Origin of the sequence: Rhodoblastus sphagnicola (assembly GCF_002937075.1) — a bacterium.
Taxonomy (GTDB): Bacteria; Pseudomonadota; Alphaproteobacteria; order Rhizobiales; family Beijerinckiaceae; genus Rhodoblastus; species Rhodoblastus sphagnicola.
On sequence record NZ_NHSJ01000073.1, the window covers coordinates 1 to 114,212 of the forward strand.

At 65.0% G+C, this 114,212-nt stretch carries 98 protein-coding genes (1 of these 98 running past the window's edge); 53 read left to right on the forward strand and 45 right to left on the reverse strand.

All coding sequences use genetic code 11. The features are described 5' to 3' along the window. Window positions 1-185 (forward strand): aminotransferase class V-fold PLP-dependent enzyme (locus tag CCR94_RS11400; protein ID WP_146089968.1); only part of this gene is annotated, 185 nt, incomplete at its 5' end. Window positions 186-203: 18 nt separating this feature from the next. Here CCR94_RS11400 and CCR94_RS11405 read toward each other — a convergent pair. Next, entirely contained in the window at window positions 204-734 is a 531-nt protein-coding gene (locus tag CCR94_RS11405) for an Lrp/AsnC family transcriptional regulator (protein WP_104507975.1), read from the reverse strand. A gap of 138 nt (window positions 735-872) precedes the next feature. Further along, the gene (locus CCR94_RS11410; RefSeq protein WP_104508068.1) at window positions 873-1,913 is read right to left on the reverse strand and encodes an AraC-like ligand-binding domain-containing protein; all 1,041 of its coding nucleotides are present in this window, start codon (window positions 1,911-1,913) and stop codon (window positions 873-875) included. Window positions 1,914-2,166: 253 nt separating this feature from the next. On the opposite strand from CCR94_RS11410, the gene CCR94_RS11415 reads away from it, so the two are divergent. Together CCR94_RS11415 and CCR94_RS11420 are read left to right on the forward strand one after the other, a co-directional pair. After that, window positions 2,167-5,589 (forward strand): autotransporter-associated beta strand repeat-containing protein, encoded by a 3,423-nt coding sequence (locus CCR94_RS11415; protein ID WP_104507976.1) that lies wholly within the window; start codon window positions 2,167-2,169, stop codon window positions 5,587-5,589. A gap of 31 nt (window positions 5,590-5,620) precedes the next feature. Then, window positions 5,621-6,349 carry a FecR family protein gene (locus CCR94_RS11420; RefSeq protein WP_158254722.1) on the forward strand — a complete coding sequence of 243 codons (729 nt, stop codon included), beginning with the start codon at window positions 5,621-5,623 and terminating at the stop codon, window positions 6,347-6,349. 7 nt (window positions 6,350-6,356) lie between these two features. On the opposite strand, the gene CCR94_RS11425 is transcribed toward CCR94_RS11420, so the two are convergent. After that, a complete protein-coding gene (locus CCR94_RS11425) occupies window positions 6,357-8,591 on the reverse strand; it encodes a CHASE2 domain-containing protein (protein ID WP_158254723.1) in 2,235 nt (744 codons plus the stop codon). A gap of 201 nt (window positions 8,592-8,792) precedes the next feature. Here CCR94_RS11425 and CCR94_RS11435 point away from each other — a divergent pair, with 201 nt between their 5' ends. Continuing rightward, window positions 8,793-9,149 (forward strand): DUF3307 domain-containing protein, encoded by a 357-nt coding sequence (locus CCR94_RS11435; RefSeq protein WP_244594035.1) that lies wholly within the window; start codon window positions 8,793-8,795, stop codon window positions 9,147-9,149. A 91-nt stretch (window positions 9,150-9,240) separates the two neighbouring features. Continuing rightward, window positions 9,241-9,921, forward strand: a complete 681-nt coding sequence (locus CCR94_RS11440; protein ID WP_104508069.1) for a cyclic nucleotide-binding domain-containing protein — start codon at window positions 9,241-9,243, stop codon at window positions 9,919-9,921. 58 nt (window positions 9,922-9,979) lie between these two features. Here the strand turns inward: CCR94_RS11440 and CCR94_RS11445 are convergent, their stop codons facing one another. The 4 genes from CCR94_RS11445 to CCR94_RS11460 form a co-directional block, all read right to left on the reverse strand. Further along, entirely contained in the window at window positions 9,980-10,837 is an 858-nt protein-coding gene (locus CCR94_RS11445; protein WP_158254724.1) for a glycosyltransferase family 2 protein, read from the reverse strand. Window positions 10,838-10,945: 108 nt separating this feature from the next. Then, a complete protein-coding gene (locus tag CCR94_RS11450) occupies window positions 10,946-11,293 on the reverse strand; it encodes a hypothetical protein (RefSeq protein ID WP_104507982.1) in 348 nt (115 codons plus the stop codon). A gap of 54 nt (window positions 11,294-11,347) precedes the next feature. Beyond that, window positions 11,348-11,674 (reverse strand): PilZ domain-containing protein, encoded by a 327-nt coding sequence (locus CCR94_RS11455; RefSeq protein WP_104507983.1) that lies wholly within the window; start codon window positions 11,672-11,674, stop codon window positions 11,348-11,350. Between the two features lie 170 nt (window positions 11,675-11,844). Next, a complete protein-coding gene (locus tag CCR94_RS11460) occupies window positions 11,845-12,384 on the reverse strand; it encodes an adenine phosphoribosyltransferase (protein WP_104508070.1) in 540 nt (179 codons plus the stop codon). Between the two features lie 68 nt (window positions 12,385-12,452). Here CCR94_RS11460 and CCR94_RS26655 point away from each other — a divergent pair, with 68 nt between their 5' ends. Both CCR94_RS26655 and CCR94_RS11470 read left to right on the forward strand, forming a co-directional pair. Beyond that, window positions 12,453-12,773, forward strand: a complete 321-nt coding sequence (locus CCR94_RS26655) for a type II toxin-antitoxin system VapC family toxin (RefSeq protein ID WP_425332327.1) — start codon at window positions 12,453-12,455, stop codon at window positions 12,771-12,773. Window positions 12,774-12,936: 163 nt separating this feature from the next. After that, window positions 12,937-14,880: a methyl-accepting chemotaxis protein gene (locus CCR94_RS11470; RefSeq protein ID WP_104507985.1), complete on the forward strand. Its 1,944-nt coding sequence runs from the start codon at window positions 12,937-12,939 to the stop codon at window positions 14,878-14,880. Window positions 14,881-14,989: 109 nt separating this feature from the next. Here the strand turns inward: CCR94_RS11470 and CCR94_RS11475 are convergent, their stop codons facing one another. Further along, window positions 14,990-15,922 (reverse strand): ribose-phosphate pyrophosphokinase, encoded by a 933-nt coding sequence (locus CCR94_RS11475; protein ID WP_104508071.1) that lies wholly within the window; start codon window positions 15,920-15,922, stop codon window positions 14,990-14,992. A gap of 141 nt (window positions 15,923-16,063) precedes the next feature. Continuing rightward, complete coding sequence (locus CCR94_RS11480) at window positions 16,064-16,642, reverse strand: hypothetical protein (protein WP_104507986.1); 579 nt, start codon at window positions 16,640-16,642, stop codon at window positions 16,064-16,066. A gap of 144 nt (window positions 16,643-16,786) precedes the next feature. Between CCR94_RS11480 and uvrC the strand changes: the two genes are divergently transcribed. The 5 genes from uvrC (at window position 16,787) to CCR94_RS11505 (ending at window position 20,406) form a co-directional block, all read left to right on the forward strand. Next, window positions 16,787-18,769: an excinuclease ABC subunit UvrC gene (gene uvrC / locus CCR94_RS11485; RefSeq protein WP_104507987.1), complete on the forward strand. Its 1,983-nt coding sequence runs from the start codon at window positions 16,787-16,789 to the stop codon at window positions 18,767-18,769. A gap of 75 nt (window positions 18,770-18,844) precedes the next feature. Further along, window positions 18,845-19,438 (forward strand): CDP-diacylglycerol--glycerol-3-phosphate 3-phosphatidyltransferase, encoded by a 594-nt coding sequence (gene pgsA, locus CCR94_RS11490; RefSeq protein WP_104508072.1) that lies wholly within the window; start codon window positions 18,845-18,847, stop codon window positions 19,436-19,438. Next, window positions 19,435-19,683, forward strand: coding sequence for a molybdopterin converting factor subunit 1 (moaD, locus tag CCR94_RS11495; RefSeq protein WP_104507988.1), 249 nt, complete (start codon window positions 19,435-19,437; stop codon window positions 19,681-19,683). The genes pgsA and moaD overlap by 4 nt, the downstream gene beginning before the upstream one ends. Before the next feature lie 58 nt (window positions 19,684-19,741). After that, window positions 19,742-19,987 carry a type II toxin-antitoxin system VapB family antitoxin gene (gene vapB, locus CCR94_RS11500; protein WP_104507989.1) on the forward strand — a complete coding sequence of 82 codons (246 nt, stop codon included), beginning with the start codon at window positions 19,742-19,744 and terminating at the stop codon, window positions 19,985-19,987. Continuing rightward, on the forward strand, window positions 19,984-20,406 hold the full coding sequence (locus CCR94_RS11505; RefSeq protein ID WP_104507990.1) for a type II toxin-antitoxin system VapC family toxin: 423 nt from the start codon (window positions 19,984-19,986) through the stop codon (window positions 20,404-20,406). Before vapB ends, CCR94_RS11505 begins: the two co-directional genes overlap by 4 nt. Before the next feature lies 1 nt (window position 20,407). Here CCR94_RS11505 and CCR94_RS11510 read toward each other — a convergent pair whose 3' ends face one another. Continuing rightward, a complete protein-coding gene (locus tag CCR94_RS11510) occupies window positions 20,408-23,713 on the reverse strand; it encodes a transglutaminase family protein (RefSeq protein WP_104507991.1) in 3,306 nt (1,101 codons plus the stop codon). 288 nt (window positions 23,714-24,001) lie between these two features. Here CCR94_RS11510 and CCR94_RS11515 point away from each other — a divergent pair, with 288 nt between their 5' ends. The 3 genes from CCR94_RS11515 to CCR94_RS11525 all read left to right on the forward strand — a co-directional run bounded on the left by CCR94_RS11515 (window position 24,002) and on the right by CCR94_RS11525 (window position 32,546). Continuing rightward, window positions 24,002-29,035, forward strand: coding sequence for a CheR family methyltransferase (locus CCR94_RS11515; protein ID WP_158254725.1), 5,034 nt, complete (start codon window positions 24,002-24,004; stop codon window positions 29,033-29,035). Window positions 29,036-29,729: 694 nt separating this feature from the next. Further along, the gene (locus tag CCR94_RS11520) at window positions 29,730-30,191 is read left to right on the forward strand and encodes a response regulator (RefSeq protein ID WP_158254726.1); all 462 of its coding nucleotides are present in this window, start codon (window positions 29,730-29,732) and stop codon (window positions 30,189-30,191) included. A gap of 159 nt (window positions 30,192-30,350) precedes the next feature. Beyond that, window positions 30,351-32,546 carry a methyl-accepting chemotaxis protein gene (locus CCR94_RS11525; protein WP_104508073.1) on the forward strand — a complete coding sequence of 732 codons (2,196 nt, stop codon included), beginning with the start codon at window positions 30,351-30,353 and terminating at the stop codon, window positions 32,544-32,546. 3 nt (window positions 32,547-32,549) lie between these two features. Here the strand turns inward: CCR94_RS11525 and CCR94_RS11530 are convergent, their stop codons facing one another. Continuing rightward, window positions 32,550-33,161, reverse strand: a complete 612-nt coding sequence (locus CCR94_RS11530; protein ID WP_244594036.1) for a TetR/AcrR family transcriptional regulator — start codon at window positions 33,159-33,161, stop codon at window positions 32,550-32,552. A 122-nt stretch (window positions 33,162-33,283) separates the two neighbouring features. Between CCR94_RS11530 and CCR94_RS11535 the strand changes: the two genes are divergently transcribed. From CCR94_RS11535 to CCR94_RS11545, 3 genes are read left to right on the forward strand one after another with little or no spacing between them, the layout of a single operon-like run. After that, a complete protein-coding gene (locus CCR94_RS11535) occupies window positions 33,284-34,324 on the forward strand; it encodes an HlyD family secretion protein (protein ID WP_104508075.1) in 1,041 nt (346 codons plus the stop codon). Beyond that, window positions 34,321-37,029, forward strand: a complete 2,709-nt coding sequence (rbbA, locus tag CCR94_RS11540; protein ID WP_104507994.1) for a ribosome-associated ATPase/putative transporter RbbA — start codon at window positions 34,321-34,323, stop codon at window positions 37,027-37,029. Before CCR94_RS11535 ends, rbbA begins: the two co-directional genes overlap by 4 nt. Next, on the forward strand, window positions 37,030-38,157 hold the full coding sequence (locus CCR94_RS11545; protein WP_104507995.1) for an ABC transporter permease: 1,128 nt from the start codon (window positions 37,030-37,032) through the stop codon (window positions 38,155-38,157). 62 nt (window positions 38,158-38,219) lie between these two features. Here CCR94_RS11545 and CCR94_RS11550 read toward each other — a convergent pair whose 3' ends face one another. Both CCR94_RS11550 and CCR94_RS11555 read right to left on the reverse strand, forming a co-directional pair. Then, window positions 38,220-38,525, reverse strand: a complete 306-nt coding sequence (locus CCR94_RS11550) for a hypothetical protein (RefSeq protein ID WP_104507996.1) — start codon at window positions 38,523-38,525, stop codon at window positions 38,220-38,222. Between the two features lie 15 nt (window positions 38,526-38,540). Then, on the reverse strand, window positions 38,541-38,894 hold the full coding sequence (locus CCR94_RS11555; RefSeq protein ID WP_146089969.1) for a DNA-binding transcriptional response regulator: 354 nt from the start codon (window positions 38,892-38,894) through the stop codon (window positions 38,541-38,543). Window positions 38,895-39,123: 229 nt separating this feature from the next. Between CCR94_RS11555 and malQ the strand changes: the two genes are divergently transcribed. Further along, a complete protein-coding gene (malQ, locus tag CCR94_RS11560; protein WP_158254727.1) occupies window positions 39,124-41,154 on the forward strand; it encodes a 4-alpha-glucanotransferase in 2,031 nt (676 codons plus the stop codon). Between the two features lie 212 nt (window positions 41,155-41,366). Next, complete coding sequence (locus CCR94_RS11565; RefSeq protein ID WP_158254728.1) at window positions 41,367-42,317, forward strand: TorF family putative porin; 951 nt, start codon at window positions 41,367-41,369, stop codon at window positions 42,315-42,317. Window positions 42,318-42,426: 109 nt separating this feature from the next. On the opposite strand, the gene CCR94_RS11570 is transcribed toward CCR94_RS11565, so the two are convergent. The 9 genes from CCR94_RS11570 to argH all read right to left on the reverse strand — a co-directional run bounded on the left by CCR94_RS11570 (window position 42,427) and on the right by argH (window position 52,351). Continuing rightward, window positions 42,427-42,993, reverse strand: coding sequence for an HNH endonuclease (locus tag CCR94_RS11570; RefSeq protein ID WP_104508076.1), 567 nt, complete (start codon window positions 42,991-42,993; stop codon window positions 42,427-42,429). Between the two features lie 397 nt (window positions 42,994-43,390). Then, complete coding sequence (locus CCR94_RS11575; protein WP_104508000.1) at window positions 43,391-44,272, reverse strand: 3-hydroxybutyryl-CoA dehydrogenase; 882 nt, start codon at window positions 44,270-44,272, stop codon at window positions 43,391-43,393. A gap of 124 nt (window positions 44,273-44,396) precedes the next feature. Then, a complete protein-coding gene (locus tag CCR94_RS11580) occupies window positions 44,397-45,338 on the reverse strand; it encodes an electron transfer flavoprotein subunit alpha/FixB family protein (RefSeq protein WP_104508001.1) in 942 nt (313 codons plus the stop codon). Continuing rightward, entirely contained in the window at window positions 45,338-46,087 is a 750-nt protein-coding gene (locus tag CCR94_RS11585; protein ID WP_104508002.1) for an electron transfer flavoprotein subunit beta/FixA family protein, read from the reverse strand. The genes CCR94_RS11580 and CCR94_RS11585 overlap by 1 nt, the downstream gene beginning before the upstream one ends. A gap of 121 nt (window positions 46,088-46,208) precedes the next feature. Next, window positions 46,209-46,784, reverse strand: a complete 576-nt coding sequence (locus tag CCR94_RS11590; RefSeq protein ID WP_104508003.1) for a cob(I)yrinic acid a,c-diamide adenosyltransferase — start codon at window positions 46,782-46,784, stop codon at window positions 46,209-46,211. Between the two features lie 64 nt (window positions 46,785-46,848). Beyond that, window positions 46,849-49,275: a TIGR02302 family protein gene (locus CCR94_RS11595; protein WP_104508004.1), complete on the reverse strand. Its 2,427-nt coding sequence runs from the start codon at window positions 49,273-49,275 to the stop codon at window positions 46,849-46,851. A 137-nt stretch (window positions 49,276-49,412) separates the two neighbouring features. Beyond that, entirely contained in the window at window positions 49,413-50,684 is a 1,272-nt protein-coding gene (gene lysA, locus CCR94_RS11600) for a diaminopimelate decarboxylase (protein WP_104508005.1), read from the reverse strand. A 3-nt stretch (window positions 50,685-50,687) separates the two neighbouring features. Further along, window positions 50,688-50,906, reverse strand: coding sequence for a hypothetical protein (locus tag CCR94_RS11605; protein ID WP_104508006.1), 219 nt, complete (start codon window positions 50,904-50,906; stop codon window positions 50,688-50,690). 59 nt (window positions 50,907-50,965) lie between these two features. Beyond that, a complete protein-coding gene (gene argH / locus CCR94_RS11610; protein WP_104508007.1) occupies window positions 50,966-52,351 on the reverse strand; it encodes an argininosuccinate lyase in 1,386 nt (461 codons plus the stop codon). Window positions 52,352-52,389: 38 nt separating this feature from the next. On the opposite strand from argH, the gene CCR94_RS11615 reads away from it, so the two are divergent. Next, window positions 52,390-53,070 carry a TlpA family protein disulfide reductase gene (locus CCR94_RS11615; RefSeq protein WP_104508008.1) on the forward strand — a complete coding sequence of 227 codons (681 nt, stop codon included), beginning with the start codon at window positions 52,390-52,392 and terminating at the stop codon, window positions 53,068-53,070. Between the two features lie 188 nt (window positions 53,071-53,258). On the opposite strand, the gene grxD is transcribed toward CCR94_RS11615, so the two are convergent. The 3 genes from grxD to purL form a co-directional block, all read right to left on the reverse strand. Further along, window positions 53,259-53,612 (reverse strand): Grx4 family monothiol glutaredoxin, encoded by a 354-nt coding sequence (gene grxD / locus CCR94_RS11620; RefSeq protein WP_104508009.1) that lies wholly within the window; start codon window positions 53,610-53,612, stop codon window positions 53,259-53,261. A gap of 66 nt (window positions 53,613-53,678) precedes the next feature. Next, window positions 53,679-53,918 (reverse strand): BolA family protein, encoded by a 240-nt coding sequence (locus tag CCR94_RS11625; protein ID WP_104508010.1) that lies wholly within the window; start codon window positions 53,916-53,918, stop codon window positions 53,679-53,681. Between the two features lie 10 nt (window positions 53,919-53,928). Next, a complete protein-coding gene (purL, locus tag CCR94_RS11630) occupies window positions 53,929-56,148 on the reverse strand; it encodes a phosphoribosylformylglycinamidine synthase subunit PurL (RefSeq protein ID WP_104508011.1) in 2,220 nt (739 codons plus the stop codon). A gap of 288 nt (window positions 56,149-56,436) precedes the next feature. Here purL and CCR94_RS11635 point away from each other — a divergent pair, with 288 nt between their 5' ends. The 5 genes from CCR94_RS11635 to CCR94_RS11655 all read left to right on the forward strand — a co-directional run bounded on the left by CCR94_RS11635 (window position 56,437) and on the right by CCR94_RS11655 (window position 60,400). Beyond that, window positions 56,437-57,135, forward strand: coding sequence for an OmpW/AlkL family protein (locus tag CCR94_RS11635; protein WP_104508012.1), 699 nt, complete (start codon window positions 56,437-56,439; stop codon window positions 57,133-57,135). 157 nt (window positions 57,136-57,292) lie between these two features. Continuing rightward, on the forward strand, window positions 57,293-57,556 hold the full coding sequence (locus CCR94_RS11640) for a hypothetical protein (RefSeq protein WP_104508013.1): 264 nt from the start codon (window positions 57,293-57,295) through the stop codon (window positions 57,554-57,556). Between the two features lie 77 nt (window positions 57,557-57,633). After that, complete coding sequence (locus CCR94_RS11645; protein ID WP_104508014.1) at window positions 57,634-58,209, forward strand: sigma-70 family RNA polymerase sigma factor; 576 nt, start codon at window positions 57,634-57,636, stop codon at window positions 58,207-58,209. Beyond that, window positions 58,206-58,853 (forward strand): hypothetical protein, encoded by a 648-nt coding sequence (locus CCR94_RS11650; RefSeq protein ID WP_104508015.1) that lies wholly within the window; start codon window positions 58,206-58,208, stop codon window positions 58,851-58,853. Before CCR94_RS11645 ends, CCR94_RS11650 begins: the two co-directional genes overlap by 4 nt. Beyond that, complete coding sequence (locus tag CCR94_RS11655; protein ID WP_104508016.1) at window positions 58,850-60,400, forward strand: S8 family peptidase; 1,551 nt, start codon at window positions 58,850-58,852, stop codon at window positions 60,398-60,400. The genes CCR94_RS11650 and CCR94_RS11655 overlap by 4 nt, the downstream gene beginning before the upstream one ends. A gap of 26 nt (window positions 60,401-60,426) precedes the next feature. On the opposite strand, the gene purU is transcribed toward CCR94_RS11655, so the two are convergent. From purU to CCR94_RS11675, 4 genes are all read right to left on the reverse strand, one after another. Continuing rightward, on the reverse strand, window positions 60,427-61,332 hold the full coding sequence (gene purU, locus CCR94_RS11660; RefSeq protein ID WP_104508017.1) for a formyltetrahydrofolate deformylase: 906 nt from the start codon (window positions 61,330-61,332) through the stop codon (window positions 60,427-60,429). 76 nt (window positions 61,333-61,408) lie between these two features. Then, the gene (locus CCR94_RS11665; protein WP_146089970.1) at window positions 61,409-61,735 is read right to left on the reverse strand and encodes a hypothetical protein; all 327 of its coding nucleotides are present in this window, start codon (window positions 61,733-61,735) and stop codon (window positions 61,409-61,411) included. Between the two features lie 28 nt (window positions 61,736-61,763). Then, the gene (locus tag CCR94_RS11670) at window positions 61,764-65,255 is read right to left on the reverse strand and encodes an ATP-binding protein (protein ID WP_104508019.1); all 3,492 of its coding nucleotides are present in this window, start codon (window positions 65,253-65,255) and stop codon (window positions 61,764-61,766) included. Beyond that, window positions 65,252-66,475 carry a metallophosphoesterase family protein gene (locus CCR94_RS11675; RefSeq protein WP_104508020.1) on the reverse strand — a complete coding sequence of 408 codons (1,224 nt, stop codon included), beginning with the start codon at window positions 66,473-66,475 and terminating at the stop codon, window positions 65,252-65,254. The genes CCR94_RS11670 and CCR94_RS11675 overlap by 4 nt, the downstream gene beginning before the upstream one ends. Window positions 66,476-66,618: 143 nt before the next feature. On the opposite strand from CCR94_RS11675, the gene CCR94_RS11680 reads away from it, so the two are divergent. From CCR94_RS11680 to CCR94_RS11715, 8 genes are all read left to right on the forward strand, one after another. Next, complete coding sequence (locus CCR94_RS11680) at window positions 66,619-67,440, forward strand: carbon-nitrogen hydrolase family protein (protein ID WP_104508021.1); 822 nt, start codon at window positions 66,619-66,621, stop codon at window positions 67,438-67,440. After that, the gene (gene modB / locus CCR94_RS11685; protein ID WP_244594037.1) at window positions 67,437-68,150 is read left to right on the forward strand and encodes a molybdate ABC transporter permease subunit; all 714 of its coding nucleotides are present in this window, start codon (window positions 67,437-67,439) and stop codon (window positions 68,148-68,150) included. The genes CCR94_RS11680 and modB overlap by 4 nt, the downstream gene beginning before the upstream one ends. Further along, window positions 68,147-69,235 carry a molybdenum ABC transporter ATP-binding protein gene (gene modC, locus CCR94_RS11690; protein ID WP_104508022.1) on the forward strand — a complete coding sequence of 363 codons (1,089 nt, stop codon included), beginning with the start codon at window positions 68,147-68,149 and terminating at the stop codon, window positions 69,233-69,235. Before modB ends, modC begins: the two co-directional genes overlap by 4 nt. Window positions 69,236-69,265: 30 nt before the next feature. After that, on the forward strand, window positions 69,266-70,072 hold the full coding sequence (gene folP / locus CCR94_RS11695) for a dihydropteroate synthase (RefSeq protein WP_206605823.1): 807 nt from the start codon (window positions 69,266-69,268) through the stop codon (window positions 70,070-70,072). Then, window positions 70,065-70,553 (forward strand): 2-amino-4-hydroxy-6-hydroxymethyldihydropteridine diphosphokinase, encoded by a 489-nt coding sequence (gene folK / locus CCR94_RS11700; protein WP_244594038.1) that lies wholly within the window; start codon window positions 70,065-70,067, stop codon window positions 70,551-70,553. The genes folP and folK overlap by 8 nt, the downstream gene beginning before the upstream one ends. Window positions 70,554-70,692: 139 nt before the next feature. Next, window positions 70,693-71,973 carry a response regulator gene (locus tag CCR94_RS11705; protein WP_104508024.1) on the forward strand — a complete coding sequence of 427 codons (1,281 nt, stop codon included), beginning with the start codon at window positions 70,693-70,695 and terminating at the stop codon, window positions 71,971-71,973. Window positions 71,974-71,975: 2 nt separating this feature from the next. Next, window positions 71,976-74,210, forward strand: a complete 2,235-nt coding sequence (locus tag CCR94_RS11710) for an ATP-binding protein (protein ID WP_104508025.1) — start codon at window positions 71,976-71,978, stop codon at window positions 74,208-74,210. A gap of 78 nt (window positions 74,211-74,288) precedes the next feature. After that, window positions 74,289-74,939, forward strand: coding sequence for an SOUL family heme-binding protein (locus CCR94_RS11715; RefSeq protein WP_104508026.1), 651 nt, complete (start codon window positions 74,289-74,291; stop codon window positions 74,937-74,939). Between the two features lie 11 nt (window positions 74,940-74,950). Here the strand turns inward: CCR94_RS11715 and CCR94_RS11720 are convergent, their stop codons facing one another. The 3 genes from CCR94_RS11720 to CCR94_RS11730 form a co-directional block, all read right to left on the reverse strand. After that, window positions 74,951-75,397 carry a DUF2383 domain-containing protein gene (locus CCR94_RS11720; RefSeq protein WP_104508079.1) on the reverse strand — a complete coding sequence of 149 codons (447 nt, stop codon included), beginning with the start codon at window positions 75,395-75,397 and terminating at the stop codon, window positions 74,951-74,953. 74 nt (window positions 75,398-75,471) lie between these two features. Beyond that, on the reverse strand, window positions 75,472-76,317 hold the full coding sequence (locus CCR94_RS11725; RefSeq protein WP_104508027.1) for a pirin family protein: 846 nt from the start codon (window positions 76,315-76,317) through the stop codon (window positions 75,472-75,474). Between the two features lie 79 nt (window positions 76,318-76,396). Then, the gene (locus tag CCR94_RS11730; RefSeq protein WP_104508028.1) at window positions 76,397-76,735 is read right to left on the reverse strand and encodes an ArsR/SmtB family transcription factor; all 339 of its coding nucleotides are present in this window, start codon (window positions 76,733-76,735) and stop codon (window positions 76,397-76,399) included. 157 nt (window positions 76,736-76,892) lie between these two features. Between CCR94_RS11730 and CCR94_RS11735 the strand changes: the two genes are divergently transcribed. The 9 genes from CCR94_RS11735 to CCR94_RS11775 all read left to right on the forward strand — a co-directional run bounded on the left by CCR94_RS11735 (window position 76,893) and on the right by CCR94_RS11775 (window position 86,802). Beyond that, window positions 76,893-79,238 carry a Tex family protein gene (locus CCR94_RS11735; RefSeq protein ID WP_104508029.1) on the forward strand — a complete coding sequence of 782 codons (2,346 nt, stop codon included), beginning with the start codon at window positions 76,893-76,895 and terminating at the stop codon, window positions 79,236-79,238. 235 nt (window positions 79,239-79,473) lie between these two features. After that, window positions 79,474-80,481: a lysylphosphatidylglycerol synthase domain-containing protein gene (locus CCR94_RS11740; RefSeq protein WP_104508030.1), complete on the forward strand. Its 1,008-nt coding sequence runs from the start codon at window positions 79,474-79,476 to the stop codon at window positions 80,479-80,481. Next, on the forward strand, window positions 80,474-81,055 hold the full coding sequence (locus CCR94_RS11745) for an ABC transporter substrate-binding protein (protein WP_104508031.1): 582 nt from the start codon (window positions 80,474-80,476) through the stop codon (window positions 81,053-81,055). The genes CCR94_RS11740 and CCR94_RS11745 overlap by 8 nt, the downstream gene beginning before the upstream one ends. Before the next feature lie 11 nt (window positions 81,056-81,066). Then, window positions 81,067-82,290, forward strand: a complete 1,224-nt coding sequence (gene hpnI / locus CCR94_RS11750) for a bacteriohopanetetrol glucosamine biosynthesis glycosyltransferase HpnI (protein ID WP_158254729.1) — start codon at window positions 81,067-81,069, stop codon at window positions 82,288-82,290. A gap of 58 nt (window positions 82,291-82,348) precedes the next feature. After that, on the forward strand, window positions 82,349-82,756 hold the full coding sequence (msrB, locus tag CCR94_RS11755) for a peptide-methionine (R)-S-oxide reductase MsrB (protein WP_104508033.1): 408 nt from the start codon (window positions 82,349-82,351) through the stop codon (window positions 82,754-82,756). A 113-nt stretch (window positions 82,757-82,869) separates the two neighbouring features. After that, window positions 82,870-83,319 carry an aspartate 1-decarboxylase gene (panD, locus tag CCR94_RS11760; RefSeq protein WP_104508034.1) on the forward strand — a complete coding sequence of 150 codons (450 nt, stop codon included), beginning with the start codon at window positions 82,870-82,872 and terminating at the stop codon, window positions 83,317-83,319. A 106-nt stretch (window positions 83,320-83,425) separates the two neighbouring features. Beyond that, the gene (gene serA / locus CCR94_RS11765) at window positions 83,426-84,670 is read left to right on the forward strand and encodes a phosphoglycerate dehydrogenase (RefSeq protein WP_104508080.1); all 1,245 of its coding nucleotides are present in this window, start codon (window positions 83,426-83,428) and stop codon (window positions 84,668-84,670) included. Window positions 84,671-85,090: 420 nt separating this feature from the next. Next, window positions 85,091-86,326: a radical SAM protein gene (locus tag CCR94_RS11770; protein ID WP_104508035.1), complete on the forward strand. Its 1,236-nt coding sequence runs from the start codon at window positions 85,091-85,093 to the stop codon at window positions 86,324-86,326. 8 nt (window positions 86,327-86,334) lie between these two features. After that, window positions 86,335-86,802: a pyridoxamine 5'-phosphate oxidase family protein gene (locus tag CCR94_RS11775; RefSeq protein WP_104508036.1), complete on the forward strand. Its 468-nt coding sequence runs from the start codon at window positions 86,335-86,337 to the stop codon at window positions 86,800-86,802. 142 nt (window positions 86,803-86,944) lie between these two features. Here CCR94_RS11775 and CCR94_RS11780 read toward each other — a convergent pair whose 3' ends face one another. After that, entirely contained in the window at window positions 86,945-87,694 is a 750-nt protein-coding gene (locus CCR94_RS11780; RefSeq protein WP_206605824.1) for a TetR/AcrR family transcriptional regulator, read from the reverse strand. Window positions 87,695-87,711: 17 nt separating this feature from the next. Between CCR94_RS11780 and CCR94_RS11785 the strand changes: the two genes are divergently transcribed. After that, a complete protein-coding gene (locus CCR94_RS11785) occupies window positions 87,712-89,238 on the forward strand; it encodes a phytoene desaturase (RefSeq protein WP_104508038.1) in 1,527 nt (508 codons plus the stop codon). A gap of 130 nt (window positions 89,239-89,368) precedes the next feature. Here CCR94_RS11785 and CCR94_RS11790 read toward each other — a convergent pair whose 3' ends face one another. Together CCR94_RS11790 and CCR94_RS11795 are read right to left on the reverse strand one after the other, a co-directional pair. Then, on the reverse strand, window positions 89,369-90,685 hold the full coding sequence (locus CCR94_RS11790) for an MFS transporter (protein ID WP_158254730.1): 1,317 nt from the start codon (window positions 90,683-90,685) through the stop codon (window positions 89,369-89,371). Continuing rightward, complete coding sequence (locus tag CCR94_RS11795) at window positions 90,682-93,126, reverse strand: TonB-dependent receptor (RefSeq protein ID WP_206605825.1); 2,445 nt, start codon at window positions 93,124-93,126, stop codon at window positions 90,682-90,684. Before CCR94_RS11795 ends, CCR94_RS11790 begins: the two co-directional genes overlap by 4 nt. Before the next feature lie 504 nt (window positions 93,127-93,630). Between CCR94_RS11795 and CCR94_RS11800 the strand changes: the two genes are divergently transcribed. Further along, complete coding sequence (locus tag CCR94_RS11800; RefSeq protein WP_104508040.1) at window positions 93,631-94,554, forward strand: LysR substrate-binding domain-containing protein; 924 nt, start codon at window positions 93,631-93,633, stop codon at window positions 94,552-94,554. Window positions 94,555-94,680: 126 nt separating this feature from the next. Here CCR94_RS11800 and CCR94_RS11805 read toward each other — a convergent pair whose 3' ends face one another. Genes CCR94_RS11805 through CCR94_RS11820 form a run of 4 tightly spaced genes read right to left on the reverse strand, consistent with a single transcriptional unit; the run spans window position 94,681 to window position 99,400 of the window. Further along, the gene (locus CCR94_RS11805) at window positions 94,681-95,964 is read right to left on the reverse strand and encodes an O-acetylhomoserine aminocarboxypropyltransferase/cysteine synthase family protein (protein ID WP_104508041.1); all 1,284 of its coding nucleotides are present in this window, start codon (window positions 95,962-95,964) and stop codon (window positions 94,681-94,683) included. An 18-nt stretch (window positions 95,965-95,982) separates the two neighbouring features. After that, window positions 95,983-96,525 (reverse strand): carboxymuconolactone decarboxylase family protein, encoded by a 543-nt coding sequence (locus CCR94_RS11810; RefSeq protein ID WP_104508042.1) that lies wholly within the window; start codon window positions 96,523-96,525, stop codon window positions 95,983-95,985. Window positions 96,526-96,539: 14 nt separating this feature from the next. Beyond that, window positions 96,540-97,964: an aminotransferase family protein gene (locus CCR94_RS11815; protein ID WP_104508043.1), complete on the reverse strand. Its 1,425-nt coding sequence runs from the start codon at window positions 97,962-97,964 to the stop codon at window positions 96,540-96,542. Then, window positions 97,961-99,400, reverse strand: coding sequence for an APC family permease (locus CCR94_RS11820; protein ID WP_104508044.1), 1,440 nt, complete (start codon window positions 99,398-99,400; stop codon window positions 97,961-97,963). The genes CCR94_RS11815 and CCR94_RS11820 overlap by 4 nt, the downstream gene beginning before the upstream one ends. Window positions 99,401-100,258: 858 nt before the next feature. Between CCR94_RS11820 and rsfS the strand changes: the two genes are divergently transcribed. From rsfS to CCR94_RS11835, 3 genes are all read left to right on the forward strand, one after another. After that, complete coding sequence (rsfS, locus tag CCR94_RS11825; protein WP_425332328.1) at window positions 100,259-100,603, forward strand: ribosome silencing factor; 345 nt, start codon at window positions 100,259-100,261, stop codon at window positions 100,601-100,603. Between the two features lie 15 nt (window positions 100,604-100,618). Next, window positions 100,619-101,101: a 23S rRNA (pseudouridine(1915)-N(3))-methyltransferase RlmH gene (gene rlmH / locus CCR94_RS11830; protein ID WP_104508046.1), complete on the forward strand. Its 483-nt coding sequence runs from the start codon at window positions 100,619-100,621 to the stop codon at window positions 101,099-101,101. Window positions 101,102-101,262: 161 nt separating this feature from the next. Continuing rightward, complete coding sequence (locus CCR94_RS11835) at window positions 101,263-102,690, forward strand: sensor histidine kinase (RefSeq protein ID WP_206605826.1); 1,428 nt, start codon at window positions 101,263-101,265, stop codon at window positions 102,688-102,690. Between the two features lie 18 nt (window positions 102,691-102,708). Here the strand turns inward: CCR94_RS11835 and CCR94_RS25080 are convergent, their stop codons facing one another. Further along, window positions 102,709-102,861, reverse strand: coding sequence for a hypothetical protein (locus tag CCR94_RS25080; RefSeq protein ID WP_158254731.1), 153 nt, complete (start codon window positions 102,859-102,861; stop codon window positions 102,709-102,711). A gap of 152 nt (window positions 102,862-103,013) precedes the next feature. Between CCR94_RS25080 and CCR94_RS11840 the strand changes: the two genes are divergently transcribed. From CCR94_RS11840 to CCR94_RS11855, 4 genes are read left to right on the forward strand one after another with little or no spacing between them, the layout of a single operon-like run. Then, window positions 103,014-104,420 (forward strand): murein hydrolase activator EnvC family protein, encoded by a 1,407-nt coding sequence (locus tag CCR94_RS11840; RefSeq protein ID WP_104508082.1) that lies wholly within the window; start codon window positions 103,014-103,016, stop codon window positions 104,418-104,420. Further along, complete coding sequence (locus CCR94_RS11845) at window positions 104,420-105,925, forward strand: S41 family peptidase (RefSeq protein WP_170068945.1); 1,506 nt, start codon at window positions 104,420-104,422, stop codon at window positions 105,923-105,925. The genes CCR94_RS11840 and CCR94_RS11845 overlap by 1 nt, the downstream gene beginning before the upstream one ends. Before the next feature lie 53 nt (window positions 105,926-105,978). Then, entirely contained in the window at window positions 105,979-107,148 is a 1,170-nt protein-coding gene (locus CCR94_RS11850) for a divergent polysaccharide deacetylase family protein (RefSeq protein WP_104508048.1), read from the forward strand. Window positions 107,149-107,150: 2 nt separating this feature from the next. Further along, the gene (locus CCR94_RS11855; protein ID WP_104508049.1) at window positions 107,151-107,654 is read left to right on the forward strand and encodes an RNA pyrophosphohydrolase; all 504 of its coding nucleotides are present in this window, start codon (window positions 107,151-107,153) and stop codon (window positions 107,652-107,654) included. 56 nt (window positions 107,655-107,710) lie between these two features. Here the strand turns inward: CCR94_RS11855 and CCR94_RS11860 are convergent, their stop codons facing one another. The 5 genes from CCR94_RS11860 to CCR94_RS11880 all read right to left on the reverse strand — a co-directional run bounded on the left by CCR94_RS11860 (window position 107,711) and on the right by CCR94_RS11880 (window position 113,110). Beyond that, window positions 107,711-108,874: a hypothetical protein gene (locus CCR94_RS11860; RefSeq protein ID WP_146089973.1), complete on the reverse strand. Its 1,164-nt coding sequence runs from the start codon at window positions 108,872-108,874 to the stop codon at window positions 107,711-107,713. Window positions 108,875-108,964: 90 nt separating this feature from the next. Further along, the gene (gene gcvPB / locus CCR94_RS11865) at window positions 108,965-110,515 is read right to left on the reverse strand and encodes an aminomethyl-transferring glycine dehydrogenase subunit GcvPB (RefSeq protein WP_104508051.1); all 1,551 of its coding nucleotides are present in this window, start codon (window positions 110,513-110,515) and stop codon (window positions 108,965-108,967) included. Beyond that, complete coding sequence (gene gcvPA / locus CCR94_RS11870) at window positions 110,512-111,855, reverse strand: aminomethyl-transferring glycine dehydrogenase subunit GcvPA (protein WP_104508052.1); 1,344 nt, start codon at window positions 111,853-111,855, stop codon at window positions 110,512-110,514. Before gcvPA ends, gcvPB begins: the two co-directional genes overlap by 4 nt. 8 nt (window positions 111,856-111,863) lie before the next feature. Beyond that, window positions 111,864-112,532, reverse strand: coding sequence for a DsbA family protein (locus CCR94_RS11875; protein WP_104508053.1), 669 nt, complete (start codon window positions 112,530-112,532; stop codon window positions 111,864-111,866). Window positions 112,533-112,600: 68 nt separating this feature from the next. Next, on the reverse strand, window positions 112,601-113,110 hold the full coding sequence (locus CCR94_RS11880) for a DUF721 domain-containing protein (protein ID WP_244594039.1): 510 nt from the start codon (window positions 113,108-113,110) through the stop codon (window positions 112,601-112,603). A gap of 17 nt (window positions 113,111-113,127) precedes the next feature. Here CCR94_RS11880 and mutY point away from each other — a divergent pair, with 17 nt between their 5' ends. Continuing rightward, a protein-coding gene (gene mutY, locus CCR94_RS11885) for an A/G-specific adenine glycosylase (protein WP_104508055.1) crosses the window boundary here: on the forward strand, window positions 113,128-114,212 show its 5' portion. It continues 28 nt past the right edge of the window; 1,085 of the gene's 1,113 nt are visible here — the first part of the coding sequence; the start codon lies at window positions 113,128-113,130; the stop codon falls past the right edge of the window.

The window sequence follows — 114,212 nt, forward strand, 5'->3', positions numbered from 1 at the left end:
CGGTGGAAGTCGGCAAGGCGCTCGACGCCGAGGGGATCGCGGTGCGCTCGGGCCACCATTGCGCCCAGCCCATCCTGCGCCGCTTCGGCCTGGAGGCCACAGTGCGGCCCTCGCTCGCCTTCTACAATACCTGCGAGGATGTCGATCTGTTGGTCGATGTGCTGCACGGGTTGCGGCGGAAATGACGCCGCGCCGCGCTGGTCTCACATGGTGCGAAGCGCGACGACGCGCTGTTGGGACACCAGCGCGGCGGCTTCGTGCGCGGGCTCGCCCGGATCGATCAGTTCGAGCGGCAGGGCGGTGGTGGATTTGATCGACTGCAATTCGAAATGCGAGGAGACATTGCGCAGCGGCATCAGCGCGGTCAGCCTCTTGTAAAAAGCGTCATAGGCGGAAATGTCGGTCGTCACCACCTTCAGGACGTAATCGACCTCGCCGGCGAGCCGGCAGAATTCCACGACCTCCGGCATGAGCGAGACCGCGCGGACGAAATTTTCGAGGCGCTCGGCCCCGTGATCGCCGGTCTGGATCGAAATGTGGACGGTCAGGCCGAGGCCGACCTTGCCGCCGCTGACCAGCCCGACCCGCTTGCGCAACACGCCGGAGGCCTCCAGCTTCTGGATGCGTTTCCAGCACGGGGTGGCCGACAGGGCCACCTTTTCCGCAATCTCGGCCACGGTGACCGTGGCGTCGTTTTGGAGAATTTTGAGTATTTTGAGATCAATCCGGTCCATGATCGGCACGCCAATTTCGTCAATGTGGAAAGATAATTTAGTCTATCAAAATAGTATTCTATGTCAATGCGGCGTTTGTGCCGTCGCGCTGATTGGCCAAAACGGGCGAAAACCGGACCTTCGCGGGCGCCGCGCGCCTCAGGTTCCGACCCGAGGCGCGATGTCGCGCATCCAGCGCGTCACGGGCGAGGCGCCCGTCGCCGGTTCGCTGAGCAAGGCCGCCGCCCGCGCCGCCTTGGGACTGACGCCATAGGCCGCCTTGAACGCGCGGCTGAAATTGGCCTCGCTGCCGAGATGCCAGCGCCGCGCCACCTCGCTGACGCGCGGCCCCTTGGACGTCGCCGCCGCCAGATCGAAGAAGGCCCGGTGCAGGCGGCGGCCGCGAATATATTCGGCCACCCCGCCGAGCGGCGAAAACATGCGGTAAAGCGTGGCGCGCGACAGGCCGAAATGCGCGGCCAGGGATTCGGCGGAGAGATCGCCGGCGCCCAGCCGCGCCTCGACATGCTGGCGCAGGCGAATCAGCGACAGATTGCCGGCGTCGCCAGCGGCGGCGTCGCGCCGCTCCAACTCGCCGCTGAGACAGGCGACAATCAGCGCGATCGTGCCTTCGACCACCGCCTGGCATTCATCGAAGGTCATGCGCGGCGCGCAATCGAACAGCGCGGCGAAATGGCGCGCCAGCAGCCGCGTCAGCACGCCGTCGGCGGGCAGGACCAGGCCATGCAGCGCATCGGGCTGCGGCAGGCGGCGGTCGATCATCGGCCGGGGAATCACAAGGTTGAAATTTTCGAAGGCGGTGGCGCGGGTCTCCAGCGTCTGCGCGAGGTCGAGCACGCAGATATCGCCGGGCCGGACGCGAATCGGCAGCGCGCCGGCGACGCCCTCATAGCCGCCCTTGAGATAGAGCTGGATGAAGATGTGATCGACGCCGCTGCGCGCCACGGTTTCCGCCGTGCGCCGGAAACACTGGCCGCTGGCGCGCGACAGGCCGAACAGGACCGGGCCCATGACGTAGGATTGCAGATCGGCGCGGAACGGACCGGGTTCGCCCGCCGCCAGTTCATCAACCTCGAACATGGTCGCCACCGCCTCGCGCCAGGCGGCGATATTGGCGTCGGGGTCCATCGTTTCACTGAGGAAACCGAAACTCGGCACCAAGGACGAGACGTTTTGCATGTTTTGTTCTGCTTTATCCAAGTCCACTCCTTCTTTCCCGATGGCGCTGCGATAAATCACGGCATTGCTTTTCATGGCGTTCTGGAGTTTGAACTATGATTTATTGCGAGGCAACTCGACACGTCTTATTTTTGGCAAAACGTCTCATTCACTTGTTGCGCTGTCTTATCCGCCTCATGCAATCTTGACACCATGCCGCAAGGGAGGGCTTATCTGCTGTCAAGGTTAGGGCGACCTTCACTAGGGCGGATTCATGACAAAATGCAGTATCGCGGCGCATCGGCGCCGAACGATCTCGCGCGCGCTTCTGCTGGCCGGGACGGCCCTGGCCGTCGCGCCTTGCGTCGTGCAAGCGGAGACTCTGGATCTGGCTGGCGGCAATACGACAAAGACCAGCCTCGGCGCCTATCCGGCAGGGGTGACCAACACTTCCAGCACCGCCGCCGTGCTGACAATCGATAATTCGGCCGACGAGACCTATTCCGGAACGATCGCCAACGGCGTCGGACGGGTCGCCTTGATCAAAACCGGCGCGGGGGCGCTGACGCTGACAGGCGTCAACACGCAAACGGGCGACGCCGGCTACGCCTATGGCAACGGAACGTCGCTGGGCGCCAGCCTGGCTGTGACCGACGGGAAGCTGATCATCGGCAGGGGCGACGCTCTTGGCGGCGGGATCGTCGCCATCGGCAACGCCACGCTCGCTTCGCAGGGCGGCGGTCCGGTCACGATCACCAACACCATTCTGGTCGGCGTGAACGCGGCGGAAGCGGCGACGTTCGACACATCGGGCGGCGACATCATCGTCAACCACTTCATGGAGGGCTACCAGATCCCCGGGAACGACGCGGCCTCCGACGCCGGCGTGATCAAAACGGGAAGCGGAACGCTCTATCTGTCGGAGGACAATTATTTCAACGGCGGCGTCCAGATCGAACAGGGAACGGTCGCCATCAATTCCGCCAATGGCCTGGGTACGCCGCGTCGCCAAACCAATGGCTCGCTCAGCGGTCTCCCCGTGGTGACGATCTCGGCAGGCGCCACATTGGAGACGATGGCGGATTACACCCCGGACAGCGTCCATTGGGGCAATGGGTGGCGCGCCCCCGTCCAGCTCGGGAGCGACCCGACCTGCACGCACGATTGCGGTTTCGCCAATATCGCGCCCGACTCCGGCACGACCGTCGAGATCAACAGCGACGTCACCGGCGCCGCTGGCCTGAACATGGGCGGGGTGGGAACGCTCTATCTTGCGGGCGCGAAGAGCTATACCGGGGGAACGCGGATTTCGTCGGGAACGCTGGAGATCAACGACGCGACGGCGACCAACGCCAGCACTTTGGCGATCGCGAATGGCGGACGCCTGACACTGATGATGGATGGGCTTTCGCTTTCGCCCACCGCCTTCACGCTGAGCGGCCAGGGAATCGTCGATACCAACGGTTTTGGCGCCGTCATCGCGACCGCGATCAGGGATGGCGCAAGTCAGGGCTCGTTCGTCAAGGCGGGCGCCGGAGTCCTGACCCTCGCCGCGGCGGCGACCTATACCGGTTCGACGGAAGTGGCGGGGGGAACCTTGTCGCTCGGCCTCGATGGCGCGCTGTCGACACAGACGCGGGTGACAGTCGATGCAGGCGCCACGCTGGATCTCGGCGGGCATAGCTTGGTCATCGCTGGCGTCAGCGGTTCGGGAACGATTTCCGGCAGCGCCTCCAGCGGCAATGGCGCGCTGACGGTGGGAGGGGATGGCTCCTCCTCAACCTTTGCCGGCCTGCTCACCGACGGTTTGGGGCGGTTGGCCCTGACCAAGGCCGGCGCGGGAACGCTGACGCTCACCGGCGACAACCTCTATGCCGGGACCACCACGATCAGCGCCGGCGTATTGCGGATCGGCGCCGGCGGCGCGAGCGGAACGCTTGGCTCCGGCGCCGTGGTCGATAACGCCAGCCTGGTGTTCGACCGCTCCGACGCCATAACGGTCGCGCAGGCCATAAGCGGAACCGGCTCCCTCACCCAGGCCGGCGCGGGAAAGCTGACGCTCACGGGCGCCAACGCCTATTCGGGCGGAACCTTTGTCGATGCCGGCGCGCTGGCGATTTCCAGCGCGCAATCGCTCGGTTCGGGTTCGCTTCACCTCGCCGACGCCACGACGCTCAATCTGCTCTCGTCCATGGTCGTGTCGAACAAAATCGTGTTCTCCGGCGCGGGCGATCCCACCATCGACACCGGCGCTTCCACCGTCACCCTGAGCGGGGTCATTTCCGGCTCGGGCGCGCTGACAAAGCTGGGAACGGGAGCCCTCGTCCTCACGGGCGCCGACACCTACACCGGCGCGACCACGGTTGCGCAGGGCATGCTGGAGGTGGATGGCTCGATTGTTTCTTCAACGACCGTCCAGAATGGCGCGACGCTGCGCGGCGTCGGCGCGGTCGGCGCCATCGCGGTGTCCTCCGGCGGCGCGCTTGCGCCGGGCAATGCGGCGCAGCCTTATGGAACGCTGCATTCCACCGGCAATGTCACCTTCGCCTCCGGCTCGACCTATGCCGTCTCGGTCGGGCCGAGCGGTTCGAGCCTTCTGACCACCACGGGTTCGGCGAGTCTTGCCGGCAAGGTCGCGGCGACCTGGGCGGGCGCGGCGACGACCGCCGGATCGCGCTACACCATCCTGACCGCCAGCGGCGGCGTTTCCGGGGTTTTCAGCAGCCTGACCGTGACCGGCCTCACCACCAGCCTGCCGGTGCTGGCCTATGATTCCAAGGACGTTTATCTCGTCTTCAACGGCCTCACCAGCGGGGCGGTGACGTCGTCGTTCAACAAGCTGGCCGGCGACCGCATCGGCGCGCTCATCACCAACGGGGTGCTCGCCAGCGTGCTCGGCGGCATCAACGAACAGATCAATTGCGACAATTGCGTCAGCACGTTCGGGTCGGTGGGATCGCTCAGCGCGGGCATGCATGGCCGTCTGACGCTCAGCGACAATTTCGCTCTCCTTGGCGGCGCGGCCTACAGCCAGTACCACAGCGGCGGCGTCGAGGTGACGGGCGCACCGATCTTCCTTGGCGCGCTGCGCTACGACAAGACGGAATGGGGCGCCTCGCGGCCCTTCGGCGAAATCGGCGCTTCCGCCTCGCCGTGGCAGCGCGCCCGCTTCAACCGCGCCTATGATGACGCGGGCGTGGCGCGCGGCGGCTCCGGAATCGCCGATGTCGCGACCTATTCCGCCTTCGCTAAGCTCGGATGGATTTATCGCTGGTCGCCCATCGACGAGGCGGCGGCCTGGGCGGGCCTCTCCCGCAGTTGGCAAATCGTCGGCGGCTATGTCGAGAGCGTCGCGGGCAATCCCTCGCCCGCGACGGTCGCCGGGGGAACGGACAGGTTGAATGTCGTCCGGGTCGGCGCGCAATGGACCCATCTGTTCGGCGGCGCGCTCGAAACCCAGATCTCGCTCGCCGCCGCGCAATCCTTTGACGCGCAAAGCGGCCTGAGCGGCGACGTGCTCGGGCTGTCCGGCATCCATTCCACCCTCGGCGATTATCATTGGGCCGAATATGGCCTGCGCGTCGGCTACCGCTTCGCCGACAATGCGGTGGTGGACGTTTTTGCCGATGGAACGCTTGGCGCCCGCCCGGTTGGCGACACCATCCATGGCGGCGCGGGTCTGCGTTGGGCCTTCTGAGCGGCGTTTGACATTGAAGGGCGAGACCGGCATGCGATTTTTGAAAACCCTCCCCGCCGTGGCCATGGCCGGCGCCCTGTTGGCGCCCGCGTGCTCGGCCGAAGACAGGATCGGCGCCGCGACCGTCGCCAATAACGAGGTCGTCAGGGTCGAGGGCGGTGGGGGCGCGGCCATTCACCGCGACGACGACGTGTTTCGCGACGAATCCGTGCGGACGGGGCCGGACAGTTCAGCCAAATTCGTTTTCCGCGACGCCACCAATCTCGCGCTGGGGCCGGTCTCCACGGTGAAGCTCGACCGTTTCGTCTATAGCGACGACGCCACCTATGCCCATGCGGCGGTCAATTTGGCCAAAGGCGTCTTCCGCTTCAGTTCGGGCGGTTCGCCCAAGGAAGCCTATGAGATCAAGACCGGCAACGCCACCATCGGCGTGCGCGGCACCATCCTCGATATCAGCTCCGAACCCGGTCGCACCGTCGTCACGCTGGTCGAGGGCCAGGCGGTGGTCTGCCCGCGTTCGCGCTACGATGGCGATCCGCGCAAGCTCGACGCCCGCGCCCTTGAAAAATATCATTGCGGCGAGTTGCTCCATCCCGGCGACGCCATCGTGGTCAGTTCGGGCGCGGCCAAAAGTGGCGCGCGGCCGTTCTCGTTCGCCGACGCCGCCTGCGGGTCCGATCCGGCTTTGTGTTCGCGCGAGGGTTACGCGAGCCTGAGAGGCTCAGATGTCGCGCCGGACGGCAAGCTCTGCGGCCGCTGAACCTTGCCTATTTGCTGTCGAGCGTCAGCAGGACCGCCGGCTGCTGCGACGGAGCCGCCGCCGTGAATTGCGCGTGCAAGAAGTCGTAAAGCGCGCGCCACGGCGCCGGGACTTGTTGCGCCAGCGCGCGCGCCTGCGCCGCCGCCTGTTCGCAATCGCCGGCGCGATAGCTGGCGAGCATTGCGTCATGCGCGGCGCGCCAGTTTGCAAATTCGGACGTTGCCGCGAATTCGGCTCCGCCCGCGGCCGTGAAGATGCGCACCGGCGCGTTGCGTCCCTTGACCTTGACGACATCGAGATCGAGCCAGGCCGCTTCGGGCGCCGCGACCGCGACCGCCTCGCTCGCGATGAGATCGACGCCATAATGCTTGCTGGCGCCTTCGAGACGCGAGGCCAGATTGACGGTGTCGCCGAGCACGGAATAATCGAAACGCCGCAACGAGCCCATGTTGCCGACGCTGCAAGGTCCGAAATTCAGCCCGATTCCCATGCGCAGGGGGTTATGGGCTCGCCCGTCCGCGCGCGCTTGCGCCTCAAGCGACGTGTTGAGCCGTTCAAGCTCTGCGCGCATCAGCATCGCCGCCTCCACGGCGCGGCGCGCATGGCGGGGCACATCGACCGGCGCGTTCCAGAACGCCATGATGGCGTCGCCGATATATTTGTCGATGGTTCCCTCGCGCGCGAGAATCGCGTCGGTCATGGGCGTCAGATAGGCGTTGAGCAGCCGGGTCAGATGTTGCGCGTCGAGCCCCTCGGACAGGCTGGTGAAATTGCGCAGGTCGGCGAACATCACCGTCACTTCGCGCGTCTCGCCCCCCAGCGCCAGCCTGTCGGGGTTTTCGGCGAGGCGCGCGACCACCAGCGGCGACAGGAACTTGCCAAAGGCGGTCTGAACATAGGCTTTGGCGGCTTGCTCGCCGCGCCACAGCGCCAGAATCCCGGTCAGCGTCTGCAAGCTCAAGGCCAGCGCGGGGACCACGGGATCGAGCAGCAGCCCCGCTTTGTCGAAAGCCAGCAAGGCGCCGGCGAACAGGGCGGCGGCCGCGACAATTGCGATGGCGCCGGCGGCGAGCGGCGACACTCTTGGCAGCAGCGCCGCCATCAGGCAGATCATGACGAGCGCGGCGGCCAGTTCCGCGCCCTGCGCCCAGTCCGGGCGCGTGAGCAGGGCGTTCGCCAGGATCTGTTCGATGATCTCGGCATGGATTTCGACGCCGGCCATGGCGGGTTCGATCGGCGTCGCCCTGACGTCGCCCAGGCCCGAGGCGGTCGGGCCGATCAGGACGATGCGGCCCTGGATCTCGCTTGCCGGGACTTGGTCGTTGAGAAGGGAGGCGATGGACAACATGCGGCGCGGATCGGGCGGCGAGAAATGCGGCCGCACCGCGCCGTGCGCGTCGGTCGCGATCGACAGGTCGCCGACGCGCAAGCCGCTGACGCCGGTTTTCGCCCCAAAGTCCATTTGCCCGCTGACATTGGAGGCGCGCACGAGCAAGGTGGTGGCGCCCAGCGCGACACGCAGCGCGTCGAGCGCCAGCGACGGCGTGTAACGATCGCCCAGCCGCGCCAGCAGCGGAACCCGCCGCACGATCTGGTCGCGGTCGGGCAGCCAGTTGACCGCGCCCAGTCCCGAAGCCGCTTGCGCAAGTTGCGGCAGCGGCGCGGCGACGCCGGCGAAGGCGGGAATGAACAGGGCCGGGTCGTCGCCGGCCATGGCGACGCCGGCTTTCGGCGCCGGAAGCGCGCCGCCGGGCGTGTTGAGGAAGCTCAGCCCCAAGACGCTTGGCGCCGTGGCGAGCGCGGCGGCGAAACGCGCGTCGTTGCTGGGCGCGCGCGAAAACTTTTCCGCCAGTTCCGCCGTCCGCAGCTCCGGCGGCAGGCTGGCGAGAAGGGCTTGCGGGTTGAGGCGGTCGGCTTCGGCGAAGACCACGTCGAAACCAATGGCCGATGCGCCCATACCCCGCAGTTTCTCCGTCAGTTCGGCGAGGCGGAGGCGCGGCCAGGGCCATTGCCCCAGCGCGGCGAGACTGGCCTCGTCAATGGCCGCGACGCGGACAGGACCGGTCGGGTTGAACGGGGCGGGATCGAGTTGCTGGAAACGATCGAACACGAGATTGCGCACATCGTCCAGCGCGCGCGGCGCGCCCAGCGCGCAGGCGATGAACAGGCCGAGGTTCAGCGCGAACGCGCCACGATAAAGCCAGCAGGAGCCGCCTCGAGAACGGCCTCGCTCAAGCGACATGGCGGGCATTCATGAACGGGCTCCATTCCAGGCGGGCGCGAACCATAGCGCGGATCGAGCTGAAGCGCGACAATCTCGGCGCGGCGGACTTGTCAAACGGCGCCAGCGCCTGCTTAAAATTCCGGGTCAATTCAACATCGAGGGGCGACCATCGGCACTCTTCCCGCACAACTTCCCACGACATGGCTCTGCGTCGCCGTCGTGCTTTTCATCGTCAAGCATCTGGTTGCGGATTTTTATCTGCAATCGAGCTGGATGGCGCTTGGCAAGGAGCGCGTCGAAGGCTGGCGCGCGCCGCTCGCGGCCCATGCCGCGATCCACGCGCTCGGCACGCTGCTGCTCTGCGTGGCTCTGGCCCCGGCGCTGTTCTGGCTGGCGGCTTTGGATTTCGTCGTTCACGCCGCTGTCGATCGCGGCAAGGGCGTTTTGGCGCGGCGCGCCTCGGCCACGCCCAGCACGGCCGTCTATTGGCGTCTGCTGGGACTCGACCAGAGCCTGCACGCGCTGACCCATTTCGTGTTCGCCCTGGCGTTGACCGCGGCGCATGCGGCGGCATGACGGGGCCTGTCATGCAACCGACATATCGCTTGAATATTGGCGACAAAGCAGAGGCTTGTCGCCTGTGAACGCCATCGCGTCGGGAGCCTGGATGTCGAGCGAAAACCTCCTTTATCTGCTGATCGCGCTTGCTTGGCTGCAAACCATCGCGGCGATCGTCTCGACGGTCTCGAAGACGATGATCCGCCTGCGCGTCGCTTCGGTCCTGTCCAACCTGTTCGGGCTGATCGTCAGCGTTTGCAGCGCCAATCCCGCGACCTTGATCCGCCATATCATCATCCTGCCGATCGACCTGTTGCGGCTGCGCGAAATGCGCAAGCTCGTCGCCAGCGTCAAGATCGCGGCCAACACCGATCTCAATGTCGAATGGCTGAAGCCCTTCATGCATCCGGTCCGGTTGAGCCAGGGCGCGTATGTGTTCCGCAAGGGCGATGTGGCCGACAACGCCTTCATGCTGATCGAAGGCGCCGTCGAGGCGCCGGAAATCGGCCGCGTCCTCAAGCCGGGCGACCTGTTCGGGGAGATGGCCATGTTCACGGCCGAGGGCCGTCGCACCGCCTCCGCCTTGTGCCGCACCGACGTGCGGCTGCTCGCCATCACCTATGAGCAATTCGAGCAGCTTTACTTCCAGAATCCCGAATTCGGCCTGTATCTGGTCCGTCTGATCGTCAGCCGTTACCAGGCCAACCTCGCGCAACTGGAATCCGTCGAAACCGTTGGCGCCCCGCCGCCGCCGGCGCCGCGCGCTGGCGGCGGCGCGGAAGCTTCATGACGCGCCACGGACATCGCCGCGCTCGGCGCGAACGCAATGCCTGAGCATCAAGAATAGGTCATTCGGGGTTCGATTCCGGGGCGGCGCCGGTCAAGCCAAGCCGGCGGCGCAGATCGGCGCAAATCGGGCCGAGGTCCGGCAGCCAGGGCGCGGCGCTGTCGTCGGGCTCGTCGTTCAGGTCGTGGTGCGCGAACAGATCCTGGGTATATTTGTCGTATTTCGCGGGGTCGTCGGCGCCGCGATGCACGTCGCCGCGCGCGCGCTTGACCTGATATTCTTCAAGACTCTTGCAGAAATAGTGATTCACCTGCGCCACCGACCAGTCAACATGGGTCGCGAGTCCGTGCGGCTCCATCTCCAGCGGCGCGCCATTGGCCAGCACCGCCCGGCCGCTGGCGAGCGTCGGCGCGTGCATGTGAACCTCGGCGACCGCGCGCGGGCGAAACAGGCTCTTGACGTGGCGATTGATGGGAGACTGCGCGCTGGCGGCGCGCGAAAAACGCTCCATCACCGGGCGTGGCGAAAAAACCGTTTCGCCCGAAGACCCGAACAGCCGCCAGTTCACGCCGATGCAGGCGACGTCGGCCGGGAAAGACGCGATGAAGTCGTTCACCCGCCTGGTCGTCTTGAGCATGAGGAATTCGTCGGCGTCGAGGAACATCAGCCAGTCGGTCGGACAGCCGCGCACGGCGTCGCCATAGGCCAGCAATTGCGGCGAGGCCGCAACGCTCGGCCAGGGGATGTGGGCGTCGATGAGGCCGATGCGGCGCATGCGGGCGAGCAGGTCGGGCGTCTGGTCGGTGGAGTCGTTGTCGTAGATCGCGATCAGGTCGAAGCCGACCATGCGATGCCAGGCGACCCATTCGACCAGATAGGGCGCTTCATTCTTGACGATGGCGCAAAGCATGCTGGACATGGGCGGCCTCATGTCGCGGGGACGAGGCCTGATTAGCCCGCGCGCGGGCGGCTGTCGACGTTCAACTTGCCTGGCGAGGACGGGCGTCGGCGGACGCCCTTTCGCGGGTCACTTCAGCAGCATCAGCCAGCGCTGCTCGCCGTTGGGCTGCATGGCCTCCAGCCGACTCAAGCCGATGTAGCGGACGATGCGCAGCTTGTCGCCCTTGTAGAAACGCATGCATTGGCCGGCCTCTTCCTGCTCGGTGATATAGGCCTCCGCCTTTTCCGGGGTTGCGTCGACATAAAGCTCCACCCATCGGCGCAGGGGGACTTCATCCTTGCAGCCGAACAGGGGAAAGGTGAGTTCGCAGATGTCGCCGACGGCGCAGCGCGGTTTGGGGTCCGCATGCGCCGGCGCGGTGAATATCGCGCCGCAGAGGAGCGCGGCGGAGAGGAGGAGATGCGTCTTAATCATGAGGTCGATCCGAATTGCTCGGGGATCATGCGCCACGAGGCTCGCGCGAAGCTGTCAGCTCGCGATCTTTTTCATCAGCGCCTTGCGCCGGAGGCTGCTCACGCCGTCAAAATAGCGCAGGCCGAGCTCGCCCCCCTCGCCGATCCGCCGCACTTCGCATTCGATGACGCGGTCGTCCGCCTTGACCGCCAACTCGATATGGCTGCCGACTTTTAGCGAATGGGGCAGGGGATGAGTCGCGCTGTCATTGACCACGACGCGCAGACCGTCGTCGGAAATGTCGGCGATCCGCGCGCGAATCTGCAACTCGCCGTAGAAGATCACGGCTTCGACATTATCGAAAATCTTGTGGCGCGTCGACGCGCGGCGCTCATAATACATCCGGTCATCCTTGGCGCCACCGCGCGGATGCGCGGCCTTTACCCAGTCCCGCCCAGTGTCGGCTGACTGGCTTGCGCGGAGCCTTCGGAACAGGAGAGGCCATTTGAGCGCGCTCCCGCGAACACGCTCAAACCTTTCGTCAATCCGAAACGAGTCTTTTTGAAGCCGCGTTAATGCCCCTCGAAGGTGACCAGCGCGCGCGCGGGCACGTCGAGCGCGCGGATCTTGTCGGCGCCGCCGAGTTCGGGCAGGTCGATCACGAAACAGGCCGCGACCACCACGGCCTCCATCTGGCGCAGCAGCTTGACCGCGCCGGTCGCGGTGCCGCCGGTGGCGATCAGGTCGTCAATCAGGAGCACCTTCTCGCCCGGCTTGACCGCGTCCTGGTGCATTTCCATCTCGTCGAGGCCGTATTCGAGGCTATAGGCCACGGAAACCGTGGTGTGCGGCAGCTTGCCCTTCTTGCGGATCGGAATGAAGCCGGCGGAGAGCTGGTGCGCCACGGCGCCGCCGAGGATGAAGCCGCGCGCCTCCATGCCTGCGACAGAGTCGATCTTTTGGCCGGCGAAGGGCTGCACCAACTCGTCCACGGCGCGGCGGAAGGCGCGGGCGTCGCCCAGCAGCGTGGTGATGTCGCGGAACATGATGCCCGGCTTGGGATAATCGGGAATCGTGCGGATGATGGATTTGAGGTCGTTTTCGAAGGTCATTTCAAACTCACGGAACGGAACGGCGAGCTTAGCCATATCGCGGCATTCCCGGCGAATGCAACAGCTTCATGGTCGCGCCTGGGCTGGACTTGCGCTGGCGCAATAGGTGGGGGGTGGAAGAACAGGCGCCAGGGTGGATTTGGACAACACCGCTTGCCGATCCGATGGCGATCGACACATCGGCGCTGGTCGCGATCCTGTTCGATGAACCCGAGGCCGAGGTCTTCGCGCGGCGCATCGCCGCCGATGGCGTGCGGTTGATCTCGGCCGCGACCCTGGTTGAAGCCGCGATGGGGGTGGAAGATTTGTCGGGCGCCGTGGGGCGGCGGCAAATCATGCCATTGGCGTCATCTTCCCCAAATCGGTTAACAGAGACGTCGAAATTTTAACAGCTTGTAAAGGGTTGCGGTAACATGGTTCAGCAACCACAGATTGTACATCGTGCGTCAGCGCGCCTTTGCGATCATTGGATCTCGGAAGACTCGCCGCAACACAAGTTGCCGCGACCATTGGCCTTCGGCTCGAAACGAGCTTGAAAGATTGGGATATCCAATGTTCCAGAAGATGAGGATTGCCGCACGCCTGCTGGTCGGGTTCGGCGCGTTGATGTTGTTGCTCGCCAGCGTCGTCGGATTTTCGGCCTATTCGGGGCGATCGACCCAGGTCGCCGTGGCCGATATGATGCATTTCAAGGGCGCTGAATTGCTGAATCAGGAAGTCGAGCGGCAGATCTATCAGGCCCGCTTCCGGTTCTGGCGGTTGTTGGCCCGCGGCGATGCTGCGGACTACGACAAGGCGCAAGAGGCGTTCAGTCGCGCCCAGGAAACATTCTCGGAACTGAGCACGATAACATACGATCCCCGTCGCCATGCGAAAGTTGAAGAGCTGAGCCGCGAGATCGCTTCCTATAAGGCGGAGGCGGATCGGTTCAAGGAAATCAAAGGCCACAACCCGAACATAGACACCCCTGAGGCGAAGGCGATCCTCGCCGCCGCCGACGGCCCCGGCGCCAAGATCGAAGTCATTTCGAAGGACCTGTCCGCTGACTACGCGAAGGCCGCCAAGGACGCTGAAGGCGCGACCAATGCGGAAATCTCGACAGTCATTGTTGTTTCGTTGATCATCGGCTTCATCAGCGTCTTGCTGGGCGGCGCCCTGGCGCTGGTCATCGCGCGCAGCATCGCCAATCCGATCAAGGCGATGACCGCGTCCATGACGGCCATGGCCGCAGGAAATCTCTCCGTCGAAATGAAAGGCTTCGAAGACGACAAGGAATTCGGCGCCATGGCGCACGCCATCGCCGTGTTCCGGGAGAACGCCATTGAGCGCGCGCGTCTCCAGGAAGCGGCGCGATCCGAGCGTCAGGTCGAGCTTCACCGCCAGTCGGTGATGCAAGGTTTGATCGGCCGTTTCCGCATCTTGATCGGTGAAGTCGTCGCCGCCGTGGGGTCCGAGACCGGCAAGATGAAAGGGACGGCGCTGACCTTGACGGATGTCGCCTTTCGCGCCGACAAGACGGCCGGTTCGGCGCGGGACGCGGCTTCCGACTCCTCGGTCAATATCCAGACCGTTTCCGTCGCCGCGGAACAACTCACCGCCTCCATCAACGAAATCTCGACGCAAATCCAGGGCGCCAGCAAGAAGGCGAACCAGGCGACAGACATCGCCCGCCAGACGGACCTCAACATTTCCGGCCTCGTCGAAGTCTCGAACAAGGTCGGCGCGATCGTCGAAATGATCCGCACGATCGCCCAACAGACCAATCTGCTGGCGCTGAACGCCACCATCGAGGCGGCGCGCGCGGGCGACGCCGGCAAGGGCTTTGCGGTGGTGGCTTCGGAGGTGAAGGCGCTGGCCGGGCAAACCGCCCAGGCGACCGATGAAATCGCGGCGCAGATCGCGGCGATCCAGGGCGCGACGCAGCAAGCCGTCACGGATATCAGGGCGATCACGGCCGCCGTAACCGAAATTGATTCGATGACAAACGCCGTCGCCGCGTCGGTCGATCAGCAAAGCGAGGCGACGGGAGAAATCGCGCGCGCCATATCGCAGGCGTCGGATAGCTCTAAGAACGCCTCGAAGAATGTGGAGAGTGTCGCGTCGGTCATCGGCGAGACCAATACAGAAGCGGGTCGCGTGACCGATGCGACCGGCCTGCTCGCCGATTCGACCAAAAGGCTGGCCGACGCGGTCGAGGACTTTTTGACCGAATTGAGCCAAGATGTGAAAAACCGGCGCGAAGCCACGCGGCGACTTTCAACCGAGGCGGTCGTGATTCAGACGAACGGCGTCCGCGTCAAGACGAAATTGGTCGATATTTCGGACACAGGCGCCAAGGTCGTCGCCTCGCCTGACCTTGGCAGCGGTGAACGCATCATCCTCGAGTTTGAAGACCAATCCAAAGCGCCGGCGAAACTCGTTTGGGTCAAGGATGGATTCGCGGGCGTGCAATTCGATCACCCGCTCAGCTCCCATGCCGAAGCTCGGGCTGCGTGAGACACGGCGCGTTACGGGAGTCGCGTTATACGAAACCCGAACGATCCATTCGGGTTTCGTATCCGAACGACCAGGGCCGGGCGCGCAAGGCGTTCTGGCCCCGGCGCGCTCAGTTGAACAGGCTGGAAACGCTCTCTTCCTTCGCCGTCCGGTCAATGGCCTCGCCGATCAGAGGCGCGATCGAAACCACGCGCATGTTCTTGGTCACGCGCACGGCTTCCGTCGACTGGATCGAATCGGTGATCACCAGTTCCTTGAGTTTCGACGCGGAAATGCGCGCCACCGCGCCGCCCGACAGCACGCCATGGGTGATATAGGCGCGCACGTCCGCCGCGCCCTGCTTGAGCAGCGCTTCCGCCGCGTTGCACAGGGTGCCGCCGGAATCGACGATGTCGTCGACGAGGATGCAGCTCTTGCCCTTCACTTCGCCGATGATGTTCATCACTTCCGATTCGCCGGCGCGCTCGCGGCGCTTGTCCACGATGGCGAGCGGCGCGTTGATGCGCTTGGCGAGCGCGCGGGCGCGCACCACGCCGCCGACGTCGGGCGACACCACCATCACATTGGAGAGGTCGAGCTTGTCCTGGATGTCGCGCACCAGCACCGGCGCGGCGAACAGATTGTCGGTGGGAATGTCGAAAAAGCCCTGAATCTGGCCGGCGTGGAGATCGACGGTGAGCACGCGGTCGGCGCCGGCGCGGGTGATCAGATTGGCCACCAGCTTGGCCGAAATCGGGGTGCGCGGGCCGGGCTTGCGATCTTGCCGCGCGTAACCGAAATAGGGCATGACCGCCGTGATGCGGCGCGCCGAGGCGCGGCGCAAGGCGTCGATCATGATCAACGCCTCCATCAGATGGTCATTGGTGGGGAAGGAGGTGGACTGGACGACGAACGTGTCCTCTCCGCGGACATTTTCTTGAATCTCTACGAAGACTTCCATATCGGCGAAGCGCCGCACCACGCATTTGGTGAGAGGCACGCCCAAATAGGCGGCGATCGCCTCGCTGAGGGGCCGATTGGAGTTGCCCGCAAGAATTTTCATGACGCCAGACATTCCATGTCATTTCGTTGACCAGGATGGCGGCGTCTTAGCAGCGCGTTCGACGATGAACAATGAAAATGGCCAGCCCTGTCGTGATTTCGTCAAAAACAAGCGTGGTTTGGCGTGGCGCCCGCCCGCGCTTTATCGCACTGGCGCGTAGGACAGCGCCGGACTGGAGGCGGTTGCGTCGGCCGGTTGCGCCGCCGCCATCGCCTCGGGCGTGTTGGAGAGATAGGCGGCGAGTTCCCCGGCGCTGCGCTGCGCCAGCGTGGTGAGCGCCGAGGCGTCCACCAGCCCCCAAGGGTCGGTCGCGGTCCCCTGCAACGCGATTTCGTCGTTGAGTCGCTGGGCGCGATGGGCGGTGCGGTCGTAAATATCCCAGACATAGGTGAGTCGGGCGCCGCCTTCGACCGGATAGGCGGAAATATAGCCGCGCGCGAGATAGCGGGCGTCGGCGCTGTCGGTGAGGGCCACGTCCTGCCGGGCGACATCGGCGTTGAACAGGGCCATGAATTGCGTTTTCTGCGGCTCGGGCGCGTCCATCTGGGTCACCGCCAGGGCGGCGGGGCGGGGACTGAGGCCCGAGGGAAGAATGGAGGTTCGCGCCTGGGGCGGGAGGCTCGCGGTCGCCGTCGGGTCCACGCCGCCCGAACAAGCCGAAAGAAAAACGGGGAGAACGCAAGTTGCGACAAAGCTAAAGCCGGCTCGTTGCGCGACCATGTTAACTCTCCGGGCGCCTCGTTGACGATTTGTTAACCGCATTGCTAGCGGTAAAATCGCGCGAGGTCTAGAGCGTGTCATTCTAGGAGGGTTTCGCCCGCGCCGTTGACGCTCCACATCAGGATCGAACCACGACAGGAGGACATGATTTCAGACCCGAACACCGACGATCCTCCGGAAATTCCCGATCTGGAGGACGAAGACGAGGCTGAACTTGCGCCCGATACGGGCGTCGAGGTGGATTTTGACGCGGCCGAGGGGGCGGAGTCGCTCAAACGCGGGGCGCGCGCCATCCGCGCCCACTGGAAACACGCGCCCGCCGGCCCCGGCGTCTATCGCATGCTCGCCGAGGACGGCGCCGTGCTTTATGTCGGCAAGGCCAAGAGCATCCGGAAGCGCATCGCCTCTTACGTAAGGGCGGGCGGCCACACCAATCGCATCGCGCGCATGATCGCGCTGACGGCGACCATGGTGTTCGCCTCGACCGAAACCGAAGTCGAGGCGCTGCTGCTCGAAGCCAATCTGATCAAGCAGTTGAAACCGCGCTTCAACGTGCTGCTGCGCGACGACAAGAGTTTTCCCTATATTTTGCTGACCAAGGACGAGCGCGGCGCGCAGATCGCCAAGCATCGCGGCGCGCGCGGGCGAAAAGGCGATTATTTCGGGCCGTTCGCGGGGGTGTGGGCGGTCAATCGCACGTTAAATGTGCTGCAAAAGGCGTTTTTGCTGCGCTCGTGCGAAAACTCCTTCTTCGACAATCGCACCCGGCCCTGCCTGCTGTTCCAGATCAAGCGCTGCGCCGGGCCTTGCACCGGCGAAATCTCGGGCCAGGATTACGACGAACTGGTCGGAGAGGCGCGGGATTTTCTGTGCGGAAAATCGCGGGCGGTGCGGGAGCGGTTGGCGGCGGAAATGAACGCCGCCGCCGAGCGCCTGGAATTTGAGCGCGCCGGCCAGTTGCGCGACCGCATTTCGGCGCTCGCGGCCATCCAGGGCCAGCAGGGGGTCAACCCGCGCAACACGCCGGAGGCCGACGTGTTCGGGCTGCATGAGGAGGCTGGCCAGTTCTGCGTGGAGGCGGTGTTCATCCGCGCCGGCCAGAACTGGGGCAATCGCGCCTATTTTCCGCGCGCCGACAAGGCGCTTGCGCCGGGCGAGGTGTTGGGGCCATTCGTCGCGCAATTCTACGCCGACCGCCCGGCGCCGCGCTGCATCCTGTTGTCGCACGAGATCGAGGAGGCCGGCTTGCTGGCCGAGGCGCTGGCCGCGCGCGCCGGCCACAAGGTCGAAATCCTCGTTCCCCGGCGCGGCGAAAAGGCCGAACTGCTCGTCAGCGCGCAACGAAACGCCCGCGAGGCGCTGGGCCGCAAGCTGGCCGAGGTCGCCAGCCAACAACGTCTGCTCGAAGTTCTGGGCGCGGCGTTCGGTACGGAAAAACCGCCGCGCCGTGTCGAAATTTATGACAATTCACACATCATGGGGACAGCCGCCATCGGCGCCATGGTGGTCGCGGGTCCGCAAGGTTTCGTCAAAAACCAGTACCGCACCTTCAACATCAAGACGGACATCGCGCCCGGCGACGATTACGCCATGATGCGCGAGGTTTTGGGGCGCCGTTTCACCCGCATCCTCAAGGAGGGCGAGCCGGAAACCAGCGATCCCGAGGCCTTCCCGCAAAAACCGGACCTGATCCTGATCGACGGCGGGCGCGGCCAGTTTTCCGCGACGCTGCAAGTAATGAAGGATCTGGGCGTCGAGGGGATCACGCTCGCCTCGATCGCCAAGGGCGTGGATCGCGACGCCGGGCGCGAAACCTTTTTCGTGGAGGGGCGGGAGCCGTTCCGGCTGCCGCCGCGCGATCCCGCGCTCTATTTCGTGCAGCGCCTGCGCGACGAGGCGCATCGATTCGCCATCGGAACCCATCGCGCCAAGCGCAAGAAGGAATTTGTGAAGAATCCGCTGGACGAAATCGCCGGCATCGGCCCCGCGCGAAAAAGAGCTTTGCTTCAGGCTTTTGGCACGGCCAAGGCCGTGGCGGGCGCGGCGCTCGCCGATCTGGAGAAGACGCCGGGTTTTTCCGCCGCGACGGCGAAGCTGGTGTACGATCACTTTCACGAGAAGGGGTGACGCGCGGGGGCGTCAACGCGTCTGCGACGGTTTTCGGCCTTGACGCGACGCGCCAAAAAAGTGTTCCTCAAGTTCATGACCGTAAACGCCGCACGCCCGCGCGCCCGCGCCTTCAATCTGCCGAACATGCTCACCTTCGGCCGGGTGCTGATCGTGCCGGCGGTGGTGGCCTGTCTGTTCTGGCCCGACGAATATTCCCTGCGCTGGACGGCGCTCGGCCTGTTCACCGTGGCCGCGATCACCGATTTCCTCGACGGCTATCTCGCCCGCATCTGGGACCAGCAATCGGCGCTCGGGCGGATGCTCGATCCCATCGCCGACAAATTACTGGTTTCGGCGGTGCTGATGATTCTGGTGGCCGATGGCACCATCAAGAGCTGGTCGGTGTGGGCGGCCATCGTGATTCTCTGCCGCGAAATCCTGGTCTCCGGCCTGCGCGAGTTTCTGGCGGACCTGAAAGTGCCGGTGCCGGTCTCGGCGGTCGCCAAGTGGAAGACCACGGTGCAACTGATCGCGCTCGGCTTTCTGATCGCGGGTCGGGCGGGAGAACTGGTGCTGCCCGGCACAGTCAAGATCGGCCTGGTGCTGCTGTGGCTGTCGGCGCTGCTCACGCTCTACACCGGCTTCGATTATTTCAAGGCCGGCATCAAACACGTGGTGGAGGAGTGAAAATCGTCTATTTCGCCAGCTTGCGCGAAAGGTTGGGTCTGAGCGAGGAAGAGGTCTTGCTGCCGCCCGAGGCGCGCACTGTGGCTGACGTGATCGCCTTTTTGGGCAAACGCGACGAGATTTACGAGGCTGTGTTTTGCGGTGGCGTTTTTCGCGCCGCGCTGGACAAGAGGCACGCCAAGGCGGAGGCCTCGATTGAAGGCGTCCGCGAAATCGCGTTTTTCCCGCCGATGACGGGGGGGTAAGTCGCGATTTGAGCATATGCCTGACATATGCTATGATACCTGCAACTGGAGAGCAGGTATGAGAAAGGTTTCGATCTTCCGCAACAATCGCAACCAGGCCGTGCGCCTGCCGAAGGATTTCGAGTTCGTCGGCGTCAGCGAATTATCCATAGAAAAGCAGGGCGAAGCGATCATTTTGCGACCGCTGCGACCCAACTGGACGTCGCTGGGCGACGAATCCGCCGCAGACGCCGATTTCCTGCGCGAACGTCAGGATATCATTGAGCCCGGTCGTTTCTCGCTCTATGACGAGCCTGAGGCATGAGCGCCGTCTATATGCTCGACACCAACATTTGCTCCTACATCATGCGCGAGCGGCCGGTCGCGGTGCTCGAACGCTTGCAGGCGGCGGTCGAGGCGCAGCACGGCATTGTGGTTTCCGTGGTCACCTATTACGAAATGCTGATGGGGACCGTCGGCCGCAAGGCCTCCCCCCGCCACGCGGCGCTGGTCGAGGCCTTTGTCGCCCGCCTGTCCGCCATTCTGCCCTGGGATCGCGCCGCCGCCGAACAGGCGACGCTGATCCGGCAGAGACTCGCGGCCAAGAGAACGCCAATCGGCGGCAACGATACGATGATCGCCGGTCATGCGCTCGCGGCGAATTGCGTGCTGGTGACCAATAATCTGCGCGAATTTATGCGGGTCGCGGGCCTGTCCGTCGAGGATTGGACAGGCCCGGCCTGACTCACACCCCTCTTGGCCGTCGCAAATCCAGCGTGGTCGGGAAATCCCCGGTCACTTCGTCATGCGGCAGGCAGATCGACCCCGGCGTATGGCCGTGGTCCTGGAAGCGGGCGAGGCGGCGGGCTTCGGCTTCGTAGGAATTGACCGGGAAAGTCTCGTAATTGCGCCCGCCCGGATGGGCCGAATAATAGACGCAGCCGCCGAGCGACCTTTTGCTCCATTTGTCGATGATGTCGAAAGTCAGCGGCACATGCGGCCAGATGGTCGGGTGCAGGCCGGAATAGGGCTGCCACGCCTTGAAACGCACGCCCGCCACCGACTCGCCGCGCACGCCGGTCGATCCCAGGGGCAGTTTGCGGCCGTTGCAGGTCACGACGTGCCGCGCCTCGTTGAAACCCTCGACGCGCACTTGCAGGCGCTCGACCGAGGAATCGACAAAGCGCACCGTGCCGCCAATCGCGCCCTCTTCGCCCATCACGTGCCAGGGCTCCAGCGCCTGGCGGATTTCCAGTCTTACGCCGGAATGTTCGATCTGCCCGTAGAAGGGGAAGCGGAATTCGAATTGCGCGCGATACCATTCGGGGTCGAAGGCGTAGCCGGCGCGTTTCAGATCGCCGAGCACGTCCATAAAATCGCGCCAGACGTAGTGCGGCAACATGAAGCGGTCGTGCAGGCTGGTGCCCCAGCGCGCGAGATTGCCGTCTTGCGGCTCGCGCCAGAACCACGCCACCAGCGCGCGCAGCAACAATTGCTGGGCCAGCGACATGCGCGCGTCCGGCGGCATTTCGAAGGCGCGGAATTCCACCAGCCCCAGGCGCCCGGTCGGGCCTGCCGGCGAGTAGAGCTTGTCGATGCAGATTTCCGAGCGGTGGGTGTTGCCGGTGACATCTGTCAGCAGGTTGCGATAGAGCCGGTCCACCAGCCAGGGCGGCGCGTCGGCGCCGGGGGGCGGGGTCATGGCCAGCGCGATTTCCAGCTCGTAGAGCGCGTCGTGGCGCGCCTCGTCGATGCGCGGGGATTGCGAGGTCGGGCCGATGAACAGGCCGGAGAACAGGTACGACAGCGAGGGCCGGCGCTGCCAGTACAGCACGAGGCTTTTCAGCAGGTCGGGCCGGCGCAGGAACGGCGAATCCATCGGCGTCGCGCCGCCGATCACCACATGGTTGCCGCCCCCTGTCCCGACATGGCGGCCGTCGATCATGAATTTCTCGGTGCCGAGCCGCGTCTCGCGGGCGAGATCGTAAAGCTTGCGATAAATGTGGGCCAGTTCGTCCCAATTGTCGGCGGGATGGACGTTGACCTCGATCACGCCGGGGTCCGGCGCGACGCGAATTACCTGCAAACGCGGGTCGAGCGGCGGCGCATAGCCCTCGATATGCACGGGCAGGTTCAGTTCGGCGGCGGCGTGCTCGACCGCCGCCAGCAATTCCAGATAATCCTCCAGCGCGCTGACCGGCGGCATGAACACATGCAGGCGGCCATCGCGCGGCTCGATGGCGAGGGCGGTGCGCACATCGCTGGTGTCGCCGATGGTCTGCTCGGTCTGCTCGGCGCGCTCGGACTCGTCGCGGGGGCCGCGCTTGAATTTTTGCGCGATTTCCGCGGCGCCGGGAAGCGGCGGCAGCGGCGCGGTCGTGTCCTGCTCGACGATGAACGGATAGAGGCTGGGCGCGACATAGGGCAGCGAGGCCAGCGGCAGGCGATAGCCCACCGGCGAATCGCCCGGCTTCAGGAACAGCGCGCCCCGGCGCAGCGGCCATTTCTGGCTGATCCAGCTATGCTTGTTCGGCTGGCTGTTCCAGCGCTGCACCGGCAGGACATAGCCGGTGGGGACGTTGAGGCCGTGGTCGAACACGCGGGCGAAGCGGGCGCGCTCTTCCGGTTCGGCCAGCTTGCTGTCGCCGGGCGTCACATTGACCGGCAGATCCGCCTCTTTCAGCACCCATTCCGCCGGGTCTTCATAGGCGGGAACGACGTGGTCGGGCGTGATTTCCAGAATTTCGGCGATGGCCGTACAGATCGCCTGGGCCTGTTCCGGCGTGGCCTTTTCCGTCGGGTTTTCGCGGGCGATCAGATCGATGTTGCGCCAGATCGGCTCGCCGTCCTTGCGCCAGTACAGCGAGAAGGTCCAGCGCGGCAGGCTTTCGCCGGGATACCACTTGCCCTGGCCGTAATGCAGGAAACCGTTGGGCGCGAAGGCGTCGCGCAATTTGCGGATCAATTCGTCGGAGATCGTGCGCTTGGTCGGGCCGACGGCTTCGGTGTTCCATTCCGGCGCCTGATAATCGTCGATGGAGACGAAAGTCGGCTCGCCGCCCATGGTCAGGCGCACATCCTGCGCGCGAAGATCCTGATCGACCTTTTTGCCGAGCGCGTCGAGCGCGGTCCAGGCCTCATCCGAGAAGGGCGCGGTGACGCGGGGTTTTTCGTCCACCCGGTCCACGCGCATTTCAAAGGCGAAATCGGCGCGGGCTTCGCCGGCATAGGAGCCGTCGATCGGCGCGGCGGAAGCGTAATGCGGCGTGGCCGCGAGCGGCAGATGGCCTTCGCCCGCGAACAGGCCGGAGGTCGGGTCGAGGCCGATCCAGCCGGCGCCGGGAATATAGACTTCGGCCCAGGCGTGGAGGTCGGTGAAGTCGTGATCCGTGCCGGAGGGACCGTCGAGCGCTGCGAGGTCGGGCTTGAGCTGGATCAGATAGCCGGAGACGAACCGCGCGGCGAAGCCGAGATGCCGCAGAATCTGCACCAGCAGCCAGCCGGTGTCGCGGCAGGAGCCGGAGCCGAGTTCAAGCGTCTGCTCGGGCGCCTGCACGCCCGCCTCCATGCGCACCACATATTTGATCTTCTGCTGAAGATTGTGATTGAGCGCCACCAAAAAATCTACCGTCGGCGTTTCCGCGCGGGGAATCGTGTCGAGATAGGCTTGCAGCAGCGGTCCGGCCGGCTCCGGGCCGATATAGGCGGAAATGTCCTTGGCGAGGCTGTCCGCATAGGTGAACGGGACTTTCTGGGCGTAATCCTCGATGAAGAAGTCGAACGGATTATAAACAGCCAGTTCCGCCAGCAGATCGACCGTGATGGCGAATTCGGTGGTCGGCTCGGGAAAGACGAGACGGGCGAGATAATTGCCGTGCGGGTCCTGTTGCCAGTTGATGAAATGATTGGCCGGCTCGATTGTCAGCGAATAGGCGTGGACGGGAGTGCGGCAATGCGGCGCGGGGCGCAGCCGCACCACCTGCGGTCCCAGCATCACCGGGCGATTGTAGATGTATCGCGTTGAATGATGCAGCTTGGCGAGAATGGCCATGATCGCCCCGTGTTTCCAGTGTGCCCGGAAGCTATATGGGGGGGCGGGCGGAGGCTGTCACGTCCTAAATCTGGCCAGATCGACAAAGGGGCGGCGCGGGCGCCCAAGACTTGTGCATGGACCGGACATTCTCTTGCGAACATGCGACCCTTTGTCAGGCCTCAATCGTCGGTTGTGGCGTCTTGCGTATTGATTCGTCGCCGGCGCCCTCGCTATCCTGCTTAAGCTAAGAATCGACCAGGCCTCATCTGGCGGGAGACGGCGATGGGGAATGGAGCGGGACAGCCTATGTCGAAACGGGCGAGGGCGGCGAGCAAGCCGCGCAGGCCCGCCGGGAGCGCCGGCGCCGGGAAGGCGGACCAATCCTTCGTCGCGCCGGCGGCCGTGATCGCGATAGGCGCGAGCGCCGGCGGACTCGACGCGCTGGAAAAATTCTTCGACTTCGTCCCCGACGACACCGGGGCCGCCTATGTCGTGATCCAGCATCTCGATCCGAATTTCCGCAGCATGATGGACGAGTTGCTCTCGCGTCATTCCGGCCTGCCCATCCGCAAGGCCGAAACCGGCATGCTGATCGAGGCGAATGTCATTTACCTCAATCCCGCGCGCCAGGACATGACGGTCGATCAAGGCCGGTTCCGGCTGCTCGCATCGGAAAGGACCGGCGGCCTGAGCCTGCCGATCAATTGTTTCTTCGCTTCGGTCGCCACGGAATTCGCCGAGCGCGCGGTCGGCGTCATCCTGTCCGGCACGGGATCGGACGGCGCCAAGGGTTGCGAGGCCATCAGAAGGGCGGGCGGCGGCGTCTTCGTGCAGGAGCCGTCGAGCGCCAAATTCGATTCCATGCCGGCCTCGGTGCTGGCCAAGGGCCTCGCCGACGGCGTCGCGTCGCCGGAAAAGCTGCCGGCGCTGATCGCGCAACGCCTGGCGGGCGACCTGCGGCAAGTCCGCCGCGACCTCATCCTCGAAACCGATCCCTATTCGACCATATTCTCCATCATCAAGGCGCGCTACGACCTCGATTTCAGCGTCTACAAGCACACGACGATGGAGCGCCGCATCAGCCGGCGCATGGGGCTGGTCGGCAGCGCCAGCGTGGTCGATTACGCCGACCTGCTGGCGATCGATCGCGACGAGGTCGCCAATCTGTTCGACGACCTGCTGCTCGACGTCACCGCCTTCTTTCGCGATCCCGAGGCGTTTCAGGCGCTGGCCACACAGGTCGTGGCGCCGCTGGTGGAGTTGATGAGCGCGGAGCGCGAGATTCGCGTCTGGATCGCCGGATGTTCGTCCGGCGAGGAGGCCTATTCGCTCGCGATCAGCTTCGCCGAAACCGCCGAGGCGGCTGGAAAGCGGTTGAACCTCAAGATTCTCGCGACCGACATTCACGTCGAAACGCTCGGCGTGGCCTCCGCCGGAGTCTATCCGGCCTCGGCGGTCGCCGCGCTTCCGGCAGAAAAGGTCGATCGTTATTTCGAGAGCGAAGGCGACAATGTCCGCATCCGCAAGGCGATTCGCCGCCTGATCGTCTTCAGCCAGCACAACATCCTGAAAGACCCGCCGTTTGCGCGCATCGACCTGCTTTCCTGCCGCAACGTTCTGATCTATTTTGACGAAGGCGCGCAGAAATTCGCGCTCAACCTGTTCCATTTCTGCCTGGTCAAGGGCGGTGTGGCTTTCCTCGGCCCGAGCGAATCGCTCGGCGACCTCGCCAGCGAATTCAAGACCGTCAATCAGAAATGGCGCATTTTCGCCAAGACGCGCGACGCCCGGTTGCTGCCCGCCGGCGTGCTCTCTCCGCACAGCCTGAACTCCGGTCACGGCGCCGGGCGCGGGGTCGGCTCCCATGGTCGCGGCGGCCTCGCGCCCGGCCGCGACATATCGCGCGCCACGTTCGAAGCGCTGAAGGAGATGCTCGCGCGCTTCGCGCCGCCCGGCTTCCTGCTCACGCGCGAGGGCGCGCTGCTGCACATTTTCGGCGACGCCTCGAAATATATCGAATTGCGGCCAGGCATTTTCAGCCAGAAGATCACCGACATGCTGCCGCGCGAACTGGCGCTGGTCGCCGCCAATGGGCTTGGCGTGCAGTCGCGCATGCCGTTCCCGAAATTTCGCCGCAGCATCAAGCGCCAGACCGATCAGGGCGAGCGGGTCGAAATCGTGTCGATCGAGCCGGTGTCCGACGCCGACGGGATGAGCGACTTTCTGCTCCTGACGATCGAGACCATGCAATTGGCGCCGCAATCCCAGGATCCGACGCCGGCGCTCGACTCGACGCCGACGGCGGATGAAGTGCTCGAATTGCGCCGTCGCAACGAGAGTATCCTCAATGAATTGCAGTCGACCGAGGAAAATCTCCAGTCGGCGATCGAGGAACTCGCCACGAGCAATGAGGAGTTGCAATCCACCAACGAAGAACTGATGGCTTCGAACGAGGAATTGCAGAGCACCAACGAGGAACTGCATTCGGTCAACGAGGAGCTTTATTCCGTCACCTCGGAGCACCAGCGCAAGATCGACGAATTGATCCAGGTGACGCTGGATATGGAGCACCTGCTGAAGGCGACCGAGATCGGAACGATCTTCCTCGACGACAAACAGCATGTGCGGCGCTACACGCCGGCGGCGGCGCAGGCGTTCAACCTCATTCCCCACGATGTCGGCCGGCCGATTTCGCACATCACCGTGCGCTTCGACGGCGAGAATTTTCAGGCGCTGCTCGATCACGTCGGCGAGACGCGCGAAATGTGCGAGAAGGAAGTGAGCGTCAGCGGACGCGTCTATCTGCTGCGCATCCTGCCCTACAAGGTCGATGGCGAGGACATGCACGGCTCGGTCGTCACGCTGGTCGATATCGACAAGCTGAAGCGGGCGCAGGCCCAGGTGCGCGAACTCGACCGGCGCCAGCGCACCATCCTCGGCTCGATCCAGGATTCGATCGTGAGCTGGGATGCGCGCTCGAACCGGATCACCTTCTGCAACCACGTGTTCGCGTCGGTTTACGACACCACGCCCCCGGACCTCGTCGGCCGCGACATTTTCGCGGTGCTGGCCGGCAGCGCGCCCGAAGCGATTTCCCACGTCAACGAGGCGGTCGACACCCTGAAAACCGAACGCAAGTTCGAGACTCTCGTCCGCACGGGGCGCGCCGATGGCGGCGAAATCTGGCGCACCATCATCTATACGCCCGTCCAGGACGACGACGGAACCACGCTCGGCTATGTCGCCTGCGGACGCGACGTGTCCGAGCAGGTGCGTCATGTCGCGGCGCTGAAAGAGCTGTCGGCGATCGAGGGCGACCTCAATCGGCCGGTTCAGGAGGCGGTTCAGCCCGCTCTGGATATCGGCCTGCGCCTGCTCGGGCTGGAGCGGGCGCTCGCGACGGAGGTCGTGGAAGATCGTCATCGCCTGATCGCCGCAGCGGGCGCGCAAGACATGGATCTGCAGCCGGGCGAAATGATCTGGCTTCCCCAGGACTTGTGCGATCGGACTTGCGGGACGCCGCAGGCGGGAGCCTGCCGCTTCGGCGAGACCGGCGTGCTGTGCTGGCCGGGAATAACGGCGGGCGCCGAGGCCCGCTCAATCGTTTCCGACGACGGGGATCTCTGCGAATTCGCGCTCGTGGGCGCGCAATGGCCGGGTCCGGCGACCTATATCGGCATGCCCGCGCACGCGCACGGCAAGGTCTATGCCGTCAGCTTCTTTTCCGACAAGGGTCCGAAGTTCGGGCCGCTCACCAGCATCCAGCGCGGCTTCGTCAAACAGCTCGCGCAATGGATCGGGCTCAAGGTCGAGGCGCACAACGCGCATAACGCGCTGCTGCGCAGCGAGGGCAAGCTGCGCCTGTTGTTCGACAGCGTTCCGCAAGCCATCTGGCTGATCGATTCGGAGCATCGCGTGCTGCGCGCCAACCGGGCGGCCGCGGCGACCGTGGGCCGGACGCCCGACGAGGTGGTCGGCGCGGTCATCGACAGCATGTCGGCGCTGTCCGATCCGGCATGGCGCGCCGCCAATGACAAGGCGCTGCAATCGGGCCGCGGACTCTACAATGTCGTCACCCACGCCACCGAAGCCAACGGGACGACGCGCTGGACCTCGACCGATCGCATTCCCCACCGCGACCCGACGACCGGCGAAAGCTCGATGCTGATCGTCACCACCGACATCACCCAGTTGAAGGCGCGCGAGACCGCCCTGACCGCCGCCAATGCGGCGCTGGACGCCAGCCAGATCCGGTTCGAGCAGCTCTACCGTCACACGCCCGTCATGATGTGTTCGTTCGTCGGGGATCGCAGCATCGTCGTGGCGAGCGACGCCCTGCTCGCCAAGACCGGCCGCGCGCGCGAGGACGTCATCGGCCGCGATATCTGCGATTTGCTCGACACGGCCTCGCGCGCCACGCTGGCCGACGAAATCCTGCCTTCGCTGTCGCGGGCGGGATATTGCCACGCCATCCCGCTGCGCCTGGTCGCCACCGACGAGTCGGCGCTCGATGTCGAGTTTTCCGCCTTCGCGGAAGCCGAAGCGGACGGCGAGCCATCCTACCTCTGCGTTCTCGCCGACGTGACCGCGCGCAATCGCGCGCAGGACGAATTGCAGCGCGCCAACCAGCGACTGGCGAACGCCAACGAGGGATTGGAGAAATTCGCCCATGTCGCTTCGCATGATTTGCAGGAGCCGTTGCGCAAGATCAGCGTGTTCGGGAAAATCCTGCTCGACGAACACAGCGCGACGCTCAACGACGACGGGCGGCATTGCCTGAATGTGATGACGGACGCCGCCGTGCGCATGCGCGAACTCGTGCATGATATTCTGGCCTTTTCCTACGTCAACAACGCCAAGGCCGATGTCGAGGACGTGCCCCTGGCCGCGGTCGTCGTCGAGGTGGTGAACGAGCTGGAGGCCTCGATCAAGGCCGCCAGCGCCAGCGTCGATCATGCGGATTTGCCGGTCGTGCGCGGCGACCCCACGGGAATCCAGCAATTGTTTCGCAATCTTGTCTCCAACGCGCTGAAATATCGGCGGCCGGAAGTCGATCCGCGCGTGACGATTGCGGCGGCGCGCAACCCGGACGGCGATTGCGTCGTTTCCGTTCGCGACAACGGGCGGGGGATCGACGCTTCGCAACAGGCGGTGGTGTTCCAACCGTTCACGCGGCTTCAGCCCAGAAGCAAGATCGCGGGGTCCGGCCTCGGCCTCGCCATCTGCAAGTCCGTCTGCGACCGCCATGGCTGGACCATATCGGTCGAGAGCGAGCCTGGCGTCGGAACCGCGTTCTCGGTCATCATGCCGGCGCGCGATGTGGGGAGCGCCGCGCAATAGCGACAGCGAAAGGGCGGGCGCGCAATCGTTAAGAGCGCGGAAACAACCCTTGCTTGTGTTAACTTTTCATCTACTATTTTTGACGGAAGCTGGCATGTAGAGTGATTCGCTTTCGTGTAGCTTGCGTGAGCGATGGTGTTGTTCCAATGGAGGCAACCGCGCAATGTTCAGCGTCGCCGGACCAACGGAGCGTCGCTACATTCCGATCGTGGACTCAGACGACGTCTTCCTGATCAAGAACGCCTTGAAGGATTGTTTGGAGCGCCGGCGGCTGTTTCGACAAAAGCTTGGCGTTGCTGTCGCGGACGGATCTGCGCGCGCATTTGCTCGCTGCGGCGATTCGCGACATCAACGGGCCGAGGCGCGACGGGATTGGCGTCCTCAAGGCTCTGGGATCCTTGGGGCTTGCGCGAACTGACCGGCGTTGCCCGTGCGTTTGTTGGTTTGGTGTATTGGCGCGGATGAGGAAGCGCAAGGACTGGAGGCCTGACGCTTGAGCATATTCCGCGAGAGTGGCCGCCGGTCTTGCAAAAAAAAGATTGCGATTTCAAAGCCTCACTCGGGACGATGCGTGGTCGCGAGGGCTTGCGGACTCGGATGGAACTATTGATCCGACGTCCGGGATTTTGGATTTTGGATTTTGCCGCTTTATTCGATTTGCCGACATGCGACTTTGGGAAAGGGATTTGCAATGATGGCAATCCAGGACATCGACATGGACGTCGGCTCCGACTTCCAATATCTGGCGCCGTCGGCGCGTGAAACCGTGCGGGTGCTTTTGGTCGACGACGATCCGACCGACAGGGAGATCATCGTGCGCGCGTCCAGGGGCGGCGAGCAACTCGACATCTGCTTTACTCAATGCGGGACGATGAGGGAAGCCAGGGCGTCGGTGGATCGCGACCGGTTCGATCTCGCGCTCGTCGATTACTGGCTCGGCGAGGAGACCTCGATCCCCCTCATCCAGGAATTTCATTACAAATACAATCTGCCGGTCGTCCTGTTGACGGGGCTTGACACGCCGGAGGTGCGCCGGTGCGCGTTCAGGGCTGGCATTGCCGGCTATCTGTCCAAGGATGGGCTGATCGTCCAGGCGATCGAAAGCGCCGCGCTCGGCGTGCTGTATTCGGCGGCCGGCGGCGTCGCCGCCCGATGAGGACGCCTGCTCCCGCTTTCATGCCGGGAAGAGCATAGGCAAGCCTCGCTCAAGTCTGGGCTGCTAAATCGGATCATGAGAGGTTTACGCCTTGCCGGTCTCCTGAAGACGGGATCGATGCGTGACCTTCGTTGTCCCGTCACGGATTTCGGACCGACCATGAACATTCATTCGATCAAGTTCCGTATTGTCGCCCTGTCCGGTCTTTGCGTGGCCCTGGCCACCGGGGCGCTGGTTGGCTACGGCGTTTACTCGGCCGAGCAAACCGCCGCCTATGTTGGCGAAAACGTCGACGGGCTGCTCGACCGGCTGAGCCAGGACTCCCTGTCCCGATTGGCTTCGACGCAGGCGGGCGTGATCCGCGCCGAGGTGGATTCCGCCTTTTACGCCGCCCGCGCGATGGCGCGCGGGCTTGAAACCTTGGCCCGGCCGGAAAAGCAGGGCGGCTCGCCCGCGTCGTCGCGTCGCGGCCAGCTCAACGACATTCTGCTGCGCGTGCTCAAGGACAATCCGCGCTTCAACGGAACCTACAGCGCCTGGCTGCCTGACGAACTCGACGGCCATGACGCGGAATTCGTCAACCGCAAGGATCTCGGCTCCGACGAAACCGGGCGGGCCTTGCCCTATTGGACCCGCGACGCGCAAGGCAAGATCGCGTTGCAGCCGCTGGTCGAATACAGCAGCCGCGAGCTGCATCCCAATGGCGTGATGAAGGGCGGCTGGTTCCTGGGGCCGCAGGCCGACGGAAAGGAAAGCATTCTCGCGCCGCTGCCTTACATCGTCCAGGGCAAGGCCGTCCACCTCGCCACCATGTCCGTCCCGATCGTGGTGGACGGCGCCTTCGTCGGCGTGGCCGGCGCCGATTTCAACCTGGAATTCATCCAGACGCTTGCCGAGAAGGTCAATGCTTCGATTTACGAGGGCAAGGGGTCGGTCGCCATCATCACCAACGCGGGCCTCGTGGTCGCCGCGAGCGGCAAGGCTTCGGCGATCGGCGGCGCCTTCGAAGCGATCGATGACAAGGCGAAACAGGATCGCGATGTGCTGCGGGCGGGCAGCGCCGAGGTCCGGGTCGACTCGGAGCACGACTTGCTAAAGGTGTTTTCGCCGGTGCCGCTGGGACGCACGGGGGCTGCGTGGTCGGTGATCATCAGCGAGCCGCGTTCCGTGGTGCTCGCGGGAGCGCGTCAGCTCGCGGCGGCGCTGGCCGATCGCGAGAAAAACGACGTGACCTTGAAGATCTTCGCGGCTCTGCTGGTCGCCGCCGTGGCCGTCGCGATGATGGCGCTGGTCGCAACAGGCATATCCTCGCCGATCGCCCAATTGTCGGAGGCGCTGCGTCGTCTCGCGCGCGGCGAAAAACTCGACAAGATCGCCGGCGCCGAACGCAAGGATGAAATCGGCGAGATTTCCAGGGCCGTAGACCAGATTCGGGTCGGCGCGGAAGAGGAAACGGCGCGCAAGACGGCGGCCGCGGAATCGGATCGCCAGCGGCAGGAGAAAGAGCGGCAGGCGACCATGCTGCGCCTCGCCGACGAATTCGAGCGCGCGATGGGCGATGTCGTGCAGGGCGTCGTCGCCGCCTCGACCCAGTTGCAATCGGCCTCCACCTCCATGTCCACCGCGACCGGCCGCGTGGCCGGGCAGGCGCAATCGGCGGCGCAGGCGGCCGAGGAAGCCTCGCACAATGTGCGCACCGTCGCCGCCGCCGCCGAACAGCTGACGGCCTCCATCGCCGAGATCAAGCGCCAGGTGGACGAGTCCGCCAGTGTGACGGCGCAGGCGGCTTCCGAGGCGGAATCGACCTCCAGCAAGGTCAAGGAGCTGTCGGAATCCGCCCAGACCATTGGCCAGATCGTCGATCTCATCAACAATATCGCCGGCCAGACCAATCTGCTCGCGCTCAACGCCACCATAGAGGCGGCGCGCGCCGGCGAAAGCGGACGGGGCTTTGCCGTGGTCGCCAACGAGGTCAAGGATCTCGCGACCCAGACCGGCCGCGCCACCTCGGACATCGGCGCGCAGATCAACGAAATCCAGCGCTCGACGGAAGCCTCGGCGGCGGCCATCGTCAACATCGCCAGCGTGATGGAGCGGACCAAGTCGATCTCTGCGACCATCGCGTTTTCCGTCGATCAGCAGGGCACGGCGACCGAGGAAATCGCGCAAAGCGTCGCCGAGGCCTCTCGCGGCACCAGCCAGGTGTCGGCCGATCTCGTCGGCATTAACACGGCGGCCCAGGATTCGGCCGACGCGGCCAACCAGGTCCAGACGGCCGCCGCCGCGCTGGCGCGTCAGGCCGAAACCCTGCGCGGGGTGATGGGGCAATTCCTTCAGACAGTCCGCGCCGCCTGAGCGTCAGGGGGCTTCGGCGGGGTCTGGCGGCAGCGGCGCCCGGGCGTGTTCCCGGGCGTCCGCGCGCGGGACGCCGAGCGCGACCAGGACCCGCTCGGCGGCGTCCATGCCGGCCTCGGCGCTCAGCTCGGGCCGCTCCAGCGTGTGGGCGATCGCGCCGATGGCCGCGCCCGAGATGAAGGCGACGACGGCGTCCAACTGGTCATCGGTGAAATCGTAAGATCCTTGCGCGCGTCCAGCGATCAGGTCGGCCAGCGGCTGTCCGGTCCACAATTGGCGAAGGGCCGCGGCGCTCAGGCCGAAACGGATCAGGAAGCGGCCAATTTCGGGATCGCGCGTCGCGCTCAGGATATACAGTCTTATGCCCGCGGCGAGACGTCCGACAGGCTCGTCCCCTGTCGCGATGGACCGAACCACGCGCGCGCTGATCGCGAGGGCGAGTTCGAGCGCGACAAGATCGAACAGGCCGGCGAGATCGTCCAGATTGTTGTAGATCGTTCCGCGCGCCACGCCCGCCGCCTGGGCGAGGTCGGTGACGCTGATCTGCGTGGCGCCGCGCTCGCCGAACAGTTTCAGCGCGGCGCGGTGAATGTGACTCTGGGCGGTGGCGCTCATTGACGCAGCCATGGTGGCGAAGACTCTCTTATCATTATAGCATTTGAACACTTGTGTTCAAATGCCGCCCTGCCTATCTTTGTGTTGCCGCGATCCAGTCGCTCCGCAAGGGATTTTTTGTCATGCTTGACGCCTTGAGCAAGCTTTCCGCCTCTCCCAGCCTGCGATGGCGGACCTTGGCCCTCGCGCTTGCTTTCGGCCTCGCCCTTCCAGGCGTTGCGCCGGCGAATGACAAGCTCGACGCGCTGATCGCGCAATTCCGCCCGAAAGCGCTGCCGGAGGGGTTCAGTTCGGCCAATGGCCGGCTGGAATCCGAACAGGTCGAAATCGCGACCAAGCTGCCTGGCCGGATCGCCGAAGTTCTCGTCAAGGAGGGCGACGCCGTCGATCAGGGGCAGGTGCTCGCGCGCATGGATGTCGCCGACATTCGCGCGCAATTGAGCGCCGCCGAGGCGCAGGAGCGCCGCGCCCAGCAGGCGCGGGTGCTGGCCGAAGCGGTGATCGCCCAGCGCGAGAGCGAGTTGACGCTGGCGGAGCAGGAGCTCGGGCGGGTCGAGGCTTTGTTGGCCAAGGGTTTCGCCACCGACCAAACGCGCGACCAGCGCCGCGCGGCGAAAAATGTCGCCGACGCCGGGCTCAATGCGGCGAAAGCCAGTCAGAGCGACGCCGTCGCCGCCATCGACGCCGCGCGGGCGGAGATCGTCCGCATCCACACCATTCTCGACGACAGCGAGTTGAAGGCGCCCCGCCGCGGCCGCATCGAATACAGACTGGCGCAATCGGGCGAAGTTTTGGGCGCGGGATCCCGGGTGCTGACGCTGATCGACCTGACCGACGTCTACATGACCGTGTTCGTCCCCTCGCATGTCGCTGCGCGCCTCGGCTATGACGACGACGCCCGGCTGATCATCGACGCCATTCCGCAATATGTCGTGCCCTCAAAGGTCTCCTTCGTCGCCAGCGAGGCGCAGTTCACGCCCAAGGCGGTGGAGACGCAGGAGGAGCGGGAAAAGCTGATGTTCCGCGTCAAACTGACCCTGCCGCCCGACCTGCTGCGCAAATATGAGAACGAAGTGAAGACCGGCGTGCGCGGCATGGCCTATTTGCGGGTCGATCACGCCAAGGACTGGCCTGAAGCCCTCAAGGTGAAGCTGCCGCAATGAGCGACGTCGCCGCCCTCGCAAACGTCACCCAGCTCTATGGGACGACGCGGGCGCTCGACGATGTGACCATCGCCTTGCCAGAAGGGAAGATGATCGGCCTGATCGGCCCGGATGGCGTCGGCAAGTCGACGCTGCTGGCGCTGGTCGCGGGCGTCAGGCGCATCCAGAGCGGCGGCGTGACGGCGCTCGGCGGCGACATGGCCGACTCCGGCCACCGCGCCGCCTGCGCCGCGCGCATCGCCTACATGCCGCAGGGATTGGGCCGCAACCTCTATCCCACCCTGTCCGTGTTCGAAAATCTCGATTTCTTCGGCCGGCTGTTCGGCCAGGGCGCGGCGGAGCGCGAGGCCCGGATCAAGGAATTGCTGGCGTCCACCGGCCTCGATCCCTTTCCGGACCGCCCGGCCGGGCAATTGTCCGGCGGCATGAAGCAGAAGCTGTCTTTGTGCTGCGCGCTGATCCACGACCCCGATTTGTTGATCCTCGACGAACCCACCACCGGCGTCGATCCGCTGTCGCGCCGGCAATTCTGGGATTTGATCGACCGCATCCGCGCGCGGCGGCCGGGCATGAGCGTGGCGGTCGCCACCGCCTATATGGAGGAGGCCGAGCGGTTCGACTGGCTCGCGGCGCTGGACGGCGGCAAGATCATCGGCTCCGGCGCGCCGGCCGATTTGCGCGCCCTGACCAGGGAAAAATCGCTCGACGCCGCCTTTATCGCGCTGCTGCCGCCGGAGGCCCGCGCCGACCATAGCGCGGTCGTGCTGCCGCCGCTGGTCGAGGGCGAGGGTTACGCCATCGAGGCGGAAAACCTCACCTGCCGGTTTGGCAAGTTCACCGCCGTGGATCATGTAAATTTTCGCATAAGGCGCGGCGAGATTTTCGGTTTCCTCGGCTCCAACGGCTGCGGCAAATCCACCACGATGAAAATGCTGACCGGCCTGCTCGCGCCAACCGAGGGCGAAGCGCTTCTGTTCGGCCAAAGGCTCGATGCGGGCGACATGGCCACCCGCCGCCGCGTCGGCTACATGTCGCAGGGCTTTTCGCTCTATTCCGAACTGACGGTGCGGCAGAATCTGGTGCTGCACGCGCAATTGTTCGAATTGCCGGAGCCCGGCGCCACCGCGCGGGTGAAGGAGATGCTGGCGCGGTTCGACCTCGACGGGGTCGCCGACCAGAAGCCGGAAAGCCTGCCGCTCGGCATCCGCCAGCGCCTGCAACTGGCGGTCGCGGTGCTGCACAAGCCGGAGGTGCTGATTCTCGACGAGCCGACCTCGGGCGTCGATCCGATTGCGCGGGATTCGTTCTGGCGCCTGCTGATCGCCCTGTCGCGCGAGGACGGGGTGACGATCTTCATCTCGACCCATTTCATGAACGAAGCCGAGCGTTGCGATCGTATCTCGCTGATGCACGCGGGCAAAGTTCTGGCGGTCGACGCGCCCGCCGCTCTGGTGGCGGCGCGCGGCAAGGCCGATCTGGAGCAGACGTTCATCTCCTACCTCGAAGGAGCCGGCGAAGGCGCGGAGCCGGCCGAAGCGGTCGGCTTTTCCGCGCCGCGCGCCGCCGCCAGCGCCGTCCGGCGGTTCGATCCCGCGCGGCTGTGGGCCTATGCCCGGCGCGAGGCCATGGAAATCTTGCGTGATCGGCTGCGGCTGATCTTCGCCTTTGTCGGGCCGCTGACGCTGCTGCTCACCTTCGGCTATGGCATTTCCTTCGACGTCGAAAATTTGGCCTATGCGGTCAATGACCAGGACAATTCGCTGGAAAGCCGCGAATTGCTGGAAAATTTCGCGGGGTCGCGCTATTTCAGCCAGAAGTCCGACGTCACATCGGCGAGCGAGATCGACCGCCGCCTGTCCACCGGCGAATTGAAGCTGGTGGTGGAGATTCCCGCCGGCTTCGGCCGCGATCTCGTCGCCGGCAAGGGGCCGCGGGTGGCGGTCTGGATCGACGGCGCCATGCCGTTCCGCGGCGAGACCATCCGCTCGTACATAACCGGCATTTCGCAAACCTGGCTCGCCGAGCAGCATCGCCGGCGCGGCCTGACCGTCGCGGCGTCGCCGATCAACGTCGAGACGCGGTTCCGCTACAATCAGGCGTTCAAGAGCATCTATTCGATCATTCCCGGCGTGATCATGCTCATCCTCATGCTGGTGCCCTCCATGCTGACGGCGCTCGGCGTGGTCAGGGAAAAGGAAGTCGGCTCCATCGCCAATTTCCGCTCGACGCCGGTGACGCGGGTGGAGTTCCTGCTCGGCAAGCAGGCGCCTTATATCGTCCTGTCCTTTGTCAGCTTCGGCATATTGATGGCGACGGCGCTGCTGCTGTTTGGCTTGCCGGTGCGCGGTTCCGCGCTGGCGCTGGTTCTTGGCGCGGCGTTTTACATTTACGCCACGACGTCGCTCGGCATTTTGTTCTCCGCATTCCTGCGCACGCAGGTGGCGGCCCTGTTCGCTACGGCGGTGGTTTCGATCATTCCGGCGGTGAATTTCTCAGGTTTGCTGGTGTCGGTCGCCTCGCTGTCCACGGGCGGACGTCTGGTGGGGTTGGCTTTTCCCTGCGGCTGGTTCCAGGAGATCAGCATCGGCGCCTTCACCAAGGGCATGGATTTCATGCATCTCGCGCCCAACCTTTTGGTCCTGCTGGCGTTCGGCCTGTTCTACCAGCTCTGCGCCGTCCTGGCGCTGCGCAAGCAGGAGGCTTGAATGGTCTCGTCGCTCTGGCGTATTTTCAGGCTCAGCGTCAAGGAGTTCCGCAGTCTCCTGGCCGATCCGGTCCTGCTCGGCATCATGTTCTACGTTTTCACCGTGGCGGTGGTGCAGGTGGCGACGGGGCTGAAATTCGAGGTCGAATCCGCCCAGGCGGCGATCGTGGACGAGGATCATTCGGAACTGTCGCGCCGCATCACGTCGGCGCTGTTGCCGCCGCTGTTCAAGACGGCGGATGTGATCGCGCCGTCGGAGATCGATTCGGGCATGGACAGCGGCCGTTATGTCTTTGTCGTCGAGATTCCGCCCAAATTTGAATCCGACGCGCTCGCCGGCAAGACGCCGTCGATCCAGATCAATGTGGACGCCACGGCCATGGCCTTGGCCGGCAACGGGGCTGTTTACATTCAGGAAATCGTCTTGCGCGAAACGGCCTCCTTCCTGCGCCGCGCCGATGGCGACAGCGCCGCGCCGGTCGATCTGGTGGTGCGCTCGAAATTCAACCCGAACCTCAATTCCATGTGGTTCACCGCCGTGATGGAGGTGATCAACAATGTGGCGATCCTCTCGGTCATCCTGACGGGCTCCGCGCTGATTCGCGAGCGCGAGCACGGCACCATCGAGCATTTGCTGGTGATGCCGGTGACGCCGCTGGAGATCATGCTGGCGAAGATTTTCGCCAATGGCGCGGTGATCGTCGCCGCCTCGATGCTGTCGCTCCAGGTGGTGGTGCGCTGGGGCTTGGGCATTCCCATCGTCGGATCGGTGCCGCTGTTCATCGTCGGCTCGATCCTGTTCATGATTTCGGTCACGGCGCTCGGCCTGCTGCTGGCCACTTTCGCCCGCACCATGCCGCAATTCGGCTTGCTGTCGCTGCCGGTGATCATCATCCTCTATCTGCTGTCGGGCAGCACCACGCCGCTGGAAACCATGCCGTCCTGGCTGCAATTCGTGATGGCGTTCACGCCGAACACGCATTTCGTCGCCTTCGCGCAGGCCGTGCTCTATCGTGGCGCGGGCGTGGACATGGTCTGGCGGGAGATGCTCATCCTGGCCGTGATCGGCGTGGCGATCCTCGCCCTATGCCGGACCCGGTTCGCCAAGACGATCAGCGCGCAGGACTGAGAACAAGCTGAAGTGCGACGATTTGTCGCGCGCGGCGGGGGCGCGCAGAGCTTTGTCAGAACTCAGAGTTGCTGGATGGCGCCGGGAGCGACGCGCATGAGGGCGTCCAGGATACGAATTCTAGGCGCGGAGCCGTAGAATTCCGCGATCATCTTGCGGTAATCCGGCCCATGCCAGCGTTGCGCCGCCGCACGGTCGGGCCAAAGGTAGACGCCGCCGCCTTCGCCTGTTTCAGGATCGAAATAGTAATATCTCGCGATCAGGTCTGGATTATCCGCCCAGCGCGCCGCCGTCTTTTCATAAAGCGCCATGGCGGTTTCGCGGGTCGCGCCATTGGGCAAATTGAAGAGCACAATTTCAACGATCATCGCTCTTTTCGCGCGTCAGGCGCGCAAGCGGTAGGCGAGGCGGCGCTGGGACAGGGCGAGATGCGCAAGCGCGTCGGCATCCACGGATTTGTCGACGAAAATATAGTGCAGATCGGCTAATTCCGCGGGATCGGGCTGCTTGTGCGAATAGAGGATGACCTCGGCGCCGCGCTCGGACAGGGAGCGCACGAGATGTTGGCCCACGGCCGCGAAATCGACCACTGCGACGGAGATTTGATGCAGATCGAGCAGGCGGGAGGCCGTTTCAGCGCTGTCGGCGATCTGGATGTCCGCCACGCCTCGACTGCGCAGGGCTTTGGCGACGGACCTAGACACTTCGAGATCACTCTCGCACAGCAACATGCACATGATCTGGCTCGCTCTAACCGGCTATGTGTTCTTGTGACCCAACTGTGAACATTTAGAAGTCGTTACTTTTGATTGTCGCATAAGGGTCATCGTAGCACAGCCCCGCAAAAGCGAGAGTCATTTTTCGCGGCGCACAATCAAAAACGTACTCAATCTGGTTTGTTGGGGTCTTGCAATGCGTCGTATCGTCGCGCATCAATCGCGACTTCAACGTGACGGGACAGAAGCCATGTCGGACGAAATGCTGGAAAACCTCGCGGCGCGCGCCGGAATCGCCACCTCCTGGCGCGATCAGACCGGCGCCGACCGCCGCGTTTCCGCCGACAGCCTGCGCGCCATCCTGGCCGCGCTCGGGCTTCCCGCCGGCCGAGATGACGAATTGCGGGATTCACTGAGGCTGCTCGACGCCGACACGGCGCGCGCGCGATTTGTGGCTGTGCGGGTCAATCAGCCGATCGACCTGGCGTTCTCCGGCCGCTTGCCGAATGGGATCGAAGCCACGCTCGAAGACGGAACGCAATGCCGGATCCGCCCGATCGAAGGGGCGGCGGGCCGCCTGACCCTGCCGGGTTTCGCGACGCCGGGCTATCACAGTCTGCATCTTCGCGGCGGCGACTGTGTGGTGGCGGTCGCGCCGGAACGCTGCGTGACCTTCGCGGACCTCAACGACGGCGCGCCCGGCTGGGGCTTGGCCGCTCAAGTCTATTCGCTGCGCTCGGCGCATGATTGCGGCGTCGGCGATTTCGGCGGCGTCGCCGCGCTCGGGAGTTCAGCGGCGCGACTCGGCGCCGATTTCCTCGCGATTTCGCCTGTTCATGCGCTGTTCGGCTCCACCCCGGACCACTACAGCCCCTATTCGCCCTCGACGCGGCTGTTCTTCAATCCGCTCGCGGCCGATCCCGCCCTGGTCTTCCCGGAGGATTTTGTTCGGCGCGCCGTCGCGGCGGCGGATTTGGGCGAACGCATCGAAACCCTTTCCGGCGCGCCGCTGATTGACTGGCCCGCCGCGCATGCGGCCAAGCATGCGCTGTTTCGCGCCCTGTTCGACCTGCTGCCGCAGGCCGAACAGTATGGCGACTTCAAGCGTTTTCGCGACGACGCGTCGGACCTGTTAAAAGATTTCGCGCTGTTCGAAACTCTGCACGGCGCCCATTGCGCCGATCCCGCGCGGTGGGACTGGCGTCATTGGCCCAAGAGTCTTCGCCGACCGGGCGCCGCGGCGCGAAAATTCGCAGGCGCCCATGCGGCCGAACTGGAGTTCCAGATTTTCCTGCAATGGCTCGTCGAGCGCAGCTATGGCGCCGCGCAGCGCGCCTGCCGCGACGCCGGCATGCGGGCCGGGCTGATCGCGGATTTGGCCATTGGCATCGATCCCGCCGGCGCGCACGCCTGGGCGCGGCCGGACGAGGTGTTGCAAGGCCTGAGCATCGGCGCCCCGCCCGATTATTATTCCGCCGAGGGCCAGAACTGGGGCCTCACCGGTTTTTCGCCGCGCGGCCTGGCGGCGAAGAGCTTCTCCCCGTTCATCGACACCCTGCGCGCCAATCTGCGCCATTCCGGCGGCTTGCGTATCGACCATGTGATGGGCCTGAGCCGGCTCTGGCTGATTCCGGAAGGCGCCGGCGCGCTCGACGGCGCCTATGTGACCTATCCCGCCGAAACCCTGTTCCGGTTGACCGCGTTGGAATCCTGGCGCCATCGCGCGCTGATCATCGGCGAGGATCTGGGCACGCTGCCGATGGATTTCGCCGACGCTCTTGCCGCGCAAGGGATCGCGGGAATGCGGGTGCTGCGATTCGAGCGCGACGCGCAAGGGTTTCGGTCGCCCTGGGGCTGGTCGCCGCAGGCGGCGGCGATGACCTCCACCCATGACATGATTTCGACCGCCGGATGGTGGAAGGGCGCCGATCTCGAGTTGGAAACGGACCGCCAGCAGGCCGAGGACATTCGCGCCTGGGATCGCGGCCTGCTCTGGGCGGCGTTCCAGCAGGCCGGAGTCGCCTCCGGCGAGCGCCCCGCGCCGGCCGATGCGGCGCCGGTGGTGGACGCCGCGTTGGATTTCATCGCGCGCAGCCCCTGCGCGATGAAGCTTGTCGCGCTGGAAGACGCGATTGCGAGCGATGTGCAGCCCAATGTTCCCGGCACGACCGTGGAAAAGCCGAACTGGCGGCATCGTTTCGCCACGCCGGCGAGCGCCTTGCTCGACGATTCCGCGACGCGCGCCCGACTTGGGCGTCTGGGGCCGCCGCGCCAAGCCTGATTCGGCGGCTGCGCACGGCCGCCGGACGCAACCTTTAGCGGCGTCGGGCAGGTGGCGCCCAACCTTGTGACATTTGCGCAACGTCGCTTGGACAAGTCATTATTCATGGCGTTATTTGCATAATAAATGAGCAAACGCCTAAGTCTTGAGCTTGAGGGATTGGTTGCGCCGAGCGCATGTTTGCATCACTGATTTCGTCCTGGAGAATACCTATGAACAAGCTCTCCCTCGCCGCCGTTGTGCTGGCGGCTTCGGCAGGGACCGCCTTCGCTGGCGACCTGCCGAGCACCAAGGCCGCCCCTGTCGCCCCGATCGTCACCAGCCCCTGGGATTACGACATCGGCGCCGGTCTCACCTCGGACTACCTCTTCCGCGGCATCACCCAGTCGAACCATCAGCCGAGCGTCTCGGCCCATGGCGAAATCCGCTACAACTGGACCGCTGATTACCAGTTCTATGTCGGCGTCTCCGGCGAATCGATCAAGTTCACCAACAACATCTTCCCGGTCGGCTCGCCGGCGCTCGAGCTCGATGGCTTCGGCGGCATCCGCGGCACGCACGGCGCGTTCTCCTTCGACCTCGGCGCCATCGGCTACGGCTATCCGGACTCGCCGACCAACCGCGTTCAGAACGCGGCCTATACCTCGTCCAACGGCATCATCGGCTTGGCTCCGCGCAATCCGACCTTTTTCGAAATCTACTTCAAGCCGAGCTATGCGATTAACGACGCGCTCTCGCTCGGTCTGAACGTCTTCTATACCCCGAGCTACCTCAACACCGGCGCGGACGGCGAATATCTGTCCGGCACCGTCAAGTACACCCTGCCGGGTCAGCTTTCGGCTTTTGCTCTGTCGGGTGAATTCGGTCACCAGTGGCTTGGCAAGCTGGACAGTGTTTACAGGGGTGCCAATTCGGATAACTACGTCTATCTCGGCGACGCCAGCGGCAAGCTGCCGGACTATAACTACTGGAATGCTGGCGTGTCCTACACCTGGAAGTTCCTGACTCTCGATCTGCGCTACTACGGCACCGATCTGAGCCGCGCGGCTGCTTACCAGTTGGTCGGCATCCCGACTGTGGTTAATGGCACGAACTGCAATTACGCCGACGACCGCTTCGTCGCGACGCTTTCCTTCGACCTGACCTCGAAGGACCTGAAGTAATCGGAATCCCGTCGGCGCCAAGAAGCCGGCGGGTCTCCCACGACTTCAACGCCCGGTCGCAAGACCGGGCGTTTCTTTTTGCGCGGCTTTCTGGCGGTTCGCGACCATCTCAGCCTTCCAGTTCGGAATCCCAGTAGAGAAAATCGTTCCAGGTCTTGTGCAATTCGCTGTTCGCCTGCGGCAGGCGGCGGGCGATCATGTCGAGTTGGAACGGGGTCGGCTCGAACGGCGCGCGGCGCAATTTCAGACCGGCCTGGCGCGGGGTCATGTCGGCTTTCAGAAGATTGTCGCGCTGGCAGCAGGTGACAATGTTCTTCCAACTGGTCTGGCCGCCTTTCGCGCGCGGCGTGACGTGGTCAAACGTCAGATCCTTCGCTAGCCCCTTCTGGCCGCAATACTGGCAGGTGAATTCGTCGCGCAAAAAAACATGATAGCGCGTGAAGGCGATGTTTTTTCGCCGGTGATAGCTTTTGAGCGCCACCACCGAAGGCACTTCATAGGTTTGGTTGGCGGAATGCACCCTGATGTCGTCGTAATTGGCAACGGGATAAACGCGCCCCTTGAGCAAAGCGACCAGAGCGTCCTGCCAGCTCCAGATCGAGAGGGGCGCCCAGCTCACGGGCTGCATGTCGGCGTTGAGCACGAGAGTTCGAAGATTGGCGACGGAAGCGTTCACTCCGCCCTCCATGTCGTGAAAATTTCAGGAATTTTCCCACACGCGCACACGCCCGGCGTCGCGGCCAGGCAGAGGGGAGGCGAAATCAGGGATGCGTAGAGCGGCGGCGGCGTTTCCGCATCGCTTCCGGGGGAAGAATGCAGAAACGTGGCGCTCATCCCGCCCTCCGAGTCCTGGGATGGAGGGGGATCGGTCTTACGGGCGCAAAAGCCCTGACCCTGGCGCGGGCCGGATCGCAGATATCGGAACTGGGCCAGTCATGAAGGATCATGCGCCGTCTCCGTAAACCGGTCGGGCGAATGAGTCCACCACCGATTCCCTGTCGGCGATAATCTATAGGCTTGATGACGCCTTTGTGAAGACTCTGGTAAGGGTTTCTTGACTCAGCGCAGCCGCCTCAACGGGTGGGAATGGGCGCCCCGCTGCGATAATCGTAGAACCCGCGCTGCGTCTTGCGGCCGAGCCAGCCGGCCTCGACATATTTCACCAGCAGCGGGCAGGGGCGGTATTTGGAATCCGCCAGCCCCTCGTGCAGCACCTGCATCACCGACAGACACGTGTCCAAGCCAATGAAATCAGCGAGTTGCAGCGGCCCCATCGGGTGATTGGCGCCGAGCCGCATGGCCGTGTCGATGGCGTCCACCGAGCCGACGCCTTCGTAGAGGGTATAAATCGCCTCGTTGATCATCGGCAGCAGGATGCGGTTGACGATGAAGGCGGGGAAATCCTCGGAGACTGTTACGGTCTTGTGCAGCTTCTCGATATAGACCCTGGAGGCGGCGAAGGTGTCGTCATCGGTCGCAATGCCCCGGATCAACTCGACGAGTTGCATGCGCGGCACCGGATTCATGAAGTGAATGCCGATGAAGCGGCCGGGACGGTTGGTGACCGAGGCAAGCCGGGTGATCGAGATCGACGAGGTGTTGGTGGCGAGGATCGCCTCGGGCTTGAGGTGATTGCACAAAGATGTGAAAACGGCGCGTTTCACCTCCTCGTTTTCCGAGGCGGCCTCCATCACCAGATCGGCGTCGGCCAAGGCGGCGAAATCGGCGGCCGGTCTGATGCGGGCGAGCGTTTCGTCCTTGTCCGCCGGGGCCATGCCGCCGCGCTCGACGAGGCGGCCGAGATTGGCGGCGATCCGCGCGATGCCCGCCTCGATCCGCTCGGGGGAAACATCATTGAGCAGAACTTCGAAACCCGCGGCCGCGCTGACCTGGGCGATGCCACAACCCATCTGTCCCGCGCCGACGACGCCAATCTTGCGAATTTCGAAACTCATGATTCATTCCCGGAGGGTGGAACCGGCGGCGATCATAGGGCTTAATCGTCGGCAGTCCATAGGTCTAGAGTCGATGGCGTTTCTTGGCGGCGCCATCGACTTCGAAAGTTTTCAGATCGCCCGCTCAGCGGCCGATCTTGCCCAGCTCTTCCTTGAGTTCCGGCAGGGCCTGATAGAGGTCGGCGACCAGGCCGTAATCGGCGACCTGGAAGATCGGCGCCTCCTCGTCCTTGTTGATCGCCACGATCACCTTGGAATCCTTCATGCCCGCCAGATGCTGGATCGCGCCGGAAATGCCGACGGCGATGTAAAGCTCCGGCGCCACCACCTTGCCGGTCTGGCCAACCTGCCAGTCGTTCGGCGCATAGCCGGCGTCCACGGCGGCGCGCGACGCCCCCATGGCCGCGCCGAGCTTGTCGGCCACCGGCTCGATGTAGGTCTTGAAGTTTTCCGCGTTCTGCATCGCGCGCCCGCCGGAAATGATGATCTTCGCGGACGTCAGCTCCGGGCGGTCCGAAACCGCCAGCGCCTCGCTCTTGAAGCGCGACAGCCCGGAATCCGCAGGCGCCGAAACCGCCTCGATCGGCGCCGAACCGCCTTCGCCGGCCGCAGCGAAGGTTGACGTGCGCACCGTGATCACCTTCTTGGAATCGGTCGCCTGCACGGTCTGGATGGCGTTGCCGGCGTAGATCGGGCGCTCGAACGTGTCGGGCGACACCACTTTCGAGATTTCCGACACTTGCGCCACGTCGAGCAGGGCGGCGACGCGCGGCAGCACGTTCTTGCCGTTGGAGCTGGCCGGCGCGACGATGGCGTCATAGCCGCCGGCCAGCGACACGATCAGATCGGCGGTGGCTTCGGCGAGTTGGTGCTTGTAGACGTCGCCGGAGGCGGTCAGCACCTTTTCGACGCCCGCCAGCTTGGCGGCGGCTTGCGCGGCTGCATCCGAGCCGCAGGCGACGAGAATATGCACCGGGCCGCCCAGCGCGCTCGCGGCGGTGAGCGCCTTGGCGGTGGCGTCGTTCAGCTTGCCGCCATGAACTTCAGCGAGAAGAAGGGTCGTCATCAGATCACTCCGGCCTCATCCTTGAGTTTCGCCACCAGTTCGGCGACCGAACCGACTTTCACACCCGCCTTGCGCGCCGCCGGCTCGGTGGTCTTCAGCACTTTTAGACGCGGCGTCACGTCAACGCCGTAGTCGGCGGGGGTCTTGTCGAGAATAGGCTTCTTCTTCGCCTTCATGATGTTGGGCAGCGAGGCGTAGCGCGGCTCGTTGAGGCGCAGATCGGTGGTCACCACCGCCGGCGTCTTCAGCGTCACCGTTTGCAAGCCGCCATCGACTTCGCGGGTCACATCGACCGTTCCGTCGGCGACCTCGATTTTCGACGCGAACGTGCCCTGGCCCCAGCCGAGCAGCGCGGCGAGCATCTGGCCGGTCTGGTTGGAATCGTCGTCGATCGCCTGCTTGCCGAGGATGATCAGGCCGGGCTGTTCTTCCAGCGCCACGGCCTTGAGAATCTTGGCGACGGCCAGCGGCTCGACGGTTTCGTCGGTCTTCACCAGAATGCCGCGATCCGCGCCCATGGCGAGGCCGGTGCGCAGGGTTTCCGTCGCCTGCTGCGGGCCGATGGAGACGACGATCACTTCCGTCGCCTTGCCGGCTTCCTTCAGGCGCAGGGCCTCTTCCACCGCGATTTCGTCGAACGGATTCATCGACATTTTGACATTGGCGAGTTCGACGCCCGACCCATCCGTCTTGACGCGAATCTTCACATTGTAATCGACCACCCGCTTTACGGGCACCAGAAGTTTCATCGGCTTGAACCTCCAAACGCGGGAATAGTTTAGGTATGATCTATTGGGATCCGTTAGGTTTGTTAGTCGGGGCCGATCGCTTAGTCAATCGCGGCGCCGCTCGGAAAAAAGTCCTTCCCGCTTATCTGTTGGCGCCGGGGCGCCACAGCACGTCGGTCGCGCCATCGGCATTGGCGATCCGCGCCGCCACGAACAGGAAATCGGACAGGCGGTTGACATAGGCCATGGCGGGATGGCCGATCTCCTCGCCCTTGCGCTGCGCCTCGACCATGCGGCGCTCGGCGCGCCGCGACACGGCGCGGGCGAGATGCAGACCGGCGGCGGCGGGCGAGCCGCCCGGCAGCACGAAAGAGTGCAGCGGCGCCAGGCGGGCGTTGAGCGCGTCGATTTCGCGCTCCAGCCACTCCACCTGCGCTTCGATCACCCGCAGCGGTTCGTGCTCCGGCGGTTTTTCGGCGGGGGGCGTCGCCAGATCGGCGCCGAGGTCGAACAGGTCGTTCTGAATGCGCTCCAGCATGGCGTCGAGATCGGGCAGATCGCGGGTCGAGAGTCGCGCGAGGCCGATCACCGAATTGGTCTCGTCGATCGCGCCATAGGCCTCGACGCGCGCGTCGCATTTCGGCCGCCGCGCGCCATCGGAGAGGCCGGTCGTGCCGTCGTCGCCGGTGCGGGTATAGATTCTGTTGAGCTTGACCATGGAGCCTGCATCGTGTTGGGCGCGCAACATGACGCGGAAACGCGAGGAGTGAAAGTGATAAAAACTAATTGGGACGGATCAACCTTTCCAGATAGTCCAGTTCCTCTTGCGCGCGGCTGGGGTCGGCGAGCCGTTTGCGGACTTCGTCGAGGATTTTTCGCGCCTTTTGCGCGGCGGTGGCTTTGACGGCGTCGCTACGCTGGGCGTTGTCGAACGGGCCTTCGCCGTTCTTGTCGCGCCCGCCGCGCTGCTGGCCGCCGGCTTCCTGCGAGTCCCCGTCCTTTTCGCCCTTGGCCATTTCGCCCGCGCTCTTGCCCATCTGGTCGAGCGCGCGCTGCTGGTCGGCCATGGCGTCGTCCTCATCGCCGTGCTTCAGCGCGTTCTGCGCGTCCTTCATGGCCTCTTCGGCCTGTTTCAGCCCGTCGGCCGCCTTGCCGTCCATGCCCGGCGCGCCGCGCCTGAGCGCATCGAGTTTTTCGCGTAACTGGCCCTGGCGCTGCTCCAGCGCGCCGCCGGGGGCCGGTTTTTCGCCCTTTTGGGCTTTGCCGCCGGGCTTTTGGCCTTCCTTTTGGCCTTCGCCCGGCTGAGGGTCCTGTCCTGGCGACCCCGGGGGGCCTTTGGCGCGCTCCTGCTCGGCGGTTTCGTCGCGCAATTGTTGCTGCTCGCGCATCATTTTGTCGAGATCGCGCCGGGTCTGGCGGCTGCGCGATTTTTGCGACGGGCCGCCTTCGGCGTTCTGAAGGTTTTCCAGCATGGATTGCATCTGGTCGAGCAGGGCCTGGGCGGTCTCCATGTCGCCGTCTGCAAGAGCCTTCTTCATCTGCTCCAGCATTTTCTGGAAATCTTCCGGCGAGACCGAGCGGCCCTCGCCGGTCTGGTTTTCGCCGCTTCTGTGCGGCGCCTTTTTCGTCATTTCCGCCAGAAAATTCTCCATCGCCTTTTGCAGGTCGCGGGTGAGGCGGTCGATTTCCTCCTTGGGCGCGCCGGCCTTCATGGCGTCGCGCAGCGCCTTTTCCGCCGCGCGCAACGCGCGCTCGGCCTGGGACATCTCGCCCTCCTCGATCTGCAACGCCATGGCCCAGAGATGGTCGGCGACCTCGCGCAAATCGTCGTCATTGCGGGCATGGCGCAGGGCGGTGACGCCATAGCGCAGGCCGAGATGGACGGAAAATTTCGGCGTGAACAGATCGGGCGCGAAATCCAGCGCCTCCAGCGCAAACTGGGTTTGCGCCCTGCGGTCGGCGTCCAGCGCGAGGATTCGCCTCTGTTCGGCCAGCGCCAGCGCCAGCGGGTTCTTCAACGGCTTGCGCGGCAGTACGAAATCGCCGACCAAGACCTCGCCTTCCTGTCCGGCTTCGTCACGAACGCTCAGGCGCAGATCGACCTTGCGTCCGGCATAGGGACTGTCGCTCCAGTCCAGCGTGCTCCGGGCTTCGCCAAGCCCGCCCGGCTCCGCCGGCAGCTCCAGCGGCGCCTCGGGCGGGTCGTAAAGCGCGCGTCCCCGGTCCTCGACGGGACGGGCGGTGATTCTGGCGTCGCGCGCGCCATAATCGTCCTCGATGCGATAGGACAGCGAGAACGTGCCGCGCGCGTTAACCTTTATGTCGCCGACAACAGAAATTTTCGGCGGCAGGTCGGGTTCGGAGTGAACGGCGAAAACCCCGGAGGCCGCGCCGGAGAGGGTCAGTCGGCTGTCGCCGCGCAGCACAAAACGCCTTTCGTCACCTTTTTCGGGCGCCGGCTCCAGGCCGTCCGACGCCGCGATGTCGAGGGCGCCGGGATTGCCGGCCCGCGCCACCACCAGGGAGCCGACCGGCGCGGACACGGCTTGCTCGCCGGCCCGGTTGAGCGTCAGCACGATGGGCGGCTTGCCGGTGTAGCGCGGCGGGTCGATCCAGAGATCGACGCGCGTCGATGCGCCGGGCGCGGCGGCGCGCCAGTCGAAGGCGGCGGCGAGGCGGATGTGTTTCTCCGAGCCGGCGACGAAAGCCGTGGCGCAAAGCGCGAGAACCGCGAGCGCGCCAAGGCCGAGGGGATCGTGCGCGGCGAGGCGTGGCGCGGGCGGGGGCGCGCGCAGTTTTTCCACGCTTTTCCGCACGCGTAGAAGATGCGCGGTCCATAGCAGGCTTGTCGGGCCTTCGGCCGGCCCTTCATTGGCGAGCGCGTCGGCAAGGGCGGCGGCGGGGGCGTCCTCGCGGTCGCGGTCGAGTTTTTCGCGCGCTTGCCGCCGGTCGCTCCAGCGCAGATGGCGCAGGCGGGCGAGCGTCGCGACCAGCAGCGCGCCAAGGCCAAGGCCGCCGGCGATCCGCCCGGCCGGCGGCGCGTTCAGCCACAGCCCGGTCCAGGACAGGGCGACAAAAGCCAGCAGCAGAGCGACGGCGGGGGCGAGCAGGACGATCAGGGTTTCGAGAAACAGGGCAAGCTGCGTCAGGAGGGTGAGCCGGTTCAGCCGCGCTTTTGCCGCGCGCAGGTCGTCCCGCTCATCCTTCATGCTGTCTCCGCTCCCGGCCTGGCAGGGATTATGCTCCAGATCCTGAGCCGTTTCCACGGAAACGCCTCAGGATCTGGAGTCTTTCACGCGAGCCTGATCTTTTCCAAAAACCGGCCTCCACTTTTTGGGATCATGCTTTAATCCAGCCAGTTGGGAACGCGGTCGAGTCCGATCAAGTCCTGATAGCTCAGGCGGGGACGGATCACGGCCGTCCTGTCGCCATCCACGAGCACTTCCGGGACCAGCAGTCGGCTGTTGTAGGTGCAGGCCTGGGCCGCGCCATAGGCGCCCGCCGACATCACCGCCAGCAGGTCTCCGGGTTGCGGCACGGGCAGGGTGCGGGCCTTGGCGAGGTAATCGCCGGTCTCGCAGACCGGGCCGACCAGATCCGCCTTGATTGTCGCCGCGCCCTCCGGCGCCTGCGCCACCGGAAAAATGTCGTGGTGGGCTTCGTAGAGCGTGGGGCGCACCAGATCGTTCATGGCGGCGTCAACGATGATGAAATTTTTCCCGGCGCCGCGCTTCACATAAATGACCTTGGTGACGAGGACGCCAGCGTTGCCGACGATCAGCCGCCCCGGCTCGAACACTGTTTTCACGCCCAGCGGTTTTATATGGCGGCGCACGACCTCCGCATAAAGCGCGGGATGATAGCTTTGCGGATTGTCCTGTTCGGAATAGGGGATGCCCAGGCCGCCGCCGAGATCGACATGGCCGAGGGCGTGGCCGCGTCGGCGCAATTCGCCGACGAATTTGGCCAGAATGGCGAAAGCGTTGTCGAACGGCGCGAGATCGGTGATTTGCGAGCCGATATGCATGTCGACGCCGGCGATCTTCACCCCCGGCAGTTTGCCCGCGCGGTCGTAAACGTCGGCCGCGACCGAAATCGGAACGCCGAACTTGTTTTCCGACTTGCCGGTGGAAATTTTCGCGTGGGTCTTGGCGTCCACGTCGGGATTGACGCGGATCGAAATCGGCGCAACCGCGCCGCGCGCAAAAGCGATTTGCGAAATGCGCTCAAGCTCCGGCTCGGATTCGACGTTGAAGCAGAAAATGCCGAGATCAAGCGCCAGCGCGATTTCGCGCTCGGTCTTGCCGACGCCGGAAAACGTGATCTTCTTTCCCTCGACGCCGGCCGCCTTCGCGCGCAAAAGTTCGCCTTCCGACACCACGTCCATGCCCGCGCCCATGCCCGCCAGCAGTTTTAACACCGCCTGGTTGGAATTGGCCTTCATCGCATAGCAGACCAAAGCGTCGAGATCGGCGACGGCCTGCGAGAACACGTTGAAATGGCGGCGGATGGTGGCGGCGCTGTAAAGATAGAACGGGGTCTCGACCTCCCGCGCCAAATCCGGCAACGCGTGACCTTCGGCGTGAAGCACGCCGTGTTCATAAGCAAAATGACGCATGGGTTACAGCAGGATGTCGAAGGGCGTGGGCTGCTTGGTCGCGCCGGCTTTCAGCGCGGGATCGTTTACGCCGCGCGGCAGCCTTTGCGGCGAATTGGCCGGCAGTTCGGCGGTCGAGGCCGCCTCGGGAACACCCTTGCGACCGCAGCCTTCGAGCGCGAGCGCGGCGGCGAGCAGGGAAGCGGCCGTGAGGACGCGAAGGATTTTTCCAGCCAAGGTCAAGACCTCTCCGTTTGCGCGGACTATAGCTTAAAGCGCGCGAAAAAGTCGCGCCCCCAAAATTATTTCTGCGCGAGTTTCTGCTTCCAGCCGCGCGCCTGCACCAGCACGTTGCTTGGCGCCGTGCCGCCATAGGAGAGACGGCTGCGCACAGATTTCTCCACGCCGAGCACGTCGAACACCTCCGCCGTGATGGCCGGCTCGACGCCTTGCATCTCATCAAGCGTCAACTGTTCCAGCTCCTTGCCGCTGTCGGCCGCCAGCGCCACGATGCGGCCGGTGACATGATGGGCCTGACGGAACGGCAGATTAAGCGCGCGCACCAGCCAGTCCGCGAGATCGGTGGCGGTGGAATAGCCCGACCCCGCCGCCGCCTTCATCTTTTCCAGCTTGGGCGTCATGTCCCTGATCATGCCGGCCATGGCGGCGATGCACAAAGACAGGCTTTGCAGCGAGTCGAAACAGCCTTCCTTGTCTTCCTGCATGTCCTTGGAATAGGCCAAAGGCAGGCCCTTCATCACGATCAGCAGGCCGGCGAGATCGCCGATGACGCGGCCCGACTTGCCGCGCACCAGTTCGGCGGCGTCGGGATTGCGCTTTTGCGGCATGATCGACGAGCCCGTGGTGAACTTGTCGGACAGGCTGATGAAACCAAATTGCGGCGTGGTCCATAGCACGATTTCTTCAGCGAAACGTGACAGATGCGTGGCGGCGATGGCGGCGGCGGCCAGGGTTTCCAGCACGAAATCGCGGTCGGACACGCTGTCGAGCGAGTTGGCGGTGGGGCGGTCGAAGCCGAGCGCCTGCGCCGTGGCGAAACGGTCGATCGGGAAAGACGTGCCGGCCAGCGCCGCCGCGCCGAGCGGGCATTCATTCAGCCTCGCGCGGGCGTCGCGGAACCGGCCCCGGTCGCGCGAGATCATCTCGACATAGGCGAGCAGGTGGTGGCCGAACGTCACCGGCTGGGCCGATTGCAGATGGGTGAAGCCGGGCATGACCGCTTCGGCATAGGTTTCGGCCTTGTCGACCAACGCCGCTTGCAGGTCGGCGAGTTGGGCGTCGAGGTCGTCAATGGTGTCGCGCACCCACAGCTTGAAATCGACGGCGACCTGATCGTTGCGCGAGCGGGCGGTGTGCAGGCGGCCCGCCGTGGGGCCGATTTTTTCCGCCAGAGCGGATTCGACATTCATGTGAATGTCTTCGAGCGCGCGCGAGAAGGTGAAGGCGCCGGACTCGATTTCGGCGCCGACCTCGTCTAGACCCTTGGCGATCGTTTCCGCGTCTGCGGCGCTGACGATGCCCTGCTTGGCCAGCATGGCGACATGGGCCTTGGAGCCGGCGATGTCCTGTCTGGCGAGGCGATAGTCGAAACCGATGGAGGCGTTGATCTCTTCCATGATGGCGTCGGGGGCGCTGGCGAACCGGCCGCCCCACATCTGATTGCTCATGACTTGCTCCAAGCGACCGCTGCAAAGCCGAGGCCGAAATGACTGAACAAGAACCGCAAGACGCGCCGCAAGCCACTCCCGAGCAGATGCGCCGCATCGCGCGAAAACTGATCCTGCCGCATGCGATCTTTGTTCCCGCGGCCATGGCCGCGTGCGTGGCGTTCGTCCTATACGGGTTGAACGGGGGAGGCAAGAAAGCCGCCGCTTTGACCCAGTGCGAGGCGTCGCGGGCGGTCGCCGCCCGTGTGGCGCCGCTGGCCAAGGGCGAGTTTTCCGCGCTGGCCGTGCGGCCCGACCCGAAACCCATGCCGGAGTTGGTTTTTGGCGGGCCGCAGGGCGCGACCACGCTGGCGAGCTTCAAGGGCAAGACGATTGTGCTCAACGCCTGGGCGACGTGGTGCGTCCCCTGCCGCGAGGAAATGCCGGCGCTTGATCGCTTGCAAGGGATGAGCGAAAGCGTGATCGTGGTGGCGCTCAATGTCGATACGACGAAGAAGGAACGCGCGAAGGCGTTTTTCGGCGAGATCGGGGTGAAGAACCTCGGCTTTTACGAGGATTCCGAAGGGAAAAGTTTTGAGGCCCTGCGCAGGGCGGGCAAGGTGTTGGGCCTGCCGACGACATTTCTGATCGGCCCGGACGGCTGCGAAATCGCGGCGCTGGCCGGGCCGGCGAAATGGGACGGGGATGAGGCCAAGGCGCTGGTGAAGGCGGTGGAGTAGATCGGGAGCGTCTCCTTCTCCCCTTGCGGGAGAAGGTGGCTCGCCGCCATCAGGCGGCGAGACGGATGAGGGGTAGATCCCTCAAGTACAAACATATGAGCGGCGGCCAAGCCCCCTCATCCGGCGCCATAGCCCGTCGAAAGACGGACGCCCTATGGAGAGAAGGGAAGCGGCGGAGAGATTGCGGCTTACGCCTGCGCCGGGTCCTTCACCGCCACGCCGGCGGTCTTGAACGCGGTGACCAACTCGCCCGAGGCAAACATTTCGCGCACGATGTCGCAACCGCCGACGAATTCGCCCTTGATGTAGAGCTGCGGGATGGTCGGCCAGTTCGAGAACGCCTTCACGCCCTCGCGGATTTCCGCGTCCTCAAGCACGTTCACGCCTTTATACGGCACTTCGAGATGGCCCAGAATCTTCGCGACCTGGCCGGAAAAGCCGCATTGCGGGAAATTGGGCGTGCCCTTCATGAACAGCACGACATCATTGGCTTCGACGTCCTGCTTGATGCGATCGAGAGCCTGTTGCAACGGATCCGACATGTCTGTTTCCTTTCAACGGAGGTCAAGGCTCCGTTGTGACCGAAAATAGTGTGCTTTTGATCTGAATCAAGCCGTTTCCGGCGGCGCGGTTTCCAGCGCCAGCGCGTGCAGCGCGCCGCCGACATTGCCCTTGAGCGCCGCATAGACCAACTGGTGCTGCTTGACGCGGCTCAGGCCGCGAAAAGCTTCCGAAACGACCTGGGCGCGGTAATGGTCGCCGTCATTAACCAGCGCCGTCAGGTAAACCTCGGCGTCGGGCAGGGCGTCCTTGATCATCTTTTCGATGTCTTGGGGTTCCATCGGCATGGGCTTTTCCTCAGGCTTTTCCGCCGGACATATAGGCCGGCATCCAGGTTTCGTGGGCTTCAAGCAAGTCCCGCACCACGAGCGGGGCTGTAGCGCCGAGTTTCAGCGTATCGCCGCCGGTCTCGCCGATCAACGCGGCCGGGACACCTGCGGCCTTGGCCGCCGCCAGCAGCGCCTCCGCCTTGGCGGCGGGGACGGCGAGCAGATAGCGGCCCTGATCCTCGCCAAACCAGTTTTGCGGCGAATCGCCGCCCGGCGCGGAAACGGTCGCGCCAATCTTGCCGGCCATGGCCATTTCCGCCACGGCCACGGCGAGGCCGCCGTCGGAAAGGTCGTGAACCGAAGAGACTTCGTCGCGTAAAATAAGGTCGCGGACGAAATCGCCGTTGCGCTTTTCCGCCGCCAGATCGACCGGGGGCGGGGCGCCTTCCTCGCGGCCCAGAATCTCGCGCAGGTAGAGCGACTGTCCCAGCCAGCCCTCGCCTTCGCCAATCAGAATCAACTTTTCGCCCGAAGCGCGGAAGCCGACGCCGACCGCCTTGGTCACGTCCGCCACGAGGCCGACGCCGCCGATGGCGGGCGTGGGCAGGATGCCCTTGCCCTGCGTCTCATTATATAGAGAGACGTTGCCGGAGACGATGGGATAATCGAGCGCGCGGCAGGCCTCGCCAATGCCCTGAAGGCAGCCGACGAACTGGCCCATGATCTCCGGCTTTTCCGGATTGCCGAAATTGAGATTGTCGGTCAGGGCCAGCGGCTTGCCGCCGACGGCGGTGATGTTGCGCCAGCTTTCCGCCACCGCCTGTTTGCCGCCCTCGACCGGATCGGCGTAACAGTAACGCGCGGTGACGTCGGTGGTGAGCGCCAGACCCTTGGGGCCGTCGTCGATGCGCACCACCGCCGCGTCGCCGCCGGGGCCGACCACGGTGTTGCCGAGGATCAGATGGTCATATTGCTCCCACACCCAGCGTTTTGACGCCATGTCCGGGCAGGACACCAGCTTTTTCAGCGCCTCGCCAATGGCAAGCGGGGCGGGCAGGGCGCTGGCGTCGAGTTTGGGCGGCTTCGGGGTGGGGATATGGGGCCGGTCATAGAGCGGGGCCTGATCGCCCAGCTCCTTGATCGGCAGATCGACCTTGATCTCGCCGCCATGCTTCACCACGAAGCGCAGCGTGTCCGTGGTCTTGCCGATAATGGCGAAATCCAGCCCCCACCTGCGGAAAATGGCTTTCGCTTCCGCCTCCTTGTCGGGGTCCAGCACCATGAGCATGCGCTCCTGGCTTTCCGACAGCATCATTTCGTAAGCGGTCATGCCGCGCTCGCGGCAGGGCACTTTGTCGAGATCGAGTTCGACGCCGAGATTGCCCTTGGCGCCCATTTCCACCGCCGAGGAGGTCAGGCCGGCGGCGCCCATGTCCTGAATGGCGACGACGCAGCCCTTCTGCATGATCTCCAGGCAGGCTTCCAGCAAAAGCTTTTCGGAGAAGGGGTCGCCGACCTGCACGGTGGGGCGTTTCTCATCGCTGTCGGCGTCGAATTCGGCCGAGGCCATGGTGGCGCCGTGGATGCCGTCGCGCCCGGTCTTCGAGCCGAGATAGACGATGGGACGCCCGACGCCGGTGGCGGCGGCATAAAAGATCTCGTCGGTCTTCACCAACCCGACCGCCATGGCGTTGACCAGGATATTGCCGTCATAGGACGGGTGGAACTCGGTCGAGCCGCCGACGGTGGGCACGCCGAAGGAATTGCCGTAGCCGCCGACGCCCGCGACCACGCCCGACACCAGATGCCGCGTGCGCGGATGATCGGCCGAGCCGAAGCGCAACAGGTTCAGGCAGGCGATGGGGCGGGCGCCCATGGTGAACACGTCGCGCAAGATGCCGCCGACGCCGGTGGTCGCGCCCTGATAGGGCTCGATATAGGAGGGATGGTTGTGGCTCTCCATCTTGAACGCCACCGCCTGGCCGTCGCCGATGTCGATAATGCCGGCGTTCTCGCCGGGGCCTTGAATCACCCAGGGCGCGCTGGTCGGCAGCTTCTTCAAATGCAGGCGCGAGCTCTTGTAGGAGCAATGCTCGTTCCACATGGCCGAAAAAATGCCCAACTCGGTAAAGGTGGGCGCGCGGCCGATCAGGTCGAGAATGCGTTGGTATTCGTCGGGCTTGAGGCCGTGCTGGGCGATCAGGTCCGGGGTGATGGCCGGTTCTTTGGCGGGGGTCTGGGCGGTCAAGGGATCGGCCTTCGAGTGGGGCGCGGCTTTAGCAGGCGACAGGCGCGCGAAAAGAGAAAAGCTTGCGCGTTTCGATAGAGCTTCACGTCCGCCTTGGCAAGAATCGACCCGTATTCCGCGGTCGTGTCTTTTTTGCAACGGGCTGGAAAAGTCTTGCGGTGGACCAGCGGTTAATTGATCTCAATCAAGTAATTCAACGGTAGCGCGGGCCAGTGTGAATTCGGGCCTGGAGCGCGTTCGCGACGTTCTTCGCTGGAATTCGCAAACCGCATCAATGGAATATCCCCCATGAAGACCCTCGTTTCCTGCGCTTTCGCCGCCGCTCTCCTCTCCTGCGTCGCGGTTCCGGCCTTCGCCGCCGACCTGCCCTCGACCAAGGCCGCTCCGGCCCTTCCGGCGATCGACACGTTCGACCCCTTCCTCATCCGCGTGCGCGGCCTCGCCGTCCTGCCGGACGCTTCGGGAACCAAACTGGCCGACAAGACGCTTTCCGGCGCCAAGCTGTCCGACAACGGCATTCCGGAAGTCGACTTCACCTATTTCTTCACCAAGAATATCGCGGCTGAGTTGATCGCGGGCGTGACACATCATCGCCTGACTGCTGGCGGTTCGAATGTGGCGCTGGCCAATACCACCCTGCTGCCGCCGACCCTGACCCTGCAATATCACTTCGCGCTGGGCCAGCTCGACCCCTATGTCGGCGTCGGCGTCAACTACACCTGGTTCCTCGGCACGAAGTCGCCGGCCCTCAACGGCGTGGTCAACATCCACTCCGCCGTCGCCCCCGCCTTCCAGTTCGGCGCGGATTATTACCTGACCAAGAACTGGCTGATCAACGTCGACGCCAAATACATCATGCTGGAAACCGACGCCAACGTCGGCGCGCGCAACAACCTGCAGCTGAAGGTCAACCCCTGGATTGTCGGCGCCGGCATCGGCTACCGCTTCGGCGTTTCGGACGTGGCCGCGCTCGTCGCCAAGTACTGATCAAATTCGCTTCGCGGCGAATCGAAAGCCCGGCCTGCAGGCCGGGCTTTTTTCGTCGTCGCCCGGAAAATTTAAAAATACCTTGAACCGTTTTCCCGTTCGCCGCGACCCATGGGCGTAAAGGCCGCAAGGGGCCTTGATCTCAGGGAGCAGAACGATGACCACCACCCTTCGCAACAGCCTGACCGCCCTCGCCGTCGCCGCCGCGCTCGTCACCGCCGTCCCGGCCGCGCAAGCCAAGCCGATGTTCTTCCCCCATCCCCACCATCACTGGGGTCCCGGCATCGGCATTGGTCTGGGTTTGGGCCTGATCGGCGCCGCCGCCGCTTCCGCCGCCTACGCCGACGATGGTTATTGCCACACCGAGCGCCGCTATGACGAATATGGCGACTATATCGGCCGCGTCCGGGTCTGCGAATGACTTCAACAGGCGGCGGGGCCTTGACCTTTGGTCTCCGCCGCCCGATCCTCCCGAAGGCTCATTTTCTTCAGGGGGTCATGCGCAAACAGGCGACGGAGACCGGCGACGATGCGGCGCTGCTGGCGCGGATCGCCCGAGGCGACAGGCTGGCGATGCAGGTTCTGTTCGCGCGCCACCGCCTGCGTGTGTTCCGGTTCATCCTGCGTTTCCTGCGCGACGAGGCCCGGGCCGAGGACGCCCTGTCCGAAACCTTTGTCGATGTTTGGCGCCAGGCTGGCGCCTTCGAGGGCCGGTCCAGCGTTTCCACCTGGATCCTGTCCATCGCCCGGTTTAAGGCGCTTTCCATCGCGCGGACGCGGCGAGAGGCGGCGCTCGACGAGGATTACGCCGCCGGCCTTGTCGATGAGGCCGACGACCCCGAAATGGAAATGGCCAAGAGCGACAAGGCGGCGGTTTTACGCGCCTGCCTGCAAAAACTCTCGCCGGAGCACCGCGAGATCGTCGATCTGGTTTACTACCACGAGCAATCCGTGGAGGAGGCCGCCGCAATCATCGGCATTCCCCCCGCCACGGTGAAGACAAGACTCTTTTATGCGCGGCAAAAGCTCTCGGAGATTTGCAAGCGCGCGGGCGTCGATCGAGGTTGGCCATGAACGCGCAAGACAGGCAGAAGCTCGCGGAACTGGCGCCCTTCTATGTCGCCGGAACCCTTGCAAACGATGAGCGGGCGGGTTTTGAACGCGCCCTGGCTGAAGATCCCGACCTCGCGCGCAACGTCGAGGCGGCGCGGGCGGAACGCGACGAGGTGATCGCCCTCAACGAAGCGCTGCCGGCGCCCGGCGCGCGCGCATCCGAAAAATTATTCGCCTTGCTCGACGCCGAACCGGCGAGGGCGCCGGGTTTTTGGCGTCGGCTTGATCTTGGCGCGCGGCTTGCCGAATGGTTCAGCCCCCGCGCGCTGGGCTGGGTCGCCATGACCGCCTGCCTGCTGGTCGCGGTGGAGGCGGGGTTTCTGGCCAAACCGTCGCCGGTCGGAAGCTATGCGACGGCTTCGCGCGACGAGGTCGCGCCCGTGGGTCGCCTCGCCCTGGTCGCCTTCAACCCCGACGCCAGGGCGGACCAGATCGCGGATTTGCTCGCGCAAAATGGAGCCCAGATCGTTGGCGGACCCCGCGCGGGGTTCTTCCAGGTCAGGCTTGGCGACAAGGACATGAGCGAGGCGCAAGCCGCCTCAAAGCTGGACAGTTTGAAGGCCTCCGGGCTCGTGCGTTCCGCGCTGAAAAAAGGTGAGTCATGAAAGCCTGGCGCTGGCTTCTCGTCCTGCCGCTGATTGCGGCGCTCGCCTCGCCCGCGTTGGGGCAGGAGCGCAATTTTTCGCGCGGCGGCGCGGGCAACTATCGCCCCGGCGCCGGTCATCACGGCGATTTTTACGGCGGCGGGTTCTTGCCGGGCCTGCTGCTGGGCGGGGCTGCGGCTGCCGCGCATGCGCGCGACCAGGAGTTTTACGATCCCCCGCCGCGCCCGCGCCATATCCGCCGGCCGCCGCCGGACTGGATGGAATCGGACGAAGCTCCGCCGCCGCGCCATCGCCCGCATCGCGCCCGGCCGGTCGTCATGGAATCAGAGGCGCCGCCGCGTCGTAAAAAACCGCCGCCGATTTTCGCGCCGGCGCGCGCCCGGCTGCCGGCGCTGGCGGAACAAAGGCTCGCGCCCGACGAAATCCTGGTCGCGTTCCAGGCGGAAAAGGTGGGGCAGGCCCAGGATTTCGCCCGCGGGCAAAAACTCGACCTCGTCGAGGCGCGGGGCTTAAAACTGATCGGGGTCACGGTCTATCGGCTCAAGCTGCCTCGGGGCGGCGACCTGCGCAAAACCCTGCGCCGGGCCGGGCGCGACGCGCGCCTCGCCTGGGCGCAGCCGAACTATTATTATCAGCTGCAGGAGCCGGACGCGCCGGCGTCAAGCCCGCCGCCGCAACCAGAGACCAAGGACTCGCCTGCCGTCGCGCCCGCGCCGGAGGGCTATGCCGGCGCCGCGCTCAATTTGGCCGAGGCCCACAAACGCGCGCGCGGGCAGGGGGTGGCGGTGGCGGTGATCGATTCTCAGGTTGACGCCGCCCATCCCGAACTCGCCGGCGTGGCCGTCGAAAATTTTGACGCGATCGGGACGCCCGGCGCGGCCCATACCCATGGCACGGCCATGGCCGGGGCGATTTCCGGTCACGTCAAGCTGGCCGGGGCCGCGCCCGCCGCGCGTTTGCTGGCGGTGCGCGCCTTCGATCCGGGCGGGGGCGGCGCGCGCGGCGCCACGCTGAACATTTTGGCGGGGCTCGACTGGGCGGCGGACAAGGGGGCCAAGGTCGTCAGCATGAGTTTCGCCGGCCCGCCCGATCCGCTGATGGAAAAAATGGTTTTGGCCGCGACCGGCAAGGGCATGGTTGTCATCGCCGCCGCCGGCAATGAGGGGCCGGGGGCGCCGCCGCAATATCCCGGCGCCTATGCGCCGGTGATCGCGGTCGGTGCCGTGGACGAGAACGCCAAAATCTACAGCCGGGGCAATCGGGGCGCCTACATCAAACTGGCGGCGCCCGGCGTGGACGTGCTGGCGGCGGCGCCGAACGGCGGCTACGATCTCTCCACCGGCACGTCGATCGCCTGCGCCGAAATCAGCGGCGTGGCCGCGCTGGTGCTGGAAAAAAATCCGAGCCTCGATCTCGCGGCGCTGCGCAAAATTTTACGCGACAGCGCCCGAAAAATCGTTGGCGAGGCCGATCTGGGCGAGGCCGACGCGGCGGCGGCGCTCGCAAGGTCTCCTTCTCCCCTTTCGGGAGAAGGCGTCTCGCGCTGACAGCATGAGACGGCAGGGGTCGCCGGTCACTCCGTAAAGACGATGGTTTTCCGTCCGTTGATCACCACGCGGTTTTCGACATGATAGCGCACGGCGCGGGCGAGCACCCGGCGCTCGATGTCGCGGCCCTTGCTCACCAGATCGTCCGGGCGGTGGTGGTGGGAGATGCGCTCGACATCCTGCTCGATGATCGGGCCCTCGTCGAGTTCGGCGGTGACGTAATGCGCGCTGGCGCCGATCACCTTCACGCCCCGCGCGTGGGCCTGATGGTAGGGCCTCGCGCCCTTGAAGCCGGGCAGGAAGCTGTGGTGGATGTTGATGCAGCGCCCTACGAGCTTGGCGGCCAGTCCGTCGGACAGAATTTGCATGTAGCGGGCGAGCACCAGCAGGTCGGCGTGGGATTGCTGCACAAGCGCCCAGATCTGCGCTTCCTGCTCCATCTTGGTCTCGCGCGTCACCGGCAGGTAATGGAAGGGAATGCCGTCGAAATCGAGATGTGGAAAAGTTTCGCGCGGATAATTGCTGGCGACGCCGACGATCTCCATCGGCAATTCGCCGATGCGCCAGCGATAGAGCAGGTCGGCCAGGCAATGGTCGAATTTGGAGACGAGGATCAGCACCTTGGACAGTTGCGACTGGGCGCGCACCCGCCAGGTCATGTCATATTCGTCGGCCAGAACCGAAAAACTCGCCTTCCACGCCTCTATATCGGCGCCCTCGCGCACCGGATTGAATTCGACGCGCATGAAGAACCTGTCGGTGTCTTCTTCGTCAAACTGACGGGTATCCGCGATGTTGAAGCCGCACTCGAAAATATGGCTGGCCACGCGGGCGATGATGCCCGGCCGGTTGGGGCAGGTCAGCAGCAGGTAGTAGATTTCGACGGGCGGCGCGGCGGGAGCGGATTTGTTCGCAGGCTTGTGTTTGGACATGATCCAGCACGGGCGATAGAGGGAAGCGTGAAGCTCAAGGGGTCTCTAACGCCTGAAGGCTGAAAAGTCGAGAAATTCACATCCGAGGGTTTCGGATTTTGGCGAAGGCGTAGGCAGGCAGCAGCACCGGCGCGCGCCTTCCGCCGCCGCGTCCCTCGTTCTCGTCGGTGGGCAGCAACATGATGGCGGTGGCCGCGACAACGCCGCCGAAGGTCATGCCGAAACTGCCGAACATCAGCGCCAGAAACTGCCACATGGCGTCGGATCTGAACATCAAGTCGCGGATGTTGCCGAGATTGGAGACCAGCACGCCAGCGGCGCAGGCGAACCCCACCGCCCAGCCGAACGCCCAGTTGAAGATCATCATGCGAACCAGACGGTTAGGCTTGCGGGACTGCTGCATGGCGCGGCCTCCAAAAGTTTGATCTAGATCAAACTAGGTGGAAATCGCGCGCCGCGCCAGCATTTTGTTGCGGGAGGTCGAGGCGAAGCACCTGGACCTGGTCGCCGAGGGCGCGCGCCGCGATTTCGACGACGTGGTCGTGATGGGTGAACAGGATCGGCTGGAGGGCCGGGCTCAAGGCCGCAAGGGTTTTCAGGCCGGCGGCGACGCGCGCGTCGTCGAAACTGGCGAAGAGATCGTCGCCGATGAACGGCGGCGCCTCGGATTTTTGCGCGTAATCTTCGAGGAAGGCGAGGCGCAGGGCGAGATAGAGCTGGTCGCGCGCGCCTTCGCTCAGCGCGGTCAGGGGCAGGGCGGCGCCGTCGCGCCGCAGCGCCAGCAGATGCAGCTTGTCGTCCTCGGCGAAATCCTGCTTGAGGCCCTCGTAGCGGCCGGAGGTCAGGGTGGCGTAAATGGCGCCGGCGCGGGCGAGCAAGGGGTCCTGCCGGCGCTGGCGATGGCGTTCGAGCCCGGCGCCGACCATGAGCGAGGCGATTTTCAGCACCGCCCAGCGCCGCGCCTCCCGCGCCATCTCCGCCTTGGCGGCCTCGCGGTCGAATCCCGCCTGTTCCGCGCCGGTGCTGTCGTCATGGGCCTGCAATTGCTTGCTGGCGTCGTGTTGCGCCAGCAAAGCCGCGTCGCGCAATTTGTCGCGGTCTTCGCGCGCGCGCGAAATTTCGGACAGGCGCAGCCGCGCCGCATCGGCGTCGAAATCGCGCGCTTGCGCCGCGAGATCGGCCTCGTCCATCCCCTCCGCGACCGGCGCCAACCGCGCCAGTTCGGCTTCGATGGCGTCCGTCTGGGCGCGGCGCAGCAGCAGGCGCTCGCAAAGCGCGGCGGGATCGCCATCAAAACCCGCCGCCGCGCAGAAATCGGCGAGACCCGCATCGGCGTCGGCGTTCGCCTGCGCGGCGGCGGCGAGGGCTCTTTCCGCCTTGACCAGCAGTTCTTGCGCATGGTTGCGCGCGCTTGCCCGCTCACGCTCCGCGACAAGGCGCTTGTGCAGGACGCGCGCCACCTCGACCGCCGGGCGCGCCGGCAGGCCGCGCCCGCAAAGAGCGAGCAGCGCGTCAAGTTTCTGCTCGAATGCGCCGAGGTTTTCGTTGATCGTCGCCACGCGGCGGGATTCGATCTCTTCTTTCTTCAATGTGCCGGGCAGGTCGCGCCACAGCGCGATCCGCGCCTGCGCCTCGTCGAGCGTGGCGTCGGCGTCGAGCCGCAATTGCGCCAGCGCCGCCACAAAATCGGCGCGCCACAGCGAATCCTTGTCCGCCAGCTCCGCAAGCGTGGCCTTCAGGGGGGCGATGCGTTCGGGCGCGCTGGCGATTTTGGCGGAAAGCTCGCGCGCGTCGGCTTCCGCGCGCGCCAGTTCTTTCAAGCGCGCGGCGATGCGGCGCGCGAGCGCCCCGGCGTCGAGTTGCAGCGGGGCGAGGCCCGTTTCCGCCGCCAATTGCTCCAGACCCGGCGCGACCGCGCCCAAGCGGCCTTCGACGGAGGACAGCAGCGCCTGCCTCTGCTTGAGCGCTTCGCGCGCCGCCAAAAGGTTGTCGGCCTCGGCGCGCCATCGCGCCATCGCGCGCGGCGCCGCCGGGACCACGCCGCTGGCGCTCCAACTCTGCGTCCAGCGCGCATCGAAGCGCGCCGCCTGTTCCGCGAGGTTTTTCGCGGAGTCTTCCGCCTCGGCCAGGTCCACGCGGGCGGCCTCGCGGGTTTCGCGCGCGGCCTCCATCTCCACCACCCGGGTGGCGTTGTCGAACAGGGCGTCGGCGGCGGAATCCGCCTGGGCCTGCGCCGCGACGAATTGTTCCGACGCCGCCGCCCAGAAAGTCTGGTCGCTTCGCGCGGAAAGCAAGTCGGCCCAAAGCGCATCGCGCCGCGCCCGCAGCTCCGCGAGTTGCGCCCGGCTCACCAGAGGACCGGCCGTTTCGAGCGCCTTCGCGGAAACCTCCGCCGCCTTCAGTCGCGCGCGCGCCTCGTCCCGCCGGCGGCGGGCCTCGCTTTGTTGCGTGGCCAAGGCGTCGAATTCCTGCCCCGCCAGTTCGATGGCGGAAGCGTCGGGGCTCGGTGCGGCGGCGAAACGGTCGAGGTCGGGCAGGGCGGGGCTGAGCCGGGCGCGGCGCTCGTCAAGCTTGCGCGCCTCGTCGGCGCAGGCGAGGGAAAGTTCGGCGCGGCTTTCCTCGTCCTTTTCGACATTGCCGAACGCGGCGAGTTTTTCCGCCAGCGCCCGCGTGTCGGGCGGCGCGACGCCCTGTCGCGCGCGCAGGTTCGCCAGCGCTTTTTCCTCGCGCTCCAGCGCCGCCAGCGGCTCGATTTTCCGCGCCAGCAAGTCGCGTCCAGCGGCGATCAGCCGCTCCGCCCGCGCCAGCACGGCGGCGTCGGGCAGGGCGGCGCGCAGCTCCGCGCCATCGTTCAGGCCACAGGTGAGCGCCCGCAGGCGCAATTCGTCATTCGCCTCCCGCAGCGCCTCTTCGCGCCGGGGCAGGTCGTCGAGCGCCTTTCCGATCGCGCCGAGTTCGAGTTGCAGCGATTCAATCGTCTCGCCATTGGCGATGACGTCCGCATCGACACAAAACTTATCGGCTTCCTCGCGCGCCTCGTCGCGGGCCTGCGCGGCGCGCGCGGCGCCCTCGCGCGCTTCTCGCCGCGCGCCGAGCAGGATTTCGAGCTTCGCCGCCCAGTCCGGCGCATAGGCGGACAAATCGTCGAAAGCGGCGAAGGACGCGCGCAGCCGCTCCAGGTTTTTCAGGATCGGCGCCGCGCGCAGCAGGCGATTCAGCCGGATCGACTCGGCCTCGTCGGCGCGCTCCCGCGCCTTGATGTCGGCGAGTGTGGCCTCGGCCTCCTCGATCTGGCGGCGCAGGCTTTTCAGGACCGTTTCGGAAAGCCGTGTGTCCTTTTCCGCCTTGCTGGCGTCGTCGAAACGCGCCTGCGCCTGATAGAATGTGCGATGGCTCGCCTTGCGCTCGCCGAAAATCTCGTCGGCTTCGCCCTCGATGCCTTTGCGCAGATCGATCAGCCCGCGCAGACCGGAGGCGGCGGCGAACAGGCTGGCTCCGATCTCGCCCTCGGCGCGCAACATTTCGTCGCCGCCCCTGCGCAAGTTGTCCGCGTCGAGGCCGAAGGCGCGATGAAAAATGTCGCGGCTGGCGGCGCCGAGGAAGGGGGCGAGGCCATCGTCGGGCAAGGCGGCGCCGGAAGCGTCGAGCAGGGTCGCCTTGACTCCGCGCCGGCGAAAAAATTGCAGCATCTGGCCGTTGCGCGCCTCGACCGTCGCGCCGATACGCAGGTCCGCGGGGCGCAGGAAGGTTTTTTCCGCGCGCGAGGGCACGCCATAAAACAGGTCGCCGATGGCGGCGAGCGCGCTGGATTTGCCAGCCTCGTTGGGACCGTGGACGATATGCAGCCGCGCCGCGCGGTCGAACTGCAATTTTGCGCCGGCGAAAGGCCCGTAGGCTTCGAGCGCGAGGTCCAGCAGCCTCATGGCGTCGATCTCTCCGCGCGCGCCAGCGCCAGATCGCGCGCTTCGGCGAGCAGCGCCGCAAAAGCGTCGGAGGGAAGCTCGCACTTCGGCGGCATCTTGTTTTCTATGGCCGAGACCGCCGCCCGCGCCTCTTCCGCGAAGGCCGGATCGGCCAAGACTTCGTCGAGCAAGGCGGCGAAATCGAGTTCGCTGTCGCGCTTGGCGGGCGCGTGAGGGGCGCGGGTCTCGATCAGCAGTTTTTCCAGCTCGATGGTCTCACCGGCATGGTGCAGGGCGTTCTCGACCTCGACGCGCCAGCCCGAGGGATCTGCGGCAAGGTGCAAGTGCAGCGGGCTGTCGCCATGCACGCGCAGCCGCGCCGCCAGGAAACGGCCGGCGGCCCCCTCGATTTCCTGCATGGCGCGCGCGGAAATTTCGCGCAACAACTCGCCCGGCGTCTCGAACGGCGCGGCGTCCACGCAAATCTCGGCGAAACGGGCGCGATCGACGATCAGCCGGCGCAAATCCCGGATAACCCCGTCCTCGACATCGACGAGAACCGCGCCCTTTTCGCCACATTCCCGGATCGAGCGGCCCTGGAGATTGCCGGGATAGACAATGAAGGGGTCGCGGGCCACCACCTCATGGGCGTGGACATGGCCGAGCGCCCAATAATCGTAGTTTTTTACGCGCAAATCGTTCAGCGTGCACGGGGCGTAATTGGCGTGGCCCGGCCGACCGTCGAGCGAGCTGTGCAACACGCCAATGTTCAGCCAACCGTCTCTAGGCTCCGGATAATCCGTGACGAAATTGCCGCTTTCGGCGCGATCGGCGAAACCGCGGCCATGCAGCGCCACGCGCAGGTCGGCGATCTCGAACGTCTTCGCCTTCCGCGACGGAAACTCAAACGCCAGATCCGGCAGCGACAGGCTCTTGGTCACCACGCTTTCGGCGTCGTGATTGCCCTTGAGCAGATAGACCCGCGCGCCCTCGCGGGTGAGGCGCGCGATCTGGCGGTTGAAGAACAGCGCGGCGGAGGCGTCGCGCCAATCGCCGTCGAAAATGTCGCCGGCGAAAACAGCGAAGGCGATGTTTTCTTCCAGCGCGCGGGTGATCAAATCCTCGAACGCCTCGCGGCTGGCGGCGCCAAATCGCTCGGCCATGCGGGGGTCGCGCAGGCTCAGGCCCTGGAACGGACTGCCCAGATGCAGGTCGGCGGCGTGGAGAAAGGTGAAACGCATAAAATACCACAGGTGATTCGGTGCCTCATCTTAAGGGGCGGCGGGCGTTGACAGAAGCTTGGGCTTGCAGCTTGGGCTTGCAAGCCTGGGCTTGTCTTGCGGCGCGAAAATTGCAATTGGGATTACATATTGAAGGAGGGCGAATGAAAGTCGCGCTGATCCAGATGAACTCGCTCGCCGACAAGGCCGCCAATCTCGCGCAGGCGCGGCGGCTGATCGAGGAGGCCTGCGCCAGGGAGCGGCCGGACTGGATCGGTCTGCCGGAAGTGTTCGATTTCCTGGGCGGAACGCGCGAGGAAAAATTCGCCGCATCGGAAATTCTGCGCGAGGGGCCAGCCTATGCGCTCGCCGCCGAACTGGCGGAAAAACATGGCGTGTTCATCCATGCCGGCTCGTTGCTTGAGAAGAACGCCGGGGGCGACAGCCTCTCCAACACGACCGTCGTGTTTGACCGCAAGGGCAAGGAGATCGCTGTTTACCGCAAGATCCACATGTTCGACGTGGTGACGCCGGACGGCGCCGCCTATCGGGAAAGCGCGCTGTTCACGCCGGGGACCGAGCTTGCGACCTATTCCGCCGAGGGCTTCACCTTCGGCTGCGCCATCTGCTACGATTTGCGCTTTCCCGCTCTGTTTCAAGCCCTTTCCGCGCGCGGCGTCGATGTGATCGCGCTGCCGGCCGCCTTCACGCTGCTGACCGGCAAGGACCATTGGGACGTGCTGTGCCGCGCCCGCGCCATCGAGACGCAAAGCTATTTTCTCGCCCCCGCGCAGATCGGCGCCCACAGGATCAAGGACGAGACGCGCCACACGTTTGGGCATTCGCTGGTGTGCGATCCCTGGGGCCATGTCGTCGCCAAGGCGTCGGACGCGCCGGGTTTCGTCACCGCGCGACTCGACCGCGCGCTGATCGAAAAAACCCGCGCCGCCAATCCGGTGGCGTCGCAAAGAAAGCCGTTTGCTTGAGCGATCTTCTCCCCACGCTGACGTCGGAACAACTCACGGCGATTTATCTGAGCCTGCGTGTCGGCTTCACCGCGACTCTGTTCAGCCTGCCTGTCGCGGTGCTGGTCGCCTTCATTCTGGCGCGCGGCACTTTTCCCGGAAAAACCCTGCTCGACGCCGTGGTGCATCTGCCGCTCGTCCTGCCGCCGGTGGTGACGGGCCTGATCCTGCTGCTGCTGTTCGGGCGGCGCGGCCCGATCGGCGCCTTCTTGTATGACCATTTCGGCATTGTCTTCGCCTTCCGCTGGACCGGCGCCGCCCTGGCCTCGGCCGTGATGGGCTTTCCCTTGATGGTGCGCGCCATCAGGCTGTCGATCGAGGCGGTGGACGTGCGGCTGGAACAGGCCGCCGCGACGCTCGGGGCGCCGCGGCTCGCGGTGTTTTTCCTCATCACCCTGCCGCTGGCGGCGCCCGGCCTGATGGCCGGGGCGGTGCTGGGCTTCGCCAAGGCGCTCGGCGAATTCGGCGCCACCATCACCTTCGTCTCCAACATTCCCGGCGAAACCCGCACCATTCCCGCCGAAATCTATGTTCTGACCCAGACGCCGGGCGGCGATTACGACGCCATGGTGATGTCGGCGGTGTCGGCGGCGCTGGCCATCGGCGCGCTGGTGATTTCGGAGTTTCTGGCGCGGCGGATGCGGATTGAATCGCGGGGGCTGTCGTCATGATTGCCGTCGATGTGAAGATTGCGCGCGGGGATTTCTCGCTTGAGATCGCCTTCGACAGCGCGTCGAAGATCACGGCCTTGTTCGGGCATTCCGGGTCGGGCAAGACGACGCTGATCGAGTTGATCTCGGGGTTGGCGCGGCCGGATTCGGGCCGCATCGAAGTGGCGGGCCGCGTCCTCGTCGATACGGCGAAAAAGGTGTTCATCCCGGCGCGCAAGCGCGGCATTGGCCTGGTGTTCCAGGACGCGCAACTTTTCCCGCATTTCAGCGTCGCGCAAAACCTGCGCTTCGCCGCCTTCTTCGCGCCGAAGGACGCGCGAAAACTGCCGTTCGCGCGCGTCGTGGACACCCTTGGAATTGGCCATCTGATGAAGCGGCGGCCGGCGCAGCTTTCGGGCGGGGAGCGCCAGCGCGTCGGCGTCGCCCGCGCCCTGATGTCGGCGCCGCGCCTTTTGCTGATGGACGAGCCTTTCGCCTCGATCGACGTGAGCCGGCGCACCAAGGCGATGGAACTGGTCGAACGGGCGCGCGATGAATTCGACACGCCGGTGGTGCTGGTCTCGCACCAGATCGAGGAGGTGATGCGTCTCGCCGGAACCGTGGTGATGATCGAGCGCGGCCGGGTCGTGGAAGTCGGCGCGCCCGAAGACATTTTCGCCACGGCGCGCGAGGACACGCCGGCCGACCGTTTCGGCGTGGGCGCGAGCCTCGCCTGTGGCGCGGCGGATTTCGACGCGCGGTATCGCCTGACCAGACTGCACCATCCCGCCGGGGACATTTTCATTCCCGACCGTATCCCGCCGGCGCGGGAGACGCGGGTGTTCATCAAATCCGTCGATGTGACGCTGGCGCGCCGCCCGCCGCCGGACACGTCGATCCGCACGATTCTGCGCGGCAAAGTCGCAAGCATTGCGACGGGCAAGGGGCCGCTGGCCATGGCCAGCATCGAACTCGACGGCGGCGAGAAGCTCTTTTGCGCGCTCACGCGCATGGCGGTCGATGACTTGGGGCTCGTCCCCGGCGCCGAGGTTTTCTGCCTCGTCAAGGCGGTGGCGCTCGACGAACGGCAGGTCGAGACGGTTTGACTTTTGCGCGCGAGCGCCTAGACCGCGCCGATGGACGCCGAAAAATTCCTCGCGCGCATCGGCCGGAAACCGCTGGTCATGGGCATTCTCAACGTCACGCCGGATTCCTTTTCCGACGGCGGGCTTTTTTCCCACGTCGAAGCGGCCCTGGCGCATGCGCGACACATGGTCGAAGCGGGCGCCGACATCATCGACATGGGCGCGGAATCGACCCGCCCCGGTTTTGCGCCTGTCACGGTGGAGGAGGAATGGGCGCGGCTCGAAGCGCCGCTGACCGTCCTGCTGCGCGAAAAAATCGCGCCGGTTTCGGTGGACACCACCAAGGCGGAGGTTGCGCGCCGCGCCGTGGCGCTCGGCGCGGCGGTCATCAACGATGTGTCCGGCCTGCACGGCGATCCCGCGCTGGCGGATGTCGCGGCCGAGAGCGGCGCGGCTCTGGTGGTGATGCACCATTGCGCCGAGGTCGATCCCGCGCGCGACATTGTCGAGGACATGCGCGCCTTTTTCACCCGCGCGCTCGCCCGCGCGCGGCAGGCCGGGGTCGAGCGCGAAAAAATCATCCTCGATCCCGGCGTCGGCTTCGGCAAGACTTTTGAGCAGAATCTGATCGCGGCGACGAGCGCGGCGGCCTTGAAAATGGCTTTTGGCTTGCCGGTTCTGGTCGGCCTGTCGCGCAAGCGTTTCATCGGCGCCCTCACCGGCATGCCGGTCGAGGGGCGTCTCGCCGGGACGCTTGCCGCCGATCTCGCCGCCTTGCGCGCGGGCGCCGACATTTTCCGCGTCCATGACGTCGCCGAACACGCGCAGGCCTTCAAGGTGTGGAGCGCTCTTGTCTGAACCTTATCTCGTCGCGCTCGGTTTCGGCGCCAATCTCGGCGACGCGCAAGCCAACATCCGCCGCGCCGTCGAGTTTTTACGCAAGCGCGGCGTGGATTTCGTCGCTTTGTCCTCGCTCTATGCGACAAAACCCTGGGGCGTCGAGGACCAGCCCGATTTTGTCAACGCCTGCGCCCTGGCGCGCACGGATCTGGCGCCGCGCGACCTGCTCGCGCTCACGCAAACCGCCGAACGCGCGCTTGGCCGCACGCCGGGATTGCGCTGGGGGCCAAGGATGATCGACATCGACATCCTCTTCTACCAGGGTCTCGACTGGCGTGACGACAAGCTGGTGCTGCCGCATCCGGAAATCACCCGGCGCGCCTTTGTTTTGCACCCTCTGGCTGAAATCGCGCCAGACATGATCGTATTCGGGGCGCCTATTCACCAGCTTTCCCGAAAGTTTGGTTCCGACGAGGTAAAAATACTGACGCCTTTTTAACCGTCTTCTCAACCTGTAGTTGGGTTCACCTTTCGTACTCTTCAAACAAAATCTTTTGGATACAGGACTTTAATTTATTTCGATGACATTGCATTCACGAACGTAGGTTGCAATTCAAGAACAACAATTAGGTACGGCAATGTCGATCATCGTTATCGTCGACGACCGGAGCATAAACCGGACGATCTACGCCAAGCTCGCACAGTCCATTGGGCCGGACGTACAGGCCCGCGACTTCGGCGATCCCGCCGAGGCGCTCAACTGGCTGGCGCACAACCGCGCCGACCTGATCGTCACCGATCACGACATGCCGCAGATCGACGGCGATGAATTCATCACGCGCTTTCGCACGCTGCCCCATGCCGACAGCGTTCCGGTGATGATGATCACGGTCAAGGACCAGCGCCTGCTGCGGCTGCGCGCCCTGGAGAGCGGCGCCAACGATTTCCTGCACTCGCCCATCGACCATTGCGAATTCGTGGTGCGCGCCCGCAATCTGCTCAAGCTGGCGCAGGCGGTGGAATTACGGGGCGATGTGGCGTCGGCCGGAACAGCAAGGGCGCCGGCTGAAACGGCAAGGGCGCCGGTCGAAACGGCAAGAGCGCGGGACGCCGGCCCGGAGGCCGCCCAGAAAACAGCCCCGGATTTGGAGCCGGTCGAGGATTTGGCCCAGCCCCCGATCCAGACCGCCGCGCCGGTCGCGAGGCTCGACGCGCGTCGCATGCGCGCGCCAAAGCGGACCAAGCCGAGAGACTGGCGCTTCGCGCTTCGACTCGATCTCAACACTGGACGCGTCGCGGGCGCGCAGGTGTTGCGCGATGGCGTTCCCGCCGATCTCGCCGACCCCGACGCCCTGCGCGTCGTGCTGGACAGCGCGGCGCCGCTCCAGGGCTTGAGGCGCGCGCCCATCCGCTTCACGCTGGCGGCGCGGCTCGACTCCAAGCCTTTGGCGCCGGCGGCCTTGCGCCTGCCGGGCTTATTGGCGGAGGCGAGGGTGGCGCCGGGCTGGCTCGACCTGCGCTTCGACGCCGAGCGGATTCTCGCGGCGCCCGACCGCGCGGAGGACGAGGCGCGGGCTTTCGCCGCGCTGGGCGCGGCGCTGTCGGTCGATCTCGGCGCTTTTTCTCGCGAGGCCGGAGAGGGGGCGTTGGCGGCGCCGCTGGAACAGTTCATTTCGAGCTGGGAGCCAGCGCTCGTTTTCGCTTGCGGCGCGCCGGAGGAGGCGCCGCGACTGGCGCGGGGGCGGGAGTCCGTTGCTCTTATCGCCGCGGGGGTCGGCAACGCGGCTCTGCTCACGCCGCTGCGACGCGCCGGCGTTCGTGAGGCGCAGGGCGCCTGTTTCGGCGCGCCCTTCGCGCCGCGCGACCTGTCGAACCTGTTTCCGCCCATGGAAAACAGCGCGCTCAAACGTCCGGCCTGATCATGACGACCTTCCTGTCGACCATCGGCGCGTCGTTGAGCGCGCGCTTCGAGGCCAAGGCGTCCGACGAGCGCGCGGTGATGCGCAATCGGTTCGGCCTCGCCGGCGTCGCCCTTTGCGCCGCTGTCGTCGCCTCTCTCCTGGCGCGGGGCGAGGGCGAGGCGGCGGCGTTCTTGCGCGCGGGCCTGCCGATCCTGCTGGCGCATCTGGTCGGCTCCGCGATCCTGATGGCGCATATCGCCTGGCGTCCCGCGACCAGCGCGCCGCGTCTGGCGCTCGCCCTGACGCTGGATGGGCTGGCGATCACGGCGGCCATGATCCAGGGCGGCGGCGCCGCGGCCTATCTGTTTCCGCTGTACTGGTGGATGATCCTTGGCGCCGGCGCGCGGTTCGGCGCGGCGTTCCTGGCCTTCACGGTCGCGCTGGCGGCGCTTGGCTTCGCGGGGGTCGTCGCGACGACGCCGTTCTGGCGCGGCCAGGACGCTCTGGCGGCCAGCCTGATGCTGTCGCTCGTGGTCCTGCCGCTTTATGGCGCGCTTCTCCTGCGCCAGATCGCGATGGCGCGGGCCGGGGCCGAGCGCGCCAGTCGCGCCAAAACCCTGTTTCTCGCCAGCGTCAGCCATGAATTGCGCACGCCGCTGACGGCGATCGTCGGCCTGACCGGCCTGCTGGAAAAAAGCCGGCTGGACAGCGAGCAGCGCGACATGGCCCGGACTCTTGGGGACGCGGCCGAGACGCTGCTGGCCCAGGTCGAACATTTGCTCTCCGGCGCCCGTGAAGAGTTTTCCCCCGAGGTTTCCCCCGAGATCGGCGAGGCCGCGCGGGAGGAAACAATCGACCTGTTCGCCCTGCTGATCACGCTGCGGGCCTTGCTGGCGGTCGAAGCGGAGGCCAAGGGCGTGAGCCTGGGCCTGATGATCGAAGCCGAAACGCCGCGCCACATTCGCGCCGACCGCCGCCGGCTCCAGGAGATTTTTCAAAATGTCGCCGGCAATGCGGTGAAATTCACCGGCGAAGGCGCGGTGGCGATCCGCGTCGGCGCCCGGCGCGAGGCGGGCGGACTCTGGCTGCATGTCGAAGTCCGGGACACCGGCCCCGGCGTCGCCCTGGAGGCGCAGGACCGCATTTTCGAGCCGTTCAGCCAGGGCGATCCGTCGATGCGGCAAAGATTCGGCGGCGCCGGCCTCGGCCTCGCCATCGTCCGCCGCGGGCTGGAGGCCATGGGCGGCGACATCGCGCTGGACAGCCGTCCTGGCCAGGGGGCCATGTTCCGCCTGCGCTGGCCGGTGGTCGAGGCGGAGGGGACGGCGGCGCCGGGAACGACGGGCTTGCCGGTCTGTCTGCCGCTGACGGAAGATTTCGACAGCCTGGAGGTCGCGCGCCGGCACGCCCTGGCGGTTCTGGCTTGTGGCGAGGACGCGCCGTCGCTGGCGCGCGCGCGGAAAATCGCCGCTGAGATCGCCGCTTTGCGCGGGGCGGCCAACCCGCGCGCGAAAATCCTGCTGGCCGAGGACAATGCCGTGAACGGCCGGGTGCTGGAGAAAATCCTGACGGGCGCCGGGCATGAGGCGCGCGTGGTTCGCGACGGCGCAGCCGCGCTGCTTGCGCTGCTGCGGGAAGACTTCGACTTCGTTCTGCTCGATGTGAACATGCCGCGTCTCGGCGGCGTCGAGACGGCGCGCATCTACGCCGCCGCAAGCGGGCGCGCGCCGATGCTGGCGCTGACCGCCGACGACAGCGCCGAAACCCGGCGGCGGTGCCGCGCGGCGGGCATGGTCGCCTGCCTGCGCAAGCCGATCTCTCCCGAAGCCCTGCTCGCCGCCCTCGACGCGGCCGCGACAGCGGCGCCCATGGAGGTCGAGGACGATGTCGCGCGCGCCAGAAAACGCGATTCGGCGACGCTCGATCCGGCGACGCTGGCGGCGCTGGGCCGGCTTGGCGGCGCCGAATTCGTCCGCGAACTGCTGGTGCAATTCGCCGGGGACGCCGCCCATCTCGTCGAGGACATTCACGCAAGTTTGGCGCGCGGCGACGTCGCATCCTTGCGCCGTCAGGCCCATGCGCTGGAAAGCATGGCCGGCAACACAGGCGCCGCCGCTCTGGCGCGCCTGTGTCGCGCGTGGCGCGAGATGAACGAACGAAAACTCGCCCTTTCGGCGGCGCGCGAGAGCGGCCGGTTGCGGCGGCGATGGCGGATGACGCTCGACGCCCTCGGCCGGGCCTTGGTCCAGACGTGAGCGCGTCCCTTGAAGCGCAATCTTTTCGGAACCAAATCTCCTGATGGCGCTTGTTCGCAAGCGACAGGAGGCGACCCAATGGCGCAGGCGATTTCCTATTACGGCTTACTGGCGATTGAAACCCTCTTCAACGTGTTCGGCTTGCGCCTTTATGAGGAGCCGCGCCACACGATCATCGACCGCGTGGAGACCGTTGAAATCAGGCGCTACGATCCCCGCGTCGCCGCCGCAGTCGAGTTCTTGCCGGGCGAGGCGGGGCGGGGCGAGGCCTTCAAGCTGCTGTTCGCCTATATCTCGGGCGCCAACACCAAGGCGGATCGCATCGCCATGACGGCGCCGGTCGCGGTCGGCGAGAACCTCGCGGCCAAGGACCAGGGCGCCAAGGACGAAGAGGGGGGGGCCAGGGAGCGCTTGGCCATGACCGCGCCGGTGCTGAGTTCGGACAGCAAGCTGGCGTTCTACCTGCCCGCCGCCTACGATCTGGCGACGGCGCCCACGCCGCTGGACGCCAGGGTGAAGATCGAGGCGGTTCCCGCGCAAACGGTTGCTGTCCTGCGCTTTTCCGGCTTCGGCGGCATCGCCTGGCTGCGCCAGCGGCAACTGGTGTCGACGCTGGCGCCATCGAAATGGAGGCCCGTCGGCGAGGCCTTCATGTTGTATTACGACGCCCCCTTCACCTTGCCGTTCCTGCGCCGCAACGAGGCGGCGGTGGTGGTGGAGGCGCGATAAAAGGCGTCCCTTCAGGCGTGCAGGGAGGCCGACACGCGCGTCTCCAGCTCGGCGATCTTCTGTTGCAGCCTGTCGCGCTGCGCGGTCAGCAAGGCTTCGATCGGGATCGGGAAGGTCGCGATCTTCAGCGCCGCGTTGAATTTTTCAACATTGCGCCTTTCCTCCTCGATCAGGCCGGGCGGGACGCCGTCGTCCAGGCCCTGGAACAGCGCGCGCACATTCACGATCGCGCGATGAACCGCGCCCATGAAGGAGCCGTCGGGGCTGGCCTTTTCGCCGAACCCGGTCAGGACGGCGGCGATTTCCTGCGCATTCAGTTCGTGCAAGCCGATCATGTCGGTGAAGACCGGGATCAGCTTGTCGTCCTCGGCGTGTTCGTTCGCCGCCTCATAGCCGTCGCGGGCGTCGATTTCGCTGGTGTGAAGGATTTTCAGGTGTTCGAGAGCTTCCTTGTCCACGGGGACCTCCGTCGCTGCGCCATCGGCTGGATGGCGTTGCATAGGAAACGGCGGCGAACGGGGGTTGGTTCCATTCAGAACTTGCCCGCCTGATAATCCGCATAGGCCTGCATCAACTCCTCGCGCGTGGTCATCACGAAGGGGCCGCTCCAGGCGACGGGTTCGCGCAACGGCCGGGCCGCCAGCAACAGCGCTTTGGCGCCCGCCGCGCCGGCTTTGAGCCGCGCCGTCCGGCCCGGCCCCAGCGCCGCCAGCGTCAGCCCGCGCAGCGCGATGGCGCCGGTTTCGCCCGGCGCCTCCGCCTCGCCCTCATAAACCACGAAAAAACCTTCGTGGTCTTCGGGGAGATCGTGGACGAAGGCGGCGCCGGGGGCGAGGGCGATGTCGAGGTAAACGGCGTCCACATGCGGCGCCCGCACCGGCCCCGCGACGCCATCAGCCGTTCCCGCGATGACTTTTATCGTCGCGCCCTCGCGCTGAACGACCGGAATTTGCGCCGCCTTGAACTCCTGATAGGCGGGATCGGACATTTTTTCCGCCGCCGGCAGGTTGATCCAAAGCTGAAAGCCGCGCATCAAACCTTCGGTTTGCTCGGGCATTTCGGAATGGATCAGACCGCGTCCGGCCTTCATCCATTGCACGTCGCCGGCTTCGATCACGCCGGAATGGCCGTGATTGTCGAAATGCCGCATTTTTCCGGCCAGCATGTAGGTGACGGTCTCGAAGCCCCGGTGCGGATGGTCCGGGAAGCCGCCGATATAGTCGCCCGGCCGCTCCGAGCCGAAGAAATCCAGCATCAGGAAGGGGTCGAGCGGCGGCTGGGCGCGGGAGCCGATCAGCCGGGTCATGCGGACGCCGGCGCCGTCGGAGGTCGCCTCGCCGTGGGACAGGGAAATGATTTTGCGATTTGTCGCGCTCATGAGAAGTCTCCTTGAGCGCCAGATCGTGCCTTGTGCGAAAATAAGAAGGGTTCAGGGCAAGAGTTTGCAAAAACGCAAATTAAACACGGGGGCAAAAAGTCTCGTAGAGCACGCCGATCAGCCGTTCCACGCGGATGTCGGCCAGCGCATAGCGTATGCTCTGACCATCGCGGGTGGCGCGCACCAGACCGTCCTTGCGCAGCAGGGCGAGGTGCTGGGAAATGAGGCTCTGCCGCGCCGCCAGTCGTTCGGTGATCTCGCCGACCGTGGCCTCGCCGTCGGCAAGCAGGCACAGGATGCGCAGGCGCACGGGATTGGCGAGCGACTTTAAAAACTCGCTCGCCTGTTCCGCCGCCACGCCCAAAGCGGCGGGATCGCTGATTGCGGGGTTGACTTCACTCTTTTTTGTGCGCGCCATGCTCGAAAGTCCGCCAGTCCAAACATCTTGTCAATCGCGTCCGCCGCTGGGCCGGGCGCGCGGGAGCCTTTTCCACAGCATCGGTTTTGACCCCGCCGCGCGCCAGGGGTAAAAGCGCGCCCCTCACAGGGGCCGCACCACGAATCGAGATTGCGACATGAACGCCATCAACCGCCGAATCGCTCAGGAATTGCAGGTCGCGGAGACCCAGGTGACGGCGGCGGTCGATCTGCTCGACGCCGGCTCGACCGTGCCCTTCATCGCCCGCTATCGCAAGGAGGCGACCGGCGCGCTCGACGACACCCAATTGCGCAATCTCGAAGAGCGCCTGCGTTACTTGCGCGAGTTGGAGGAGCGGCGCAAGGCGGTGCTGGACTCGATCCGCACGCAGGACAAGCTGACGCCGGAGCTGGAGAAGCAGCTTTTGGGCGCGGAGACCAAGGCGCAGCTTGAAGACATTTACCTGCCCTACAAGCCCAAGCGCCGCACCAAGGCGACCATCGCCCGCGAGGCCGGCCTCGGCCCGCTCGCCGAGGGACTGCTCGCCAATCCCGCGCTCGACCCCCGCGCGGAAGCGGAGAAGTTTGTCGATGAGGCCAAGGGGATCAAGAGTGTCGACGAGGCGCTGGACGGCGCGCGCGCCATTCTGGTGGAGAAATTCACCGAAAAGGCTGAACTGGTCGGGCATTTGCGCGAGAATTTCTGGAACCGTGGGCGTCTTGTCTCGAAAGTTCGCGACGGCAAGACCCAGGACGGCGCCAAATATTCGGATTATTTCGACTTTTTCGAACCTCTGACCAAACTGCCGTCGCACCGCATTCTCGCGCTGTTTCGCGGCGAGAAGGAGGAAATGCTCGACCTGACGCTGGAGCCGGAAGGCGCCGCCGAGACGGAGGCCAACGGCGAACGGGCCTATGAGCAGGCGATAGCCGCCAGTTTTGGCGTGGCCGAGCGCGGCCGTCCCGCCGACAAATGGCTGGGCGACGCCGTGCGCTGGGCCTGGCGCACAAGGCTGAAGATTTCGCTGTCGGTCGATCTGCGCGCAAAACTCTGGCAGAACGCCGAGGAGCAGGCGGTCAAGGTTTTCGCGGGCAATTTGCGCGATCTGCTGCTGGCGGCGCCGGCGGGGCCGCGCGCCACCATGGGACTCGATCCCGGCTTCCGCACCGGCGTAAAAGTCGCGGTGGTCGACGCCACCGGCAAGGTGGTGGACACAGGCGTGATCTATCCCCACGAGCCGCAGCGGCGCTGGGACGACGCCCTCGCCATTTTGGGCGCGCTGTGCCTGAAGCACAAGGTGGAGCTGATCGCCATCGGCAATGGCACGGCCTCGCGCGAGACCGACAAGCTCGCAAGCGAATTGGTGGCGAAACTGCCGGGCTCGAAGATGACGAAAATCGTGGTCTCCGAAGCCGGCGCCTCGATTTATTCGGCCTCCGCCTTCGCCGCCGCTGAATTGCCCGACCTCGACGTCACCTTGCGCGGCGCCGTCTCGATCGCGCGCCGCTTGCAGGACCCGCTGGCGGAACTGGTGAAGATCGACCCGAAAAGCATCGGCGTCGGCCAGTACCAGCACGATCTCGCGGAATTCAAGCTGTCGCGCTCGCTCGACGCGGTGGTGGAGGATTGCGTCAACGCCGTGGGCGTCGATCTCAACACGGCGTCGGCGCCGCTGCTGGCGCGCGTGTCGGGCCTGGGCGAATCGCTCGCCGGCAATATTGTCGCCCATCGCGACGCCAACGGCGTTTTTAAAACTCGGACGGAGCTGAAGAAGGTGCCCCGCCTCGGCGCCAAGGCGTTCGAGCAATGCGCCGGCTTTTTGCGCATTCGCGATGGCAATGACCCGCTCGACGCCTCGGGCGTCCATCCCGAAGCCTATCCGCTGGTGCGCAAGATTTTGGCCGCCGCCAAGGCCGACATTCACGTGGTGATCGGCGATTCCAAGATTTTGCGCGCGTTAAAGCCGAAGGAATTCGCCGACGAGCAGTTCGGCCTCCTCACCGTCACCGACGTGTTCAAGGAGTTGGAAAAGCCCGGCCGCGATCCCCGCCCCGAGTTCAAGACCGCCACTTTCATGGACGGTGTGGAAAAACTCTCCGACCTCAGACCGGGCATGGTGCTGGAGGGCGTGGTCACCAATGTCGCGGCTTTCGGCGCCTTCGTCGACATTGGCGTGCATCAGGACGGCCTTGTGCATATTTCCGCCATGTCGAAAACCTTCATCAAGGACCCGCGCGAGGCGGCCAAGCCCGGCGATGTGGTCAAGGTCAAGGTTTTGGAGGTGGATGCGCCGCGCAAGCGCATCGCCCTGACCATGCGGCTCGACGACGCCTTTGACGCCAGGGCGTCCAGTGGGGGGGCAGGGGCGGGCGGTCGCCCGCAACAAGGCCAGCGGCAGGATTTTGCCAAACATGCGCCGTCGCGCCCGGCGACGGGCAACGCCTTCGCCGAGGCCTTCGCCCGCGCCAGCAAGGACGCGCCGCCGCCGAAAAAGGGCAGATAGCTCAGGCGTCGCAGCAGAGCGAGGGCGCAAGAGGCTCCTCGCCCGAACCGTTGGCGCGAAACCTATGGTTTACCACCTTGTGGTAGCAATCATATGTCAATACCCGTTAAAGTTGAATCGTCAGGCGTCGAGCGCGGCCTTGAACGCCGGATTCATGCTGCTCCGGGTAGCAAAATTCCCATTCCGGCACAAAGGGAGGGCTGACTTTGCCCAAGATTCCGGCTAAGGCGAGGCAATGAAAAAAGCCGCAGCGCTCGGACTGGTTCTCGGTCTCCTCCTGTTCGCCGCCCTGACCTTCTATGAAGGCGCAGGCGATGTCGCCAACGCCTTCGCGCGGATCGGCCTCTTCGGCGCGCTGCTGATCACGGCGATCCGCTTCTTGCAGACGTTCGGGGCCGGTTTCGCCTGGCGCTTCATGATTCCAAAGCCGCGCCCGGCGCCGTGGATCTTCTGCCAGTTGCGCTGGGTGCGCGAGTCGATCAACAACCTGCTGCCGGTCGCCGCGGTCGGCGGCGACGTGTTTGGCGCGCGCCTGCTGAAAAAGCGCCGCGTCGGCGGCGGGCTGGCCGGCGCCAGCGTCATCGTCGATCTGCTGGCGCAGACGGCGACCCAGGCGATTTTCACCGTGATCGGCGTCATGCTGCTGTTTCACGCCGGCGTCGAGGCCGACCTGACCACGGCTGCGGGCGTGGGCGCCGTGATCATGGTCCCGGCCATAGCCGGATTCTGGCTGGCGCCGCGCCTGCTGTCGATGCCATGGCTCGACCGCCTCGCCGAAAAAATCGAGACGCAAACCGGATGGCCTTCCGTGGGCGGGTTGCCCGCCCTGCGCGACGGGCTCGACGCGATCCTGCGCAACCGGGCCGGTCTTGCCCGCGCCCTGGCGATTCACATGACGATCTGGTTCGTCGGCGCGCTCGAAATCTATGTCGCCTTGAATTTCCTCGGCGACCCCCGGTCGTTCGCCACGGCTGTGACCATCGAAAGCCTGGGCCACGCGGTCAAGGCTGCGGGTTTCCTCATCCCCGGCGCCTGGGGCGTGCAGGAGGGCGGCTTCATCGCGCTCTGCGCGGCTTTCGGCGTGGGTTCGGCGGACGCCATCGCCTTGTCGCTGATCAAGCGTATTCCCGATCTCCTCTGCGGCGCGCCCGGCCTGATGCTGTGGCGCCGCCTGGAGGGCGAAAGTCTGGCCGCCATGTTCTCGCGCGGCAAGCTCTCGAAGGAGGAAGCCAGCCATGTTTAACCGCCGCGTCTTTCTCGCCTTTGTCGCGAGCCTGCCCGCATTCTCCGCCCATGCGGGCGAAGCCGACGAGGCCATCGCCGTCGTCCGGAAATTGCAGGACAGCCAGATCGACGTGCTGCGCCGCGCCGCCCAACTGACGCTAAAGCAGCGCTTCGCCGCGCTGCGCCCGGCGCTCGACGCCGCCTTCGATCTCGAAGGCATGGCCAAGCTCGCCCATGGCCCGGGTTTCGATGAACTGCCCGCCGCCGAGCGCGCCGACTGGATCAAAAGTTTCGGCGATTACGTCGCCGCCACCTATGCCCAGCGGTTCGAATTCGTCGAGGCCAAGGGTTTCGAGCGCGACGCCAAGGCCGAGCCGCGCGACGGCGCGCTGGTCGTGAGCACGCGCATGATTCCCGTCTCCGGCGAGCCGATGCCGATCGATTATGTTGTGAAGTCCACGCCGCAAGGCTGGCGCATCGGCGATATTTTGGCTAATGGCTCCATATCTGAACTCACGCAATGGCGCCGCGCCTTGCGCGGATTGGCGCTGGCGGAGTTGCGCAAGCGGGCAGGCAATCTGCTCGAGCCCTGAAGGAGAGGCGGATGCTGACCCTATTGGACCGGGGCGATCTGTTCGACGTCTCGCTGCCGCTTGGTCTCGTTTGCGTTCTTGCGTTGGCCTCCTGCCTCTATACGCTGCTGTCGATCTTCGCGCTGCGGCGATTTCCTCGTGAAAACCGCGACGCCGCGCCAAGAATGGCGCCGAGCGTCACCATATTGAAGCCGCTGTACGGCGCCGAACCCCGACTCGCCGACCACCTCCTCACCTTCTGCCGCCAGAGCTATGACGGCCCCGTGCAGATTCTGTTCGGCGTCCACGATCCGCTGGATCCGGCGGCGGCGGTGGCGCGGCGGATCGTCAACGCCGTGCGCGCCGGCGAGATTTTGGGCGCGCCCGCCGGACTGACGGCCGAACTCGTGATCGAACCCGCCCGCCACGGCGTCAACGGCAAGGTGGACAATCTCATCAACCTGTCGCGCGCGATCGCCGGCGAAGTCGTGGTTCTGGCCGACAGCGACATCATCGTCGCGCCGGATTACCTCAGCCGGCTGACTGCGGCGCTGGAGCCGGAAGGGGTGGGCGCCGTGACCTGTCTCTATCGCGGCGTGGCCATGGAGGGGGTTTGGTCGCGGCTCTGCGCCATGGGCGTGAACTATGCCTTCCTCCCCAATGTGACGACCGGTCTGGCGCTGAACATGGCCAAGCCCTGCGTGGGCGCCACCATCGCCCTGCGCCGTGAGGTGTTGGAACAAATCGGCGGCTTCGCGCCGCTCAAGGACCAGTTGGCCGACGATTTCATGCTCGGCGCCCTGGTGCGCGACCTCGGGCTGAAAGTGGTCGTCGCGGATTTCGCCGTGCTGCACGCCCACGGCGAGCGCAGCTTTTCGGACCTGTGGCGCCAGGAAATGCGCTGGGCGCGCACCATCCGTTCGCTCGATCCGGCCGGCTATTTCGGCACCATCGTCACCCATGCCTCGGGCTGGGGCCTGCTGGCCATGGTTTTCGCCGGCTTTGCACCCAGCGCCGCGCTGCTTTTCTTCGCCGCCGTGACGTGCCGGGTGATCTTGCACGACGAGGTCGACCTGAGATTCCCCGGGCAGGCCCGGCCGCTTCATCTGACGCTGCTGCGCGATCTTCTTGGCTTTTGCGTGTTCTGGGCGAGTTACCTGCCGGGACAGCTCTATTGGCGCGGTCAGGATTTTTCCCTGCGCGACGATGGCGTGATGACTCCGGTCGAGGAGGAGCGCGCCGAGGTCGCGCGCTGAAACTTGCGGGACGGCCGCGCAACCTTATCTATGAGTCAGGTTTCGCCCGGAGATTTGAATGGCCGACACGTACAAGACTACCCGTGAGGACGCCGAATGGCGCGCGCTGCTGACGCCCGAGCAATATGAAGTGCTGCGCGGTCATGGCACGGAGCGGCCGGGGTCCTGCGCGCTCAACCACGAAAAGCGCGCCGGAGTCTTCCGCTGCGTCGGTTGCGGCCAGGACTTGTTCCGCTCCAAGGAGAAATTCGAGAGCGGCACGGGCTGGCCGAGCTTCTTCGACCCCCTGCCGGGTTCGGTCGCGACCAACCGCGACACATCCTGGGGCATGGTGCGCACGGAGGTGCATTGCAGCCAATGCGGCGGGCATCTCGGCCATGTGTTCGAGGACGGGCCGCCGCCCTCTCGCCTGCGTTATTGCATCAATGGCGTGGCGCTGGACTTCACGCCGGGCGAATCCGGGTGATCCGGCGGGAATTGCGGACTGGCGATTCGTAGACTGGCGATTCTCGCGAAAAAAAGCTATGCAGCGTGCGAAAACTTCAGGGCGTTCGCCGCCCGGATTGTCAGGACAGGTCAATGCGCAAGGTTGTCGGCGCCAAGTTGCACGGTATCCACGTGACGGACGCCAATATCGATTATCACGGCTCGATCACGCTGGATCCCGATCATTGCGAGGAGGCGGGAATTCTGCCGCTCGAATTCGTCGAGATCTGGAACAAGAACTCCGGCGCGCGCATCTCCACCTATGTGATCCTCGGCGAGCGCGGCTCGCGCTGCTGCATCCTCAATGGCGCGGCGGCGCGCACCTGCCAACCCGGCGATTCCCTCATCATCTGCTCGTCGATCTATGTCGACGCCGAGGAAATCCCGAGCCTCAACCCCAAGGTGCTCGCCTTCGACCGCGACAATCGCGTCATCGACCGGCTCTCCTATCAAGTCGATTTCGACGAGCAGGGCCGCTACCGCTTCGCCATTCTCGACGAAACCGGCGCGAAACAACCCATTCCACTTAAATCCAAAGTCTGATAGGACGCCCGCAAAGAGCGGCCCGACCCGTCGCGCGAAAGTGAAACGCTTTCGCGCTTTTCCTTTTTGTGGCGGCGGCGGACCTTCGACGCACGAGGAGACCAAGATGAACGCACGTCTTTCGCTGTCCAAGGACAAGATCAAAGTCCTGCTCCTCGAAGGCATCCACCACAGCGCGGTCGAACTGTTTGAAAACGCCGGCTACAGCAATGTCACGCGCCTGACCAAGGCGCTCGACGGCGACGCGCTGCGCGAGGCGCTGCAAGGCGTCCATATCGTCGGCATCCGCTCGCGCACCAAACTCACCGAACAGGTGTTCGAGGACGCCGACCGGCTGATGGCGGTGGGCTGTTTCTCGGTCGGCACCAATCAGGTCAAGCTGGCCTCGGCGGCGGCGCGCGCCATTCCCGTGTTCAACGCGCCCTTCTCCAACACCCGCTCGGTGGCCGAACTCACCATTGGCGAAATCGTGATGCTGCTGCGCCGCATCCCCTCGCGCCTGCTGGATTGCCATAATGGCGGCTGGGACAAGAGCGCCACCAACAGTTTTGAGGTGCGCGGCAAGACCCTCGGCATTGTCGGCTATGGCAATATCGGCAGCCAACTGTCCTATCTCGCGGAAGCCATGGGCATGCGCGTGATTTTCTTCGACATCATCGACAAGCTGCGCCACGGCAACACCGAGCCGACCCACACTCTGGAAGACCTGCTGGCGCAGTCCGACGTGGTCAGCCTGCACGTGCCGGAAACGCCGCAGACCCAGCACATGATGGGCGCGGAACAATTCGCGGCGATGAAGAAGGGCGCCTATTTCATCAACAACGCCCGCGGCACGGTGGTGGATGTCGAGGCGCTGGCGCAGGCGCTGACGAGCGGCCATCTGCTCGGCGCGGCGGTGGACGTGTTCCCCAAGGAGCCGGCGGCCAATGGCGAGAAATTCGTTTCGCCGCTGCAAGGCCTGGAGAACGTCATCATCACCCCGCACATCGGCGGCTCGACCGAAGAGGCGCAGGAGCGCATCGGCGCGGAAGTGGCGCGCAAGCTGGTGGATTATTCCGACATCGGCTCGACGGTGGGCGCGGTGAATTTCCCGCAGGTGCAGCTGCCGCCGCGCCCCAGCGGCACCCGCTTCATGCATGTCCACCGCAACGTGCCGGGCGTGCTGCGCAAGCTCAACGACGCCTTTTCCAGCCGCAACCTCAACATCGCCTCGCAGTTCCTGCAAACGGACGGCGAGGTCGGTTATGTGGTGATGGAGGCGGACGGCTCGTTTGAGGATTGCGAACTGGTTCTGGAGGAAATCCGCGCCATCGACGGCACCCTGCGCGCGCGCATCATTTACGAACGATAAGGCGCGCTGTCACGGCCGCGGGCGATCGCGGCCGATCGCAAAGGCCCGGTCGTCCGGCGCTTCGACAAGCTCCGCCAGTGAAGCCTCGGCGCGCGCGGTGGGGCCGTCGCCGCATGCGTTCGTGTCGGGGCTGTCTCGCGTAAAATTCGATAAATCTGGTGTTTTTTACGCTTCGACAATGACGGAGGCGGGCGGTTTTTCTCGCCGGCCGTTCCGCGCTCTCGCACGTCCCCCGATGGCTGCTCACGTTGCGCCGGCTGATGCGTCGCATCGGCATTCCAGTCACGATTGAGACGCTTGCGTCATAGCATGGTCGAATGAACTGGAAAAGCAATTGAAATTGACGTTCCTACTAGGAAAAAGGATTATTCGCCCGATTCAACCGGCCAATGCGATTGGCTTGAAGCGAAAAGGGGCCCCATGGTTTGCGTCTCTCCCATCCGGCTGCGAAACGAGGCTCCGTTCACCGAAGTCGTCGCCGGCCATCCAGAGTTTCCGCTGCTGATCGCCTTGAAGATCGACGTGCAGCGCAGGGGACTCAACTACACCAGGCGCGCCATGGACGCCGTCGATCCCGCGCGCCATCAGATCTATATGTGGGAGGGCGTCGCCTATCCCCATTCCATGCTGCTGCGCGACGGCACGACCATTCTCGCCTATCCCCAGCCTCGGGATCGCAACCCCTATGATGTCGATTTTCTCGACGGCCGCTTCGTGCTCATCGATGGCGGCGAGGTGGTCGAAACCGTCGATCTCTGGCCGAAACCGCTCTATTACGACAAGAAGACGCGCTCCGGCCTGCCGATGAAGGAAGTGGTTTCGGCGCGGCCGCAACGGCTCGATATTTTCGCCAGCAGTTTTTGCCACTTCGCCCATGTCGACGACCAGGGTTGCCAGTTCTGCCCGCTGCCGCACCACCACAGCCAATTGCGCGAGACCTACGACCTCCCGACCCGGCTGAAGTCCGAGGACGTCAAGGAATGCATCGCCGAGGCGCTCAAGGAGACCGGCCGTTTCACCAATATTCACATCACCGGCGGCTCGGTGATCAAGGGCCACGAAATGCTCGACGCCGAGCTGGACTATTACATCAAGCTTTTGCGCGCGATCGGCGAACTCTTCGCCACGCCGCGATTCCCCAGCCAGTTGCTCGCCAGCCCCTTCAGCGAGGGACAGCTCATTCGCCTGCGCGAGCAAACCGGTCTCGGCAGCTACACCTCCAACATCGAAGTGCTGGACGAGGCGCGCTTCAACTGGATCTGCCCCGGCAAGGCCCATCACATCGGCTACCGGGAATGGAAGCGCCGGCTGGTGCGGGCGGTTGAGGTTTTCGGGCGCGGCAATGTCGGCACCGGCATTGTCGGCGGCGTCGAAACCGCGCCGCCCCACGGCTTTGTTTCGGAGAGCGACGCGCTGCGCGCCACGCTCGACGAAGCCGAGGATTTGGCCCGCCAGGGCGTGACCACGGTCCACACCGTCTGGGCGCCGCAGAAGGGCTCGAAATTCCACGATCTGAAGACGCCCTCGCTCGATTATTTCATCCGCCTCGCCAGCGGCTTGCAGGCGATCCGCGCGCGTCACGGGCTCTCGGTGGATTTCGATGACTATCGCCGCTGCGGCAACCATCCCGACAGCGATCTCGCCCGGCTTCAGTGAGGACAGACATGACGATTCGGCTCGACCCGGACGTGGCGGACCTGCTCGCGGACACCGACACGATCAAGATTCTGGCGACCGTGGGCGCCGATGGCGCGCCCCATGCGGTGGTGAAACAATCGATCCATCTCGGCGAGGACGGCAATATCCATTATCTTGAACGGCTGGAATCCTCCGTCACCAACAAGAACATGGTGCGGAGCATCTGGTTCAACCGCACGGTCGCGATCACGCTCGCCCATGGCGACGGACGCTCCGTGCAGATCAAGGGGCGTCCGGTCAAGGCGCATATCACCGGCGAACTGTTCCTGCGCCATTACCGCGCGGCGCGGGCTGGAGACCCCGAAGCCGATCTCGCGGCCGTCTGGGTGATCGAGCCACAGACAGTCACCAACCAGAACGCGCGCGCGCGCCGCGAGGCGGAGGCGGCGCTCCACCCGCATTTCATCCATCTGGACCGGCTGGCGCGGGCCTGAGAAAACAAACGCCCTCGCTGGTTGGGCCTGCCCGAGCTTACATTGGCGGATGGCCGGCGGGAAGCTGTCGTCCATGGACGCTCCTGGAAAGGGCAAGGATGCGCCATTTCCCGCCTGACCCATGCTTGATCCGGCCCCGAACTTAAGCGGTCGTCGCCAACTGGCCAACGGCGAGCCGAACCAGGGCGTCCTCGAATTCCGGCGTCCCGATCAAGGCCGAATCTTCATGGACGGCGGCGCGGATGGCCCCGAGCACGCCTCGCGTCGCGACGAACATGGCTGCGTCGCTTGGCGGCGGAAAGGCCGGGTGATTGCGGCGGACAATGGCCAATTTGATCCGCGCCGCCAACGCCTGGGCCGAGGCTATCACCTCGGGCGAATGATCCAACCGCCAGCCGCGTTTCAGCAAGGGACGGAAAATTCGTGGCGCCACGCCAAAGCCATCGACGAGCGCGCGGACAAAAAGCCTGATCAGCAACAGAGGGTCGGTGTCGCTGCTTTCAGTATCCACAACAAACTGTTCAAGATGAGCCATCATGCGCTGGCGCTCGCTGGCGATCATCGCCAGGAGTATGGCGTCCATGTTGGGAAAATACTGGTAGAGCGTGCCAATGGAAAAGCCGGCGCGCTCGGCGACCCGATTGGTGGTCAGCGCCTTCTCGCCCTCCTGGTCCAGAATCTGAGCCGTCGCCTCAAAGATCGTGAAAACGGTGCTCCGGGAACGCGCCTGCTTCGGCTTTTTCCTAACGCGTTCAGTCTGTTGTTCCTCCACGACGGCGCCTCCTGGGAATGCGAGTCCAAAATGTGAGCCTTGCTCACTATTGTGACGAGGTCCAGCGCCTGACGTCCACGCATCTTTTCTCAGGGTGTGCGACGGCGGCGTTTCGATCAAAACCCCGAGGCGCCGTCATGTCAGCCGATCCCGCGATCCCGTTTCCTTCAAACAAACCCCGCGCCGTCATCATCGGCAGCGGCTTTGGCGGATTGGCGGCGGCGGTGCGACTGGGCGCGCGCGGCTATGACGTTACTGTACTCGAACGGCTCGATCGGCCCGGCGGTCGCGGCCGCGCCTATGTGCAGGACGGCTTCACCTTCGATTCCGGGCCGACGATCATCACCGCGCCCTTCCTGTTCGAAGAACTTTGGCGGCTCTGCGGTAAGACTTTTTCCGACGACATCGATCTGCGCGCATTGGACCCTTACTATCGAATCGTGTTCGACGCCGGAGGCCATTTCGACGCCTGTGCCGACGACGCGGCGATGAAGCAGGAGATCGCGCGCATCTCGCCGGAGGACGTCGAGGGCTACACGCGCTTCATGCAGCACAGCGAGCGGCTGTTCCGGATCGGATTCGAAAAATTCGGACACGTCCCGTTCGACCATCTGTCGCAGATGATCGGCATTGTTCCCGACCTCGTTCGGGCGCGCGCGGATCGCAGCGTTTACGCGACCGTTTGCGACTATGTGAAGCACCCGCATCTGCGCTTTGCGTTGAGCTATCATCCCCTGTTCATCGGCGGCAATCCGTTCCGGGCCTCGTCGATCTATTGCATGATCTCCTATTTCGAGCGGCATTGGGGCGTTCACTTCGCGATGGGCGGCACGGGCGCGCTGGTCAAGGGCCTGGTCGGGCTGATCGAAGGCCAGGGCGGCGTCATCCGCACCAAAGCCGAAGTGGCGGAAATCACCGTCGAGAACCGCCGCGCCACTGGCGTCCGGCTTGCCTCCGGCGAAACCATCGCCGCCGATATCGTGGTGTCCAACGCCGACACCGCCACGACCTATGCAAAGTTGCTGGCCAAGGCGCCGAGAAAATGCTGGACCGATCGCAAGCTCGATCGCGCCGCCTATTCGATGAGCGTCTTCGTCTGGTATTTCGGAACCCGACGGAAATACCCGCGGGTACAACCGCATACGATCCTGGTCGGGCCGCGCTACGGCGCGCATGTCGCCGATATTTTCGACCGCAAGGTTTTGGCGGAAGATTTCAGCCTCTATCTCTATCGCCCGACCGCGATCGATCCGAGCCTCGCGCCCGAGGGCTGCGATACGTTTTATGCGCTGTCGCCGGTTCCGCACATGGACAGTGGCGTGGACTGGTCGAGCAAGGCCGAACCCTACCGGCAGGCCATCGCCCGGCGCCTTTCGGAGACGCTTCTGCCGGGCCTTGAAGACGAGGTGGTTACATCGCGGATCTTCACGCCTCAGAATTTTCAGGATGTCCTGCAATCGCGCAAGGGCGCCGCGTTTGGATTTGAGGCCGCGCTGACGCAAAGCGCGTGGTTCCGGCCACATAACAAGAGCGAAGATATCGAACGTCTCTACCTGGTCGGCGCCGGCACGCATCCCGGCGCGGGCGTCCCGACGGTCCTGTCATCCGCCCGCGTCCTGGACGCTGTCACGCCCGATCCGCGTTCGATGCTGGAGACGTGCTGAAAGCTCAGCGGATGGCGCCGGTGGCGACAACCGCGATACGGCATTGGAGTCGTTCGAGCCCATCGCGGGCGACCTCGGGAAGGTCGCATAATGGAGTGGGGCGCTCGCCGGATAGGCGCGGAAGGCTGTTTCAAATGTCGCCAGCGGTCAAAGGGCGAGATCGGCGAGGCGACAGCGCGCGAAGCGCGACCGGCGCCAGCAGATAGGCGAGGGCGGAAACCATCAAGATGGGAAGATAGCCGCCGCCGCCCGAGAGGATGCGGCCTGTCGCGGCCAGCAGCGCCATGCCGCCGAGATTGCCGCACAGCGCGCCCAGCGCGGTGACGCGACCGACGCGCGAGGCCGGAACCGCATCGGTGAGCGTGGCGAACAGATTGACCGAAAAGCTCTGATGGCCCGCCAGCGCCAACCCGAGCACGGCGGTCGCCTGCCAGAGCTGATCGACGCAAAGCGCCAGCGGCATGGAGGCGGCGAGGAGCGCCGACCCGGCCAGCACCCGGCCGCGCGCGACGCTGAGATCGGCCTGTGACCGCGCCAGCGTCGTCGAGAGCGCGCCGCCGACGAAGGCGCCCGCCGCCGCCATCAGGTAGATGCAGGCCACCGGCCGTCCCAGGGCGGCGACGTCGAGATGAAACAGCCGGTTGAACAGGTCGGGCAGCCAGAACAGCAGCAGCCACCACGCCTGGTCCGAGAGCACCTTGGCGCCGACCAGCGCCCAGGTGGCGCGATCCGCGAGAATGACGCGCCAGGAGTCCCCTAGGCCGTCCCTCAGACCGTCTTTCGGCTCGTCCTTGCGCTCGTCCGCGTTGGTCTCGCGCGTGGGCCAGCTTATGCGCGCGGAAAAAACCATCCACGCCGCGCACCAAAAAAGTCCGAGCGCGCCGACGCACAGGAAGCACATGCGCCAGCCGACCAGCAGCGCGAAGGCGGGCAGCGCCAGCGGCGTGACGATGGCGCCCACGCTGCTCGCGGCGTTCATCACCCCCAGCGCCAGGGCGCGGCCGCGCGAGTCGAACAGGGCCGCCAGCGTCTTGATCGCGGTCGGCGTGCCCATGGCCTCCGTCGCGCCCAGCGCCAAGCGCGCGGCGGCGAACTGGCCCAGCGTGACGGCGAGGCCGTGGGCGGCGGCGGCGAGGCTCCACGACCCGACCGCGATCAGGTTGGACGTCCTCGGCCCCAGCCGGTCGACCAGCCAGCCCACCAGCGGGAAGGCCAGCACGGCGCCGAACTGGAACACGGCGGCGAGATCGCCGTAATCCGCGTCGCTCCAGCCAAGCTCCCGCGCCAGAATCGGCTTGAGCACGGCGATCAACTGGCGATCGACATAGTTGAGGATTCCCGCGGTGACGACGAGGGCCAGCAGCCATTTCTGCTTAAACAGGCTCGGGGCGTGGCTTGGCGACGCGGCGCCGGACGAGGCCGCCCGACGCGCGTCGGAAATCGTCACAGCTCCTTGCGGATGCTGATGCCGAAATAGCGGCCGTCGTCGCGCGGAACCCAGCGGTAGACGTAGGCCGCCGTGCCCGGCGCGGCGGTGGCGCCCGAGCTTTGCAGATAGGAGGCGTAGGAGGTGTTGAGGATGTTCTTCACGAGAACGGTGAACTTCAATCCGGCGCTGGCGTTGGACAGCGTCACGTCCGCGTCCCAGATACCATAGGCTTTTTGAATCGTGTCGGGCGATTCGCCGAGGTCATACTGAACCTTACTTTGCCAGCGCACGGCCGTGCCGAAATCGAGCGCATATTGGTCCAGCCACGGCACGGTGTAGTCCGCGCGCAGGTTGGCCTTCCATTTCGGCGTGAACGGCAGGGCGCCGCCCTTGATCGGCCAGTTGCGCCCGACGACATTGGTGCTGGTGATGGCCGCGTCGGTGAAGGCCGCCGCGCCCTTGAGCGAGAGTTCGTCGGTGACGGCCGCGTTGAAATCGGCTTCCACGCCCTGACTTGTCACCGTCCCGGCATTGACCAGATTGGTCACCACCGCGCCGCCGATCAGATTGGGGAAATTCGCCTGGAAATTGTCGAAAACGGTGTGGAAGGCGGCGAGATTGAGCAGGACGCGATTGTCGAACAGTTTTGACTTCAGCCCGAGTTCGAACGAGTTGGACGTCTCGGCGGCGAGCACCTGACCCTGCGTCGCCGGAACCATGTTGAAAAAGACGTTGTAGGCCGGCCCCTTGTAGCCGCGCGAATAGGTGGCGTAGGTCGTCGCCCAGCTTGTGGCGTCATATTCGAAGCCGGCGCGCGCGGCATAGCCCGTCTTGAAGACATGGCCGGTGGAATAGGGCGAAGAGGCGGCGATGCCGGTGTCGGCGGCGGTGGACTGGCGCGAATGATAATAGCTCAGGTCGTCGCCGATCAGGCGCCATCCGGCGATCGCCCGGAAGGTCGGCGCGAGGTTGAGCGTGTTCTCGTTGAAGGCGGCGATATTGTTGTTGCTGACGCCATAGGGGGCGACGCCGGTGTTGGTGACGGCGCCCAGCGTGTCCGTGCGCTGATAGGTTTCCTTGTCGTCGTCATGCAGGAAATAAAGTCCGGCGACATATTCCCAAAATTGCCCGCGCGCGGAGGCCAGCCGCAGCTCCTGTGAAACCTGGTTGAACGCCAGCTTGCCGTGATCGACGGTCTGCTTGGCCGAAGGCGTCGAGGTCCGGTCGAAGTCCTGGCGCTGCTCGTTGTTCCAGAAGCGATAGGCGGTGATCGACGTCAGCGTGTGGTCGCCGAGCTTCTTGTCGACCTGGATCGAGGCGCCGCCATTGTCGTCGTCCGCGTAGGTAAACGTGTTGGTGTTGATGAAGCGGTTGCCGCTGGAGGCGACCACCGGCGAGATCTGTTTGGCGAAGTTCGGGTTGGGCGTGATCACGCCGCCGGGATAGGCGACGTTCGTGCTGGTGATGACGCCGGTGGGGTTGGTCTCGCGCGAATGCAGGTAGTCCAGCGTGATCAGCACGCGCAGGTCGGCTTCGGGGGTGATCTCGAATTTCGCCCGCGCGCCGTCATGGGTCGATCCGTTCACCTTGTCGTCGTTGTAGAGATTGGTGACGTTGCCGTCATAGCTGGTGGCCACCACGCTCAGCAGGCCGTTGACGACGCCGGGAACGATGGCGCCGGACACGCCGGTTTTCAGGCGAACCTCCTTGCCGGTGTAATAGGAGACGTCGCCATAGGCGTGGAATTCCGGGGTCGGCTGCGCCGTCGTGACATTGACCACGCCGGCGGAGGAATTCTTGCCGAACAGGGTGCCCTGCGGCCCCTTGAGCACCTCGATGCGGTCGACGTCGAACAGGTCGAGCGTGGCCTGGCCCGGACGCGCCAGCACAACGCCGTCCACGACCGTGGAGACGGAGGGTTCGGCGCCGGGCGAGGTGGTCACGGTGCCCACGCCGCGAATGAACAGGCCCTGGTCCTTGTTCGAGGCGCCGTCGCGGAAATTGAGGCTCGGCACGAGCTGGCTGATATCGTTGATGTTGTTGAGATTGGCCTGCGCCGCCTGCGCGCCGTCGACCACGGTGACGGCCACGGGCACCTTTTGCGACTTTTCCGGCAACAGCGTGGCGGTGATGACGACATCCTCGACATGGATCGATTCGGCCTGGAATTGCGCTGGCGCGACCGGGGGCTGTGTCGGCTGCGCCTGGGGTGCGGCTTGCGCTTGGGTTGCGGCTTGGGCTTGGCGCGGCGCGGTTTTGGCGCGCGCGTGCTTCGGCTTCTTGGCCTGCGCGTTCGCCTGGGGTTCTTGGGGACTCTCGACCTTGTCCTGCGACCATGCGGCGGAGGTGGCGGCGACGATCATCGAGGCGGCCAGCAGCGCGCCAAGCGCTACCCCGGTCGCGAAGCGGTTCGGCCGCGTGGACGCGCCCCTGCACGGATTGTTGTTGTCGTTCTTCATTCCACGCTCCTGAAAGTTGCGCGCCGTCCGAGCGCCGCGCGTCGAAATGGCGGTCGGGACAAGTGTCAAATATATAGTAAATTGGTCAAATATAATTGATTATGATGCATATTCGCTCAAGCTATGCGTTGGGGGCTTGGCCGCGCGCCGGAGGAACGCAACGAAAGCCGCGGCGGACAGTTGGGGCGGCGTGGCGCCGGGATCTGTGCCTGTTTGCTGAAAATATGATTTTTTATGCTGTTGGCGCGCGCCGACTGAGAAAACGGTCTCTCTAGGCCAGCCTGTTCGATCCGCGCCCGCCGCAAGACCGCGGTGGACGGCCAAGGCAGGCATATGTTGAAATAATCACACTTTATAAGTAGATTTGTGGCTGGATTTCGGGCGTTTTTCCGGGCGATCACGCCTCCGGCGCTGCGACCCTATGTCGCACCCGTCGCGCCGGCTTGCTCACGTAGAGAGGGGCCGAACAGTGACGCTCCCGTTTGAAGGCAGGGCGAACGACCGATGTTGCAGATCCGGCAGATCGAAGCATTCCGAAGCGTGATGCTGGCGGGAGGCATCACCAATGCCGCGGCCATGATGCATATCAGCCAGCCCTCGGTCAGCCGCCTGATTGGCGATCTCGAACGCGCCGTCGGCTTTCCGCTGTTCGAGCGCAAGGGGCGACGGCTTGCGCCGACTCGCCGCGCCGAAGTGTTTTACGAAGCCGTGCGGAAAAGTTTCACCGGGCTCGACCTGCTGGAGCAGGCGGCGCGGCGCATTCAGGCCCATACGGTTGAAACCATTCGCGTCTCGGCGCTTTCCGCGCTCGCTGGCGGCGTTCTCCCCCAGGCCATCGCCGAATTCCAGGCCGAATATCCTGACGTCAAAGTGTCGGTTGACGGCCAGTCGCAACGCGGCGTCGAAGACCGCGTCTTTCTGGGGCAGGCCGATCTCGGACTCGGCGTGCGGCAGCCGTTTCGCGAAGGCGTCGGCGTGACCTCGCTGGCGTCGGCTGAATATGTCTGCGCGCTTCCCCCCGGCCACCGACTCGCCGATCGCGAATTGATCCACGCCTCCGATCTCGAGGGCGAGCGCTTGATCGGGCCGATGCACGAGGCCGACGCCCTGTGGGACGCCATCGACCGGACGTTACATGACGAGGGCGTCGCCGTCCGGCGCCCCGTCGAGACCGATCTGTCGTTTCCCGCCTATTGTTACGTTGCGTCCGGGCTTGGCGTCGCCATCGTCGAGCCGTTTTCGGCGCCGCTGTTCGCCAAGCTCGGAATTGGCTTTCGCCGCTTCCGGCCGAAAATCACGCTGGATTATGTGCTGATCGAACCCACGCATCTCGGTCCCGCGCCGGAGGCGATGGTCTTCTTTCGTGACGCCGTGCGTCGCGCCAGCGACGACTTGCTGAAGAAAGCCGATCGGCTCGTCGCGCCTTGAGCGCGCGACGAGGATCGAACGTGGAGAGGCGGGTCGCCGCTCGCGCCAACGACAGAGAGTTTTCCCCGGTTCACTTGAAGCGGAGAAAACTTTAACAGGCTGAAGTGGATGCTGACCCAGGCGCGTTCACAGACTGGCCGTGAATGCCTGCTCGATGTCCCAGATCAGATCGTCCGGGTCTTCCGTGCCAATGGAAAAGCGGATCTGTTCCGGCTTGACGCCGGCCAGTCTCTGTTCCGCCTCGGTCAATTGACCGTGGGTGACGGTGGCGGGATGGACCACCAGCGATTTGGAATCTCCGACATTGGCGAGGAACGAGAAAATCTTCAGCGCCTCGATGAATTTCTTGGCGCGCTCGAAGCCGCCCTTGATGCCAAAAGTCAGGATCGCGCCGGGTCCCTTGGGCAGATATTTCCGCGCCAGCGCGTGATAGGGGCTTGTCTTCAGGCCGGGATAATTGACCCACTCCACATCCGCGTGGGTCTGCAAAAATTCGGCGATGCGCTGGGTGGTTTCAACCTGCCGCCGCAGCCTTAGCGATAAGGTCTCCAGCCCCTGCAAAAACAGGAAGGCGTTGAACGGACTGAGGCAGGCGCCGAAGTCGCGGAGATAGTGCAAGCGGGCCTTCACGATGAAGGCCTGATTGCCCCATTTCTCCCAGTGGATGAAATTGCTGTAGGCGGGGTCGGGGGTGGTGAAGTCCGGGAATTTGCCATTGCCCCAGTTGAAATTGCCGCCATCGACGATCAACCCGCCGATGCTGGTGCCGTGGCCGCCGATATATTTGGTCGCCGAATGGACCGAAATATTGGCCCCGTAATTGAACGGCAGGAACAGATAGGGCGTCCCAAAAGTGTTGTCGACGATCAACGGCACGCCGTGGTCCTCGGCGATACGGGCCACCGCCTCGAAATCCACGATGTTGATGTCGGGATTGCCGATGGTTTCGACAAAAATCGCCTTGGTCCGCTCGGTGAGCGCGCGGCGGAAGTTTTCGGGGTCGACGGGATCTACCAGGGTGGTCTTGACTCCGTGCTTGGGCAAGGTGTTGACGAACAGGTTGAAGCTGCCGCCATAGAGGGTTTTCGCCGCAACGATTTCATCGCCGGCATGGGTGATGTTCAGGATCGTGGTAGCCGTCGCCGCCGAGCCGGAGGCGACGGCCAGGGCGCCGCTGCCGCCTTCAAGAGCGGCGATCCGGTTTTCCAGCACTTCATTGGTCGGGTTGACGATCCTTGTATAGTCGTAGCCGGCCTCCTCCGCCGAACTGATCCCCTTGGCCTGGGCGAAATCCTTGAAGACAAAAGAGGTGGTCTGGTAGATCGGAACCGCCCGCGCCCCGGTGGTCGGGTCGGGAACCTGCCCTGCATGGAGTTGCAAGGTGTCGAAACTCAATTGACGTTGGCTCATGATGCAATCCTCGGCGCGTCAGGCGACGAAATAGGTTTCGGGGTCGATGCGGTAGGGATCGAGGGCTTCGTCCAACGGGATTTGCAAGGCGCTGTTGAATAGGTTGTTGACGATCATCAGCCCGCCGAACACCGTGAGTTCGACAATCTGCGCCGGCGTGAAATGCGCGGCCAGCCGGGCGTAAAGCGCGTCCGAAACCCGGTTGGCGTTGTCGGCCAGTTGGCGGCCGAAATCGACCACCGCCTGCTCGCGTTCGTCCAGTTTCAGATTTTTCGGATCCTCGCCCCATTGGACGATCTCGCGCTTCATGAAGGTGGCGCAGAGCTCGCAGGCGTTCTGCCGCGAAATGGCGTCACAGAACAGGATCGCCAGACGCTCGCCCAGATAGGGTTTTACCTGAGCGAACAGGTCGTACCATTTCAAAACGGCGTCCAGAGCGACCGGCGAATGCAGCAGCGCCGCCTTCATGTTGGAGATGGCATGGGTTTCGGCGAGTTTTTCATAGTCGGCGCGCTGCGCCGGAGTGGCGGTTTCCGGAGTAATCGGGGGAATGCGGGTCATGTGAGCAAGTCCATTCAAGCGAAGATGCTGTCGATGGCTTCGGCGACGGTGTCGGCGACGAAGTCGATGTGCAGTTCGCTGCTGATCAGGGGAGGGGCGAGGCAGATGATGTCGGTCAGGACCCGGGTGCATAGGCCCCGGTTCATCAGCTCCGCGCGCAATTTGGCGGCCAGGTCGGCCGAGGCGGGGAAAGGCGTCTTGCTGGCGCGGTCGGCCACCAGTTCGACGCCGGCCAGCAGACCCAGCCCGCGGATATCGCCGACATGACGATGGTCCGACAGATTGGATTTGAGCCGGCCCAGCAGCCGTTCGCCCAGGCTGGCGGCGCGCTCGACCAGCGATTCGCGTCGGATCAGCCCGATGGTGGCGAGCGCGACGGCGCAGGCCACGGGATGAGCGGCGTTGGTATAGCCGTGCCACCAGCGCCCCGCCGGCGGGGCCTCGTCCAGAACCTGCTTGATGCGGGCGGACACGCCAATGCCGCCCAGCGGGATATAACCGCTGGTGACGCCCTTGGCGAACTGGACGATGTCCGGCTCCACCCCCCAATGCTCCAGCCCGAACCAGCGGCCGCTGCGGCCGAAGCCGGTGATGACGTCGTCGCTGATCAGCAGGACGTCATGCCGGTCGCAGATCTGGCGGATGCGGCGGAAATAGTCGTTCTGGGGAACGATGATTCCGCCGCCGCCGCCCTGGACCGGCTCCGCGATGAAGGCGGCGACCGTGTCGGCGCCCTCGCGCAGGATCACCTCCTCCAGCAAATCGGCCGCGGCCTCGCCCTGACTGCGACCGTCGTCGGGGACGGGGAAGCGGTAGGGATCGGGCGAGCCGATATGTAAAAAGCCGGGCAAGCGCGGGCCGAAGGGTTGCGAAAACTCCTCGACGCCGGTGGCGCTGGACGCCCCCATGGTCGAGCCGTGATAGGACAAGTCACGGGCGATGATCTTGCTCTTGTCCGGCTTGCCCTGGACCCGCCAGAAATAACGGGCGGTGCGGATCGAACTGTCGGTGGCTTCGCTGCCGCCGCTGGTGAAGTAGAACGCCTGGATTGACGGATAAGTCACCTCGGTCAGCAGCTCCGCCAGTTCGATGGCGGGGCGGTGGGTCGAGCCGGCATAGCAGGTGGCATAGGCCAGCGTGCGCAATTGCCGGGTCGCGGCTTCGACCAGCTCGGTCTGTCCATGGCCGAGATGGACGTTCCACATGCTGCTCAGGCCGTCGAAATAGCGCCGTCCCTGATGATCGATCAGGTAGGGGCCGTCGCCCGCCGCCCAGATGGTGGGCTGTTGATGGTCGCTGGGGTGATGTTGGGGGTGAAGCAGGTGGAGGCGATCGGCCTCCACCCATCCCGCGGAATCGGATTCCCCCCGTCTGGTCTCCGCGCGATCCAAGATCGCGCGGCCGGCCAGGATCGGAAACTCCGCCTGATGCTGGCTCATTCGGCGGGTTGGGCCTTGGACAAGGCGGAGGACGCCTCCAGGTCCCGCTCGATCCGCGCCAGCGTTTCCGGCTGCCGGTGGCGGAGGTAGTTGAAGTACAACACGCCCAGCCAGAGCAACCCGACGAAGAGGTAAGGCAGCAGGTTCAGCGGGTAATCCGGCACCGGATAAAGCACGCCGACGAAGGGAATGCCGACCAGCACGACGGAAATCGCGGAAACCACGACGTGCCGCGCCTTCAGCTCGCCGCGCCGCTTCAGGAACACCGGGGCGCCGAGCGACACCAGCAGGTAGGACGCCAGGAAGCCGAAGGTCGAGACCGAGCCGAGATAGCCATAGACATCCATCAGCTTGACGCCCAGACCGGCCAGGGGCGCGAACAGCACGAGGACGATCAGGGCCGAAATGGCGATGGCGATGTGCGGCGTCGAATGGTCCTCGTGGGCGTCGCCGGCCCTGTTGTGGAGGACGCCCTGACGCGACAGGGCGTAGATGATGCGGGCGCTGGCGTTGATGCAGCCGAGCACCGAGGCGAAGAAGCTGGCGATCACGCCGACGGCGATCACCGGACCCAGGAAGCTCAGGCCAATGCTGTCGGCGATGAAGGACAGCGGCGCGTCGGCCTTGTCCAGCGGGACGGCCGCGCCCTGGAAGCCGGCCACCAGGGCATAGGTGGTGCCCACCAGGAACACGCCCAGCGCCAGCACGGTGGCGATCACCGCGCGGGGAATGACGCGCAGGGGTTGCTTGGCTTCATGGCCGAGGACGGAAGCGCTTTCAAAGCCGGTGAAGCTGAAGAAGGCGAGCACCAGACCGAGTTGAAGGTTGTTGAGGGTCACGCCCTCCAGCGCCAGTTGCGGCTTGTCGAAAGCCGTGCCGTGCTGGATGAAGACCCCCACCAATATGGCGACGATCGCGGTGGCGGTGATGCTCTCCAGGGAGAGGGACAGACGCGTGGACAGCTTGATGCTGCGCCAGGCGACGCCCCAGGCCAGGGCGACGAAGCCGAGCGACAGGATGAGCGACGGCGTCAGATCGTCGAAGGCGCCAAAAACCAGATGCAGCAGCACCAGGGCGTAGTTGACCGCGCCTGACAAGACCGCGCCGGCGCAGAACAGGTAGGCGATGAGCAGGGACCATCCGGCGATGCTGCCCCAGAAGACGCCAAGGCTCTGGCCGACGAAAGCGTAAAGCGCGCCCGGCGACGCCGACCTTTTGGCGAAGACATTGATGTTGAGCGACAGGAACAGAATGGCCAGCGTGGCGAACACATAGGCCAGCCACGCGCCGTTGCCGGCGTTAGCGAAAACCAGGGAGGCGACCAGAGCCGGCGTGGCCGTCGGCGCAACGACGCCAATGGCCTGCGCGACGACATCGGTGAAGGACAGATGATTCTTCTTGAGCGATCCGTGGGATTGGATAGGGGACGACGTCATGCGTCTGCTCCTCGTGCGGGGGGTGCAGTTTAAATGGCGAAATTGTCTGGGAGGGGTTCGCCCGGGCGTTCACGGGCTTTTGGGCGATGGCCTAGGCCATCGCCTTCCTACACGGGTCGGCGGACCCTTTGACGGCGGTCAGGAATATGGCGAAGCCGGCAAAGCCGACCACCTCTTCCCAACCCATTTCGACATGCATGACCATCAGGCCGCTCCGAATATCGAGCACATGATTGGCGACGGACGCGCGTTAGTCAATTAATTTTATCGACTATAAAGGCAAACAGGGTTCATGCAGTGTTGGTCGCTCACCCGGAGAGCCTTGCGCGCCTGGGAGATGCCGTGTGACTTGGCCTCTGGCGCGGCGGGTTCGCCGCGTTCCGATAGCTGCGGCTTCGTCCAGGCTAGTTGTTGCTAAAAACCTATATTTAATGTAGAAATATAAATGGGCATTGCGCCGAGCGGCCAGAGTCATTGTCACCGCGGGCATGGACGCTTGAGCTTGATCAGCGCGTCGTCAGTTTTGAATCGCAGTCGGCTTTGATGCGATGCGTGTTGCGATTGACCCGCCAAGCCTAGGCAGAGCTGGTCCCGGTTGGCGCGGCGCGCGGACGCCCGAGGGCGTTGTCACGCCGATGTTGATTATTTTCGCTGGCGCCGGCATTTTAGGCGCGCGTTCATCCCCACCCCCGATTTGAGGATAGTAAACTGACCCGCAAGCCAAGCTCCAACGCCGACGAAGCGGCCACGACGGATTCTTCGGAAGACAAGGCGTCCAAGCCGCGCGCGCGTAAAGCGGGGACGGCGGAGGTCAAGACCGCGGAACCCAGGCCCGAGGCGCCCGTCGAACTGAACGCGCTGCCGGCGGAGCTTCAGGCGGCGGTCACCGCCCTTGAGGATCTGAAAGCCGAGGAAATTTCCCTGATCAATCTGGAGGGCAAGACCTCGATCGCCGACTGGATGGTGATCGCCAGCGGTCGCTCCACCACCCAGGTCGGCGCGCTTGCCGACCGAGTGGTGCGCGCGCTCAAGGACATGGGCGCGCCGACGCCCGCGGTTGAGGGCGTTCCGGCCTGCGACTGGGTGCTGATCGACGCCGGGGACGTGATCGTCCACTTGTTCCGGCCGGAAGTGCGCGCCTTTTACAATCTGGAGAAGATGTGGGGCGTGGATCGGCCGACGGAGGCGCGGACTTCGGCCTGAGTCGGAGGCTGATGCGTGAAACTTCTGCTGGTGGGCGTCGGGCGCCTCAAGAGCGGGCCGGAGCGCGAGCTGGTGGCGCGCTATGGCGAGCGCTGCGCCGCCGGCGGCCGCAAGATCGGCCTGACCGCGTTCGATTTGCGCGAAATCGACGAATCGCGCGCGCGGCGGCCTGAGGACCGCAAGGCCGAGGAGGCTCAGGCCCTGAGGGCGCTGCTGCCGGCGGGCGTCAAACTCATCTGCCTCGACGAGCGCGGAAAACCCCTGGACAGCGAGGCCTTCGCGGCGCGGATCGGCGCATGGCGCGACGCGGGCGCCCCCGCCTGCGCCGTGGTGATCGGCGGCCCCGACGGCCTCGACCCCGATTTTCGCGGTCGCGCCGACCTCGTTCTGGCCTTCGGCGCCATGACTTGGCCGCACCAGCTGGTGCGGGCGCTCGCGGCGGAGCAATTGTTTCGCGCCATGACAATTCTCGCGGGTCATCCCTATCATCGCGTGTGACAAGGCGGCGGCGGCGCTCGAATACTGTGGTCTTGTTGCGGCAAGGCGGGCAAGACGTTTGAATCTCAGGTGTATTCCTGCGAGGAAAGCTCCAAATGATCTGATGGAGTTTTCCCCAATTCGCTGTTCACAAAAAGTTGTTTCATATTTTCTTGGAAATCGTGCAACAAAGCGACCTGGGCGCATCGGGCGGGAAGAAGACCAAGAGCCGCATGATTCATTCAGGACTGATCGAAGCCGACCTGTTCGAGCTCGCGCCTTGCGGTCTCGCGGTCGTCGCGCCGAGCGGAGAGATTCTTCGCGCCAATCGATTGTTGCGCGGGTGGATCGGGGTTCGCAGTGGGAGCGAAGGCCAAAACCTCGCGGCCTGCCTGGCGGGCGAAGGCCAGGCGTTTTTTGCATCCCTGATCGAAAGCCTGCGCCAGGACGAACCGGTGGAAGAGGTGTTCGCCCTGCTTCAGCGCGGCAATGGCGCGATCCTTCCGGTCTATCTGAACGCCGTGCTGCGCCGGGAGACGGGCGCCGCCGCGCGGGGCGCCGAAACCGTTCATCTCAGTTTCATCAGCGCATGGCGACGCACCGAATATGAGGCGGAATTGCGCCGGGGCAAACGGGCCGCGGAACAATTGGCCGCCATCGTCTCGCATTCGTCGGACGCCATCGTCAGCGTCGACGCGGCCGGGCGCATCCTCAACGCCAACAGGGCCTTTGGCGAAATCTTTCAGTTCGAGCGCGCCGAGATCATGGGCGCCAAGCTCGCGGATCTCATCGTTCCCGAATCCTTTCGCGAACAGTTCGCCGAGAAGTTGAAAAGGGCGGCGCTGCGGCCGATCAAGGGCGAAATCGTTCGTCGCCGTCGCAAGGATGGCGTGTCTTTCGACTTCTCCTTGTCGCTCGCCCCCATCCGCGACGAGCGTACGGGCGCTACGGTCGCGATTTCGGCGATTTACCGCGACGTCACGACCGTGACCCGCGCCGCCGAACACATCGAATTCCTGCTGAGGGAAGTCAACCACCGCTCCAAGAACATGCTCGCGGTGGTGCAGGCCGTGGCGCGGCAGACGGCGCGGTTCGCGGAGAGCCCGGAAGCCTTTACGGATGGTTTCATGGCGCGGCTCACGGCGATCGGCGCCAGCCACGACATGCTGGTTTCGCGCGAATGGCGCGGAGTCGAGATTGCCGAACTCACCCGCATCCAATGTTGCGAGTTGATCGAATCCGAGGAATCTCGGATTTCCGTGTCTGGCGACCTGATCGAAATCAACCCGCGCGCAGCGGAATGCTATGGCTTGGCCTTGCATGAACTGGCGACCAATGCGGTCAAATACGGCGCCCTCTCGACGCCGGACGGCTGGGTGGAGCTGGAATTCGCGCTGGAACAGGACTCCGGGCTCTATCGTTTCACCTGGCGGGAGCAGGGCGGTCCCCCGGTCAGCGCGCCCGAGCGCAGCGGTTTTGGCGTCTGCGTCCTGACGCGCACGGCCCCGCAATCCATCGAGGGCGAAAGCCGCCTGGACTTCCCGCCGGAGGGCCTCACCTATAGCCTGTCCGCGCCCCTGACCCAGGTCGCCATGGCCGGCGCGGAATAAAGACGCTCGAAGTCCGTCTCATTCAGCGCGACAATGACGCTGGGATCGACGCGCGCGCACGGAGGGCGCCAGACGGGGAAAATGGCGGGGATGGGTAAGTTCCGCATGGACGGCGGCGATGATGAACAGGCTGGCGAACAGCATGGGAAGGAGTATGGCCGCGTATGCCATGGCGTCATTCCGCGTCGTTTGAGTTCGATGTCGAGAACAAATAAGGAACAATCGGCGGCTTGTCAAGGGAAAATGCATTGCGCCGGGGCGTCGCCCCATTGCCGTCGCTTCGCGCGGCTTTAATCTGAACGCGGCGAATCGGCGGGAGCGGGATGGCGCGAGGACGAACAACAAGGGGATGGCTCGTCGCGGTCGCGTTCGCCTCGCTTCCGGCGGCGGCGCAAACGGCCGCGCCGCAAACGGCCGCGCCAAAAACCCCCGTCGCCGCCGCGCCGGAGTCCAAGGCCGCCGATCCGAAAGCCGCCGATCTCGACCGGCAGAAGGCCGAATTCAAGGGTGTGCGCGACACGTTGGCGCAGTCGGAGGCGCAGCGTAAAAAGATAGAAGCCGAAATCGACTCCATCCAGAACGACCGCGCCAAGCTGACTGCGGCGTCGATGGACGCGCGACTCAAGGTTGAGGAGGCGGAGACGCGGATGGCGGCGACGGCGGCGCGCCTCGAAACGCTGGCGGGTTCGGAGACCGCGATCCGCAAGTCGCTCGACGGGCGGCGCGACGTGCTGGCCTCCGTGCTGGCGGTGTTGCAGCGCATGGGCCGCAAGCCGCCGCCGGCGCTGCTGGCCCAGCCCGAAGACGTTTTACGCGCGATCCGGGCTTCCATGATGCTCGGCGCCGTGCTGCCGCAATTGCGCGCGGAAACCGAGGCTCTCGCCAGCGATTTGCAGGATCTGGTCTCGCTGCGCGGCGCGATCGCCGGGGAACGCGTGAAACAGGCGGCCGAAGCCGAGGCGCGGCGCAACGAAAGGTCGCGGCTCGACGCCCTGATCGCGGCGCGGCAAAAGGCGATCGGGCAGGCGCAGGAGGCGCTGGCGGCGGAGCGCAAGCGCGCTGAAGCTTTGGCGGGGCAGGCCGCCAGCCTGCAAGATCTGATCGCGCGCATGGAGGGAGAACTCGCCGGCGCCCGCGCGGCGGCGGAAAAGGCTCAGGCGGCGGAGGCGGCGCGCGCCCGGCAGACCGAAAAGGAAGTCGAGGAGGCGCGAAATAAATTCGCCGACGCGCAAAAGCGCGATCCCGCCCGCCTGACGCCGGCCATCGCCTTCGCCCAGGCCAGGGGCCTGCTGTCCCTGCCGGCCGGCGGAACCGTGATCAAATATTATGGCGCGCCCAGCGCTTTCGGCGGCGCCGAAAAAGGACTTTCCCTCGCCACCAGGCCGCAAGCCATTGTTTCGTCTCCATGTGATGGCTATATCGCCTTCAGCGGTCCCTGGCGGTCCTACGGACAACTCTTGATCGTCAACGCCGGTGGCGGCTACTATGTCGTGTTAGCCGGCATGGCGCGAGTCGATGTGTCGGTGGGACAATTCGTTCTCGCGGGCGAACCTGTGGGGTCCATGGGCGACGGGGCGGCGCTATCAGCCGCGTCGGTGGCCATTGCGGCAGCGCAGCCGGTGCTTTATGTCGAGTTTCGCAAGGATGGTGCGGCGATCGATCCGGGACCTTGGTGGGCCAAGGGATCGAGCGGATCAAGCACTCCGGAAAACATGAGGGTTCGCGGATAATGCGCAAGACATCTCTGGTTCTGCTCGGCGTGGTCGTTGGCGCATCCGTCGCCTCGATCGGCGCGCGCGTTCCCTTTTCTACCCCTTGGGCGCCGGCGGGCGCCCATGCGGCGTCGTCCGACGTCTATCGCAGTCTCAATCTGTTCGGCGACGTCTTCGAGAAGGTCCGCACCGATTACGTGGAAAAACCCGACGACAAGAAGATGGTCGAGGCGGCGGTGTCGGGCATGCTCGCCTCGCTCGATCCGCATTCTTCCTACATGGACGCCAAGAGCTTCCAGGACATGCAGATCCAGACGCAGGGCAAGTTCGGCGGGCTCGGCATCGAGGTCATGCAGGAAGACGGCCTCGTCAAGGTGGTCGCGCCGATCGACGACACGCCGGCCGCGCGCGCCGGCATCCTGTCGGGCGACTTCATCACCGCCATCGACGACGAGGCGGTGCAGGGCATGTCCCTCAACCAGGCCGTCGACAAGATGCGCGGCGAGGTCAACACCAATGTCAAGCTGACGCTGGCGCGCGGCGCCAAGAAGGACAAGGTCGAGGTCACGCTGACCCGCGCCGTCATCCAGATCAAGTCGGTGCGCTCGCGCGTCGAGGCCCCCGATATCGGCTATATTCGCGTCACCCAGTTCACCGAACAGACCTATGAGGGCCTGAAGGACGCGATGCAGAAGCTCCAGAAGGACATTCCTGCGGAAAAATTCAAGGGCTTCGTCATCGATCTGCGCAACAACCCCGGCGGCCTGCTCGACCAGTCGGTGGCGGTGGTCAACGCCTTCATCGATCATGGCGAGATCGTCTCCACCCGCGGCCGCAACGCCGACGAGACCCAGCGCTACAACGCCCGCCCGATCGATCTTTCCAAGGGCAAGCCGGTGGTGGTGCTGATCAATGGCGGCTCCGCCTCGGCCTCCGAGATCGTCGCCGGCGCGCTGCAGGATCACAAGCGCGCTACGCTGATCGGCACGCGCTCGTTCGGCAAGGGATCGGTGCAGACCATCATCCCGCTCGGCATGAACAACGGCGCCCTGCGCCTGACCACGGCGCGCTATTACACGCCCTCGGGCCGTTCGATCCAGGCCAAGGGCATCGAGCCTGACTTGACGGTGCTGGAGGATGTGCCCGACGACTTGAAGGGCAAGGACAAGACCGAGGGCGAGGCTTCGCTCAAGGGCCATCTCAAGAATGGCGACGACGAGGCGCATGGCTCCCAGGCCTATGTGCCGCCGGACGCGGCCAAGGACAAGGCGCTGCATGCCGCGCTCGACCTGCTGCGCGGGGTGAAGACCGCCGAGGCCATCAAGGCGGAAAACGCCAAGCCGGTCGCCGACGTCGCCAAGCCCAATTCCGAGGACAAGCCCGCCGACAAGTCCGAGAACAAGTCAGCCGACAAGCCCTCGGGCCGGCCGGCCGAGGCGCCTCCGGCGGCGCCCCCCGTCAGGCCGCAGGGCGAACCGGTGTTGAAGCCTGCTCCCACGCCCGCTCCCGTTCCGGAAAAGTGATTTTTGCTCGATCGGCCCGTCGCTCGCGGCGGGCCGGCTTTTTCTGACGGGCCATGCTGGACGACCTTGACCGCCCGCTGGGGCTTGATCGAACAGAACAGCCGGAGGGCGGGCGCAAGCCGCTTTGGTCGGTCGGCGCTGTTGTGGCCATGACCGTGGCTGCGGGCGGGGCTTGGCTGGCCGCGCAGCAGGGCGTTGGTTTGTCGGGCCTCGGCCAGCAGGCGCCGGGCGGCGAACCCGAGGCGCGCGCGTCGATTCAGCCGCTGCCGCCGCCCGCGCCCCCGGCGCCTCAGGTTCAGGTTCAGCAGGCCGCGCCGGAAGCCGCGCAACCCGGCCAGCAAGGGGAGATCGAGAACGGCGTCCGCGTGATCCGCGGCGGCGGCGCGGCTGGTCCCGCCATCATCCGCGTGCCCGACGGCGCCGCCGCGCCGCTGGCGCCGGCCCCCGATGCGCGCCTCGTCGAAAAGAGCCGGTTCGGCCTGCTGCCCAAGCGCGGCAAGGACGGCGCGACCCCCGCGCAGGTCTACGCCAGGCCGCGGCCGGCGGTTACGGCGCCGCGCATCGCGATCATCATCGGCGGCATGGGGCTCAACGATGTTGCGACCCAATCCGCGATTTCGCGTCTGCCGGCGGCGGTGACGCTGGCCTTCGCGCCCTACGGCGCTCATCTCGAGAGTCTTGCCGGTTCAGCGCGGGAGGCCGGCCACGAAATCCTGCTCCAGGCGCCGATGGAGCCCTTCGACAACGCGGATAGCCCGGGGCCGCATGTGATCCCGGCCGGCGACGCGCCCAGGGCCGAGGACGAGTTGCATTGGCAGATGAGCCGGATGGTCGGTTATTTCGGCGTGATCAATTATCTCGGCGGCAAGCTGACCGCAGATCGCGAATCCGTGTCCGCCCTGATGGCGGAATTTTCGCGGCGCGGCCTGAATTATGTGGATGACGGCTCCTCGCCGCAAAGCCTCGCCGGCGAGGCGGCGGCGGAGAAAGGCGTGAATTTCCTGAAGGTCGATGTCAGGATTGACGAAACGCGCAAGCCGGAAGCTATTGACGCCGCGCTGATCAAGCTCGAAAACTTGGCTAGACAGAACGGCGTCGCCGTCGGATTCGCTTCGGGACTGACAATGACCAGCGAACGCATCGCCAATTATCTCGCCGACATCCGGCGCGGCGGCGTGGTTTTGGCGCCAGTCTCGGCGGCTTTCGCCGGTGACAAGAGGTGAGAATGGATGCTCTGACTTACCGGCCCTGCGTCGGTATCATGCTGCTCAATGCGGAAGGTTTGGTTTTCGTGGGACGGCGCAAAGCCCGGCGTGGCCCGGACGTTCACCCGCTCGAACACGAATGGCAGATGCCGCAGGGCGGCATCGACGAGGGCGAGACGCCCTACAAGGCGGCCATGCGCGAATTGCGCGAGGAAACCAATGTGCGCAACGCCGATTTGCTCGGCGAGGCGCCGAACTGGCTGAGCTACGATCTTCCGACCGACGTCGGCAGAAAAAACTGGCGCGGCCGGTTTCGCGGGCAGACGCAAAAGTGGTTCGCGCTGCGGTTCACTGGCAAGGACTCCGAGATCGACATCGACACGCCGGACAATGGCAAGCATCGCGCCGAATTCGACGCCTGGCGCTGGGAGCGCATGGACCGGTTGCCGGAATTGATCGTGCCGTTCAAGCGGCAGGTCTATGTGCAGGTGTGCTCGCATTTCGCGCATCTGGCGGGGGGGTGAGCGCATCGGGTCACCTCCCCTCGGATTTGTCCCCGAAGCTCGCGAAGCTGAATCGCCTATTCATCCCACGCGACGGCGTCAAGACAGGCCTTGAATTTGCCGTCGATGCAATGGCGATCGGGGTCAAAGGTCAGCACCCGGTCTCGCCCATACCACCAATTTGTGTTGATCGGATGCAGATGCCGAAATGAATAAAATAGGGAGGGCACGTTGCGCGCAAACCATCCGGCGAAACGGTGCGTGCGCCATTGGGCGCGCTCCGGGCAGCGCGCGGGCGCAACGGCCCACTTGCGGCGGCAACTGTTGGGATGCTTGGGAATGACGCCGAATTGCATATTCGGTTTTTCCGCGACGAAATAGTCGCGATGGCGGGCGCGCTCTTGCGGCGGCGTGTCAAGGCCGCCGCCGCTAATTCCATACAACCAGTGGCCCTGGCAGGTGATCGCGCCCAGCGGCGATGATTCCGCCGCCGCAAAAATACTGCCGGGACCCACGACCAGTTCGTCAATGTCGCAATTCAACGCGCTGCGGGCGCGCGCGAGGAAGCGCCAGCGCGCATGCTCCAACATGCCGGATTGACAAAAATCGGAATCCCACGGCCGGTCGCCTCCGCCCAACGGGCCGTATTTGAATGGCCATTCGACGATGGCCGATGCTTTCAATCCGCCGACTTCCGCGATGGCTTGCGCCAATGCGTGGACATCGTAGTCGGTCGAACCGTTGTCATAGAGAAGCAAGGCGTCGGCGCCATGATTATCGCGATGATAGCGAATCCAATCCTGAATCCAGCTCAGCTTGTTGTTCTTTGACAGAGTGAACAGAACACGTCTGCCAGCAAATAACTCTGCACCCGATGGCGAGGCGACGCATTCAACGGCGCCGAGGCTGGACTCCAGGCGCGCGCTCTCGGTTGCAACATCCACGTGCATGCGTATTGCCCGGTCAAGGGGGATTATCCTTGCAGGATGGCGCGCTCCTTCGGCGCACATCTGTAGATGTTCCATCAGCGGTCCAAGATTAAACAATGGCGGCCCGATCATAATGGTCGATTTGCCCGAATTGAAAACGTCATAAAATAAAACGTCATTGTCGAAGCGTTCGTTGAAATCAGCGTCGCGTAAGACAATTGGTCGTGTGGGTTCGCGCCGAACGTGTGAGAACGCGCTGAGCATCACGGGAGTCGGGGAGAAAATGCGTGTTTGAAATTGCAAGGTCTTCATGAGTATCGATGTTTTCTACGCGGAGGCGCTGGGGATCCCGTAGGCGTCGGACGCTCCCCGCCGGGAGGCGTCGGGCATCGACAACTGCGCTCAACCCGCATTGGGTTCGCGCTCGCCCACCGGCTTCTTGTAAGTCAGCACCGGTTTTCGCGCGGCGGCGGTTTCGTCGAGCCTCGTGCGCGGCGCGTAATAGGGCGCGCCGGTGAAACGCTCGACCTCGCCGTTTTTCACGCTGAAGGCGAGATCGCGCAAAGTGGCGATGAACATTTCCAGGAAGGCGGCGGATTCCGATTCCGTCGGCTCGATCAGCATGGCGCCATGCACCACCAGCGGGAAATAGACCGTCATCGGGTGGATGCCCTCGTCGATCATCGCCTTGGCGAAATCCAGCACGGTGACGCCTGAGTCCTTCATCCAATGGTCGTCGAACAGGGCTTCGTGCATGCACAGGCGCTCGGCGAAGGGCGAGGACATCACGTCCTTGAGGCAAACGCGGATGTAGTTGGCCGACAGTACGGCGTTTTCCGAGGCCATGGCCAGGCCGTCGCCGCCATGGGAGAGAATGTAGCTGAGCGCGCGGACGAACATGCCCATCTGGCCGTGGAAGGCCGCCATGCGGCCAAAACTTTGCGTGCCCTCTTTGTCCTCGACCAGCACAAATTTATCGCCGTCGCGGCGCAGGAAGGGCACGGGGGCGAACGGGGCGAGCCGGCTCGACAGCACCACCGGGCCGGCGCCGGGACCGCCGCCGCCGTGCGGCGTGGAAAACGTCTTGTGCAGGTTGATGTGCATGGCGTCGACGCCGAGGTCGCCCGGCCGCACTTTGCCGACGATGGCGTTGAAATTGGCGCCGTCGCAGTAAAAGTAAGCCCCGGCCTCGTGGACCAGCCGCGCGATTTCGACAATGTCGCGCTCGAACAGCCCGCAGGTGTTGGGATTGGTCAGCATGATCGCGGCGACATCGGGGCCGAGCGCGGCGGCGACGGCTTCAGGGTGCACCAGCCCGTCCTCGCCCGCCGGGATCACGCGCACCGAGAAACCGAGCGCGGCGGCGGTGGCGGGATTGGTGCCATGGGCCGATTCCGGCGCCAGCACCACTTTTCGCGTCGCGGCTTCGCCCCGCGCGGAAATCGCGGCCTTGATTGTCATCATGCCGCACATTTCGCCGTGCGCCCCGGCCTTGGGCGACAAAGCCACCGCTTCCGTCCCGGTGAGTTCGATCAGCCAGCGCGACAAGTCCGCCATCAGCTCCAGCGCGCCCTGCACGGTGTAGAGCGGCTGCAACGGGTGGATGTCGGCAAAGCCGGGCAGCCGCGCCATTTTTTCGTTGAGGCGCGGGTTGTGCTTCATGGTGCAGGAGCCGAGCGGATAAAGCCCGGCGTCGATGGCGTAATTCTGCTGCGACAGCCGCACGTAATGGCGCAAGGTTTCCGGTTCGGACAGGCCGGGCAGGCCAAGCGGCGACTTGCGCTCCAACCCGCCGAGGCGCGGCGTGAACTCTTTCGGCGGGTCGATGTCCACGCCGGTGAAATCCTCGCGGCCGTGCTCGAAAATCAGCCCGGTCTCGTGGGCGAGGCCGTGATGGCCAGAAAACGTGCGCGGCAGTTTCTTCTCGGAAAAACGCGGGTTTTCCTCAGTCATCGCGCGGCCTCCTCGCGTAAAGCCGCGATGAGAACCGCGCGGTCGTCGTCGGTGTTGATCTCGCTGCTGGCGACCAGCAGCAGGTTTTCCAACCCGGCGCCGGGTGAAAGCCGCGACACCGGCACGCCCGCGAGCAGCTTTTGGGTCGCCGCCCGTTCAACAAATTCAGCAGCCGAACCGGGCAATTCGATGCAAAATTCGTTGAAGAAACTTTCATTCAGCAGTTTGACGCCGGGGATCGTCTCGATTTCGCCGGCGAGCGCCACCGCATTGGCGTGATTGACCAGCGCGAGTTCGCGCAAGCCCTTTGCGCCCAGCAGCGACAGGTGGATGGAAAAGGCCAGCGCGCACAGGCCGGAGTTTGTGCAGATGTTGGAGGTGGCCTTTTCGCGGCGGATATGCTGCTCGCGGGTCGAGAGCGTCAGCACGAAACCGCGCCGTCCCTGGCTGTCGAACGTCTGGCCGCACAGGCGTCCCGGCATTTGCCGCACATATTTTTCGCGGGTGGCGAACAGGCCGAGATAGGGGCCGCCGAAATTCAGGCCGTTGCCGATCGACTGGCCTTCGGCGACGACGATGTCGGCGCCCTGCGCGCCCGGACTTTCGATCAGGCCGAGCGAGAGGATTTCGGTGACGACCGCCACCAGCAGCACGCCCTTGGCCTTGCACGCCGCCGCCAGCGGGCGCAAATCGCGCAAATGGCCTGATACGTCGGGCGATTGCACGACCACGCAGGCGAGGCTGTCGTCGATCCGCGAGACGAGGTCTTCTTGCGCCAGCGGATCGGGCGGCAGAATCGTGATTTCGTCGTCGGCCATGTCCGACAGCGTGCGCGCCGTCTCGGCGTAATGCGGATGCAGACCGCCGGAGAGCAGGGCTTTTCGCCGCCGCGTCACGCGATGCGCCATCAGGACGGCTTCCGCCGTCGCCGTCGAGCCGTCGTACATGGAGGCGTTGGCGACCTCCATGCCGGTGAGCCGCGCCACCTGGGTCTGGAACTCGAACAGGACTTGCAGCGTGCCCTGCGAAATTTCCGGCTGGTAGGGCGTGTAGGAGGTCAAAAATTCCGAGCGCTGGATCAGGTGATCGACGCTGGCGGGGACGTGGTGCTTGTAGGCTCCCGCGCCAAGGAAGAAGGGGACCGCGCTGGCGGAAATGTTCTTCGCCGCCAGCGCGCCGAGCGCGCGCTCGACTTCAAGTTCGGTCTTGCGGCGCGGCAGATCGAGCGGCGTCTTCAACAGCTTGTCGGCCGCGTCCGTAAAAAGATCGTCGATATCGGCGAGGCCCATGCGGGTGAGCATGTCCTCGCGCTCGGTCGGACTGAGCGGCAGATAGCGCATGAACGTCCTTATTTCAGATAGGGCGCGAGCACGGCGTCGAGCTCGGAAGCCGGGATTTCGCCGGGGCGCCTGTCGCCGTTGATGTAGAAGGTGGGGGTGGCGGTGACGCCGAACTTGGTCTCCGCCACGCGACGCATGGCGTCGATCTTCTTGAACATAGCCTCGTCGTTGAGGCAGGCTTCAAAAGCGCTCTGGCTCATGCCGGTCTGTTTCAGGGTCGTGGTCAGGGCGTCCAGCGGGTTGTTGCCGAAGGCCCAGCCGCGCTGGGTCTGAAACAGCAGTTCGACCACCGCCTCGCGCTTGTCGCCGGAGCAGCGCGCCAGCATGGCGGCGGCGGCGGCCAGCGGGTCGAGCGGGAATTCGCGCAGGACATAGCGCGCCTTGCCCTTGTCGATGTAATTGGCCTTGAGCTTGGGCAGGGTCTCGGTCGTGAAGGCGGCGCAATGCGAGCAGGTCATCGAGGCATATTCGACGATCGTCACCGGCGCCTTGGGGTCGCCGATCCAGAGATCGGGCAGGGCCTGTTCCGCCATCAATTGATCGAGCGGAATTTTCGCGGGGCCTTCCTCGGCGGCCAAGGCGGGGTGGGCGCCCAGACCCAAGGGGGCGACGACAAGAGCGGCGGCGCTGAAGGCGAGAAGGGCGCGGCGGTTGAGGCCGGGTCGGAAAGGCGGCATGGGGAAGTCCTGCGTGAAAAGGCGACGGTCTATATAAACGGCGGCGCCGCGCCGCGAAAGCCCCGCGCTTACACGCCGCCGGCGCGGCCGCGAATCGCACGCGCCCCGAGCAGGGTCAGCGCCTTGCGCAAGCCTTCGTCTAAAACCCCTTCGGTGGCGCGGCGCGCTTCTTCCAGCGCCTCCGGGTCGGGCGGGGCGATCCGAATCGGGCCGGCGGCGCGCTCCAGCGGCCCCTGGCGAATCGCCAGCCGTCCCACGGCGCGCCAGCCGAGATGGGCGTTGACCCGCTGCACGATCTGCGGCGCCATGTGCTGCACCTCGATCGCCATCGCCCCGATCACGCGTAAAACCAGGGTGGCCGGCTCCACGGCCGCGTTGGGGTCGCGCTCGCGCGGACGCGGCGGCCATTGCAGCTTGATCGGCTCGCAGCACTCGGCGAGCCTTTGGCCGATGATGTCATCCCAATGCAGGATCAGGCTCGATTGCCCGAACCCCTGTTTCGCCAGCACAGGATCGACAGCGCCGCCGATGAGGTCGGCGAGCGGTTTGGGATAAGAGGCTTTCTTTCGCGGGTTCACCAAGCCATTGTGAGGCTGTGACACGCAAAAGCAAGAGCGAAATCGGCAAGTCCTCTCTCTCCAAGTCCTTGCTCGTCTGGTACGACCGGGCGCGGCGCGATCTGCCGTGGCGCGCGGCGCCGGGCGAACGGCCGGATCCTTATGCGGTCTGGCTGTCGGAAATCATGCTGCAGCAGACCACCGTCGCGGCGGTGAAAGCCTATTACGAAAAATTTCTCGCGCTGTGGCCGCGCGTTGATGATCTCGCTGCGGCGTCGCTTGAACAGGTTTTGCAAGCCTGGGCGGGCCTTGGCTATTATTCCCGCGCGCGCAACCTCCACGCTTGCGCGCAACGCGTGGTCGTGGAGCATGGCGGCGTCTTTCCTCCGCGGGAGAGCGAGTTGCGCCGCCTGCCGGGGGTCGGGCCCTACACGGCCGGGGCGATCGCGGCCATCGCCTTCGACCAGCCGGCGCCCGTGGTGGATGGCAATGTCGAACGGGTCGTGGCGCGGCTCTTGGCGCTGGAAACGCCCTTGCCGGCGGCCAAGAAAGAGATTTTCGCCTTCGTCGCCGACATTTTGCCGCATGACCGTCCCGGCGATTTCGCCCAGGCGATGATGGATCTCGGCGCGACCGTGTGCGCGCCGCGCGCGCCGGGCTGCCTGATCTGTCCGCTGGCGCGGTTTTGCGCCGCCAGGGGCGGCGATCCCCGGGATTTCCCGAAAAAGCCGCCGAAAAAGGCGCGGCCGTTCCGGCGCGGCGCGGCTTTCGTGCTGCGCCGCGCCGATGGCGCCGTGCTCGCGCGGCGGCGGCCCGAGCGCGGCCTGCTCGGCGGCATGACCGAATTTTTCGGCTCGGACTGGCGCGAGGGCCGCGCCGAGGACTGGCCGGAAAAACGCGGGCGCGAGCGGGCGCCCTGCGCCACGGCGAACTGGCGGCTGGCCGGCGAGATCGACCATGTCTTCACCCATTTCGCTCTGAGACTGGCGGTGTTCGTCGCCGCCGCGCCGGCGGATTTTTCCGCGCCCGAAGGCGGCTTCTGGCTTGCGGCCGACGATTTGCGCGCCGCCGCCTTCCCTAGCGTCATGCGAAAGGTCGAGGCTTGCGCGTTGAAGGCATGGGA

Coding starts and splice junctions, on each gene's coding strand:
- CCR94_RS25080 (WP_158254731.1), bottom strand. CDS start 102,861: ATGGCATACGCGGCCATACTCCTTCCCATGCTGTTCGCCAGCCTGTTC.
- CCR94_RS11585 (WP_104508002.1), bottom strand. CDS start 46,087: ATGAAACTTCTGGTGCCCGTAAAGCGGGTGGTCGATTACAATGTGAAG.
- CCR94_RS11530 (WP_244594036.1), bottom strand. CDS start 33,161: ATGAGCGCCACCGCCCAGAGTCACATTCACCGCGCCGCGCTGAAACTG.
- CCR94_RS11445 (WP_158254724.1), bottom strand. CDS start 10,837: ATGTCCAGCATGCTTTGCGCCATCGTCAAGAATGAAGCGCCCTATCTG.
- CCR94_RS11535 (WP_104508075.1), top strand. CDS start 33,284: ATGCTTGACGCCTTGAGCAAGCTTTCCGCCTCTCCCAGCCTGCGATGG.
- CCR94_RS11460 (WP_104508070.1), bottom strand. CDS start 12,384: ATGACCTTCGAAAACGACCTCAAATCCATCATCCGCACGATTCCCGAT.
- CCR94_RS11845 (WP_170068945.1), top strand. CDS start 104,420: ATGCGCAAGACATCTCTGGTTCTGCTCGGCGTGGTCGTTGGCGCATCC.
- CCR94_RS11595 (WP_104508004.1), bottom strand. CDS start 49,275: ATGAAGGATGAGCGGGACGACCTGCGCGCGGCAAAAGCGCGGCTGAAC.
- CCR94_RS11635 (WP_104508012.1), top strand. CDS start 56,437: ATGAAGACCCTCGTTTCCTGCGCTTTCGCCGCCGCTCTCCTCTCCTGC.
- CCR94_RS11860 (WP_146089973.1), bottom strand. CDS start 108,874: ATGAAGACCTTGCAATTTCAAACACGCATTTTCTCCCCGACTCCCGTG.
- CCR94_RS11795 (WP_206605825.1), bottom strand. CDS start 93,126: ATGAAGAACGACAACAACAATCCGTGCAGGGGCGCGTCCACGCGGCCG.
- CCR94_RS11650 (WP_104508015.1), top strand. CDS start 58,206: ATGAACGCGCAAGACAGGCAGAAGCTCGCGGAACTGGCGCCCTTCTAT.
- CCR94_RS11520 (WP_158254726.1), top strand. CDS start 29,730: ATGGCAATCCAGGACATCGACATGGACGTCGGCTCCGACTTCCAATAT.
- grxD (WP_104508009.1), bottom strand. CDS start 53,612: ATGTCGGATCCGTTGCAACAGGCTCTCGATCGCATCAAGCAGGACGTC.
- CCR94_RS11515 (WP_158254725.1), top strand. CDS start 24,002: ATGTCGAAACGGGCGAGGGCGGCGAGCAAGCCGCGCAGGCCCGCCGGG.
- CCR94_RS11735 (WP_104508029.1), top strand. CDS start 76,893: ATGAACGCCATCAACCGCCGAATCGCTCAGGAATTGCAGGTCGCGGAG.
- CCR94_RS11770 (WP_104508035.1), top strand. CDS start 85,091: ATGGTTTGCGTCTCTCCCATCCGGCTGCGAAACGAGGCTCCGTTCACC.
- CCR94_RS11525 (WP_104508073.1), top strand. CDS start 30,351: ATGAACATTCATTCGATCAAGTTCCGTATTGTCGCCCTGTCCGGTCTT.
- purU (WP_104508017.1), bottom strand. CDS start 61,332: ATGTCCAAACACAAGCCTGCGAACAAATCCGCTCCCGCCGCGCCGCCC.
- CCR94_RS11565 (WP_158254728.1), top strand. CDS start 41,367: ATGAACAAGCTCTCCCTCGCCGCCGTTGTGCTGGCGGCTTCGGCAGGG.
- CCR94_RS11815 (WP_104508043.1), bottom strand. CDS start 97,964: ATGAGCCAGCATCAGGCGGAGTTTCCGATCCTGGCCGGCCGCGCGATC.
- argH (WP_104508007.1), bottom strand. CDS start 52,351: ATGAGCAATCAGATGTGGGGCGGCCGGTTCGCCAGCGCCCCCGACGCC.
- CCR94_RS11665 (WP_146089970.1), bottom strand. CDS start 61,735: ATGCAGCAGTCCCGCAAGCCTAACCGTCTGGTTCGCATGATGATCTTC.
- CCR94_RS11510 (WP_104507991.1), bottom strand. CDS start 23,713: ATGGCCATTCTCGCCAAGCTGCATCATTCAACGCGATACATCTACAAT.
- CCR94_RS11810 (WP_104508042.1), bottom strand. CDS start 96,525: ATGACCCGCATTCCCCCGATTACTCCGGAAACCGCCACTCCGGCGCAG.
- CCR94_RS11415 (WP_104507976.1), top strand. CDS start 2,167: ATGACAAAATGCAGTATCGCGGCGCATCGGCGCCGAACGATCTCGCGC.
- CCR94_RS11680 (WP_104508021.1), top strand. CDS start 66,619: ATGAAAGTCGCGCTGATCCAGATGAACTCGCTCGCCGACAAGGCCGCC.
- CCR94_RS11850 (WP_104508048.1), top strand. CDS start 105,979: ATGCTGGACGACCTTGACCGCCCGCTGGGGCTTGATCGAACAGAACAG.
- CCR94_RS11875 (WP_104508053.1), bottom strand. CDS start 112,532: ATGCCGCCTTTCCGACCCGGCCTCAACCGCCGCGCCCTTCTCGCCTTC.
- serA (WP_104508080.1), top strand. CDS start 83,426: ATGAACGCACGTCTTTCGCTGTCCAAGGACAAGATCAAAGTCCTGCTC.
- CCR94_RS11405 (WP_104507975.1), bottom strand. CDS start 734: ATGGACCGGATTGATCTCAAAATACTCAAAATTCTCCAAAACGACGCC.
- CCR94_RS11575 (WP_104508000.1), bottom strand. CDS start 44,272: ATGAGTTTCGAAATTCGCAAGATTGGCGTCGTCGGCGCGGGACAGATG.
- CCR94_RS11475 (WP_104508071.1), bottom strand. CDS start 15,922: ATGAAAATTCTTGCGGGCAACTCCAATCGGCCCCTCAGCGAGGCGATC.
- CCR94_RS11425 (WP_158254723.1), bottom strand. CDS start 8,591: ATGTCGCTTGAGCGAGGCCGTTCTCGAGGCGGCTCCTGCTGGCTTTAT.
- CCR94_RS11710 (WP_104508025.1), top strand. CDS start 71,976: ATGACGACCTTCCTGTCGACCATCGGCGCGTCGTTGAGCGCGCGCTTC.
- CCR94_RS11740 (WP_104508030.1), top strand. CDS start 79,474: ATGAAAAAAGCCGCAGCGCTCGGACTGGTTCTCGGTCTCCTCCTGTTC.
- CCR94_RS11725 (WP_104508027.1), bottom strand. CDS start 76,317: ATGAGCGCGACAAATCGCAAAATCATTTCCCTGTCCCACGGCGAGGCG.
- CCR94_RS11625 (WP_104508010.1), bottom strand. CDS start 53,918: ATGCCGATGGAACCCCAAGACATCGAAAAGATGATCAAGGACGCCCTG.
- vapB (WP_104507989.1), top strand. CDS start 19,742: ATGAGAAAGGTTTCGATCTTCCGCAACAATCGCAACCAGGCCGTGCGC.
- CCR94_RS11840 (WP_104508082.1), top strand. CDS start 103,014: ATGGCGCGAGGACGAACAACAAGGGGATGGCTCGTCGCGGTCGCGTTC.
- CCR94_RS11670 (WP_104508019.1), bottom strand. CDS start 65,255: ATGAGGCTGCTGGACCTCGCGCTCGAAGCCTACGGGCCTTTCGCCGGC.
- CCR94_RS11455 (WP_104507983.1), bottom strand. CDS start 11,674: ATGTATTATGAGCGCCGCGCGTCGACGCGCCACAAGATTTTCGATAAT.
- uvrC (WP_104507987.1), top strand. CDS start 16,787: ATGATTTCAGACCCGAACACCGACGATCCTCCGGAAATTCCCGATCTG.
- CCR94_RS11655 (WP_104508016.1), top strand. CDS start 58,850: ATGAAAGCCTGGCGCTGGCTTCTCGTCCTGCCGCTGATTGCGGCGCTC.
- CCR94_RS11730 (WP_104508028.1), bottom strand. CDS start 76,735: ATGGCGCGCACAAAAAAGAGTGAAGTCAACCCCGCAATCAGCGATCCC.
- CCR94_RS11855 (WP_104508049.1), top strand. CDS start 107,151: ATGGATGCTCTGACTTACCGGCCCTGCGTCGGTATCATGCTGCTCAAT.
- CCR94_RS11590 (WP_104508003.1), bottom strand. CDS start 46,784: ATGGTCAAGCTCAACAGAATCTATACCCGCACCGGCGACGACGGCACG.
- gcvPB (WP_104508051.1), bottom strand. CDS start 110,515: ATGACTGAGGAAAACCCGCGTTTTTCCGAGAAGAAACTGCCGCGCACG.
- CCR94_RS11675 (WP_104508020.1), bottom strand. CDS start 66,475: ATGCGTTTCACCTTTCTCCACGCCGCCGACCTGCATCTGGGCAGTCCG.
- CCR94_RS11645 (WP_104508014.1), top strand. CDS start 57,634: ATGCGCAAACAGGCGACGGAGACCGGCGACGATGCGGCGCTGCTGGCG.
- CCR94_RS11805 (WP_104508041.1), bottom strand. CDS start 95,964: ATGAGCCAACGTCAATTGAGTTTCGACACCTTGCAACTCCATGCAGGG.
- CCR94_RS11420 (WP_158254722.1), top strand. CDS start 5,621: ATGCGATTTTTGAAAACCCTCCCCGCCGTGGCCATGGCCGGCGCCCTG.
- lysA (WP_104508005.1), bottom strand. CDS start 50,684: ATGCGTCATTTTGCTTATGAACACGGCGTGCTTCACGCCGAAGGTCAC.
- CCR94_RS11800 (WP_104508040.1), top strand. CDS start 93,631: ATGTTGCAGATCCGGCAGATCGAAGCATTCCGAAGCGTGATGCTGGCG.
- CCR94_RS11705 (WP_104508024.1), top strand. CDS start 70,693: ATGTCGATCATCGTTATCGTCGACGACCGGAGCATAAACCGGACGATC.
- panD (WP_104508034.1), top strand. CDS start 82,870: ATGCGCAAGGTTGTCGGCGCCAAGTTGCACGGTATCCACGTGACGGAC.
- hpnI (WP_158254729.1), top strand. CDS start 81,067: ATGCTGACCCTATTGGACCGGGGCGATCTGTTCGACGTCTCGCTGCCG.
- CCR94_RS11480 (WP_104507986.1), bottom strand. CDS start 16,642: ATGGTCGCGCAACGAGCCGGCTTTAGCTTTGTCGCAACTTGCGTTCTC.
- modC (WP_104508022.1), top strand. CDS start 68,147: ATGATTGCCGTCGATGTGAAGATTGCGCGCGGGGATTTCTCGCTTGAG.
- pgsA (WP_104508072.1), top strand. CDS start 18,845: ATGACCGTAAACGCCGCACGCCCGCGCGCCCGCGCCTTCAATCTGCCG.
- rbbA (WP_104507994.1), top strand. CDS start 34,321: ATGAGCGACGTCGCCGCCCTCGCAAACGTCACCCAGCTCTATGGGACG.
- CCR94_RS11580 (WP_104508001.1), bottom strand. CDS start 45,338: ATGACGACCCTTCTTCTCGCTGAAGTTCATGGCGGCAAGCTGAACGAC.
- CCR94_RS11450 (WP_104507982.1), bottom strand. CDS start 11,293: ATGATTAAGACGCATCTCCTCCTCTCCGCCGCGCTCCTCTGCGGCGCG.
- CCR94_RS11615 (WP_104508008.1), top strand. CDS start 52,390: ATGACTGAACAAGAACCGCAAGACGCGCCGCAAGCCACTCCCGAGCAG.
- malQ (WP_158254727.1), top strand. CDS start 39,124: ATGTCGGACGAAATGCTGGAAAACCTCGCGGCGCGCGCCGGAATCGCC.
- CCR94_RS11715 (WP_104508026.1), top strand. CDS start 74,289: ATGGCGCAGGCGATTTCCTATTACGGCTTACTGGCGATTGAAACCCTC.
- CCR94_RS11555 (WP_146089969.1), bottom strand. CDS start 38,894: ATGTGCATGTTGCTGTGCGAGAGTGATCTCGAAGTGTCTAGGTCCGTC.
- CCR94_RS11745 (WP_104508031.1), top strand. CDS start 80,474: ATGTTTAACCGCCGCGTCTTTCTCGCCTTTGTCGCGAGCCTGCCCGCA.
- CCR94_RS11440 (WP_104508069.1), top strand. CDS start 9,241: ATGTCGAGCGAAAACCTCCTTTATCTGCTGATCGCGCTTGCTTGGCTG.
- CCR94_RS11410 (WP_104508068.1), bottom strand. CDS start 1,913: ATGCAAAACGTCTCGTCCTTGGTGCCGAGTTTCGGTTTCCTCAGTGAA.
- CCR94_RS11550 (WP_104507996.1), bottom strand. CDS start 38,525: ATGATCGTTGAAATTGTGCTCTTCAATTTGCCCAATGGCGCGACCCGC.
- CCR94_RS11470 (WP_104507985.1), top strand. CDS start 12,937: ATGTTCCAGAAGATGAGGATTGCCGCACGCCTGCTGGTCGGGTTCGGC.
- CCR94_RS11505 (WP_104507990.1), top strand. CDS start 19,984: ATGAGCGCCGTCTATATGCTCGACACCAACATTTGCTCCTACATCATG.
- CCR94_RS11640 (WP_104508013.1), top strand. CDS start 57,293: ATGACCACCACCCTTCGCAACAGCCTGACCGCCCTCGCCGTCGCCGCC.
- CCR94_RS11820 (WP_104508044.1), bottom strand. CDS start 99,400: ATGACGTCGTCCCCTATCCAATCCCACGGATCGCTCAAGAAGAATCAT.
- gcvPA (WP_104508052.1), bottom strand. CDS start 111,855: ATGCGCTATCTGCCGCTCAGTCCGACCGAGCGCGAGGACATGCTCACC.
- CCR94_RS11775 (WP_104508036.1), top strand. CDS start 86,335: ATGACGATTCGGCTCGACCCGGACGTGGCGGACCTGCTCGCGGACACC.
- CCR94_RS11785 (WP_104508038.1), top strand. CDS start 87,712: ATGTCAGCCGATCCCGCGATCCCGTTTCCTTCAAACAAACCCCGCGCC.
- CCR94_RS26655 (WP_425332327.1), top strand. CDS start 12,453: ATGGTCGCGCCTGGGCTGGACTTGCGCTGGCGCAATAGGTGGGGGGTG.
- CCR94_RS11545 (WP_104507995.1), top strand. CDS start 37,030: ATGGTCTCGTCGCTCTGGCGTATTTTCAGGCTCAGCGTCAAGGAGTTC.
- folP (WP_206605823.1), top strand. CDS start 69,266: ATGGACGCCGAAAAATTCCTCGCGCGCATCGGCCGGAAACCGCTGGTC.
- msrB (WP_104508033.1), top strand. CDS start 82,349: ATGGCCGACACGTACAAGACTACCCGTGAGGACGCCGAATGGCGCGCG.